This is a genomic window from Pseudomonas sp. 8BK (assembly GCF_902506475.1).
Classification (GTDB): Bacteria; Pseudomonadota; Gammaproteobacteria; order Pseudomonadales; family Pseudomonadaceae; genus Aquipseudomonas; species Aquipseudomonas anguilliseptica.
This window is the reverse complement of the sequence record NZ_LR733252.1, coordinates 54,820-170,162: the sequence shown is the minus strand read 5'-3', so window position 1 is coordinate 170,162 and position 115,343 is coordinate 54,820. Positions and strand designations below refer to the sequence as shown.

Annotated in this window: 95 protein-coding genes and 1 riboswitch (1 of these 96 running past the window's edge); of the genes, 53 read left to right on the top strand and 42 right to left on the bottom strand. The window is 61.6% G+C overall.

Annotated features, from left to right (window positions below):
* Positions 1-738 carry the 5' portion of a 23S rRNA (adenine(2030)-N(6))-methyltransferase RlmJ gene (locus ACIN8IBEIGE_RS00755; protein ID WP_160012969.1) on the bottom strand. It extends 111 nt beyond the left edge of the window, so 738 of the gene's 849 nt are visible here — the first part of the coding sequence; it begins with the start codon at positions 736-738; its stop codon lies beyond the left edge, outside the window.
* Positions 739-836: 98 nt separating this feature from the next.
* On the opposite strand from ACIN8IBEIGE_RS00755, the gene ACIN8IBEIGE_RS00750 reads away from it, so the two are divergent.
* From ACIN8IBEIGE_RS00750 to selO, 5 genes are all read left to right on the top strand, one after another.
* Entirely contained in the window at positions 837-1,880 is a 1,044-nt protein-coding gene (locus tag ACIN8IBEIGE_RS00750) for a nitronate monooxygenase family protein (protein WP_160012968.1), read from the top strand.
* Positions 1,881-2,077: 197 nt separating this feature from the next.
* Positions 2,078-3,895 carry an acyl-CoA dehydrogenase gene (locus ACIN8IBEIGE_RS00745; protein WP_160012967.1) on the top strand — a complete coding sequence of 606 codons (1,818 nt, stop codon included), beginning with the start codon at positions 2,078-2,080 and terminating at the stop codon, positions 3,893-3,895.
* Between the two features lie 140 nt (positions 3,896-4,035).
* On the top strand, positions 4,036-5,781 hold the full coding sequence (locus tag ACIN8IBEIGE_RS00740) for a potassium/proton antiporter (RefSeq protein WP_160016274.1): 1,746 nt from the start codon (positions 4,036-4,038) through the stop codon (positions 5,779-5,781).
* 145 nt (positions 5,782-5,926) lie between these two features.
* Entirely contained in the window at positions 5,927-9,286 is a 3,360-nt protein-coding gene (gene mscK, locus ACIN8IBEIGE_RS00735; protein ID WP_160012966.1) for a mechanosensitive channel MscK, read from the top strand.
* Positions 9,287-9,361: 75 nt separating this feature from the next.
* Complete coding sequence (selO, locus tag ACIN8IBEIGE_RS00730; RefSeq protein WP_160012965.1) at positions 9,362-10,822, top strand: protein adenylyltransferase SelO; 1,461 nt, start codon at positions 9,362-9,364, stop codon at positions 10,820-10,822.
* A gap of 208 nt (positions 10,823-11,030) precedes the next feature.
* Here the strand turns inward: selO and ACIN8IBEIGE_RS00725 are convergent, their stop codons facing one another.
* Entirely contained in the window at positions 11,031-11,729 is a 699-nt protein-coding gene (locus tag ACIN8IBEIGE_RS00725) for an aspartate/glutamate racemase family protein (protein ID WP_160012964.1), read from the bottom strand.
* A 243-nt stretch (positions 11,730-11,972) separates the two neighbouring features.
* Here ACIN8IBEIGE_RS00725 and ACIN8IBEIGE_RS00720 point away from each other — a divergent pair, with 243 nt between their 5' ends.
* The 5 genes from ACIN8IBEIGE_RS00720 (at position 11,973) to ACIN8IBEIGE_RS00700 (ending at position 17,091) form a co-directional block, all read left to right on the top strand.
* Positions 11,973-13,769, top strand: coding sequence for an SLC13 family permease (locus ACIN8IBEIGE_RS00720; protein WP_160012963.1), 1,797 nt, complete (start codon positions 11,973-11,975; stop codon positions 13,767-13,769).
* 122 nt (positions 13,770-13,891) lie between these two features.
* Positions 13,892-15,169: a bifunctional O-acetylhomoserine aminocarboxypropyltransferase/cysteine synthase gene (locus ACIN8IBEIGE_RS00715; RefSeq protein WP_160012962.1), complete on the top strand. Its 1,278-nt coding sequence runs from the start codon at positions 13,892-13,894 to the stop codon at positions 15,167-15,169.
* Positions 15,170-15,229: 60 nt separating this feature from the next.
* Complete coding sequence (trxC, locus tag ACIN8IBEIGE_RS00710) at positions 15,230-15,664, top strand: thioredoxin TrxC (protein ID WP_160012961.1); 435 nt, start codon at positions 15,230-15,232, stop codon at positions 15,662-15,664.
* Between the two features lie 94 nt (positions 15,665-15,758).
* Positions 15,759-16,202 (top strand): PaaI family thioesterase, encoded by a 444-nt coding sequence (locus tag ACIN8IBEIGE_RS00705; protein ID WP_160012960.1) that lies wholly within the window; start codon positions 15,759-15,761, stop codon positions 16,200-16,202.
* Between the two features lie 88 nt (positions 16,203-16,290).
* Positions 16,291-17,091, top strand: a complete 801-nt coding sequence (locus ACIN8IBEIGE_RS00700) for a universal stress protein (protein WP_160012959.1) — start codon at positions 16,291-16,293, stop codon at positions 17,089-17,091.
* A 58-nt stretch (positions 17,092-17,149) separates the two neighbouring features.
* Here the strand turns inward: ACIN8IBEIGE_RS00700 and ACIN8IBEIGE_RS00695 are convergent, their stop codons facing one another.
* Positions 17,150-17,923, bottom strand: coding sequence for a ParA family protein (locus tag ACIN8IBEIGE_RS00695; RefSeq protein ID WP_160012958.1), 774 nt, complete (start codon positions 17,921-17,923; stop codon positions 17,150-17,152).
* Between the two features lie 212 nt (positions 17,924-18,135).
* On the opposite strand from ACIN8IBEIGE_RS00695, the gene ACIN8IBEIGE_RS00690 reads away from it, so the two are divergent.
* From ACIN8IBEIGE_RS00690 to ACIN8IBEIGE_RS00580, 23 genes are read left to right on the top strand one after another with little or no spacing between them, the layout of a single operon-like run.
* On the top strand, positions 18,136-18,867 hold the full coding sequence (locus ACIN8IBEIGE_RS00690; protein ID WP_160016273.1) for a beta-ketoacyl synthase chain length factor: 732 nt from the start codon (positions 18,136-18,138) through the stop codon (positions 18,865-18,867).
* Positions 18,840-19,655, top strand: coding sequence for a 1-acyl-sn-glycerol-3-phosphate acyltransferase (locus tag ACIN8IBEIGE_RS00685; protein WP_178124314.1), 816 nt, complete (start codon positions 18,840-18,842; stop codon positions 19,653-19,655). Before ACIN8IBEIGE_RS00690 ends, ACIN8IBEIGE_RS00685 begins: the two co-directional genes overlap by 28 nt.
* The gene (locus tag ACIN8IBEIGE_RS00680; RefSeq protein WP_090249897.1) at positions 19,630-19,890 is read left to right on the top strand and encodes a phosphopantetheine-binding protein; all 261 of its coding nucleotides are present in this window, start codon (positions 19,630-19,632) and stop codon (positions 19,888-19,890) included. Before ACIN8IBEIGE_RS00685 ends, ACIN8IBEIGE_RS00680 begins: the two co-directional genes overlap by 26 nt.
* Before the next feature lie 11 nt (positions 19,891-19,901).
* The gene (locus tag ACIN8IBEIGE_RS00675) at positions 19,902-20,162 is read left to right on the top strand and encodes an acyl carrier protein (RefSeq protein WP_090380641.1); all 261 of its coding nucleotides are present in this window, start codon (positions 19,902-19,904) and stop codon (positions 20,160-20,162) included.
* Positions 20,162-20,707 carry a hypothetical protein gene (locus ACIN8IBEIGE_RS00670; RefSeq protein WP_160012957.1) on the top strand — a complete coding sequence of 182 codons (546 nt, stop codon included), beginning with the start codon at positions 20,162-20,164 and terminating at the stop codon, positions 20,705-20,707. The genes ACIN8IBEIGE_RS00675 and ACIN8IBEIGE_RS00670 overlap by 1 nt, the downstream gene beginning before the upstream one ends.
* The gene (locus ACIN8IBEIGE_RS00665; RefSeq protein WP_160012956.1) at positions 20,704-22,374 is read left to right on the top strand and encodes an acyl-CoA synthetase family protein; all 1,671 of its coding nucleotides are present in this window, start codon (positions 20,704-20,706) and stop codon (positions 22,372-22,374) included. Before ACIN8IBEIGE_RS00670 ends, ACIN8IBEIGE_RS00665 begins: the two co-directional genes overlap by 4 nt.
* Entirely contained in the window at positions 22,367-23,101 is a 735-nt protein-coding gene (locus tag ACIN8IBEIGE_RS00660; RefSeq protein WP_160012955.1) for a glycosyltransferase family 2 protein, read from the top strand. The genes ACIN8IBEIGE_RS00665 and ACIN8IBEIGE_RS00660 overlap by 8 nt, the downstream gene beginning before the upstream one ends.
* Complete coding sequence (locus tag ACIN8IBEIGE_RS00655; protein WP_160012954.1) at positions 23,098-24,036, top strand: glycosyl transferase; 939 nt, start codon at positions 23,098-23,100, stop codon at positions 24,034-24,036. Before ACIN8IBEIGE_RS00660 ends, ACIN8IBEIGE_RS00655 begins: the two co-directional genes overlap by 4 nt.
* Complete coding sequence (gene hutH, locus ACIN8IBEIGE_RS00650; protein WP_160012953.1) at positions 24,017-25,558, top strand: histidine ammonia-lyase; 1,542 nt, start codon at positions 24,017-24,019, stop codon at positions 25,556-25,558. The genes ACIN8IBEIGE_RS00655 and hutH overlap by 20 nt, the downstream gene beginning before the upstream one ends.
* Entirely contained in the window at positions 25,551-25,976 is a 426-nt protein-coding gene (locus ACIN8IBEIGE_RS00645) for a thioesterase family protein (protein WP_160012952.1), read from the top strand. Before hutH ends, ACIN8IBEIGE_RS00645 begins: the two co-directional genes overlap by 8 nt.
* The gene (locus ACIN8IBEIGE_RS00640; RefSeq protein ID WP_160012951.1) at positions 25,973-26,566 is read left to right on the top strand and encodes an outer membrane lipoprotein carrier protein LolA; all 594 of its coding nucleotides are present in this window, start codon (positions 25,973-25,975) and stop codon (positions 26,564-26,566) included. The genes ACIN8IBEIGE_RS00645 and ACIN8IBEIGE_RS00640 overlap by 4 nt, the downstream gene beginning before the upstream one ends.
* Positions 26,550-28,910: an MMPL family transporter gene (locus ACIN8IBEIGE_RS00635; RefSeq protein WP_160012950.1), complete on the top strand. Its 2,361-nt coding sequence runs from the start codon at positions 26,550-26,552 to the stop codon at positions 28,908-28,910. The genes ACIN8IBEIGE_RS00640 and ACIN8IBEIGE_RS00635 overlap by 17 nt, the downstream gene beginning before the upstream one ends.
* The gene (locus ACIN8IBEIGE_RS00630) at positions 28,907-30,058 is read left to right on the top strand and encodes a sodium:proton antiporter (RefSeq protein ID WP_160012949.1); all 1,152 of its coding nucleotides are present in this window, start codon (positions 28,907-28,909) and stop codon (positions 30,056-30,058) included. The genes ACIN8IBEIGE_RS00635 and ACIN8IBEIGE_RS00630 overlap by 4 nt, the downstream gene beginning before the upstream one ends.
* Positions 30,045-31,289 carry an NAD(P)/FAD-dependent oxidoreductase gene (locus tag ACIN8IBEIGE_RS00625; RefSeq protein ID WP_160012948.1) on the top strand — a complete coding sequence of 415 codons (1,245 nt, stop codon included), beginning with the start codon at positions 30,045-30,047 and terminating at the stop codon, positions 31,287-31,289. The genes ACIN8IBEIGE_RS00630 and ACIN8IBEIGE_RS00625 overlap by 14 nt, the downstream gene beginning before the upstream one ends.
* An 11-nt stretch (positions 31,290-31,300) precedes the next feature.
* Complete coding sequence (locus ACIN8IBEIGE_RS00620) at positions 31,301-32,029, top strand: class I SAM-dependent methyltransferase (RefSeq protein WP_160012947.1); 729 nt, start codon at positions 31,301-31,303, stop codon at positions 32,027-32,029.
* Positions 32,026-32,526: a DUF3261 domain-containing protein gene (locus ACIN8IBEIGE_RS00615; RefSeq protein WP_160012946.1), complete on the top strand. Its 501-nt coding sequence runs from the start codon at positions 32,026-32,028 to the stop codon at positions 32,524-32,526. Before ACIN8IBEIGE_RS00620 ends, ACIN8IBEIGE_RS00615 begins: the two co-directional genes overlap by 4 nt.
* Positions 32,526-33,791, top strand: a complete 1,266-nt coding sequence (locus ACIN8IBEIGE_RS00610) for a beta-ketoacyl-[acyl-carrier-protein] synthase family protein (protein ID WP_160012945.1) — start codon at positions 32,526-32,528, stop codon at positions 33,789-33,791. Before ACIN8IBEIGE_RS00615 ends, ACIN8IBEIGE_RS00610 begins: the two co-directional genes overlap by 1 nt.
* A complete protein-coding gene (locus ACIN8IBEIGE_RS00605; protein ID WP_160012944.1) occupies positions 33,788-34,252 on the top strand; it encodes a hotdog family protein in 465 nt (154 codons plus the stop codon). Before ACIN8IBEIGE_RS00610 ends, ACIN8IBEIGE_RS00605 begins: the two co-directional genes overlap by 4 nt.
* A gap of 14 nt (positions 34,253-34,266) precedes the next feature.
* Complete coding sequence (fabG, locus tag ACIN8IBEIGE_RS00600) at positions 34,267-34,995, top strand: 3-oxoacyl-ACP reductase FabG (protein ID WP_090387707.1); 729 nt, start codon at positions 34,267-34,269, stop codon at positions 34,993-34,995.
* A complete protein-coding gene (locus ACIN8IBEIGE_RS00595; RefSeq protein ID WP_160012943.1) occupies positions 34,995-36,230 on the top strand; it encodes a beta-ketoacyl-ACP synthase in 1,236 nt (411 codons plus the stop codon). The genes fabG and ACIN8IBEIGE_RS00595 overlap by 1 nt, the downstream gene beginning before the upstream one ends.
* 22 nt (positions 36,231-36,252) lie before the next feature.
* Positions 36,253-36,657 carry a hypothetical protein gene (locus ACIN8IBEIGE_RS00590; protein WP_160012942.1) on the top strand — a complete coding sequence of 135 codons (405 nt, stop codon included), beginning with the start codon at positions 36,253-36,255 and terminating at the stop codon, positions 36,655-36,657.
* Between the two features lie 23 nt (positions 36,658-36,680).
* Positions 36,681-37,124 carry an excinuclease gene (locus ACIN8IBEIGE_RS00585; protein ID WP_090380594.1) on the top strand — a complete coding sequence of 148 codons (444 nt, stop codon included), beginning with the start codon at positions 36,681-36,683 and terminating at the stop codon, positions 37,122-37,124.
* On the top strand, positions 37,114-37,443 hold the full coding sequence (locus ACIN8IBEIGE_RS00580) for a cytochrome c (protein WP_160012941.1): 330 nt from the start codon (positions 37,114-37,116) through the stop codon (positions 37,441-37,443). The genes ACIN8IBEIGE_RS00585 and ACIN8IBEIGE_RS00580 overlap by 11 nt, the downstream gene beginning before the upstream one ends.
* A 54-nt stretch (positions 37,444-37,497) precedes the next feature.
* On the opposite strand, the gene hemE is transcribed toward ACIN8IBEIGE_RS00580, so the two are convergent.
* The 11 genes from hemE to ACIN8IBEIGE_RS00525 all read right to left on the bottom strand — a co-directional run bounded on the left by hemE (position 37,498) and on the right by ACIN8IBEIGE_RS00525 (position 53,193).
* The gene (gene hemE, locus ACIN8IBEIGE_RS00575) at positions 37,498-38,565 is read right to left on the bottom strand and encodes a uroporphyrinogen decarboxylase (protein ID WP_160012940.1); all 1,068 of its coding nucleotides are present in this window, start codon (positions 38,563-38,565) and stop codon (positions 37,498-37,500) included.
* 293 nt (positions 38,566-38,858) lie between these two features.
* Positions 38,859-40,277, bottom strand: a complete 1,419-nt coding sequence (locus ACIN8IBEIGE_RS00570; RefSeq protein WP_160012939.1) for an FAD-dependent oxidoreductase — start codon at positions 40,275-40,277, stop codon at positions 38,859-38,861.
* Between the two features lie 34 nt (positions 40,278-40,311).
* A complete protein-coding gene (gene gltB / locus ACIN8IBEIGE_RS00565; protein ID WP_160012938.1) occupies positions 40,312-44,760 on the bottom strand; it encodes a glutamate synthase large subunit in 4,449 nt (1,482 codons plus the stop codon).
* Positions 44,761-45,000: 240 nt separating this feature from the next.
* Positions 45,001-46,587: an SPOR domain-containing protein gene (locus ACIN8IBEIGE_RS00560; protein WP_160012937.1), complete on the bottom strand. Its 1,587-nt coding sequence runs from the start codon at positions 46,585-46,587 to the stop codon at positions 45,001-45,003.
* Positions 46,588-46,597: 10 nt separating this feature from the next.
* A complete protein-coding gene (aroB, locus tag ACIN8IBEIGE_RS00555) occupies positions 46,598-47,701 on the bottom strand; it encodes a 3-dehydroquinate synthase (protein ID WP_160012936.1) in 1,104 nt (367 codons plus the stop codon).
* 51 nt (positions 47,702-47,752) lie between these two features.
* Positions 47,753-48,271, bottom strand: a complete 519-nt coding sequence (gene aroK, locus ACIN8IBEIGE_RS00550) for a shikimate kinase AroK (RefSeq protein ID WP_090380567.1) — start codon at positions 48,269-48,271, stop codon at positions 47,753-47,755.
* A gap of 4 nt (positions 48,272-48,275) precedes the next feature.
* Complete coding sequence (pilQ, locus tag ACIN8IBEIGE_RS00545) at positions 48,276-50,363, bottom strand: type IV pilus secretin PilQ (protein WP_160016271.1); 2,088 nt, start codon at positions 50,361-50,363, stop codon at positions 48,276-48,278.
* Between the two features lie 55 nt (positions 50,364-50,418).
* The gene (gene pilP / locus ACIN8IBEIGE_RS00540; protein ID WP_218579693.1) at positions 50,419-50,940 is read right to left on the bottom strand and encodes a type 4a pilus biogenesis lipoprotein PilP; all 522 of its coding nucleotides are present in this window, start codon (positions 50,938-50,940) and stop codon (positions 50,419-50,421) included.
* Positions 50,937-51,560: a type 4a pilus biogenesis protein PilO gene (pilO, locus tag ACIN8IBEIGE_RS00535; RefSeq protein WP_160012935.1), complete on the bottom strand. Its 624-nt coding sequence runs from the start codon at positions 51,558-51,560 to the stop codon at positions 50,937-50,939. Before pilO ends, pilP begins: the two co-directional genes overlap by 4 nt.
* Complete coding sequence (gene pilN, locus ACIN8IBEIGE_RS00530; protein WP_160012934.1) at positions 51,557-52,129, bottom strand: type 4a pilus biogenesis protein PilN; 573 nt, start codon at positions 52,127-52,129, stop codon at positions 51,557-51,559. Before pilN ends, pilO begins: the two co-directional genes overlap by 4 nt.
* On the bottom strand, positions 52,129-53,193 hold the full coding sequence (locus tag ACIN8IBEIGE_RS00525) for a pilus assembly protein PilM (RefSeq protein ID WP_160012933.1): 1,065 nt from the start codon (positions 53,191-53,193) through the stop codon (positions 52,129-52,131). The genes pilN and ACIN8IBEIGE_RS00525 overlap by 1 nt, the downstream gene beginning before the upstream one ends.
* 184 nt (positions 53,194-53,377) lie before the next feature.
* Between ACIN8IBEIGE_RS00525 and ACIN8IBEIGE_RS00520 the strand changes: the two genes are divergently transcribed.
* Positions 53,378-55,792 (top strand): penicillin-binding protein 1A, encoded by a 2,415-nt coding sequence (locus tag ACIN8IBEIGE_RS00520; protein WP_372239974.1) that lies wholly within the window; start codon positions 53,378-53,380, stop codon positions 55,790-55,792.
* A 95-nt stretch (positions 55,793-55,887) separates the two neighbouring features.
* Here ACIN8IBEIGE_RS00520 and ACIN8IBEIGE_RS00515 read toward each other — a convergent pair whose 3' ends face one another.
* The 4 genes from ACIN8IBEIGE_RS00515 to rpmE form a co-directional block, all read right to left on the bottom strand.
* On the bottom strand, positions 55,888-57,156 hold the full coding sequence (locus tag ACIN8IBEIGE_RS00515) for a malic enzyme-like NAD(P)-binding protein (protein WP_160012931.1): 1,269 nt from the start codon (positions 57,154-57,156) through the stop codon (positions 55,888-55,890).
* Between the two features lie 102 nt (positions 57,157-57,258).
* The gene (locus ACIN8IBEIGE_RS00510) at positions 57,259-58,698 is read right to left on the bottom strand and encodes a M48 family metalloprotease (RefSeq protein ID WP_160012930.1); all 1,440 of its coding nucleotides are present in this window, start codon (positions 58,696-58,698) and stop codon (positions 57,259-57,261) included.
* Positions 58,695-59,495, bottom strand: a complete 801-nt coding sequence (locus ACIN8IBEIGE_RS00505) for a thermonuclease family protein (protein ID WP_160016269.1) — start codon at positions 59,493-59,495, stop codon at positions 58,695-58,697. The genes ACIN8IBEIGE_RS00510 and ACIN8IBEIGE_RS00505 overlap by 4 nt, the downstream gene beginning before the upstream one ends.
* 26 nt (positions 59,496-59,521) lie before the next feature.
* Entirely contained in the window at positions 59,522-59,737 is a 216-nt protein-coding gene (gene rpmE, locus ACIN8IBEIGE_RS00500) for a 50S ribosomal protein L31 (RefSeq protein WP_090249983.1), read from the bottom strand.
* A gap of 155 nt (positions 59,738-59,892) precedes the next feature.
* Between rpmE and ACIN8IBEIGE_RS00495 the strand changes: the two genes are divergently transcribed.
* From ACIN8IBEIGE_RS00495 to ACIN8IBEIGE_RS00485, 3 genes are all read left to right on the top strand, one after another.
* Entirely contained in the window at positions 59,893-62,112 is a 2,220-nt protein-coding gene (locus ACIN8IBEIGE_RS00495; RefSeq protein WP_160012929.1) for a primosomal protein N', read from the top strand.
* A 142-nt stretch (positions 62,113-62,254) separates the two neighbouring features.
* A complete protein-coding gene (gene dbpA, locus ACIN8IBEIGE_RS00490) occupies positions 62,255-63,634 on the top strand; it encodes an ATP-dependent RNA helicase DbpA (RefSeq protein WP_160012928.1) in 1,380 nt (459 codons plus the stop codon).
* Between the two features lie 63 nt (positions 63,635-63,697).
* Positions 63,698-64,933 carry a diguanylate cyclase domain-containing protein gene (locus ACIN8IBEIGE_RS00485; protein ID WP_160012927.1) on the top strand — a complete coding sequence of 412 codons (1,236 nt, stop codon included), beginning with the start codon at positions 63,698-63,700 and terminating at the stop codon, positions 64,931-64,933.
* Between the two features lie 33 nt (positions 64,934-64,966).
* Here the strand turns inward: ACIN8IBEIGE_RS00485 and ACIN8IBEIGE_RS00480 are convergent, their stop codons facing one another.
* Positions 64,967-65,704 carry an ABC transporter substrate-binding protein gene (locus tag ACIN8IBEIGE_RS00480; protein WP_160012926.1) on the bottom strand — a complete coding sequence of 246 codons (738 nt, stop codon included), beginning with the start codon at positions 65,702-65,704 and terminating at the stop codon, positions 64,967-64,969.
* A 138-nt stretch (positions 65,705-65,842) separates the two neighbouring features.
* On the opposite strand from ACIN8IBEIGE_RS00480, the gene ACIN8IBEIGE_RS00475 reads away from it, so the two are divergent.
* Both ACIN8IBEIGE_RS00475 and ACIN8IBEIGE_RS00470 read left to right on the top strand, forming a co-directional pair.
* A complete protein-coding gene (locus ACIN8IBEIGE_RS00475) occupies positions 65,843-66,409 on the top strand; it encodes a GNAT family N-acetyltransferase (RefSeq protein ID WP_160016268.1) in 567 nt (188 codons plus the stop codon).
* A gap of 49 nt (positions 66,410-66,458) precedes the next feature.
* Positions 66,459-67,649: an NAD(P)/FAD-dependent oxidoreductase gene (locus ACIN8IBEIGE_RS00470; protein ID WP_372239973.1), complete on the top strand. Its 1,191-nt coding sequence runs from the start codon at positions 66,459-66,461 to the stop codon at positions 67,647-67,649.
* A 4-nt stretch (positions 67,650-67,653) separates the two neighbouring features.
* Here ACIN8IBEIGE_RS00470 and ACIN8IBEIGE_RS00465 read toward each other — a convergent pair whose 3' ends face one another.
* On the bottom strand, positions 67,654-68,415 hold the full coding sequence (locus ACIN8IBEIGE_RS00465) for an ABC transporter substrate-binding protein (RefSeq protein ID WP_160012925.1): 762 nt from the start codon (positions 68,413-68,415) through the stop codon (positions 67,654-67,656).
* A 185-nt stretch (positions 68,416-68,600) separates the two neighbouring features.
* Between ACIN8IBEIGE_RS00465 and yccS the strand changes: the two genes are divergently transcribed.
* A complete protein-coding gene (gene yccS / locus ACIN8IBEIGE_RS00460) occupies positions 68,601-70,772 on the top strand; it encodes a YccS family putative transporter (protein WP_160012924.1) in 2,172 nt (723 codons plus the stop codon).
* The gene (locus tag ACIN8IBEIGE_RS00455) at positions 70,769-71,251 is read left to right on the top strand and encodes a GreA/GreB family elongation factor (protein WP_160012923.1); all 483 of its coding nucleotides are present in this window, start codon (positions 70,769-70,771) and stop codon (positions 71,249-71,251) included. Before yccS ends, ACIN8IBEIGE_RS00455 begins: the two co-directional genes overlap by 4 nt.
* On the opposite strand, the gene ACIN8IBEIGE_RS00450 is transcribed toward ACIN8IBEIGE_RS00455, so the two are convergent.
* Positions 71,248-71,958 (bottom strand): ABC transporter substrate-binding protein, encoded by a 711-nt coding sequence (locus ACIN8IBEIGE_RS00450; RefSeq protein ID WP_160012922.1) that lies wholly within the window; start codon positions 71,956-71,958, stop codon positions 71,248-71,250. The genes ACIN8IBEIGE_RS00455 and ACIN8IBEIGE_RS00450 overlap by 4 nt on opposite strands.
* Before the next feature lie 235 nt (positions 71,959-72,193).
* On the opposite strand from ACIN8IBEIGE_RS00450, the gene ACIN8IBEIGE_RS00445 reads away from it, so the two are divergent.
* The gene (locus tag ACIN8IBEIGE_RS00445) at positions 72,194-72,427 is read left to right on the top strand and encodes a DUF2789 domain-containing protein (RefSeq protein WP_160012921.1); all 234 of its coding nucleotides are present in this window, start codon (positions 72,194-72,196) and stop codon (positions 72,425-72,427) included.
* Here the strand turns inward: ACIN8IBEIGE_RS00445 and ACIN8IBEIGE_RS00440 are convergent.
* From ACIN8IBEIGE_RS00440 to ACIN8IBEIGE_RS00430, 3 genes are all read right to left on the bottom strand, one after another.
* Positions 72,410-72,934 carry a YgjP-like metallopeptidase domain-containing protein gene (locus ACIN8IBEIGE_RS00440; protein ID WP_160012920.1) on the bottom strand — a complete coding sequence of 175 codons (525 nt, stop codon included), beginning with the start codon at positions 72,932-72,934 and terminating at the stop codon, positions 72,410-72,412. The genes ACIN8IBEIGE_RS00445 and ACIN8IBEIGE_RS00440 overlap by 18 nt on opposite strands.
* Positions 72,935-73,024: 90 nt before the next feature.
* A complete protein-coding gene (locus tag ACIN8IBEIGE_RS00435) occupies positions 73,025-74,125 on the bottom strand; it encodes a PQQ-dependent sugar dehydrogenase (protein ID WP_160012919.1) in 1,101 nt (366 codons plus the stop codon).
* 31 nt (positions 74,126-74,156) lie between these two features.
* On the bottom strand, positions 74,157-74,612 hold the full coding sequence (locus tag ACIN8IBEIGE_RS00430) for a hypothetical protein (RefSeq protein WP_090380518.1): 456 nt from the start codon (positions 74,610-74,612) through the stop codon (positions 74,157-74,159).
* 178 nt (positions 74,613-74,790) lie between these two features.
* Here ACIN8IBEIGE_RS00430 and ACIN8IBEIGE_RS00425 point away from each other — a divergent pair, with 178 nt between their 5' ends.
* Entirely contained in the window at positions 74,791-75,801 is a 1,011-nt protein-coding gene (locus ACIN8IBEIGE_RS00425; RefSeq protein WP_160012918.1) for a carboxylesterase, read from the top strand.
* Positions 75,802-75,870: 69 nt separating this feature from the next.
* Here the strand turns inward: ACIN8IBEIGE_RS00425 and ACIN8IBEIGE_RS00420 are convergent, their stop codons facing one another.
* The 8 genes from ACIN8IBEIGE_RS00420 to ACIN8IBEIGE_RS00385 all read right to left on the bottom strand — a co-directional run bounded on the left by ACIN8IBEIGE_RS00420 (position 75,871) and on the right by ACIN8IBEIGE_RS00385 (position 86,278).
* Positions 75,871-78,357, bottom strand: a complete 2,487-nt coding sequence (locus ACIN8IBEIGE_RS00420) for a collagenase (protein ID WP_160012917.1) — start codon at positions 78,355-78,357, stop codon at positions 75,871-75,873.
* A gap of 188 nt (positions 78,358-78,545) precedes the next feature.
* Positions 78,546-78,983, bottom strand: a complete 438-nt coding sequence (locus ACIN8IBEIGE_RS00415) for a hypothetical protein (RefSeq protein ID WP_160012916.1) — start codon at positions 78,981-78,983, stop codon at positions 78,546-78,548.
* A gap of 183 nt (positions 78,984-79,166) precedes the next feature.
* Complete coding sequence (fba, locus tag ACIN8IBEIGE_RS00410) at positions 79,167-80,231, bottom strand: class II fructose-bisphosphate aldolase (RefSeq protein WP_090250017.1); 1,065 nt, start codon at positions 80,229-80,231, stop codon at positions 79,167-79,169.
* Between the two features lie 110 nt (positions 80,232-80,341).
* Positions 80,342-80,659 (bottom strand): MliC family protein, encoded by a 318-nt coding sequence (locus ACIN8IBEIGE_RS00405; RefSeq protein WP_160016266.1) that lies wholly within the window; start codon positions 80,657-80,659, stop codon positions 80,342-80,344.
* A 29-nt stretch (positions 80,660-80,688) separates the two neighbouring features.
* Positions 80,689-81,852 carry a phosphoglycerate kinase gene (locus tag ACIN8IBEIGE_RS00400; RefSeq protein WP_160012915.1) on the bottom strand — a complete coding sequence of 388 codons (1,164 nt, stop codon included), beginning with the start codon at positions 81,850-81,852 and terminating at the stop codon, positions 80,689-80,691.
* 3 nt (positions 81,853-81,855) lie between these two features.
* Positions 81,856-82,911 (bottom strand): erythrose-4-phosphate dehydrogenase, encoded by a 1,056-nt coding sequence (gene epd, locus ACIN8IBEIGE_RS00395; RefSeq protein ID WP_160012914.1) that lies wholly within the window; start codon positions 82,909-82,911, stop codon positions 81,856-81,858.
* A gap of 104 nt (positions 82,912-83,015) precedes the next feature.
* Positions 83,016-85,016: a transketolase gene (tkt, locus tag ACIN8IBEIGE_RS00390; protein WP_160012913.1), complete on the bottom strand. Its 2,001-nt coding sequence runs from the start codon at positions 85,014-85,016 to the stop codon at positions 83,016-83,018.
* A gap of 137 nt (positions 85,017-85,153) precedes the next feature.
* Entirely contained in the window at positions 85,154-86,278 is a 1,125-nt protein-coding gene (locus ACIN8IBEIGE_RS00385) for a TDT family transporter (protein ID WP_160012912.1), read from the bottom strand.
* A 110-nt stretch (positions 86,279-86,388) separates the two neighbouring features.
* Here ACIN8IBEIGE_RS00385 and ACIN8IBEIGE_RS00380 point away from each other — a divergent pair, with 110 nt between their 5' ends.
* From ACIN8IBEIGE_RS00380 to metK, 3 genes are read left to right on the top strand one after another with little or no spacing between them, the layout of a single operon-like run.
* Entirely contained in the window at positions 86,389-87,300 is a 912-nt protein-coding gene (locus tag ACIN8IBEIGE_RS00380; RefSeq protein WP_160012911.1) for a LysR family transcriptional regulator, read from the top strand.
* Between the two features lie 46 nt (positions 87,301-87,346).
* A complete protein-coding gene (locus tag ACIN8IBEIGE_RS00375) occupies positions 87,347-88,378 on the top strand; it encodes a metalloregulator ArsR/SmtB family transcription factor (protein ID WP_160012910.1) in 1,032 nt (343 codons plus the stop codon).
* Positions 88,375-89,565 carry a methionine adenosyltransferase gene (metK, locus tag ACIN8IBEIGE_RS00370; RefSeq protein WP_160012909.1) on the top strand — a complete coding sequence of 397 codons (1,191 nt, stop codon included), beginning with the start codon at positions 88,375-88,377 and terminating at the stop codon, positions 89,563-89,565. The genes ACIN8IBEIGE_RS00375 and metK overlap by 4 nt, the downstream gene beginning before the upstream one ends.
* A 71-nt stretch (positions 89,566-89,636) precedes the next feature.
* On the opposite strand, the gene ACIN8IBEIGE_RS00365 is transcribed toward metK, so the two are convergent.
* Complete coding sequence (locus tag ACIN8IBEIGE_RS00365; RefSeq protein WP_218579692.1) at positions 89,637-90,500, bottom strand: transporter substrate-binding domain-containing protein; 864 nt, start codon at positions 90,498-90,500, stop codon at positions 89,637-89,639.
* Positions 90,501-90,633: 133 nt separating this feature from the next.
* Here ACIN8IBEIGE_RS00365 and ligB point away from each other — a divergent pair, with 133 nt between their 5' ends.
* The gene (gene ligB / locus ACIN8IBEIGE_RS00360; RefSeq protein ID WP_256665013.1) at positions 90,634-92,316 is read left to right on the top strand and encodes an NAD-dependent DNA ligase LigB; all 1,683 of its coding nucleotides are present in this window, start codon (positions 90,634-90,636) and stop codon (positions 92,314-92,316) included.
* A 7-nt stretch (positions 92,317-92,323) separates the two neighbouring features.
* Here the strand turns inward: ligB and ACIN8IBEIGE_RS00355 are convergent, their stop codons facing one another.
* The 3 genes from ACIN8IBEIGE_RS00355 to ACIN8IBEIGE_RS00345 all read right to left on the bottom strand — a co-directional run bounded on the left by ACIN8IBEIGE_RS00355 (position 92,324) and on the right by ACIN8IBEIGE_RS00345 (position 95,014).
* The gene (locus tag ACIN8IBEIGE_RS00355) at positions 92,324-92,773 is read right to left on the bottom strand and encodes a cytochrome c (RefSeq protein WP_160012906.1); all 450 of its coding nucleotides are present in this window, start codon (positions 92,771-92,773) and stop codon (positions 92,324-92,326) included.
* Between the two features lie 96 nt (positions 92,774-92,869).
* Entirely contained in the window at positions 92,870-94,459 is a 1,590-nt protein-coding gene (locus ACIN8IBEIGE_RS00350) for a methyl-accepting chemotaxis protein (protein WP_160012905.1), read from the bottom strand.
* A 168-nt stretch (positions 94,460-94,627) separates the two neighbouring features.
* Positions 94,628-95,014, bottom strand: a complete 387-nt coding sequence (locus ACIN8IBEIGE_RS00345) for an MAPEG family protein (protein ID WP_160012904.1) — start codon at positions 95,012-95,014, stop codon at positions 94,628-94,630.
* A gap of 191 nt (positions 95,015-95,205) precedes the next feature.
* Positions 95,206-95,356: riboswitch (S-adenosyl-L-homocysteine riboswitch) on the top strand.
* Between the two features lie 23 nt (positions 95,357-95,379).
* Between ACIN8IBEIGE_RS00345 and ahcY the strand changes: the two genes are divergently transcribed.
* The 4 genes from ahcY to ACIN8IBEIGE_RS00325 all read left to right on the top strand — a co-directional run bounded on the left by ahcY (position 95,380) and on the right by ACIN8IBEIGE_RS00325 (position 101,339).
* Positions 95,380-96,774 (top strand): adenosylhomocysteinase, encoded by a 1,395-nt coding sequence (gene ahcY, locus ACIN8IBEIGE_RS00340; RefSeq protein WP_256665012.1) that lies wholly within the window; start codon positions 95,380-95,382, stop codon positions 96,772-96,774.
* Between the two features lie 99 nt (positions 96,775-96,873).
* Positions 96,874-97,719, top strand: coding sequence for a methylenetetrahydrofolate reductase [NAD(P)H] (gene metF, locus ACIN8IBEIGE_RS00335; protein ID WP_160012902.1), 846 nt, complete (start codon positions 96,874-96,876; stop codon positions 97,717-97,719).
* Positions 97,720-97,888: 169 nt separating this feature from the next.
* Positions 97,889-99,262: a nucleotide 5'-monophosphate nucleosidase PpnN gene (ppnN, locus tag ACIN8IBEIGE_RS00330; protein ID WP_160012901.1), complete on the top strand. Its 1,374-nt coding sequence runs from the start codon at positions 97,889-97,891 to the stop codon at positions 99,260-99,262.
* 229 nt (positions 99,263-99,491) lie between these two features.
* Positions 99,492-101,339, top strand: a complete 1,848-nt coding sequence (locus ACIN8IBEIGE_RS00325) for a DEAD/DEAH box helicase (RefSeq protein WP_090380436.1) — start codon at positions 99,492-99,494, stop codon at positions 101,337-101,339.
* 87 nt (positions 101,340-101,426) lie between these two features.
* On the opposite strand, the gene ACIN8IBEIGE_RS00320 is transcribed toward ACIN8IBEIGE_RS00325, so the two are convergent.
* Positions 101,427-102,005 (bottom strand): YceI family protein, encoded by a 579-nt coding sequence (locus ACIN8IBEIGE_RS00320; protein ID WP_090250063.1) that lies wholly within the window; start codon positions 102,003-102,005, stop codon positions 101,427-101,429.
* Between the two features lie 60 nt (positions 102,006-102,065).
* Positions 102,066-102,611 (bottom strand): cytochrome b, encoded by a 546-nt coding sequence (locus ACIN8IBEIGE_RS00315; RefSeq protein WP_160012900.1) that lies wholly within the window; start codon positions 102,609-102,611, stop codon positions 102,066-102,068.
* A 300-nt stretch (positions 102,612-102,911) separates the two neighbouring features.
* Between ACIN8IBEIGE_RS00315 and ACIN8IBEIGE_RS00310 the strand changes: the two genes are divergently transcribed.
* Both ACIN8IBEIGE_RS00310 and ACIN8IBEIGE_RS00305 read left to right on the top strand, forming a co-directional pair.
* Complete coding sequence (locus ACIN8IBEIGE_RS00310) at positions 102,912-104,318, top strand: adenosylmethionine--8-amino-7-oxononanoate transaminase (RefSeq protein WP_160012899.1); 1,407 nt, start codon at positions 102,912-102,914, stop codon at positions 104,316-104,318.
* 146 nt (positions 104,319-104,464) lie between these two features.
* The gene (locus ACIN8IBEIGE_RS00305) at positions 104,465-105,184 is read left to right on the top strand and encodes a 16S rRNA (uracil(1498)-N(3))-methyltransferase (protein ID WP_160012898.1); all 720 of its coding nucleotides are present in this window, start codon (positions 104,465-104,467) and stop codon (positions 105,182-105,184) included.
* Positions 105,185-105,241: 57 nt separating this feature from the next.
* Here ACIN8IBEIGE_RS00305 and ACIN8IBEIGE_RS00300 read toward each other — a convergent pair whose 3' ends face one another.
* The 4 genes from ACIN8IBEIGE_RS00300 to ACIN8IBEIGE_RS00285 all read right to left on the bottom strand — a co-directional run bounded on the left by ACIN8IBEIGE_RS00300 (position 105,242) and on the right by ACIN8IBEIGE_RS00285 (position 115,282).
* The gene (locus ACIN8IBEIGE_RS00300) at positions 105,242-105,712 is read right to left on the bottom strand and encodes a chemotaxis protein CheW (RefSeq protein WP_160012897.1); all 471 of its coding nucleotides are present in this window, start codon (positions 105,710-105,712) and stop codon (positions 105,242-105,244) included.
* Positions 105,713-105,743: 31 nt separating this feature from the next.
* Entirely contained in the window at positions 105,744-106,763 is a 1,020-nt protein-coding gene (locus ACIN8IBEIGE_RS00295; RefSeq protein ID WP_160012896.1) for a chemotaxis protein CheB, read from the bottom strand.
* Positions 106,756-114,231 (bottom strand): Hpt domain-containing protein, encoded by a 7,476-nt coding sequence (locus ACIN8IBEIGE_RS00290; protein ID WP_160016265.1) that lies wholly within the window; start codon positions 114,229-114,231, stop codon positions 106,756-106,758. The genes ACIN8IBEIGE_RS00295 and ACIN8IBEIGE_RS00290 overlap by 8 nt, the downstream gene beginning before the upstream one ends.
* 193 nt (positions 114,232-114,424) lie before the next feature.
* The gene (locus ACIN8IBEIGE_RS00285; protein ID WP_160016264.1) at positions 114,425-115,282 is read right to left on the bottom strand and encodes a protein-glutamate O-methyltransferase; all 858 of its coding nucleotides are present in this window, start codon (positions 115,280-115,282) and stop codon (positions 114,425-114,427) included.
* Between the last annotated feature and the right edge of the window lie 61 nt (positions 115,283-115,343).

Here is a 115,343-nt window from a genome sequence, read left to right as displayed (position 1 = left end):
CCATGGCGGGTTGCTGATCACCAGGCCGGAGCCGTTCAGCCGCGCGGCTTCATCGGTGGGGTGTACATAGAGTTCGACGCGCAGCAGCTTGGGCGCTTTGCTTTTTTGCAGGTCGCGGTAAAAGCGACTGAGCTGACGCAGGTCCTTGATCGGGTACCAGATCGCCACCACCGCCTGGCGCATACGGCCGATGGCTTCGCTCAACGACTGGGCGCAGCGTTCCATCTCATCAACCTGCTCGAAGGGTGGATCGATCAGCAGCAGGGCACGTTTCTCGCGGGTCGGCAGCAGAGCGCGCGGCACATACCAACCCTCGCCCAGGTGCACCGCAACGCGGCGGTCGCCGTGCATGTTTTCCTTGAGCAGACGGCCGTCTTCCGGGTGTTTCTCGTTCAGATGCAAGCGGTCCTGCTCACGGGTCAGCAGCCGCGCCAGCTCCGGTGAGCCAGGGTAATGGCGCAGCTCGCCATCCGGGTTCATTGCACGGATCACTTCCAGATAGTCCAGCAGCGGGTCCGGCACATCGCTGGCCTGCCACAGTCGGGCGATACCTTCCAGCCACTCGCCAGTGCGACTGGCCTGGTCGCCGCGCAGGTCATACAGGCCGATGCCGGCATGGCTGTCGAGGTAGGCGAACGGCGCCTCCTTGCGTGACAGCAGGGCGATCAGGCGAGTGAGGACGTAGTGTTTCAGCACATCGGCATGGTTGCCGGCATGGAAGGCGTGGCGGTAGTTCATTGGGGGCGGGCTCCTGTGGCCGGGCAGTTTACCAGTTTGCCAGACGCCGGATGGATCAGTACGGTGGCCGCTGATCCGTCAGGCAAGGGAGAACCTACATGTCACTGCAAGACCTATTGGGCATTGAGCTGCCACTGATTCAGGCACCGATGGCCGGCGTACAGCTGCACGGTTTGGCCGCCGCCGTATCGAATGCCGGCGCGCTCGGTTCGCTACCCTGCGCCATGCTCGACGCCACCGGCTTGCGCAAGGAGCTGCAGGCACTGCACGAGAAAACCAGCAAGCCCTATAACCTGAACTTCTTCTGCCACACCCCGCCAGACGCCGATGCTGCTCGCGAAGCAACCTGGCGCGAGGCGCTGGGCCCTTACTATGCCGAGTTCGGCATTGATCCGACGACCATCGCCAGCGGGCCCGGCCGTCTGCCGTTCAGTGCCGAGATGGCCGATGTGCTGGATGAGTTTCGCCCATCGGTGGTGAGTTTCCACTTCGGCCTGCCCTCGGCTGAGCTGTTAGCACGGGTTAAAGCCTGTGGGGCCAAGGTGCTTAGCTCGGCAACCACGGTGGCAGAGGCACTGTGGCTGCAGGCCAACGGCGCTGACGCAATTATCGCCCAGGGCCTGGAAGCCGGCGGTCATCGCGGCATGTTTCTCACTGATGAACTGAGCAGCCAGCTCGGCACCTTTGCCCTGCTGCCGCAGATCGTCCAGGCCGTGCGCTTGCCGGTGATTGCCGCCGGCGGCATTGCCGATGCCCAGGGCGTGCGCGCGGCCATGGCCCTCGGTGCGGCCGGGGTGCAAATTGGCACCGCCTACTTGTGCTGTGATGAAGCCAGCACCAGCGCCCTTCACCGCGCCGCCCTGCACAGCCCGGCGGCGCGGCATACCGCCCTGACCAATCTGTTCAGCGGGCGCCCGGCGCGCGGCATCGTCAACCGGGTGATACGTGAGTTGGGCCCAATCAGCGCCCTTGCGCCGGAGTTCCCCCAGGCGACTGCGGCCATTGCGCCGCTGCGAACTAAGGCTGAAAGCCTGGGCAGCGGTGATTTCTCGCCGCTCTGGGCGGGGCAGAATGTCAGCGGCTGCAAGTCCATCGGTGCCGCCGAACTGACCCGCGAGCTGGCTCAGGGCTTTATCCAATAAGCACGATTGCTACTGCGCAGCCCCGTAGGGCGGATGAGGTCTTTTTCATCCACCATTGCGATCTGGTGGATGGATAAAGCGCCATCCACCCTACTCAACCGCCCCGGCCCAACGCCCCGTTATCACGCTAATTGATAGTGCTGGGAGCTGCGCACGCGCCTGCTTAGACTCGCGGCATCGTAACCGGAGGCACACCTATGTCCGAGTCCCTGCTCAGTTCCCGCAACCTGGCCTTCGAGCTGTACGAAGTGCTGGACGCCGAAGGCCTGACCCAGCGCGAGCGTTTCGCGGAACACAGCCGCGAAACCTTTGACGCCGCCATCGACACCGCCCGCAGCATCGCGGAAAACCTGTTTGCCCCGCACAACCGCAAGAATGACGAAAACGAGCCGGAGTACGTCGACGGCGCGGCGGTGCTGATCCCCGAAGTGAAACCGGCGGTGGACGCCTTCCTCGAAGCCGGCTTCCTCAACGCCACCCGCGAATTCGAAGTCGGCGGCATGCAGCTGCCCAACCTGCTGTCGCAGGCCTGCTTCGCGCACTTCCAGTCGGCCAACGCGGCGACCACCTCGTACCCGCTCCTGACCATGGGCGCGGCCAACCTGATCGAGACCTTCGGCAGCGGTGAGCAGAAGCAGCGCTTTCTGCAGCCGATGATCGACGGCCGTTTCTTCGGCACCATGGCGCTGACCGAGCCGCATGCTGGCTCCTCGCTGTCGGACATCCGCACCCGCGCCGAGCCGGCCGAAGACGGCACGTACCGACTCAAAGGCAACAAGATCTTTATCTCCGGCGGCGACCATCCGCTGTCAGAAAACATCGTGCACATGGTGCTGGCCAAGCTGCCGGATGCCCCACCGGGCGTGAAAGGCATCAGCCTGTTTATCGTGCCGAAGTTTCTGGTCAACGCTGACGGTAGCCTGGGCAAGCGTAACGACGTGGTCCTGGCCGGGCTGTTCCACAAGATGGGCTGGCGCGGCACCACCTCCACGGCGCTGAACTTTGGTGATAACGGCGATTGCGTCGGCTACCTGGTGGGCAAACCGCACCATGGCCTGAGCTATATGTTCCAGATGATGAACGAGGCGCGCATTGGCGTCGGCATGGGCGCAGTGATGCTCGGCTACGCCGGCTACCTGTACTCGCTGGACTACGCCCGCCAGCGCCCGCAAGGCCGCCTGCCCGATGGTAAGGACCCGACCTCCAATCAAGTTTCGATCATCGAGCACGCCGACGTGCGGCGCATGCTGCTGACCCAGAAAGCCTACGTGGAAGGCTCCTTCGACCTCGGTCTGTACGCCGCGCGGCTGTTCGACGACACCCTGACCCTGGAGACCGAAGAAGAGCGCCGCAGCGCTCTGGAGCTGCTCGACCTGCTCACCCCGATCGTCAAATCCTGGCCGTCGGAGTTCTGCCTCAAGGCCAACGAACTGGCCATCCAGATTCTCGGCGGCCATGGCTACACCCGCGATTACCCGGTGGAGCAGTACTACCGCGACAACCGCCTCAACCCGATCCATGAAGGCACCCACGGCATCCAGTCCCTCGACCTGCTCGGGCGCAAGGTCTCGATGAATGGCGGTGCGGCGCTCAAGCAGTTGCTCAAGCTGATCCACGGCACCTGCCAGCGTGCCGAAGCCCACGCCTCGCTGACCGCCCTGCGCCAGCCGCTGGAGCAACTGCTGGCACGCCTGCAAGCCGTGACCCTGGCCCTGCTGGGCGACCTGATGAGCGGCAAGGTCAATGAAGGCCTGGCCAACTCGGCGCTGTACCTCAAGGTATTCGGCCACACGGTGATCGGCTGGCGCTGGCTGGAGCAGGCGATCCGTGCCGAAGAAGGCCTGGCCCGACTCAATAACGGCGAGGGCAACGCCGCCGATGCCGACTTCTACCAGGGCAAGCTGAAGGCCGCACGTTACTTCCTGACCTGGGAAGTGCCGAGCTGTCACCACGATTTGGCGATTCTCGAAGCCCGCGATGACACCTGTCTGAGCATGCAGGACGCCTGGTTCTAAACCAAACGAAGCGCTGTTGAAGCTGACGCCCCGCTGAACGCGGGGCGTTTTTTTTCAGCGGCAAAACCGGTCTGCGGTTAGAATCTATGGCACGCGCCATGCATAGTGGCAAGCTCACCAACCCGCACGGAGTACGCGCCTTGGATGCCAGCACCATCAATAATCTGTTTTTGATCGGTGGCATTCTGGTCGCAATGAGCATTCTGGTCAGTGCGTTCGGCTCGCGCTTCGGCATCCCGATTCTGGTGATCTTTCTTGCTGTCGGCATGCTCGCCGGCACCGATGGCCCTGGTGGCATCGTCTTCAACAACTACCCGCTGGCCTACCTGGTCGGCAACCTGGCGTTGGCCATCATCCTGCTCGATGGTGGCATGCGTACGCGGGTCTCCAGCTTTCGCGTGGCCTTGTGGCCATCACTCTCACTGGCCACCGTCGGCGTCCTGATCACTGCCGGCCTGACCGGCGTGGCAGCAGCCTGGCTGTTCGACCTGAGCTGGATGGAAGGCCTGCTGATCGGCGCGATCGTCGGCTCCACCGATGCTGCCGCGGTATTCAGCCTGCTCGGCGGGCGCGGCCTGAACGAGCGGGTCAGCGCCACCCTGGAAATCGAGTCCGGCAGCAACGACCCGATGGCGGTGTTTCTCACCGTCACCCTGATTGCCATGCTTGCCAGCGGCCAGGACGGCATGAGTTGGAGCCTGCTGGTGCAGCTGCTGCAACAGTTCGGCATCGGTGCGCTGTTCGGCCTCGGTGGCGGCTGGCTGCTGCTCAACCTGATCAACCGCATGGAACTGGCCAACGGCCTGTATCCGCTGCTGGTGGTCAGCGGCGGCCTGATCATCTTCGCCATCACCACGGCCGTCGGCGGCAGCGGCATTCTGTCGATCTACCTGTGCGGCCTGCTGCTGGGCAACCGGCCGATTCGCTCGCGCCACGGCATCCTGCACATGCTCGACGGTCTGACCTGGCTGGCGCAGATCGGCATGTTCCTGGTCCTCGGTCTGCTGGTCACCCCGCACGAGCTGCTGCCGATTGCCTTGCCAGCCCTGGGCCTGGCGCTGTGGATGATCCTGTTCGCCCGGCCGCTGTCGATCTTCCTCGGCCTGTTGCCATTCCGTGCCTTCCATGACCGCGAGCGCGCCTTTATCGCCTGGGTGGGACTGCGTGGCGCGGTGCCGATCATTCTCGCGGTGTTCCCGCTAATGGCCGGCCTGCCGAATGCCCAGCTGTTCTTCAACGTGGCGTTCTTTATCGTGCTGGTTTCGCTGTTGCTGCAGGGCACCAGCCTGCCGTTTGCCGCCAAGTTGTTGCGTGTGACCGTGCCGCCGGAGCCGGCACCAGTGTCACGTGCCGGCCTGGACGTGCACCCGACCAGCCAGTGGGAGCTGTTTATCTACCGCCTCGGAGCGGAAAAATGGTGCATCGGCGCGCCTTTGCGCGAGCTGAAAATGCCCGAAGGCACGCGCATTGCCGCGCTGTTCCGCGGCAAGGAGCTGCTGCACCCCTCCGGCAGCACGACTCTGGATGCCGGCGACCTGCTCTGCGTGGTTGGCCATGAACACGACCTGCCCGCCCTCGGCAAACTGTTCAGCCAGGCGCCAACGCGCGGCCAGGACCTGCGTTTCTTTGGTGACTTCGTACTCGAAGGCGATGCCGAACTGGCCGCCATCGCCGCACTCTACGGCCTGCAACTGGAAGGCGCCGAAGGTCAGCTGCATCTGGGCCGCTTTATCGCCCACAAGATTGGCGGCTCGCCGGTTATCGGCGACCAGGTGGAATGGCAAGGCCTGACCTGGACCGTGGCCGCCATGGAAGGGAACAAGATCCGCAAGGTCGGCGTCAGATTCCCCGAAGGCAGTCGCCCAGGCCCTGGGCTCTTCCTTTAAGCGCCGGGTTACGCGTCAGCGCTATTGGCTTAAAAAAGCCCAGCACAAGAGCGTAATCTAGCGCCCAAAAGCCGTTATACGCGGCACAGGCGCTTAACCAGGCGCCTGTTAAACTCAGCCTCTTTTCGAGCCAACGATCGTCACTATGCCCTCTCTTCGCACCTATCTTGCCGTCGCACTGCTCGGGCTGTGCCTGAGCGCCCCGCTGCTACAGGCCGCCGAGCCACCGAGCCGGGCTGACGTACAAAGCAGCCTGGACAACCTGGCCGACCGCAAGCTGCCGGAAGCCGAGCAGCTGGCCATCAAGCAGACCCTGGAGAAAACCCTGGCGCTGCTGAATGAAAAAGCCGACAGCGAGCAGCGCCGTGTCGACCTTGAGAAACAGCTGCAGCAAGCCCCACGCCTGATTGGTGAGGCGCAGCGCGATTACCAGCGACTGAAAAACAGCACGCCCACCCAGGTCAATCTGCGCTACGGCAAAAGCACACTGCCGCAGCTTGAACAACTACTCGCCGATCGCAACGCACAACTCAGCGAGTGGCAGAAACAGATCATCGAGGCCAACAGCCTGGTAATCACCGCGCAGACTCGCCCGGAACGCGCCCAGGCAGAAATCAGCGGCAACCAGACCCGCAGCCAGGAAATCAACAGCATCCTGAAAAGCGGCCGCGATGCCAGCAAACCGCTGAGCAATGAGCGGCGTAATCAGCTGAATGCCGAACTGGCCAAGCTCGATGCACAAACCCAGCTGCGCCGCCAGGAACTGGCCGGCAACAGCCTGCTGCAGGATCTCGGTAACAGCCGCCGCAGCCTGCTGGAAGAGCGCATCAAACGCCTTGAACAGGAACTGCTCGCCCTGCAGAACCTGATCAATGAAAAGCGCCGCGACCTTTCTGAGCAGACCCTTGCCGAACAGTCCCGTGAGGTCGAAAAAGCCGGCACCGACAGCCTGCTGGCACAGGAAAGCGCAATCAACCTGAAGCTCTCCGACTACCTGCTGCGCGCCACCGACCGGCTCAATGAGCTGACCCGCCTGAATCTGCAGACCAAACAGCAACTCGACAGCCTGAGCCAGAGCGATCAGGCCCTGGAAGAACAGATCAGCGTGCTGCAAGGCAGCCTGCTGCTCTCGCGCATCCTCTATAAGCAGCAGCAAGCCCTGCCGATATTGAAGATCGACAGCACCCTGCCCAACCAGATCGCCGACCTGCGCCTGTACCAGTTCGAGCTTAACCAGCAGCGCGAAGCCATCAACAACCCCAGCGTGTATGTCGACAACTTGCTCAGTGCCCAGGCCAATGAGCCCAACAGCCAGGCCCTGCGCACCGACCTGCTTGCGCTCACCGACACCCGCCGCGAGCTGATTGACCGCCTTAACCGTGAGCTGAACGCCCTGCTCAACGAGTCGATTACACTGCAGCTGAATCAGAAGCAGCTGAAAACCACCGCCGAAACCCTGCGTGCCACCCTCGATGAGCAGATGTTCTGGATCCCCAGCAACAAGCCGCTGGATCTGGAGTGGATCAAGTCTGTGCCGCGCCTGCTCGAACGGCAGGTTGCCGAACTGCCCTGGGGCGCCAACCTGCGCCAGCTGGGTGCAGGCCTGACCGAGCGGCCGCTGCTGTTCCTGCCCCTGCTGTTGCTGATTGCGCTACTGCTGTGGCGTCGCAGCTACCTGTACCGCAAGCTCGCCGAGCTGCATCAGGACATCGGCCACTTCAAACGCGACAGCCAGTTGCACACGCCGATGGCGATCATGCTCAACGTCTTGCTGGCGCTGCCCGGTACGCTGTTCCTGGCGCTGTGCGGCTTTGCCCTGCAAATGGATGCCCGCGGACAGAACGCCAACCTGGGTGAGGCGCTGTTCCAGATGGCCCAGGCCTGGCTGGTGTTCTACACCCTGTACCGCATCCTCGCCGATGGCGGCGTAGCCGAGCTGCACTTCCGCTGGGGCCGCTCACAGGTGGCCTTCCTGCATCGCCAGGTACGCCGTCTGGGCCTGGTGGTAATGGCCATGGTCGCCGTGGTCACGGTGGCCAAGCACCAACCCGCCGGTCTGGGCGATGACGTGATCGGCCTGACCGTGGTGCTGACCTGTTATGCATTGATGGTCTGGCTGCTGCACAAGCTGCTGCTCACCGGCCCGGCCCGCGCACACGCCTCGGCTTTCCGCATGCTGATCGGCACAGCCCTGAGCCTGCTGCCATTGGCGCTGATCATCGCGGTCGGCCTCGGCTACTACTACACCGCACTGAAACTCAGCGACCGCCTGATCAACACCCTGTACCTGCTGGTGATCTGGCTGGTCATCGAAGCCACCTTCGTCCGTGGCCTGGGCGTGGCAGCGCGGCGCCTGGCCTATCAGCGCGCCACGGCCAAACGCCAGGCACAGAGCAAGGAAAGCGGTGAAGGCACGGAAACCGTGGTCGAGGAGCCCACCCTGGATATCGAACAGGTCAACCAGCAGTCGCTGCGCCTGATTCGCCTGGCCCTGCTCGGCACCTTTATCGCGGGTCTGTACTGGGTCTGGGCAGACCTGATCTCGGTGTTTGCCTACCTCGACAATATCGCCCTCTACCAATACAGCAGTGGCAGCGGCGATGCCGTCACCCTGGTACCGATCAGCCTCAGTGATGTGCTTGGCGCCCTGATCATCGTCGGCATCACCATCGCACTGGGGCGCAACCTCCCCGGCCTGCTTGAAGTGCTGGTGCTGTCACGATTGAAGCTGGCCCAGGGCAGCGCCTACGCCACCACCACCCTGCTGTCCTACCTGATCGTCGCCATCGGTTTTGTCGCCACCCTGTCGACCCTTGGCGTCAGCTGGGACAAGTTGCAGTGGCTGGTCGCTGCCCTGTCGGTGGGCTTGGGTTTTGGCCTGCAGGAGATCTTCGCCAACTTTATCTCCGGCCTGATCATCCTGTTCGAGCGTCCGGTGCGTATCGGCGACGTGGTGACCATCGGTAACCTGTCCGGCACCGTGAGCAAGATCCGCATTCGCGCCACCACCATCACCGATTTCGACCGCAAAGAAATCATCGTGCCGAACAAGACCTTCGTCACCGACCAGTTGATCAACTGGTCGCTCAACGACACCATCACCCGGGTCATCGTGAAGATCGGCCTGGCCTACGAAAGCGACCTAGCCCTGGCACGCAAGCTGATGATGCAGGCCGCCGAGGAAAACCCGCGGGTACTGCGCGACCCGGCACCGCTGCTGTTCTTCCTGACCATCAGCGCCAGCACCTTCGACTACGAGCTGCGCTTCCATGTACGCGAGCTGGGTGACCGCAACGCCGCCACCGACGAAATCCTCACGCGTATCGCCCTGAGCTTCCGTGAGCACAACGTAGAAATGGCCTTCAACCAGGTCGAGGTGATGATCAAGAACCTGCACGGCCAGGAACTCAACCTCTCCACTGGACAAGTGGTGGCCGCCACGGCGGCAGCCGATGCGCAGCAGGGACAAGTACCACCACCGAGACCTGCAATCGACCCGCAGTAGCTTGCCGCCAGGCCCGCCAACACGGGCTGCCACCTCATCACTGCCGGGCCGCATGCGCCCGGCTGGAGCCTGACCGTGAAGCCGCTTATCGAGCTGCAGTTCGACAACCGTTTTGCCCGCCTCGGCGATGCCTTTTCCACCCACGTGCTGCCCGAGCCGATTGCCGAGCCGCGTCTGGTCGTTGCCAGCCCGGCCGCCATGGCCCTGCTTGATCTGGAGCCGAGCGAAGCCGACAGCGAGGTGTTCGCGCAGATCTTTGCCGGGCACAAGCTATGGAGCACCGCCGAGCCCCGCGCCATGGTCTACTCCGGGCATCAATTCGGCGGCTACAACCCGCGCCTGGGCGATGGCCGTGGCCTGCTGCTGGGTGAAGTGATCAACGACGCCGGCGAGTACTGGGATCTGCACCTCAAAGGCGCCGGACAAACGCCCTACTCGCGCATGGGCGACGGCCGCGCCGTGCTGCGTTCATCGATCCGCGAGTTTCTCGCCAGTGAGCACCTGCACGCCCTCGGCATCCCCAGCTCGCGGGCGCTGTGCGTGACCGGTTCCAGCACTCCAGTGTGGCGCGAAAAGCAGGAAACTGCGGCGATGGTGCTGCGCCTGGCACCCAGCCATATCCGCTTCGGCCACTTCGAATACTTCTATTACACCCAGCAGCATGAGCAGCTCAAACAGCTGGCCGAGCATGTGCTGCACTGCCACTACGCCGACTGTTTGCAGCAGGAACAGCCGTACCTGGCCATGTTCCGCGAAGTCATCGAGCGTAACGCCGCGATGATCGCCTACTGGCAGGCCTACGGTTTCTGTCACGGAGTGATGAACACCGACAACATGTCGATCCTCGGCATCACCTTCGATTACGGCCCCTACGCCTTTCTCGATGATTTCGATGCCCAGCACATCTGCAACCACTCCGATGACAGCGGTCGTTACTCGTTCAGTAATCAAGTGCCGATTGCCCAGTGGAACCTCGCCGCCCTCGGCCAGGCCCTGGTACCGCTGGTCGATGTCGACGCGCTGCGTGAGACGCTCGGTCTGTTCCTGCCGTTGTACCAGGCGCATTACCTCGATCTGATGCGCAAACGCCTGGGCCTGCTCAGTGCCGATGACGGCGACCAAGCCCTGGTGCAGCGCCTGCTGCAACTGATGCAGAGCAGCGCAGTGGATTACACCTTGTTCTTCCGCGAGCTCGGCGACAGCCCGGCAGCGCAAGCCGTGGCGCGCCTGCGCGACGACTTTACCGACCTGGCCGGTTTCGACGCCTGGGCCGCTGACTACCTGGCGCGCACCGCGCGCGATGGCGACGATACGGGGCAACGGCGCAGGCGCATGCATGCGGCCAACCCCAAGTACATTTTGCGCAACTACCTGGCCCAGCAGGTGATCGAAGCCGCCGAGCAGGGCGACTACGCCCCGGTGCGCGAACTGCATCAGGTACTGTCGCAACCCTTCGACGAGCAGCCCGGCTTCGAACGCTACGCCCAGCGTCCGCCGGAATGGGGCAAGCATCTGGAGATCAGCTGTTCGTCCTGAATAGAGCCACAGAGTGGATGACGCCTTTTTCATCCACCAACTGCCGCGGTGGATGGATAAAGCGCCATCCACCCTACGGACTGCCGTATCTGGTGTTCGTCGTAGGTTGGGTTGAGGAGCCTGCGACGAAGCCCAACGATAGCCGGGCGCAGCGCTACGCGCTCCCTGTTGGGCCGGACCGCGACCGGCTTCGCAAGCTCAACCCAACCTACACACCACCCAACATCCATTCCAGCCCCATGGCCACATGCAGCTCGGTGCTGTCGAGCAGCGGCAACGGTGCGCCCAGGCCATCGAGCAGCAAACCGATCTCGGTGCAACCCAGGATGGCCACCTCGGCACCCTGCCCCTGCAGCGTGCGCAAACAGTCCAGATAGAAGTCCCGGGCCTGCGGCAGAAACTGACCCTGGCACAGCTCGGCAAAGATCACCCGATCAATTTCCGCCATCTGCGCCGCGTCTGGAGTGATCACCTCAATCGCGAAGCGCTCGGCCAGACGCTGGCGGTAGAACGCCTCCTGCATGGTAAAGCGCGTGCCGAGCAAGGCCGCGCGGCGCACACCCTGGCGCTGCAGGGCCTGACCCACCGCATCACCGATATGCAGCAGCGGTATCTGCACCGCCGCTTCAATGGCCGGCGCAACCTTGTGCATGGTGTTGGTGGCCAGTAACAGGGCCGTTGCCCCTGCTCGCTCAAGCCCCTGAGCCGCCAGCGCCAGCACCTGCCCAGCGGCCTGCCAATCGCCACGCCGCTGCAGTTCGGCGATTTCGGAAAAATCCAGCGAATGCAGCAGCAAGGGCGCCGAATGCAAACCGCCGAGGCGTTCGCGCACGCCCTGGTTGAGCAAGCGGTAATAGCTGGCCGTCGACTCCCAACTCATGCCACCCAGAATGCCTAACTGACGCATATGCCCTCCCGTTAACGAAAGCCTTGAGCCTAATCCGCGGCCGAGCCAACGCACAGGCACAGTGCGCGGTAGAGCGGCCGGTACAGCCTTATCTATTAAATCGAAAAGGCATATAAACCTTTCCAAACATTCTTAGACTCTCTAAGCAGCAACCCTTATCTTCTCCGCCTTGCGTGACTGCCACGTCTGCATCGCGCACCCGATACCTCACACGAGACTCGTCCGCTTACGCTAAGGATGTTCATGTTCTGGGACTCTCTTCCTCTGCCCCTGCTGTTTGTCGGCGCCCTGCTGATCTGGGTGCTGTACGCCTTTGTGCGCGAGAAGTGGAGCCCGGACATTGTTGCGGCCATCGCCGTGGCGGCGCTGCTGATCACTCAGTTGCTGACGCCTGCGGAAGTGCTCAGCGTGCTGAGCAACTCGGCGCCCGTGACCATTGCCTGCATGTTCGTGCTCTCGGCCGCACTGGAACGCACCGGCTGCATCGACGCTCTCGGCAACTGGCTGGGGAATCTGGTCGGTACCAGCCCGATTCGCGTGCTCACCGGCTTGACCATCACCGCGCTGGTGATCTCGGCGTTCCTCAACAACACACCGGTGGTGGCCATTCTCACGCCAGTGGCAATTTCCCTGGCGCGGCGCGCCGGCACCCTACCGTCGAAACTGCTGATCCCGCTGTCCTACGCCACCATCCTTGGCGGCACCCTGACCATGATCGGTACCTCGACCAATATTCTGGTCGACGGCGTGGCACGCAAGGCGGGCCTTGAGCCCTTTGGCATGTTTGAGATCACCGGTGCCGGGCTGATCCTGGCAACGGTGGGCATGCTCTATCTGCTGACCATAGGTCGCCACCTGCTGCCCGAACGCGAGACCCTGTCCAAGCAGCTGCGCCCTAACCTCGACCGCACCTTTATGACCGAGCTGCTGGTGCCACAGAACTCACCAGTAATCGGCAAATCCCTGCACGAAGCCAACCTCAATGGCGGCAGCGGCTTGCAGGTGCTTAAGATCTTCCGCGACGAGCAGGAGCTCACCGAGCCGGCCCATGACACCCTGCTGGTGGCGGGCGACCAACTGGTGCTGCACGGTCAGGTCAAGGATGTAGTGGAGCTGCGCGAAAGTGGCCACCTGATCTTCAACCGCAGCGATGCGTTTGAAACCATCAGCAGCCATGACGTGATCCTCGCCGAGGCCATCGTCGGGCGTAACTCGCGCTACAGCCACCGGCCGATGCGCGACCTCGACCTCACCGCGCGCTATGGCATCGCCGTGCTTGCCGTGCACCGCCAGGATGAGAACATCCAGGGCAACCTGGATGACTTCGAACTGCAGTTCGGCGACGTGATGCTGGTGGAAGGCACGCCGACGCAAATCAAGCGTTTCGCCGACAACGGCGAGCTGATCAGCCTCAACGCCGTACAGGAACGCGCGTTCCGCCGCGACAAGGCACCGATTGCGATCATCGCTACCCTGGCCGTGATGCTGCTGGCCGCCTTCGGCGTAATGCCCATCGAAGGCCTGGCGATCATCGGCGCGGTGACCGTACTGGCGACCCGCTGCCTGGATGTGGAAGACGCCTACAAGGCGGTAGATTGGAAGATCCTCAGCCTGATCTTCGGCATGCTGGCCATCAGCATCGCCATGGACAAGGTCGGCCTGGTCAGCCTGATGGTCAGCAATGTCATGGGCCTGATGCCCTGGGCCGGCCCGCTGCTGATGCTGTCGTTTATCTACCTGTTCACCTCGATCCTCACCGAAGTGCTGTCGAACAACGCGGTGGCGGTACTGGTCACGCCGATTGCCATCGGCATGGCTCAGCACCTGGGCGTCGACCCGCGCGCCTTTGTGGTCGCGGTGATGTTCGCCGCCAGCGCCAGCTTCGCCACGCCCATCGGCTATCAGACCAACACCTTCGTCTACAACGCCGGCGGTTATCGCTTTACCGACTTTATGAAGGTCGGCATTCCACTCAACCTGCTGCTGTGGATCGTGGCCAGCTTCGTGATTCCCTGGTTCTGGCCGCTGGTGCCGGTGTAGCGGCATAAGCGGCGAAGATATCGATCTAACCCAAGGCCCGTTTCATTGCGCTAGCACATTGACCGGGCCTTGCTGATTTCTCCATGCTGCCAACCTTCAATCTGCCCTGAAGGAACGCGCGCATGAAATTGGAAACCCTGGCCATCCACGCCGGCTACAGCCCCGACCCGACCACCAAGGCGGTGGCCGTCCCGATCTACCAGACCAGCTCCTTTGCCTTCGACGACACCCAGCACGGTGCCGACCTGTTTGACCTGAAGGTCGCCGGCAATATCTATTCACGGATCATGAACCCGACCAACGCCGTGCTCGAAGAGCGCGTGGCGGCGCTTGAAGGTGGCGTCGGCGCACTGGCCGTGGCCTCGGGCATGGCGGCGATCACCTACGCGATCCAGACCGTGGCCGAAGCCGGTGACAACATCGTCTCGGTGGCCAAGCTCTACGGCGGCACCTACAACCTGCTGGCGCACACTCTGCCGCGCTTCGGCATCCAGACCCGCTTCGCCGCCCACGACGACATCGCCGCCCTGGAAGCGCTGATCGACGATAAAACCAAAGCGGTGTTCTGCGAATCCATCGGCAACCCGGCCGGCAATATCGTCGACCTCGCGGCCCTGGCTGCAGCCGCGCACCGCCATGGCGTGCCGCTGATCGTCGACAACACGGTGGCCACACCGGTTCTCTGCCGCCCGTTCGAGCATGGCGCAGACATCGTCGTGCACTCGCTGACCAAGTACATCGGAGGCCACGGCACCAGCATCGGCGGCATTGTGGTCGACTCCGGCAAATTCCCCTGGGCTGACAATAAAGCGCGCTTCCCATTGCTCAACACGCCCGACCCGTCCTACCACGGCGTGACCTATACCGAGGCCTTCGGCCCGGCCGCCTTTATCGGCCGCTGCCGCGTGGTGCCACTGCGCAACACCGGCGCGGCGCTGTCGCCGTTCAATGCCTTCCTCATCCTGCAAGGCCTGGAAACCCTGGCCCTGCGCATGGAGCGCCACTGCGAGAACGCGCTGAAGGTCGCCCATTACCTGCAGAATCACCCGCAAGTGGCCTGGGTGAAATACGCCGGCCTGCCCGATCACCCCGAGCATGCCCTGGCGCAGCGTTTCTGCGGCGGCACACCGGCCTCGATCCTGTCCTTTGGCATCAAGGGCGGTCAGGAAGCCGGCGCGCGCTTTATCGATGCGCTGCAGTTAGTGGTTCGTTTGGTGAATATCGGCGATGCCAAATCCCTGGCCTGCCACCCGGCCTCGACCACTCACCGCCAGCTGAATGACGAAGAACTGGAGCGCGCCGGCGTGCCGCGCGACATGGTGCGCCTGTCGATCGGCATCGAGCACAGCGACGATATCCTCGCCGACCTGGCCCAGGCGCTGGATGCCGCAGCGGGCTGATCGCCCTTGATATCCACGCAAGCGACTCCAGATAAGGGATAACCGCCTCTGGAGTCGCCCATGTCCAATCCCCTGCTGATCCCCTGCCCACAGTGCAATGGCCTTAATCGCATTCCCGCCGAGCGCCTGAGCGATGCGCCGCACTGTGGCCGTTGCAAATCGGAGGTGTTGCCCAGCACACCCTTCGAACTGACCCAGGCCAGCTTCGATGCGCAGAACAAGGGCGACCTGCCGCTGCTGATTGATGTCTGGGCCAGCTGGTGCGGCCCGTGCCGCAGCTTTGCCCCCATTTATGAGCAGGCCGCCGCGCAGCTACAAGGCCACTGCCGCCTGGCCAAGCTGGACAGCGAAGCCAACCCGCAGTTGTCGGCAGAAATGGGCATTCGCTCGATCCCGACGCTGATCCTGCTTAAGGGCGGTGTAGAAGTCGCCCGGCAGAGTGGTGCGCTGCCCCTGCCGCAACTGCTTGGCTGGTTGCGCCAGCAGGGCATTTGAGCGAATCGGTCAATTACGCATGGGCATTGCGGTCATTACTGCGCTCACGACCAACCTTTAGGCTGGCTGCACAACAAGACGTGTGGAGCCAAGCATGACGATGCCTATCGAACTGGTACGCCAGCTCACCGAAGAACAGATCGCCTTTGTCCAGCGCAGCGGGCTCAAGGCCGAAGTGCTGGAAGCTGGCCACATACGTCTGCGTATGCCGCTGGCAGGTAACCAGAACCATATCGGCAGCATGTATGCCGGTGCGCTGTTCACTCTGGCGGAAATTCCCGGCGGTGCGCTGTTTCTTACCAGCTTCGATGCGCAGCGCTTTTACCCCATCGTCAAGGAAATGAACCTGCGCTTTCGTCGCCCCGCCAGCGGTGATATCTGGGTGGAGGCGCACCTTGCAGCGGAAGAAATCCAGCAGCTGCAAAAGCAGGCAACAGAACTCGGCAAAGCCGAGTATGTTTTACAGTTGCAGCTGACCGATGAGAGTGGTGAAGTAGTGGCCGAGAGTCGCGGCCTGTATCAATTACGCGCACGCTGACACCTGACCTTGCCCTAGGTCAAAAGTCCAGCTATGACTCGAGGTCACAATAAATGTGCCGACATGCATCGGCAGGAGAACGCCGACCATGCCCAGTCACATCCTTATTGCCCACGACCTGCGCGACACTGCCGACATGGCGCTGTGCCGCGCCACCCAGCTGGCCAAGCAATTCAACGCCAAACTGACCATCCTGCATGTGCTCGACCCGAGCAAAAGCAGCCAGGAGCATGAGCAGGCCAAGCAGGCGCTGGACCGCAGCCTGACCCAATACGCCCCGGCTGGCAGTCAGCTGCTGATCCGCACCGGCATCAAGCCCTCGGAAGTGGTGCTGCAACAGCTTAATGAGCTGGGTTGCGACCTGCTGGTACTCGGTGGCCATCACCAGCGCCACGATTTTTTCTCCGGCACCAGCCTCGACCGCATAGCGCGCAACTGTCCGGTGCCACTGCTGCTGGTGGCGCGTAACGATTTCAAGCCATACCAGCGCGCACTGGCGGCCATCGACTTCTCGCTCTGCGCCTGCAGCGCCCTCGGCCAGGCCTACCGCCTGCTGCCGGAAACAGCCGAACTGCACGCCCTGCACGTCTTCGAGCCAGACAAGGGCACGCCCAAGCAGGTCGAGGCGCAACTGGCCACGCAAAAAGCCCTGATCAACCAGTTACTGGAAGATGAAGCGCAGAACCTGCCGGAGAATGGCCCGACCTTGACCCATTCGGTGGAACAAGGCGGCATCCTGCGCTGCCTGCAAGCACGCCTGAAAAGCACCAACACCGAACTGCTGGTACTCGGCAGCCACGGCCGCAGCGCACTGTCGCAAGCATTGCTTGGCAGCCTGGCGCAGCACTTCCTGCACAAGGCGCCTTGCGACATTTACGTCGTCAGATAGGTTTTCTACGTCCAACAAAAAAGCTGCCTAGGCAGCTTTTTTGTTATCCAGACTCAACTCAATCAGCGCTGTTAAGCAGGTCATGCAGCTCGACAAACTGCTGGGTCAACTTGTGGTTGCGGTCCAGATGGATCAGCGGCGTGCAGGCCTGGTGCGACTCACGCATCTTCACCGAACTCATCAGATTGACCGGCAGCACCGGCAGGCCCTCGGCAATCAGCTCATCGAGCAGCTGCTGCGGCAGGCTGGCACGCGGCTGAAACTGATTGACCACAATGCCCTCAACCTCCAGGCCTTCGTTGTGGTCTTCCTTGAGTTCTTCGATTTCGCGCAGCAAGCCGTACAGCGCCTGGCGCGAGAAGCTGTCGCAGTCGAACGGGATCAGCACGCGGTCGGCGGCGATCAACGCGGAGACAGTGTAGAAATTCAGCGCAGGTGGGGTGTCGAGGTAGATGCGCTCGTAGTCTTCGCTGAGCTCTTCGAGCAGTTTGCGCAGCTTGTTGATCTTGTGCTTCTGCTCCAACTTAGGTTGCAGATCGGCCAGCTCGGCGGTGGCGGTGACCACATGCAGGTTGTCGAACGGCGTCTCGTAGATATCCACGCTGCCTTTCTTGCCGAACGGTGCCGATGACAACGTGCCCTTGAAGAACTCGGCAATGCCCATGGGAATATCTTCACCGGTCAGGCCAGTGAGGTAATGGGTCGAATTGGCCTGGGCGTCCAGGTCGATCAGCAGCGTGCGATAGCCCTGGGAAGCGCTGACCGCGGCAAGGTTGCAGGCAATACTGGACTTACCCACACCGCCCTTCTGATTGAAGATCACGCGCCGCATGAAATACCCCCTGAATCCCGCATAAACCCCGAAATGGTCTCGGATTCTATGCAAACTACGTGACAAGGGCGAGATTTTCGGCAAAACCGCGCCGCCTCCGGTCAGAACAACAGGCCATAGATTTGCGCACGGCCCGTACGGTCTGGATAATGCCAGCACTTCGCCACACCTGCTGCCAAGCCATCCGCTGGTTGCGGCTGGCCGTAGCCGACATGGACGCCCACCGCGTGACACATTTCAGGATCGAACAATGGCGTGCCTGGGCCCCTGGCCTGGACAGCACGGCTGACTGGTGCGCCTGGCATCAGGCACCGTTGCGCCTGGTCGATACTGGCCAACAGCCGGATGTCAGCGCCCTACCGGCCATGCAGCGCCGGCGCCTGAGCCGCCTGGCGCGGATGGCCTTTCACGTCGCCTGGCCACTGGCCGAAGCGCACCCGCAATTGCCCATGGTGTTCGCCAGTCGGCATGGCGAAACCCCGCGTACCCTGACCATTCTCACCGACCTGGCGCATGGTGAGCCGCTGTCGCCGACCCAGTTCAGCCTCTCGGTGCATAACGCGATCATCGGTCTGTGGTCGATCCAGCGCGGCGATCACAGCGAAATGACGGCCATTGCCGGCGCCGGCGATGGCCTGGAAAACGCCATACTGGAAGCCTGCGGCATGCTCCACGACGGCGCTCCGGCAGTGTTGCTGGTGATTGCCGAAGAAACCCCGCCCGCGCTTTACGCGCCTTTTATCGACGACGTGCCGTTTCCCTATGCCGTTGGCCTGCTGCTGACGCCGGGTGATGACTGGCAGCTGCAACTGAGCCGCGCCAACGGCGCCGTCAGCGAATGGCCCCACGCCCTCAACCTGGTCCGCGCCCTGTGCAGCGACCAGCCGACCCTGCAGCACCACTGGAAGAGCCGACAATGGACTTGGTCACGCAACAAGGCCTGAGCCGTTACAGCGCGCCCTATCTCTGGCGGCTGATTGCCACAGCCCTGAGTTTCAGCCTGTTCGGCATTGGCGGGGTGCTGCTGCGCGTGCTGATCTTCCCGCTGCTGGCCCTGCTGCCGGGTGATGCCTTGAGTCGGCGCACCCGCGCCCGCGCGGTGGTAAGCAAGACCTTCTACCTGTTTGTACGCTTTATGTACCGCAGCGGCGTGCTGACCTACGAGGTCGAAGGCATCGAACGCCTCGGCCAGCCTGGGCAGATGGTCATCGCCAACCACCCGTCACTGATCGACGTGGTGGTGCTGATCGCCTTTATTCGCGACGCCAACTGCGTGGTCAAACAGAGCCTGTGGGATAACCCGAGCATGCGCGGGCCGATCCGCGCCGCCGGCTATATCAGCAACAGCGGCAGCATGGACATGCTCGACGAGGCCGCCGGCGCGCTGCAAAGCGGCCAGACCCTGATCGTGTTCCCCGAAGGCACGCGCACCACGCCGGGGCACAGCCCGGAGTTTCACCGCGGCGCAGCAGCCATTGCCCTGCGTGGCGCACGCATCGTTACGCCGGTGGTAATCAGCGTCAGCCCCACCACCCTGACCAAGGCCGAGCCCTGGTACAGCATTCCGTCGCGCCGTTTTCACATTCGCCTGCGCGTAGGCGAGGATATTGACCCAAACCAGTTCAATGCCATGGGGCCACCGCCGATAGCCTCACGCAAACTCAACGATTTTCTGCACCAACACTTTATGAAGGAGCTCGCCAAAGATGAGCGATTTACAGCTGGAAATTAAAAACCTGATCATCGACGCCCTGGGCCTGGAAGACATGGCTGCCGAAGACATCGCCGCCGACCTGACCCTGTTCGGTGAAGGCCTGGGCCTGGACTCGGTAGACGCCCTGGAGCTCGGCCTGGCTATCCAGAAACGTTTCGGCATCAAGATCGACGCCGAAGCCAAAGACACCCGCAAGCACTTTGCCAACGTAGCCAGCCTGGCGGCATTCGTGTCATCGCAACAGACCGCCTGAGGAAGCCGCCGATGCAAACCCGTGAAGAGATTTTCGACACCCTGCGCGACGCGCTGGTCGAGCTGTTCGAGTTGGACGCCGAACGTATTACGCCCGAGGCCAACCTCTATCAGGACCTTGAGATCGATAGCATTGACGCCGTTGACCTGATCGACCACATCAAACGCCAGACCGGTAAAAAGCTCGCTGCCGAGGAGTTCAAGGCTGTGCGCACCGTCGGTGACGTGGTCGAGGCGGTGCTGCAGCTGGTCAACGCCCCAGCCAGCGAATAATGAGTCGCCTATTTGGCCTGCTCCTGCTGCTGGCCGGGCTGCTCTATCCCTTTGCCGTGTACTACGGCATGGAGCATCTGTCGCCACGCCTGTTTGCCGCCGTGCTTGGCGGTCTGTGGCTGGTGCGTGCGCTGAGCCAATGGGGCAAGCCGGGCAACCGCTGGATGACCGCCGTAGCCTTGGGGTTCTGCCTGTTGCTGGGTCTGGCAGGTGAGCCGGCACTGCTGCGCTGGTATCCGGTGCTGCTCAACGGCCTGCTGCTGGCGCTGTTCGGCCTCAGCCTGAAATTCGGCCCACCGCTGATCGAGCGCCTGGCCCGCCTGAGCGAGCCGCAGCTGCCGGAAGTGGCGATCCGCTACACGCGCACTGTCACAGCAGTCTGGGCCTGGTTCTTCCTGGCCAACGGCCTGGTGGTGGTGGCGCTGAATTTCTGGGCGCCGCTGAGCTGGTGGACGCTGTATACCGGGCTGATTGCCTACGGCCTGATGGGCCTGCTGTTTGCCGGTGAGTGGCTGGTACGCCAGCACGTAAGGAGACATGAATGAACTGGCTGCCCCTCGAGCATCTGCTGCTCGACGCCCACCCAGGCCGCGCAGTAACCGCAGACCTGGATCAGCCCCAGCTGCGCCAGCACGCCCTGCAACTGGCAGCGCAACTGCAAAACCTTGGCGTAAAGCGCCTGGCACTGTACCTCGACGATGCCGCTGAGCTGGCCATCGCCCTGCTGGCAGCCTGGCGCGCCGGGATTGCCGTGCTGCTGCCAGCCGATGCCCAGCCACAGACCCGCCAGCGTCTGAGTGCGCAGTGTGACCTGTGGCTGGACAACCTGGATGAGCTGCTGAATCACGAAAGTGCCGCATTGCCGCCGGCTGCGCTGAATATCGACCAGTGCCAGCTGACCCTGTGCACTTCCGGCTCCAGCGGCGAAGCCAAGCTGATCGACAAATCCCTGCGCCAACTGGCCAATGAAGTCACCGCCCTGGAGCAGCTGTGGGGCGCGCAACTGGGCGACGCGACCATCCTCGGCAGCGTCGCCACTCAGCATATCTACGGCCTGCTGTTTCGCGTGCTCTGGCCACTCTGCGCCGGCCGCCCATTCCTGCGCCGCGCCCAGCCGTTCCCCGAAGATTTGCAGCGCGAAAGCCTGGCAACCGGCACTGCTTTCGCCTGGGTGGCCAGCCCCGCGCTATTGAAACGCATGGGCGACAACCTTGACTGGAATGCACTGCGCCAGGTGCGCCAGGTATTTTCCTCCGGCGGCGCGCTGCCAGGCGAAACCGCCACCGAATTGCACATGCTGCTTGGCCAATGGCCCACGGAAATCTACGGCAGCTCGGAAACCGGCGGCATCGCCTGGCGTCAGGGTGGTGAGCTGTGGACGCCGTTTACCGGCATCGAATTGGGACAAAACGCCGAAGGTGCGCTGCACCTGACCTCGCCGTATCTGCCGGCTGGCCATCGTGAGCAGACCGCCGATGCAGTGGAACTGCAGGCCAATGGCCGTTTTGTCCTGCGCGGCCGCCTGGACCGGATTATCAAACTGGAAGAAAAACGTATTTCCCTGCCCATGCTCGAACAGGCGCTGAGCAGCCACGAATGGCTCAGCGATGCGCGCCTCGGCGTGGTGCAGGAAGGCCGCGCCTACCTCGGCGCGCTGGTGGCGTTAAGCCCGGCCGGCTTGCACGCACTGCGCAACCAGGGCCGCAAGACCGTCACCGAAACCCTGCGCCGCCATCTCGCCAGTCATTGCGAAGCCATCGCCCTGCCCCGGCGCTGGCGCCTGCTCGCCCAGCTGCCCTACAACAGCCAGGGCAAACTGGCGCAAGCCACAGTGGAAGCAGTATTGAGCGAGCCGCGCCCAACCCAGGTGGTGCCACTCTCGGCTGTCGAGCAGGACGGCGAATGGCAGCTGGAGCTGGTGGTGCCGCTGGACCTGGCCCACTTTACCGGCCACTTCCCACAGACACCGGTGCTGCCCGGGGTGGTGCAGATCGACTGGGCGCAGCAACTGGCGCGGCAGTTGATCACGGACCTGCCGCCGCGCTTTAGCGGAATGGAAGTGTTGAAGTTCCAGCAACTGGTGCGCCCCGGCGATCAGCTGCAGCTGAACCTGCGTTTCGACGCGGAGCGCGGCAAGCTGTACTTCGCTTTCCGTAACGGCGAAGCCGCCTGCTCCTCCGGGCGGATTTTGTTGGGGGCGGCCAGTGCATAAGCCCTGCGCGGTAATCCCGGTCTACAACCACGAACACGCACTGCCCGTGGTGGTCGCCGCGCTGCATGCGGCCGGCCTGCCCTGCGTGCTGGTTGATGACGCATCCAGCAGCAGCTGCGCAGCGGTGATGGATCAGTTGGCCGCACAACCCGACACCCACCTGATACGCCTGCCGGTCAACCAGGGCAAGGGCGGCGCGGTGATGGCCGGGCTGCGTGAGGCGGCGCGGCTGGGCTTCAGCCATGCGCTGCAGGTAGACGCCGATGGCCAGCACGACCTCGGCGATCTGCCGCGCTTTATCGATGCCTCGCAAGCCGCACCGCAAGCGCTGATCTGCGGCTACCCGCAGTACGACGAGAGCGTGCCGAAAGGCCGCCTCTATGCGCGCTACCTGACCCATGTATGGGTGTGGATCAACACCCTGTCGCTGACTATCCGCGACTCCATGTGCGGCTTTCGTGTCTACCCGCTGCCGGCCACCCTAGCGCTGATCGACGCGGTAAACATCGGTAAACGCATGGATTTCGACACCGAGATTCTGGTGCGCCTGGCCTGGCGCAATCAGCCGATGCACTGGCTGCCGACCAAAGTGCATTACCCGCTGGACGGCCTCTCGCACTTTCGCCTGTGGCTCGACAACGCGCTGATTTCCAAGATGCACGCCAAGCTGTTCTTCGGCATGGTAGTGCGCGCCCCACTGATTCTCTGGCACAGGTGGCGCGGATGAGCGATCAACGCCATTGGGCCAGCCAGCGCGAGCGCGGCAGCTTTATCCTGATGAAATTCACCGCCTGGCTGGCACGTGTGCTGGGCCGTCGCCTGATCAGCCCGCTGCTGTATCTGATCGTGCTGTATTTCTACCTGTTCGGCGCCAAGGCGCGGCGTAGCATCCGCCACTACCAGAGCAACCTGGCGGCCTGGAGCGGGCGCGCCGAGCTGAAGCCGAGCCGCCTCTCGGTATTCCGCCAATTTATGCATTTTGCCGACACCCTGCTCGACAAGCTCGACGTGTGGAGTGGCCGCCTCGGCCTGGAGCAGGTTGACCTGATCGACCCTGAAGACCTCTGCGGCCAGCTACAGCGACAGAACCGCGGGCAGATTCTGGTGGCCGCACACCTGGGCAACCTGGAGGTCTGCCGCGCCCTGGCTGAAGTGGGTGCGCAGGTGCAGATGAACGTGCTGTTGCACACCAAACACGCGGAACAGTTCAATCGCCTGCTGGCCGACGCCGGGGCCAGCCATATGCGCCTGATCCAGGTCAGCGAACTGGACGCGGCGATCATGCTGCAACTGTCCGAGCGCCTGGAGCGCGGCGAATGGCTGGCAATTGCCGGCGACCGCGTGCCGCTCAAGGGCAGCCGCAAGGTCAGCGTGGATTTTCTCGGCCAACCGGCGGATTTCCCGCAAGGCCCCTGGCTGCTGGCCGGGCTGCTGCAATGCCCGGTCAACCTGATGAGCTGCCTGAAGATCGATGGCCGCTACCAGGTGATCCTCGAGCCCTTTATCGAGCGCCTGCCGTGGAAGCGCAGCGAGCGCGATACAACGATCCGCCAATGCACCCAGCGTTACGCCGACCGCCTGGCCCAGCGCTGCCTGAGTGCGCCTCTGCAATGGTTCAATTTCTACCCGTTCTGGAATGAAGATGACGACACATCAGCCTGATCCCATCGTGTTTGGCGAACAGCCCCTGCGCATCGAGCAGGTCGTCGCCCTGGCCAGCCGCAGCGCCCCGGCGCAGCTGCAAAGCGATGCCGCCTACCGCGAAAGAATCGCAAAGGGCGCGCGTTTTCTCGACAGCCTGCTGGACAAGGAAGGCGTGATCTACGGCGTCACCACCGGCTACGGCGACTCCTGCGTGGTGGCCGTGCCGCTGCATCAGGTCGAGGCACTGCCGCGTCATCTGTACACCTTCCATGGCTGCGGTCTGGGCAAGCTGCTGGATGCAGCCAGCACCCGCGCCGTGCTCGCCGCTCGCTTGCAGTCGCTGTGCCACGGGGTTTCCGGGGTACGCGTGGAGCTGCTGGAACGCCTGCAGGCGTTTCTCGAACACGACGTGCTGCCGCTGATCCCGGAAGAAGGCTCGGTGGGCGCCAGTGGCGATCTGACGCCACTGTCCTACGTCGCCGCCACCCTGTCCGGTGAGCGCGAGGTGATGTACCAGGGTGAGCGCCGCAGCGCCATCGACGTGCACAACGAGCTGGGCTGGACACCGCTGGTGCTGCGTCCCAAGGAAGCCCTGGCACTGATGAACGGCACAGCGGTGATGACCGCTCTGGCCTGCCAGGCATTCTCCCGCGCCGACTACCTGCTCAAGCTGGCCACCCGCATCACCGCGCTGAACGTGGTGGCGCTGGAGGGCAACCCGGAACACTTCGACGAGCGCCTGTTCGCCGCCAAGCCGCATCCAGGTCAAATGCAGGTCGCCGCCTGGCTGCGCCAGGACCTGGCCATCGACGCACCCACCGCGCCGCTGCACCGCCTGCAGGATCGCTACTCGCTGCGCTGCGCACCGCATGTGCTCGGTGTGCTGGCCGACAGCCTGGGCCTGCTGCGCCAGTTCATCGAAACCGAACTGAACAGCGCCAACGACAACCCGCTGATCGACGCTGAAGAAGAACGCGTGCTGCACGGTGGGCACTTCTACGGCGGGCATATCGCCTTCGCCATGGACAGCCTGAAGAACCTGGTCGGCAACGTCGCCGACCTGCTCGACCGCCAGCTCGCCCTGCTGGTCGACACCCGCTACAACCACGGCCTGCCAAGCAACCTGTCCGGCGCGCCGAGCGTCAGCGCGATGATCAACCACGGCTTCAAGGCCGTGCAGATCGGCACCAGCGCCTGGACCGCCGAAGCGCTGAAAAACACCATGCCCGCCAGCGTGTTCTCGCGCTCCACCGAATGCCACAACCAGGACAAAGTGAGCATGGGCACCATCGCCGCGCGCGACGCCCTGCGCAGCCTGGAGCTGACCGAGCAGGTCGCCGCCGCCACCCTGCTGGCAGCCAACCAGGGCGTGTGGTTGCGCCAGCGCGACGGCAAGATTGATATTCCCGCACCCGTCGCCGCCATGCGCGAACAACTAGCCGTGGACTTCCACCCGGTGATTGAAGACCGCGCCCTAGAGGCCGAACTGCGCCTGTGCCTGGTGCGCATCCGCGAGCAGCACTGGAGGCTTTATGCGTAGCAAAGGCGTATTGCAGGCGGAAATCGAACTGCAAGTGCCGTTCTTCGACGTCGACATGATGGAAGTGGTCTGGCACGGCCACTACGTCAAATACTTCGAGGAGGCGCGCTGCGCGCTGCTCGACAAGCTCGGCCACAACTACCGGCAGATGCGCGACGCCGGCTACGCCTGGCCGGTGATCGACCTGCAGATCCGCTATATCCGTGGCGCCCAGTTCGGCCAGCGCATCCGCGTGCGCGCCGACCTAGTGGAGTGGGAAAACCGCCTGAAGATCAACTACCTGATCAGCGATGCAGCGACTGGGGAGCGTATGACCCGTGGCAGCAGCGTGCAGGTAGCGGTGGAAATCGCCACCCGCGAAATGCAGTTCGTGTCGCCCAAGGTGATGATCGAGGCGGTTGAGAAGGTGTTGGCGTGAAACGTCTGCTGGCATACCTTGGCCTCTGGCTGCTAAGCCAGAATGCGTTGGCCTTCGACCTCGATCAGCTCAGCGCCCAGCTGGCCAAGCCTGCCGTGGTACGCGGCCCGCTGATTCAGGAAAAGCACCTGCGCGCCCTACCGCAGCCGCTGACCAGCCGTGGCCAGTTTGTCCTCAGCCGCGACCTCGGCCTGCTCTGGCAGCTGCAAAGCCCGCTCAAGCAGGATTACCGCATCGACGGCCAGGGCATCGCCAAACGCACGCCTGGCGGCTGGCAACAGCAGCCAGGCCAGGACGTGGCCGCCCAGCAGAGCCGGCTGTTTCTCGCAGTGCTTAAGGGCGACCACAGCGGCCTGGCGCGGGACTTCCAGCTGCAATTGAGCGGCACCGCCGAGGCCTGGCAACTGCGTCTGGTGCCGAATTCGCTATTGCTCAAACAGATTTTCAGCCGTATCCAGATCGACGGCGGCGCGCTGGTGCAACGCATCGAGCTGCATGAAACCCAGGGCGATCACAGCGTGCTGCGCCTGCCGAACAGCCAGGCCGGCGATACCTTGAGTGAGCAGGAGCAGCGTGACTTTGCTCAGTGAACGCTGGCTACCGCGCGGCTTTCTGCTGCTGCTCGCTGCCCTGCTGACCCTCGCCGCCTGGCAATGGCGCAACGGCCCGCCCGTAGCGGCGGATATGCTCGCGCTGTTGCCCGCCGGCAGCGGCGATGCCCTGGTGCAGCAGGCCGAACAGCGTATGCAGGAGCCGCTCAATCGCGACCTGCTGCTACTGATCGGCCACCCGCAGCGCGAACAAGCAGTTGCCCTGGTGCAGCAGGTGGGTGAGCAATGGCGCGGCAGCGGCCGTTTCGCCCAGGTGCAGTGGAACGTCGACAGCGACCTCACGGCACTGCGCGACTACCTGCGCAGTAACCGTCTGGCCCTGCTGCCGGCGGCAGATCGTCAGCTGTTGCTGGAGCAACCGCAGCAGTTGATCGAACAACGCGCCGCCCAGCTGTTCGACACCTTCGCCGGTTTCAGCCTGTTGCCCATCGAGCAGGACTGGCTGGGCCTGGGCGCACGTGCGCAGCAGGCGCTAAATCCCGGCAGCCGCATTCAGGCCGACCTGAGCAGCGGCGCACTGCTGCTGGAAGAATCCGGTATGACCTGGGCCCTGCTGCGCGTCAGCGCCCAGGGCAGCGCGTTTGATATGCAGGAACCGCCGCTGATAGCCGCACAGCTCGCCGCTACCCGCGCGCAGATCGAAACAGCCGGCGGCCAACTGCTGGCGGCAGGTGGCGTGTTGTATGCGGCAGCCGGACAGGCCAAGGCCACCCGCGAGATCAGCCTGATTGGCGGTGGCGCCACCCTCGGCACCCTGCTGCTGTTGCTGCTGGCCTTCCGCAGGGTGCGGGTGCTGGTCAGCCTTTTGCCCATCGGCATGGCGCTGCTGGCCGGCTGCAGCGCCTGTGTACTGGTGTTCGGTCAGATCAACGCGCTGACCCTGGTACTCGGCGCCAGCCTGGTTGGCGTTGCCGCCGACTACCCGCAACACTATTTGAGTAAAAGCTGGAGCAACGCCGAAGGCCGCGAGAGCTGGAGCAGCTGGGGCGCGCTGCGCGCCACCCTGCCGGGTCTGAGCCTGAGCCTGGGCACCAACCTGATCGGCTACCTGGCGCTGGCCTTTACCCCGTTTCCGGCGCTGACCCAGGTCGCGCTGTTCTCCGCCGCCGGGCTGATCGCCGCCTACCTCTGCTCGGTGTGCCTGCTGCCAGCCTGGCTGCGTGGCCTGCGGTTAAGCCCATCACCGCAACTGCTGAGCTTTAGCCAACGCCTGCTGACCGGTCGGGCACGTCTGCTGGACAAAGTCGGCAGTGCACCGCTGCTGGCGTTACTGCTGCTGTTCTGCGCCGGCGGCCTGTGGCAGCTGCATACGCAGAATGATCTGCGCCAGTGGCTGGGCCAGGAGCCGCAACTGTTGGCCGAGGCCCAGCGCATTGCCGAGCTGACCGGCCAACAGCCCACCAGCCAGTTCTTTCTGGTGCGCGCCGCGAATCCGCAACAGTTGCTGGAGCGCCAGGCGGCGCTGAGCCAGCGTCTGGATCAGGCGGTGCACAACGGTCAGTTGCGTGGCTACCGCGCCCTCAGCCAACTGGTTGCACCCGACAGCCAGCTGCAGGAGCTACGCGCAGCGCTCGGTGCACTGCCGCAGCACTGGCAGCCGCTGCTCGACCTGGGCGTCCCGCCAGCCGCGCTGCATGACGAATTGCAGGAGCTGCAACAGAACAATCAGGCCAGCCTTGAACAAGCCCTGACCAGCCCGTTGGGCGAGGCCTGGCGTCCGCTATGGCTGGGCGCTCATAGCAAGAACGGCGCCGCTGGTGTGGCGGGGCTGGTCAGCCTACAAGGGCTTAGCAACAGCAGCGAACTCAAGCCGCTGGTCGAGGGCCTGCCGGGGGTGCAACTGGTGGACCGGATCGGCGAGCTCAACGCACTGTTCAGCGCCACCCAACTTAGCGCCGCCGAGCTGAAGCTGCTGTCCTCCATCGCCATCCTGTTACTGCTGTGCCTGCCGTTCGGCCTCGGCGGCGCATTGCGGGTGGTCTGCCTGCCGCTGCTGGCGGCATTGGCGGCGCTGGCCTGTCTCGGCTGGCTGGGCCAACCGCTGACGCTGTTCAGCCTGTTTGGCCTGCTGTTGATCACTGCCATCGGCGTCGATTACGCCATCCTCATGCGCGAAAACATCGGTGGGCCAGCGGTCAGCCTGCTCGGCACCCTGCTTTCGGCGCTGACCAGCTGGCTGTCGTTCGGCCTGCTGCTGATCAGCGACACCCCGGCGATTGCCAACTTCGGCCTGGCGATTAGCCTAGGTCTGCTGTTCTGCTTTCTGCTCGCGCCCTGGGCCGGCACTCAGCACGCCCCCGCTCACCGGAGCCAGACGGCATGACCATCGCCCTGGCCTGGCTGGCGTTGCTCGCGTTATTTGCCCTGGTGACCTGGCTGGGCAAACACCTGCGCCTGATCCCGATTGTCAGCCAATTGCTGCTGGCCACCCTGGGCCTGCCGCTGCTGATGCTGTGGAGTACGCCACTGGGCTTCGGCGCCAGCGAGCTGCTCGCGCCGGCCTGGCTGGAGCCGCTGTATGGCCTGGCCTTCTGCCTGCTGCTGGGGCATATCCTCAGTGATGTGGTCGATCTGCAACTGGAGCCCGGCAGCCTGCAGATCGCCTTGCCGAGTTTCTTTGTGCCGTTCTTCTGCGGCCTGGCCTGCGCAGTCTGGTTGCTACCGGAGCAAGGCCTGCTGGCCGATATTGCCGTGGGCCTGCTGTCTGCCCTGACCGCCATTCCGGTGCTGTTTCTCTACCTGCAGCACCTCGGCTACCCGCAGGCCAAGATCCGCCAGCTGCTGCAGGCGGCGATCATCATGGACGTGCTGTGCTGGCTGATCTTCGGCCTGGTCCAGGCCAGCAGCGACCCGGCCACCCTGCTCTGGCCGCTGCTGGCCGCCGCCCTACCATTGCTGCTAAAGCTGCTGCCGCTGCGCTCGGCGCGGCTCAATGGCAGCTGCTTTCTCACCCTGCTGCTGGTGATGCAGCAACTGCAGCTGAATGCCCTGGTGTTTGGCATCGCCTACCTGCTGTTGCTCACCGCCCTGCGCCTGCCTTTACGCCTGCCACTGCCTGCCGGACTGCTGCGCTGGCTGCAAACCTGGCTGGCGGTGCCGCTGATTCTGGCCTATGGCCTGCTGCAGATCAGCTGGCACGACGCCTGGCAGGGGTATTCTGCCTGGCAGTTTGGCGCGCTGTTGCTGCTACCGATCATCAGCAAGCTGGCCGGCAACTGGCTGGGTCTGAGCTGGGCCGCTGGTCGGCTACGCGCCTATGCGGGGCAGTGGCGCGAAAGCCTGCTGTTGAATACCCGCGGTCTGACTGAAATCATCTTTCTCAATCTGCTGCTGCAACAGCAGATAATCAGCCCGGCACTGTATTTCGCCCTGATGCTGATGGGCCTGATCTCGACCCTGTTACCGGCCCTCGCCGGTGCTTACCCACACGCCGCCAAGCATGAGGCAAGAAGCCGCTATGAAGTCTCTTGAAGTCGAACAACGCCAAGTCGTGGTCATTGGTGCCGGCCCATCCGGGGCGATTGCCGGGGCGCTGCTCAAGCGCAATGGCCATGACGTGCTAGTGCTGGAGCGCCAGCGCTTCCCGCGCTTCTCGATTGGCGAGAGCCTGCTGTCGCACTGCCTGGACTTCGTCGAAGAAGCCGGCATGCTCGACGCCGTGCGCGCGGCCGGCTTCCAGACCAAGCATGGCGCGGCCTTTGGCTGGGGTGAGCGTTACACCGAATTCGATTTTCGCGACACCTTCACCAAAGGTCAGGGCTCGACCTATCAGGTGCTGCGCGCCGATTTCGACAAGCTGCTGGCCGATCAGGCCGAGCTGCAGGGTGTGGAAATCCGTTATGAAGAAGAAATCTTCGCCGTCGATTTCAGCGGCGACTGCCCGCGTCTCTCGGTACGCCGTTTGGCCGATGGCCACGAATATCAGGTCGAATGCGCCTTCGTCCTCGATGGCAGCGGCTATGGCCGCGTGTTGCCGCGCCTGCTCGACCTCGATACACCGTCGAACTTCCCGGTGCGCCAGGCGGTGTTTACCCACGTCGAAGATCGCAGCGAGGGCACTGGCTTCGACCGTGAGAAGATTCTCATCACCACCCACCCGACCCTGCGCGATGTGTGGTTCTGGACCATCCCATTCAGCAACGGCCGCTGCTCGGTGGGCGTGGTCGCCGATGCCACCCGCTATCAGGGTCGCCCGACAGACCTGGATGCCTGCCTCAAGCAATTTATCGAGGAGACCCCCAGCCTGCACAAGGTGCTGAAAAATGCCGTGTGGGATACCCCGGCGCGCACCATCGGTGGTTACTCGGCCAACGTGAAAACCCTGCACGGGCCGGGCTTTGCCCTGCTCGGCAACGCGGCGGAATTCCTCGACCCGGTATTCAGCTCGGGCGTGACCATCGCCATGCGTTCGGCGAGCATGGCCGCCGGCCTGTTGCACCGTCAGCTCAGCGGCGAGACGGTGGACTGGGAGCAGGACTTTGCCATCCCGCTCAAGCGCGGCGTCGACACCTTCCGCGTGTATGTCGAGGGCTGGTACGACGGTAGCTTCCAGGACGTGATCTATTTCGAGAAGGCCCAGCCGGAAATCCGCCGGATGATCAGCTCGATCCTCGCCGGCTACGCCTGGGATCAGAAAAACCCCTATGTCGCCGAACCGCGCCGCCGCCTGCGGGTACTCGCCGAACTCTGCGCCACTAATTGATAAGGACCATCATGACCAACCCGGCCGCCACCTACGTCGAGGAAACCCGCTTCGGCTTCTGGTTCTTGCAGAGCCACGTCTGGCAGCACCATGTGCTGCGCGTGGCGATCAATGACCTGCGCGGCCTGTTCGCCGCTCCGCTGCCGGACGCGCCGGTGCTGCTGGATGCCGGCTGCGGCCAGGGAAAATCCTTCGGCCTGCTCGCCGAGGCGTTCAAACCGGCGCGGATGATTGGCCTGGACGCCGACCCGCACAGCCTCGACTGCTCGCGCGCCGAGGCCGCACGGCTGAGCCTGGATGTGCAACTGCTCACCAGCGACTGCGCGGCCATCGACCTGCCGGATGCCAGCGTTGACCTGCTGTTCTGTCACCAGACCTTCCATCATCTGGTCGAGCAGGAACAGGCCCTGGCCGAGTTCTGGCGCGTGCTCAAGCCGGGCGGTTACCTGCTGTTTGCCGAGTCGACCCAGTACTACATCGATACCTGGGTGATCCGCTGGCTGTTCCGCCACCCGATGCATGTACAGAAAAGCGCCGAGGGCTATCTGGCCATGTTGCGCAGCCAGGGCTTCGAATTCGCCGCCGAGAATACCTCCTACCCCTATCTATGGTGGAGCCGCTCGAAGGACTTCGGCTTGCTGGAACGCTGGGGCCTGATGAAAGCCAAGCCGGTTGGCCAACGCAACGAAACCCTGGTCAACGTGGTGGCACGCAAGCCGCTGGAGGCAACGCCGGCATGAAACGCCTCCTCCTGCTTGGCCTTGGCCTGCTGCTCAGCGCCTGCGCCGCCCACACGCCGCTGCCGCTAAGCGCACCGACCTTTGGTGCGCCATTGCCCGCAGCGCTGCGCGTCGAACGCCAGCAAGGCGCAGATCAGCAGACCTGGTGGCTGGTGGTGCAGGCTGAACAATCGGCACTGCGCTGGTCGCTGTTCGATCCCCTTGGCATCCCCCTGGCGCGGCAACTGCTGGAAGATGGCCAGTGGCGCGCCGATGGGCTGCTACCGCCCAACAGCGAAGCCCAGGAGCTGTTCGCCGCCCTGCTGTTCGCCCTCACCCCGATCGACCAGCTGCCCGCCAGCTACGCGCCGGACACCTGGCAGCAACTGGCCGACGGTCAGCGCCGGCTTAATCCGCACTGGCTGATCGATTACCACGCGCCACTGGATTTCACCCTGAGCCAGGGCCAGGGGCTAAGTTACCGGGTCTACGCCCTCGCCGACGAAGAGATTCCCTGATGCCGGTCTACCTCAATGCACTGGGCCTTAACTGTGCCCTCGGCCAAGGCAAGCAGGCGGTGGCAACAGCGTTGTTTGCCGGCGACAGCAGCGGCATGCAAGCGCAAAGCGGCTGGGTAGCCGAGCGCGCACTGACCGTCGGCGCGGTGCTCGGCAGCCTGCCAGAGTTACCCGTCCTGCCGGGCCATCCGCCGAGCCGCAATAACCAGCTGCTACTGGCCGCCGCACTGGAAATCGAGCCGGAGCTGCGCGCTGCCATCAGCCGCTTCGGTGCCGAGCGTATCGCCGTGGTACTCGGCACCAGCACCTCAGGCATCGAAGAAGCCAGCCAGGGCATCGCCACCTACCTCAAAGAGGGCGAGTTGCCGGCGCATTATCACTATGCGCAACAGGAGCTGGCTGAACCGGCGAACTTCCTCAGTGACTGGCTGGGCCTCAGCGGGCCGTGCTTCAGTATTTCTACCGCCTGTACCTCGGGCGCCCGCGCGCTGCTTAGCGCGCAGCGCCTGCTCAACCTAGGCCTGTGCGATGCGGTGATCTGCGGCGGCGTGGACAGCCTGTGCCGTCTGACCCTGAATGGTTTTTCCGCCTTGGAAGCGGTCTCGGCCGAGCGCTGTAACCCGTTCTCGGTCAATCGCCATGGCATCAATATCGGCGAGGCGGCGGCACTGTTCTTAATGACTAAAGAGCCGATGACCAGAGAAGCGCTGCCTGGCAGTTCAGCACGGAGTGCCGTATCAATCGCCCTGCTTGGCGGCGGCGCCTGCTCGGATGCCCACCATATTTCCGCCCCCCAGCCCGACGGCCTCGGCGCCCAGGCCGCCATGCGCAAGGCCCTGGCTGCAGCCGGGATCAGCGCTGACCAGGTCGACTACCTTAACCTGCATGGCACCGCCACCATCCACAATGACGCCATGGAAAGCCAGGCCGTACAGGCTGTCTTCCCCCATGGTGTGCCCTGCTCATCGAGCAAGCCCATGGTCGGCCACACCCTCGGCGCGGCTGGGGCGCTGGAAGCGGCTTTCTGCTGGTTGACCTTAAGCGAATACAACCCAGAGCGACTGCTGCCCCCACACCTGTGGGACGGCCAGGCTGATCCGGCCTTGCCGGCGCTGAATCTGGTGGCGCCCGGCACACCGCTGAACAACAACCGCCCACGCCGACTGATGAGCAACTCCTTCGCCTTTGGTGGCAACAATATCAGCCTGCTTTTGGGTGACGGCCAGGGTAAAGAGCACGGCGAAACGCCAGGAGAGCACTCATGAGTCAATGGCCAATCGCCGAACTGATTCCCCACGCCGCTGACATGATCCTGATCGACCGGGTGCTGCGCTTTGGCGACGAGGACATCGAAACCCAGCTCAGCGTGCGTGACGGCGGCCTGTTCAGCCTGGAGGACGGTAGCCTGCCGGCCTGGGTTGGCATTGAGCTGATGGCGCAGAGCGTGGCGGCCTACGCCGGCTGCCAGGCACGTCTGCGCGGCGAACCCGTGGAGCTGGGCTTTCTGCTCGGCACGCGCAAGTACGAGTGCAATGTCGAACGTTTTCCGCCGGGGGCCGAGCTGCATATCCACGCCAGCCGCTCGCTGCAGGATGACAATGGCATGGGCGTATTCGAGTGCCAGCTGCGTGGCCCAGGCATTGAGGCCCTGGCCCGCCTCAATGTATTCCGTCCACCTCAGGTGGCCAGCTATCTTCAGGAAGAATTCGAGGGTTCCCAGTCATGAGTGAACAAGCAGCCATAAGCGAAACCATTCTGGTAACCGGCTCCAGCCGTGGTATCGGCCGGGCGATTGCTCTGCGTCTGGCCAAGGGCGGCTATGACATCGTGCTGCACTGCCGCGCCCGCCGCGAGGAAGCCGAAGCGGTGCAGGCGCAGATTCTTGAGCTGGGCCAGCAGGCGCGCATTCTGCAGTTCGACGTGTCCGACCGCGCTGCCTGCCGCGCGGCGCTGGAGGCCGATGTCGAGCAGCACGGCGCCTATTACGGCGTGGTGTGCAACGCCGGTCTGACCCGCGACGGTGCCTTCCCGGCGCTGAGCGAGGAGGACTGGGACATCGTCATGCGCACTAATCTGGACGGTTTCTATAACGTGCTGCATCCGCTGACCATGCCGATGATCCGGCGGCGCAAGGCCGGGCGCATTGTCTGCATCACCTCCGTATCCGGGCTGATCGGCAACCGCGGCCAGGTCAACTACAGCGCCTCCAAGGCCGGCATTATCGGTGCGGCCAAGGCCTTGGCGATCGAGCTGGGCAAGCGCAAGATCACGGTCAACTGCGTGGCGCCGGGGCTGATCGATACTGAGATTCTCGATGCCGATGTACCCATCGAGGAAATCCTCAAGATGGTCCCGGCCGCTCGCATGGGCACCCCGGAAGAAGTGGCCGGCGCGGTGAATTTTCTGATGTCCGAGGAGGCGGCCTACATTACCCGCCAGGTCCTCGCGGTGAACGGTGGGTTGTGCTGATGAACGGATGCAAACGGGTTGTAGTCACCGGCATGGCCGGGGTGACCTCGCTGGGCAGCGACTGGCCGACGATTGAAGCGAATTTCAAGGCCGGCAAGAGCGGCATCCGCTATATGCACGAGTGGGATAGATTCAACGAGCTGAACACCCGCCTCGGCGGCCCGGTGGATGACTTTGTGCAACCCAAGCACTGGAACCGCAAGCAGACCCGCAGCATGGGCCGGGTGTCGAAACTGGCCGTCTACGCCGCCGAACGCGCCCTGGAACATGCCGGCCTGCTCGGCGACGAGTCGATCAAGGACGGCCGGATGGGCGTGGCCTGTGGCTCCTCCACCGGCAGTACCGACGAGATCAAGGCGTTCGGCAATATGCTGCTCAACTCGGTGGCCGATGGCCTTAACGCCAACTCCTATATCCGCATGATGCCGCACACCACGGCGGCCAATATCAGCATCTTCTTCGGCCTCAAGGGCCGCCTGATCCCGACCTCCAGCGCCTGCACCAGCGGCAGCCAGGGCATCGGCTACGCCTATGAAGCGATCAAGTTCGGTCGCCTGCCGATGATGCTCGCCGGTGGTGCCGAGGAACTCTGCCCGACCGAGGCCATGGTCTTCGATGCGCTGTACGCCACCAGCCTGAAGAACGATGCGCCGCACACCTCGCCGCGCCCCTACGACAGCGGCCGCGATGGCCTGGTGATCGGGGAAGGCGCCGGCATTCTGGTCCTCGAAGAGCTGGAGCATGCACTGGCACGGGGCGCGACCATCCATGCCGAAATCGTCGGTTTTGGCTGCAACGCTGATGGCCAGCACGCCACCAAACCGGTGCAGGCGACCATGCGCGGGGCGATGGAGCTGGCGCTGCAGGATGCCGGCCTGGCGCCCTCCGCCATCGGTTACGTCAACGGGCATGGCACCGCCACCGACCAGGGCGACGTCGCCGAGACCCTGGCGACCCAGGAACTGTTCGGCAGCCAGATGCCGATCAGCTCGCAGAAGAGCTACTTCGGCCACACCCTGGGCGCCTGTGGCGCGCTGGAGTCCTGGTTCAGTATCGAAATGATGAACGCGAACAGCTATGTGCCGACGCTCAACCTGGAAAATATTGACCCGGCCTGCGGTGAACTGGACTACCTGCGCGGTGAGTTCCGCCAGATGAGCCACCAGTACGTGATGAACAACAACTTCGCCTTTGGCGGGGTCAACACCTCGCTGATCTTTAAACGCTGGACCTAAACCACAGGACAAGGAGTCCACCATGTACCGCTTGAGCAAACTGCTACTGGTCAGCCTCGCTATCGTTTCTTTGCTGGCCTGCAGCCGGGTGCAACCGATCCGCGAAATTCATCAACCCGTGCCGCTCGCCAACTACAACGGCGACTTTCATCAAATCCTGCTGAAAGCACTGGCACACGGCAAATGGGTAGTCGAAGAAGACAGGCCGCAACAGATCCTGGCGCGCATCGACTTCCGGGGTCACAGCGCCTCGATTACTCTTAATTACAGTGCCACCCGTTATGACATTCTGTATCGCGACAGCGAAAAGCTACGCTATGCAGACGGCAAGATTCACAAGCGCTACAACGCGCTGGTGAAACGCTTGCACGGCTTGACCCAGCACTATATGAAACTGTCTGTCACCCCTGAGCCAAGCAGCTCATAAACATAAGAACCATGGAGGTCACCATGAAATTGCGCCACCTACTCGTTGCTGTTGCGTGCTTCGCGGCACTGCCGAGCATCAGCCAGGCCCGCGACACCGCCCACTTCCTGCCCTTCGAGGCCGCCGTGCAGGAAGCCCTGAATGCCGGCCGCCTTGACGGCAGCGTGAAGTTCTACCTGGCGGGTAACAAACCGGCCGGTTCGGTCAGCGTAATCAAATCCGGAGTGACCACCAGTCAGAAGACCAACGCCTTCAACAAGAGCGATGAAGCTGCCTGCAGCTGGGCCCTGCAGTCCGCGCTGATCCGCTTCCAAAAGGCCGCCAAGGCTGCCGGCGCCAATGCCGTGGTCGACCTGGCCAGCAACTACAAGAACGTCGAGTACAAGGACAGCCAGAAGTACGAATGCCACGCCGGTGCGGTGATGGCGGGCGTCGCCCTCAAGGGAAACCTGGCCAATGTCAAATAAGCCGGCGCTGCTTGGCCTGTTCGGCGCGCTGACTCTGCTCGGCAGCCTGCCCGCGCAGGCTGAAGTGGACGGCCAGCAGCTGTACCGCCAGCACTGCGCCAAATGCCACGCCGAAGACGGCCGCGCCAACACCCTGCGCGGCTGGTTGTACTTTGCGCAGAACCTGAGCAAAGCCAAGTGGCAGGACAACAACAGCGACAGCGATATTCTCGAAGCCATTCAGGAAGGCCCAGGCGCCATGCCCGGCTACGCCGACAAGCTCAGCGAAGCCGAGCAACTGGCGCTGGTACGGGCCGTGCGCGATTTGCGTAAGCCCTGAACAAGTCGTGGATAAAACACAGGCCGCTAATGCGGCCTTTGTTTTGCGCAGGTTTTATTGATGGTACTGCGCGGACAACTCATGCACCGCTTCGAAAAACGCGCCAGCGTGAGCCGGGTCGACTTCCGGAGTGATGCCGTGGCCAAGGTTGAACACCTGACCGCTGCCATGCCCGTAAGCCGCGAGAATGCGCCCGACTTCGGCGCGGATCGCCGCCGGGTTGGCGTACAGCACGCTCGGGTCCATATTGCCCTGCAGCGCCACCTTGCTGCCAACGCGGGCACGGGCGCTGCCAATATCGCAGGTCCAGTCCAGACCCAGGGCCTCAGCACCGCTGTCCGCCATGGATTCCAGCCACAGCCCGCCCCCTTTGGTGAACAGGATCACCGGCACACGACGCCCATCATGCTCGCGGATCAGGCCGTCGATGATCTTCTGCATGTAAGCCAGTGAGAATTCCTGATACGCCGCCGCCGATAGGCTGCCGCCCCAGGAATCAAAAATCTGCACGGCCTGCGCACCGGCCTTGATCTGCCCGTTGAGGTAGGCGGTCACCGACTGCGCCAGCTTGTCGAGCAGCGCATGCATGGCCTGCGGGTTGTCGTAAAGCATGGCCTTGGACTTGCGGAAATCCTTCGACGAGCCGCCTTCGACCATATAGGTGGCCAGCGTCCAGGGGCTGCCGGTAAAGCCGATCAGTGGTACGCGGCCATTCAGCTCGCGGCGGATGGTGCGCACCGCGTCCATCACATAACCCAGATCCTGCTCTGGATCGGGAATCGGCAGCGCCTCGATATCAGCCATGCTACTGATGACTTTCTTGAAACGCGGGCCTTCGCCGGTTTCAAAATACAGGCCCTGGCCCATGGCATCGGGGACGGTCAGGATGTCGGAGAACAGAATCGCCGCGTCCAGCTGCGGGTAACGATCTAACGGCTGGATGGTGACTTCGCAGGCCAGCTCCGGGTTCTTCATCAGGCTGACGAAATCACCGGCCTTGGCGCGGGTGGCGCGGTACTCCGGCAGGTAACGACCGGCCTGACGCATCATCCACACGGGGGTGACGTCGACAGGTTGCTTGAGCAGAGCACGGAGAAAGCGGTCGTTCTTCAGGGTGGACATGGCAGGGTTCCTGGAAATCAGCAGGGAAACTTCACGGCGGAAAGTATGCGGACCGCCGCCATGCGGCGCCCCCTCCTCCGGGCGGGCTCCCGGATCGCAGGCGCACCGCGCACCGTGGCGCAGAAAAGTGCGGGCATTTTCGCAGAGCGCAAAACAAAAGGCACGGCGAGTGCCGTGCCTTTTGTCTATCGAGTCAATTTGTCGCGGGCGTAGGTTGGGTTGAGGAGCGCAGCGACAAAGCCCAACATGCAGAACCTCATGGCCGCCGTTGGGCTTCGCTGCCTCAACCCAACCTACACGCCGAGATAATCCAAAATGCCTTCGGCGGCATTGCGACCTTCGAAGATCGCCGTCACCACCAAGTCAGAACCGCGAACCATATCGCCACCGGCGAAGATCTTCGGGTTGCTGGTCTGGTGCTTGAACTGGCTCTGCTCCGGCGCTACGACACGGCCCTGGCTGTCGGTTTCGATCTCGAAATCGCTGAACCAGGCAGCCGGGCTCGGGCGGAAACCGAAGGCGATCAGCACGGCTTCCGCCGGGATGATTTCCTCGGAACCCGGAATCGGCTCGGGGCTGCGACGGCCACGGGCATCCGGCTCGCCTAGACGGGTCTCGACCACCTTCACGCCTTCAACCTTGTCTTCACCAACGATGGCGATGGGCTGACGGTTAAAGAGGAATTTCACCCCTTCTTCCTTGGCGTTCTTCACTTCCTTGCGCGAGCCCGGCATGTTTTCTTCGTCGCGACGGTAGGCGCAGGTGACCGACTTGGCGCCCTGGCGAATCGAGGTACGGTTGCAGTCCATCGCGGTGTCGCCGCCGCCGAGGACGACGATGCGCTTGCCCTTCATGTCGATAAAGTCTTCCGCATTCTTCTCGAAACCGAGGTTGCGGTTGACGTTGGCGATCAGGAAGTCTAGCGCATCGGTGACGCCTGGCAGATCTTCACCGGGGAAGCCGCCCTTCATGTAGGTGTAGGTGCCCATGCCCATAAACACGGCATCGTACTCATCCAGCAGCTGCTGCATGGTGATGTCTGTACCGATCTCGGTGTTCAGGCGGAACTCGACGCCCATGCCGGTGAAGACTTCGCGGCGATTGCTCAGCACGCTCTTCTCCAGCTTGAACTCGGGGATGCCGAAGGTCAGCAGACCGCCGATTTCCGGGTTCTTGTCGAACACTACCGGGGTCACGCCGTTGCGCACCAGGACGTCGGCGCAGCCCAGGCCAGCAGGACCGGCACCAATCACGGCAACGCGCTTGCCAGTCGGTACCACACGCGACATATCCGGGCGCCAGCCCATGGCGAACGCCGTATCGGTGATGTACTTCTCCACCGAGCCGATGGTCACCGCACCGAAGCCGTCGTTCAGGGTGCAGGCACCCTCGCACAGACGGTCCTGCGGACACACGCGGCCGCAGACTTCCGGCAGGGTGTTGGTCTGGTGCGACAGTTCGGCGGCGGCGAGGATGTTGCCCTCGGACACCAGCTTGAGCCAGTTGGGAATGAAGTTGTGCACCGGGCACTTCCATTCGCAATAGGGGTTACCGCAGCCCAGGCAACGATGCGCCTGGTCGGCCGCTTGCGCAGGCTTGAAGTTGTCGTAGATCTCGACGAACTCTTTCTTACGCTGACGCAACAGTTTCTTCTTCGGGTCTTTGCGCCCGACTTCGATGAACTGGAAGTCGTTATTCAGACGTTCAGTCATTGCAATACCTCATCAAACCACTTCAGGCGCATTCTTATTGCGGGTTGGCACGGGTGCTGGAGAGCAACGATTTCAGGCTTGCCGCCTTCGGTTTGACCAGCCAGAACTTGCGCAGGTAGTCGTCCAGGTTTTCCAGCAGGGTCGCGCCCCACTCACTCGATGTTTCCTGGACGTACTCGGCTAGCACGCGCTCCAGGTGGCTACGGTAAGCCTCCATCGACTCATTGTTGATCCGCTGAATTTCCACCAGCTCGTGGTTAACGCGGTCGTAGAAGCTGTTATCCAGATCAAGCACGTAGGCGAAACCACCGGTCATGCCCGAGCCGAAGTTGTAGCCGGTTTTGCCCAGGACGCAGACAAAGCCGCCGGTCATATATTCGCAGCAATGGTCGCCCGTGCCTTCCACCACAGTGTGCGCACCGGAGTTACGCACGGCGAAACGCTCGCCCGCAGTACCGGCTGCAAACAGCTTGCCGCCGGTGGCGCCGTACAGGCAGGTGTTGCCGATGATGGCGCTGTCCTGGGTCTTGAACGGGCTGCCTTTCGGCGGGGTGATTACCAGCTTGCCGCCGGTCATGCCCTTGCCGACGTAGTCGTTGGCGTCGCCTTGCAGGTACAGGTTCAGGCCACCGGCGTTCCACACGCCGAAGCTCTGGCCCGCAGTGCCCTTGAAGCGGAAGGTGATCGGCGCCTTGGCCATGCCCTGGTTGCCGTGTTTGCGGGCGATTTCGCCGGAAACACGGGCACCAATGGAGCGGTCGCAGTTGCAGATTTCCAGATCAATTTCAGCACCGCTGGCAGCCTCAATCGCCGGTTTGGCCAACTCGACCATCTTCTCGGCCAGCAGACCTTCGTCGAACGGCGGGTTCTTCTCGACCAGGCAAAACTGCGGCTTGTCCGCCGGAATGTGGTCGCTGCCGAGCAACGGCGTCAGGTCCAGATGACCCTGCTTGGCAGTTTCGCCCGGCAGCATTTCCAGCAGATCGGTACGCCCGATCAACTCTTCCAGGCTGCGTACGCCCAGCTTGGCCAACCACTCGCGGGTTTCTTCGGCGACGTAGGTGAAGAAGTTCATCACCATTTCGACGGTGCCGATGAAGTGGTCCTTGCGCAGCTTGTCGTTCTGCGTGGCCACGCCGGTGGCGCAGTTGTTCAGGTGACAGATGCGTAGGTATTTGCAGCCCAGGGCGATCATCGGCGCAGTACCGAAGCCGAAGCTTTCGGCGCCGAGGATGGCAGCCTTGATCACGTCGAGGCCGGTTTTCAGGCCACCGTCGGTCTGCACCCGTACCTTGCCGCGCAGGTCGTTGCCGCGCAGGGTCTGGTGGGTTTCGGCCAGGCCGAGTTCCCACGGCGCGCCGGCGTACTTGATCGAGGTCAGCGGCGATGCTCCGGTGCCACCGTCGTAACCGGAGATGGTGATCAGGTCGGCGTAGGCCTTGGCCACACCGGCAGCGATGGTGCCGACACCAGCTTCCGCCACCAGCTTGACCGACACCAGTGCAGCCGGGTTGACCTGCTTGAGGTCATAGATCAGCTGCGCCAGGTCTTCGATGGAATAGATGTCGTGGTGCGGCGGCGGCGAAATCAGGGTCACGCCCGGCACTGCATAACGCAGTTTGGCGATCAGACCGTTGACCTTACCGCCCGGCAGCTGGCCGCCCTCACCGGGCTTGGCGCCCTGTGCCACCTTGATCTGCAGCACTTCGGCGTTGACTAGGTATTCCGGCGTCACGCCGAAACGGCCGGTGGCCACCTGCTTGATCTTCGAGCTGCGCACGGTGCCGTAACGGGCGGGATCTTCGCCACCCTCACCAGAGTTGGAGCGCGCACCCAGGCGGTTCATCGCCTCGGCAATCGCTTCGTGAGCCTCCGGCGACAATGCACCCAGCGAGATACCAGCCGAGTCGAAGCGCTTGAGAATCTCGCCCAGCGGCTCAACCTGATCCAGCGCCAATGGCTGATCGGCCAATTTCAGTTGCAACAGGTCGCGCAGCATCGACACCGGACGGGTGTCGACCAGCGTGGTGTATTCCTTGAATTTCTCGTAGCTGCCCTGCTGCACAGCCGCCTGCAGGGTGTTGACCACATCCGGGTTGTAGGCGTGGTACTCACCGCCGTAGACGAACTTGAGCAGGCCACCTTGCTGGATCGATTTGCGCGCGTTCCAGGCTTCGGCCGCCAGCAGTTTCTGCTCGTTTTCGATATCGACGAAGCGCGCGCCCTTGATGCGGCTGGCCACACCTCGGAAGCACAGCTCGGTGACGTCATCGGCCAGGCCGACCGCTTCGAACAGCTGCGCACCGCGGTAAGACGCCACGGTGGAGATGCCCATCTTCGACAGGATCTTCAGCAGGCCTTTGGAGATGCCTTTGCGGTAGTGCTTGAACACTTCATATAGGTCGCCCAGCACTTCGCCGGTGCGGATCAGGTCGCCCAGCACTTCGTAAGCGAGGAACGGGTAAACCGCCGACGCACCGAAGCCCAGCAGCACGGCATAGTGATGCGGATCACGGGCAGTTGCGGTCTCGACCAGGATGTTGCAGTCGCAGCGCAGGCCTTTTTCGGTCAGACGGTGGTGAATCGCACCAGTGACCAGCGAGGCGTGAGCCGGCAGCTTGCCCGGAGCGATATGACGGTCAGACAGAACCAGCAGCACCTTGCCGGCACGCACCGCTTCTTCAGCCTGATCGGCCATGTTGCGCACGGCGGCTTCCAGGCCAATCGACTCTTCGTAGTTCATGTCGATCAGCTGACGCTCGAAGCCCGGACGATCCAGGTTCATCAAGGCGCGCCACTTGGCCGGCGAGATCACCGGGCTGCTGAGAATCACCCGTGCGGCGTGCTCAGGCGACTCTTCGAAGATGTTGCGCTCGGCACCGAGGCAGATCTCCAGCGACATGACGATGGCTTCACGCAGCGGGTCGATCGGCGGGTTGGTTACCTGAGCGAACTGCTGACGGAAATAGTCGTACGGCGAGCGCACGCGCTGGCTGAGCACGGCCATCGGCGTGTCATCGCCCATGGAGCCGACCGCTTCCTGGCCTTGTTCGCCCAGCGGACGCAGCACCTGATCACGCTCTTCGAAGGTGACCTGGTACATCTTCATGTACTGCTTGAGCTGGTCGACGTCGTAGAACGCCGAACCGTGGTCACGGTCTTCCAGGGTCGCCTGAATGCGCTGGGCACTCTTGCGCATCCACTGCTTGTAGGGATGACGCGACTTCAGACGGTTGTCGATGTCGTCGCTGCCGAGGATCTGCCCGGTTTCGGTGTCCACCGCAAGAATCTGCCCCGGGCCGACGCGGCCCTTGGCCAACACGTCCTCGGGTGCGTAGTTCCACACGCCGATTTCCGAGGCCAGAGTGATGTAACCATTCTTGGTAGTGACCCAGCGCGCCGGACGCAGACCGTTACGGTCGAGCAGGCACACGGCATGGCGGCCATCGGTGAGTACCACACCGGCCGGACCATCCCAAGGCTCCATGTGCATGGAGTTGTATTCGTAGAACGCGCGCAGGTCGGCGTCCATGGTTTCGACGTTCTGCCAGGCTGGCGGAATGATCATCCGCACGCCACGGAACAGGTCGATGCCGCCGGTGACCATCAGCTCAAGCATGTTGTCCATGCTCGAGGAGTCGGAACCCACGCGGTTGACCAGCGGGCCGAGCTCTTCGAGATCAAAGATCTGGTCGTTGGCGAACTTCAGGCGACGCGCCTGCGCCCAGTTGCGGTTACCGGTGATGGTGTTGATTTCACCGTTATGCGCGAGGAAGCGGAACGGCTGAGCCAGCGGCCACTTCGGCAGGGTGTTGGTTGAGAAGCGCTGGTGGAACACGCAAATGGCGGTTTGCAGGCGCTCGTCACCCAGGTCCGGGTAGAACTGCTGCAGGTCGGCCGGCATCATCAGGCCTTTGTAGATGATGGTCTTGTGCGAAAAGCTGCAGATGTAGTGATCGCTGTCAGCGGCGTTGGCCACCGAGGAGCGACGGCGGGCGCTGAACAGCTTGATCGCAAATTCCTGATCGGACAGGCCTTCACCGCCGATAAACACCTGCTCGATCTGCGGCAGACGCTCAAGCGCCAGACGACCGAGTACGCTGGTGTCGATTGGCACCTTGCGCCAGCCAACCAGGCTCAAACCAGCAGCGAGAATCTCGCGATTCATGTTTTCGCGGGCCGCTTCGGCTTTAACCTGGTCCTGGTTGAAGAACACCATGCCCACGGCGTACTGCTTGGGCAACTCGACGGCAAAGTGCTGCTGGGCCATGGCCCGCAGGAAAGCATCAGGCTTCTGGATCAGCAGACCGCAACCGTCACCGGTCTTACCGTCGGCGTTAATCCCGCCACGGTGGGTCATGCATGTCAGGGCTTCAATCGCGGTCTGCAGCAGGTGATGGCTAGCCTCACCCTGCATATGGGCGATAAGGCCGAAGCCGCAGTTATCCTTGAACTCATCAGGACGGTACAAACCTGCTTTCATAGGGACTCTCACCAGACGGCCTATCACAAGGCAATTACTTTCTAATTCAACCACTTACCATGCGCGCAGGACTAAGCCCCAGCTTTGCGCAGGCGAAAGGGCAGTCATTGTACATACCCACCTAGGCCGTCACAAATCTTAGTGACGAAGCCTTGAAAAAATATGTCGCTAAAACGAAGGATAAGACCGGGAGGTCGTGGTAGCGACCAACCGGTCAGCGCAAGCGCTGAAGGGTATCAGCTAGCGCGCCTGGGCAATCTCTTGCTGAATGCCGGCAAAGTTGCGCGGCCACGGCTTACCAGCCTGCACTTTTGCAGGCAGGGTACGCAAGGCCGCCTGCGCCGCATCACGCGTGGCAAAGCTGCCATAGGTAACCACATAGAGCGGCTTGCCCTGATGCTGCTTTTTGAAATAGTGGTAATCCGCGCCATTGGCTTTGACAAAAGCCTGCGCACCACTTTCCAACCGAGCCCCAAGGATCTGCAGGGTATAACGCGAACCCGTCTGCGCGGCATACCAATCACTACCAGCAGCGGGCTTGACCGTAGCGACCGGAGCTTGCGGCTTAATTGGCGGCGGCACAGCAGCCGTCACTGGCGCAACCGGCTTGACCACCGGCGCAGCAGGAGGAGCAACCACAGGTGCTACCTTGACTGGCTCAGACACCACAGGCGCCACCGGAACACTCGTTGATACAGCTGCCTCTGGCGCGATATCCGCAGCACCTGACACACTCGTAGCGTCAGCGTCAGCCTCTTCCGCTCCACTCAAACCAGCCGCCTGCGCCAAAGGCTCACGGATAACCGGCTGCGCCTCACCCACCAAAGGCAGTGGGAGTGGCTGATTGGCACCCTCAAACTGAATCGCCGGTGCAACCGCAGAAGCAGTCGGCGCGACCGGATCCGCAACCACGGCAGGAGGGAGAGTTTCACCGAGTGGCAACTGCGCAATCACCGGCGCGCCTACATCCTCAACCACTCGCCCCTGCATAAACCAGGCAGCCAACACCCCGATCGCCACCACACAGAGAGCCAGCAAATGCTTGCGCGGCAAACTGAAAGAAAAACCACCACGGTTTGCCGCACCGCGCTGCGCCAACATCGCCTCAACCAGCGACTCGCGCGCAACCTGATTGATTACGCCCGGCCAGCCGAAAGATTGCTCATGAATATCTGCAATCTGGTCATCGCTCAGCACCTGAATACCCTGCCCCGCCCCCTCAAGACGCTGAGCCAGATATTCGCGCGTCTCATCCTCGCTATAAGGCTGCAACTCGATGACATGAAAGCACTCATCGCCAGCCGCCACACGTTCGAGACGCGGCAGCAACTGCGAATCCGCAAACAGAAAGACATGCGGCCGCCCTTCCGCACTGCCAACCGCCAGACTCAGCAAGCTGCTCAGCGCCGCATCACTGAGATCCTCAGCATCATCAACCAGCACATAGACTTCCTGCCCGGTCAGCGCTAATTGCCCAACCTGCGCCAGAATGGCCGGCAACTCTGGCCGTTGCACCTGCAGCCCCTGCGCGACCTGACGCAAAATACTCGCCGGATCCGAAGCGCCCTTGGCGGAAACTACAACACTCTGCACTGCCTGTTTATTGGTACTGGCTACCAACGCCTGGCGCAGCAAGGTTTTACCACTGCCGCCCGGCCCACTGACCACCAGCAACAACTGGCTATAGCGCGCCAAATGGTGCAACTGACCAAGTACCGGCTTGCGTTGCGCTGGAAAAAACTTGAACCCAGGCACCCGCGCAGCAAAGGGGTCATGAGTGAAGTGGTAATGATCGAGAAACGCCTCGTCAGCATGCAGACTTGTCATGGGACACTCGTTAATTTTTAAGCTGAGCCAGCTGCACCGCATAGTCTGCGCTCAGCGTGGCATTCAAAATTCCCCGGGGAAAATCACCGGTTACAACCGCCTCACCCAAGCTGCGCAGCAATACGAGGCGCAGCTTGCCATCAAGCACTTTCTTGTCGACCGCCATATGCTCCATAAAGTCCTCAGGCGTCATTTCCTCAGGCGGAGCAACCGGTAAGCCCGCAGCAATAAACAACCTAACGGCACGCTCACGCTCGGCCGCGCTAATCCAACCCAACCGCTCAGACATATCCAGCGCCATCACTGTACCGGCGGCAACAGCCTCGCCATGCAGCCAAACACCGTAGCCCATGTGCGTTTCGATGGCATGGCCAAAGGTATGACCCAGGTTCAGGGTTGCCCGCACGCCAGACTCACGCTCATCCGCCGCCACCACGCGAGCCTTGGCCGCACAGGAGCGGGCAATTGCCGTCGTCAATGCAGCCTGATCAAGCGCACGCAGTGCAGACATATTCTCTTCGAGCCAGGACAGAAACGGCTCGTCACAGATCAGACCGTACTTGATCACCTCAGCCAAACCAGCAGATAACTCACGCGCAGGCAAAGTTGCCAGCGTAGCGGTATCGATCAACACGGCTTGCGGCTGGTAGAAGGCACCGACCATATTCTTACCCAGCGGATGGTTGATCCCAGTCTTGCCGCCGACCGATGAGTCAACCTGCGACAACAGCGTGGTTGGCACCTGGATAAAATTCACACCGCGCTGGTAACACGACGCGGCAAACCCCGCCATATCACCAATTACACCGCCACCCAAAGCGATGACAGTCGTGCGCCGATCATGCCGCGCGCCCAGCAACCCATCAAAAACCAGCTGCAGGGTTTCCCAGGTTTTATAACTCTCACCATCGGGCAAAACTACGGAGGTAATGAAATAACCCGCGAGCGAACGCTCAAGCGCAGCAAGATAAAGGGGGGCAACTGTCTCATTGGTCACTATCGCGACTTGCCGGCCCACTATATGGGTAGACAACAAATCCGCACGAGCCAACAGCTCGGCACCGATATAGATCGGGTAGCTGCGTTCACCAAGATCGACATTTAGAGTCTGCATAAAGCCCCCAGGTTACAAAGGGGCCTAGGATAGCGCAGTTCAGCCTGCGCTTTAACGGGGAGAAAGCGCCTCAAGACGCTCAAGAATCTCTTGCACAACCAGACGAGGCGGACGCTCGTCGGTTTCAACTACAACGTCGGCGATTTCACGGTAAAGCGGATCACGAACCGCCAATAACTCAGCTAGAACCTTACCCGGATCCGCCGAACGCAACAGCGGGCGATTGCGATCACGCGAAGTGCGATCCACCTGCTGCTCCACAGAAGCATGCAAGTAGACCACATGACCACCACGCCTTAGCGCAACACGATTTTCAGCACGCATTACCGCGCCACCACCAGTTGCCAAGACCATACCGTCAACATCACAAAGCTCTGCAATTACCGCCTGCTCACGCTCACGAAAACCCTGCTCGCCTTCAACATCAAAAATCCAAGGAATATCCGCACCCGTGCGCTGCTCAATCTCTTTATCAGAGTCTTTGAACGGCAACCGTAACTCTTTAGCAAGCAAGCGTCCGATGGTGCTTTTACCAGCGCCCATCGGACCAACAAGAATCAAGTTCCGCACTGAATCAACGACTCACCGCGATGGCTTGGTTGTTCATGATGCGTGGAGTCAGGAAGATCAACAGCTCTGATTTTTCTTCCTTCACTATATCTCGCTTAAACAGACGCCCGAGGTAAGGCAGATCCCCCAAGAAAGGGACCTTATCAACACTTTTGGTTTGTGTATTAGAGAAAACACCGCCAATAACTATCGTCTCACCGTCACTAACGAGAACCTTAGCGTTGACTTCGTTTTTATTAATCGGCGGCACACCATTTACCGCTTGAGAGAAATCAGGCGCGTCCTTTGTAACTTTTACCTCCATGATGATCCTATTATCTGGAGTGATCTGAGGTGTAACCTCTAGCGAAAGCGCTGCCTCTTTAAAAGATGTAGTACTGGCACCACTAGAACTAGCTTCCTGATATGGAATTTCAGCACCTTTAAGAATTTTGGCGGTTTCCTTATCAGAAGTTACAACCTTTGGCTGAGAGACCACTTCACCGTTGCCAGTTTTTTCCATCGCCGAGAGTTCAAGATCTAGGATAGTGTTATTCGTTATAAAGCCGATACCAATCCCCGAAGTAAGATCTTCCACACCAAGATCTACAAAATTACCAACAGATGACGAAGGATTCTGGGTACCTGGGTTCTGCCCATAGCCTGGGGCACCTACACGGTTACCACCATTACCGCCAACCACAAAATTGCTGTTGCCTACACGAGCACCACGCCAGTTAACACCAAGTTGCTTATCATAATCGACATTAGCCTCAACAATTCTCGCCTCAATCATAACCTGACGCACAGCAACATCAAGCTGAGAGACTATACGACGAAGCTCATCTAAACGATCTTGCGTTTGATAGGCAATAATACTGTTTGTTCTATCATCAACCGTTATGGATCCGCGATCATCCGCAGTGCCATCTGCACTTGTTACGGATTGAAAAAGCTGGGCCATATCTGATGCCTTGGCATAATTCACTTGAATCAATTCACGACGCAAAGGTGCCAGCTCAGCAATCTGCTTTTGCGCTTCAAGCTCCTGCCTCTCACGCGCTGCTATTTCATCTGCGGGCGCCACAAGGAGCACATTACCTATCTTACGCTTATCTAAACCTTTCGTTTTCAGGACAAGATCTAAGGCCTGATCCCATGGAACATTCTGTAATCGGAGAGTAATATTCCCAGTAACAGTATCACTAGCCACCAAATTCAGATCGGTAAAGTCTGCAATCAGCTGTAGCACCGATCGCACATCAATATCTTGAAAATTAAGAGAAAGCTTTTCGCCTGCATACGCAAAACTATCGGCCTTACGCTTTTCAGCCTCACTCTGAGTCAAAGGCTTAACACTTAAAGTTAGCTTATTATCTGTTTGATAAGCCAAGTAGTCATACACACCAGAGGACTCGATAACAACGCTAACCTTATCAGATGCACTAGTGGTACTAACATATTGAACCGGAGTAGCAAAATCCTTCACATCAAGCTTCACACGAAGAGACTCCGGCAACTGTGTCTTGGCAAAATCTAAGCGAATTTTACCACCTTGATCTTGTATGTCAGGACTTACAGACGCATCAGACAAGGTTATAACCACATTCCCCTCACCCTGCTCGCCACGCTGAAAATCTATATTGTTAATCCCCCTCACTTGCGGAGAGTATTTCTTCGCAGCAACAACGGGCTTAGCAACAGCAGAACCGGTCGCCGCAGCCTGAATTTTAGAGCTCTCGCCAACCACAACAAAGAGACTGTTACCCTCTGCGCGAGTGTGGTATGGAGAAAGACTCGATAGGTTAATTACAAGCCGAGTACGATCTTTCGCCTCAACCACGGTAACACTACGAGCGTTACCAACACCGAGCTCTTTATTTTTCACACCTAACTTGTTCGAAACACCTGGCAAGTCAAGCGCAATACGTGCAGGCTGCTCGATTGTATAACCACGAGGAGCAAGAACAGGCTCGTCAAAAGTCAACTTCAACTCAACGCGATCCCCCGGCAAAGCTGCAACATCAAGCGCCATTAAATCAGCAGCCATCAACGACGGAGAAACAAGCGCAGCAAGAAGAGGGAGACCAATAAAAGACGGGGATATGTTCATAATCATATTCCACTGAGCAGATCGGTTATTCTTTTTCATATTCATTCCGCCCTGGTTAAGAGCGCTCCTTTAGAGACAGGCTACGCGGCCGTTCCAACCAACCGCCCTCACCATCCGGAACGATTTCGACTACATCAATTTTAGATTCATCTATAGCAAGTATTCGCCCATGGTTTCGGCCGAGATAATCACCCACCCGAACCCGGTGAACCCCCCCAGCACCATTTACCAACGCAAAAGTGCCAGCATCGTTAGCCAAGGTGCCGACCATTACAAAGGCTTCTATATTAAAACCTTCCAGAAATTGCTTAGTGCGTGTTTCATCTGGCTTTATGTCTTTAGAGCCTTTCTGCCGATCCACCACCTCCAACTTGACTGGAGGTTGAAATGGACTTCTCAACGCAGCAGCGCTATACGCAAAGCTTTCATAAGGTTGAAATTTTGGCAACGGCTCAATTTCACCTTTAGGACGCGCGCGCACCTCATCCATATACGCTTGGAGATCTGAATAATCACCACCGCCGCACCCGGAGACAGCCAAAATTGAAAGCACAAGTACAGACCTGAAAAACATCATTGTGCGCCCCCCTTATCATTATAACGATAAGTTTTGGCCAATATGCTCATGCGCAACTTAGACGAACCATCAGCACTAGCCGGCACAAGATTAAAGTCATGTAACGTAACAATTCGTGGAAGGCTTGCAACACCACTGACAAAGGTAGCCAAATCATGGTATGCCCCCACAACAGTTATTTGAATAGGCAGCTCTATATAAAACTGCTGAGCAGCCTCAGGCAACAACTTAATCTCTTCAAACTCCAAGCCACTACCAAGCCCCGTCCTCGTTATGTCCTCCAGCAGCCCAGGGACTTCAGTATCACTTGGTAGCTGCTTCAAAAGCGCGCCAAATGAAACCTCCATTTCTTGCATTTGATCTTTATAGGCATCAAGGTTTGCAGCCTGAAAAGCCTTACTTGAAAACTGTTCTTTTAGGGCAATTTCTTCAGCCTTTTTCCCATCTAACTGAATCTGCAGATCCTTAAGGTGAAAATTGTAACCCAATGCAACAACTGCAAGCAGCAGCAAAACACCCGAAATAAACTTTACCGCTGCCGGCCAAGAACCAACATTATTAAAATCAAGATCATTTAAATCAATTTGCCTCAGGCTTTCTAAAGAATCATTAAGACTCATTGCTTAGCCCCCTCTATCGCAAGCACCGGCTGTGTCTGCTGCACACTTAGCTGAAACACATTAGCCTGATCCACCGCACCCGCCGTCACAGACTTAACCTCAGTAAGATTTGGCGCAGTCAGCCATTCCGATGCGTCCAAATTCCGCATCAGGTTCGAAACACGATTGTTCGACTCAGCAGCGCCAACAATAGCGATATTTTTTGCGGTCATTTTTACGCCAGTAAAATAAACACCGTCGGGCAATGTTCTAACCAACTGATCAAAGACACGACCAATGATTGGCCGATTACCTTGCAAGTCCTGAATAATTTTCATCCGTTCAAGAAGCTGCTGACGACGGGTCTTCAGCTCACTGATCTCTTTAATACGAGCATCTAGGACAGCAATTTCTTTACGCACAAATTCATTTCGTGCGTCTTGTTGCTCAATCGCCCCACTCAGATATTGATCCCCGAGAAATACAGTGCCTGCTGCAACAACAAATACACCGACAAGCGTCACCAGAAAGCGCTGCTTGCGCTCTTCGCGCAGCTGCTCACGCCAGGGTAGAAGGTTAATCCGCGCCATTAGTCGAAACTCCTCATCGCCAGACCACAGGCAATCATCAAGGCTGGCGCATCGCTGGCGAGCGCACCGGCATTGACCTTGCCGCTCAGCGCCATCTCAGCGAATGGATTGGCAACCAATGTCTGGGTGCCTATTTTCTGCTGAATCAAGCGGTCAAGGTCTGGAATCGACGCGGTGCCGCCAGCCAATAAGATGTAGTCAACATCATTAAACTGACCAGCAGCGAAGAAGAACTGTAGCGAACGAGCCACCTGTTGAACTACAGCCTCTTTAAATGGCTGCAAGACCTCACTGTCATAGTCATCGGGCAAGCCACCTTGTTTCTTGGCCAGGCCAGCTTCCTCAACAGAAAGCCCGTAACGACGCTGAATTTCTTCGGTAAGTTGCTTGCCGCCAAACAGCTGCTCACGGGTATAGATAGTACGGCCATTGTGCAGGACGCTGAGTGTGGTCATGGTTGCGCCAATATCGACAACCGCAACAGTCAGCTCATCCCGGCCACCGCCAAGCTGATCAATCAACAGACCGTATGCCCGCTCGAGCGCGTAAGCCTCGACATCAACCACTTTTGCGGTAAGGCCGGCGAGCGCCAAAGCGGCCTCTCGCACCTCGACGTTTTCCTTGCGGCACGCGGCAAGTAGCACATCGACACGATCGGCATTGCGAGCAGACGCGCCCTGCACTTCGAAATCGATCGCGACTTCTTCCAGCGGATAGGGAATGTACTGGTCGGCCTCAATCTTCAGCTGATTTTCAAGCTCATCATCAGAAAGCCCAGCTTCCATTTCGATGGTCTTGGTAATCACTGCCGACCCAGCCACCGCCACTGCGACGGTTTTCACGCCGCTTTTGGCTTTAGCAAGTACGCGCGAAAGCGCCTGCCCCACCCCTTCCAGTTCGGCGATGTTCTTTTCGACCACCGCATTTGGTGGGAGCGGCTCGACTGCGTAAGCCTCTACCTTGTAGCGGCTTCCGGAGCGGCTCAATTCGAGGAGCTTGACGGAGGTCGAACTGATATCGATCCCGAGTAGCGTATTCGCTTTCTTATTGAAGAGCCCTAGCACGACCGATTTCCTATTGGCATCCGCGACTTACGGACTATTTATGTTTTTTCACATTAAATAACAGTCTTGACAGAAGCGCAAATGGCTACCCAGCAAAAAAACCGCTTATAATGTGATCAGTTTTTCTCTTTTAACCTTGTGTTCCGCTTAACTCGTTCTTTTATCTGGAAATCCAAAAATCTTGATGCGTCTTTTGCGTTTTTTCTGCTGGTCTGGCCTCACCGCTTTTTGTGGCCTGGTACTCAGTTTCAGCGGGGCCTTCCTCTATCTTAGCCCCAGCCTCCCATCCGTCGAATCTTTGCGCAGCATTCAACTGCAGATTCCTCTGCGGGTTTACAGCAGCGACGCCAAGCTGATTGCCGAATTCGGTGAAATGCGCCGCTCGCCAATCGCCTTCGCGGACATTCCACAAGACTTCATCAGTGCCTTGCTGGCAGCTGAGGACGACAATTTTGCCAACCATTATGGCGTCGACCTTACCAGCCTGATGCGCGCTGCAACGCAAATCTTGAAAAGCGGGCAGATTCAAACGGGCGGCAGCACCATTACCATGCAGGTAGCGAAGAACTTCTTCCTTACCAGCGAAAGAAGTTTCTCGCGCAAGATCAACGAGATACTTCTGGCTCTGCAAATTGAACGGGAGCTCAGCAAGAACGAAATTCTTGAACTTTATGTGAACAAGATCTACCTCGGAAATCGCGCTTACGGTATTGAAGCGGCCGCGCAGGTTTATTACGGAAAATCCATTCGTGACGTCAGCCTTTCACAAATGGCGATGATTGCCGGCCTGCCGAAAGCGCCTTCACGCTTCAACCCCCTGGTCAACCCGACCCGCGCTCTGGAACGCCGCGACTGGATTCTCGGGCGCATGCACAGCCTTGGTCGTATCGACCAGCAGCGTTATGAAGAAGCCCTGGCCGAGCCGATCAACGTCAGTTACCACGTTCCAACGCCAGAGCTGGTAGCGCCCTATATTGCTGAGATGGCACGCGCCGAAATGGTTGGGCGCTATGGCAGCGAGGCGTACACCGAAGGTTTTAACGTCACCACCACGGTGCCCAGCGACCTGCAGCAGGCGGCCAACACTGCCGTACGCGAAGGCCTGATCACCTACGATCAGCGCCACGGCTATCGCGGCCCGGAAAGCCGCCTACCGGGTATGACCAAGGAAAACTGGCAAGCCGAACTGAGCAAGCAGACCTCTCTCGGCGGCCTGGAACCAGCCATTGTCACTGGCGTGGAAAAAAGTGGAATCATGGTTCTGCTGCGCAACGGTGAAGAACATGCAGTGGCCTGGGACAGCATGAAATGGGCACGCCCATTTCTGAACACCAACAGTCTCGGCCCTCGGCCACAGCAACCCGCTGACGTCAGCCAGATTGGCGATCTGATCCGCGTGCAACGCCAGGAAGACGGCAGCCTGCGCTTCGTTCAACTGCCCGCGGCGCAGAGCGCTCTGGTATCGCTGGATCCGAATAGCGGCGCCATTCGTGCCCTGGTCGGCGGTTTCTCATTTGAGCAGAGCAACTACAACCGCGCCGCACAAGCCAAACGTCAGCCGGGCTCAAGCTTCAAGCCCTTCGTTTACAGTGCTGCGTTGGATAAAGGCTATACCGCCGCCACATTGGTCAATGACGCGCCTATCGTGTTTGCCGACGATGCGCTGTCGCAGGTATGGCGGCCGAAGAATGACAACAACACCTTCCTCGGCCCGATCCGCCTGCGCGAGGCCTTGTACCGTTCACGCAACCTGGTTTCCATTCGCCTGCTGCAGGACCTCGGTATCGACAGCACCCTGAGCTATATCGAGCGCTTCGGTTTTGAAAAGAAAGACCTGCCGCCCAATCTGTCCCTGGCACTAGGCACCGCGAGCCTGACGCCAATGGAGATCGCCGAAGGCTGGAGCGTTTTTGCCAGCGGCGGCTACAAGACCGAGCCTTACCTGATCGAACGGATCGAAGACCGCACCGGTAAGCAGCTGTTCAACGCCAACCCCGCACAGACCCCAATCGGCATTGCCCTGCGCGCAGAGCAGCGCAGCGCCGTACAACTCAGTGTCGGCGACCAGCCTCTGCCACCTGAGCCGGTGCTGGCCGAGCAGATCATCGACGAGCGCACCGCGTACATCATGACCAGCATGCTCCAGGATGTGATCAAGCGCGGCACTGGCCGCCGTGCCATGGCCCTGGGTCGTGATGACCTGGCAGGCAAAACCGGCACCACCAACGAGTCAAAAGACAGTTGGTTCTCCGGTTACAACGCCGACTACATCACCACCGTCTGGGCCGGCTTCGATCAGCCGGAAAGCCTTGGCCGTAACGAGTATGGCGGCACCGTAGCTCTGCCAATCTGGATGAGTTATATGGCCGCGGCCCTCAAGGACAAGCCTAGCCACCAGCTGCCAGAACCCGAAGGCCTGCTGACCCTGCGCATCGACCCACACAGCGGCCGCGCGGCTACACCCGATACGCCAGATGCCTACTTCGAGCTGTTCAAAAGTGAAGACTCGCCCCCCCCCATGGGCGAATTTGAGCCTGGCATGTATATCCCTGGCAGCCCGCTGCCCGCTGATGAGTCCGCGCCGATCGACCTGTTCTAAACGACTCGCCCCATTCGCGACAGCCTGAAACAGACAAATTAACGTCAATAAAAAACCCGCCGAAACGGGTTTTTTATTGCTCTTGAGCTAAGCGATTAGCCGTTGAACACGTCGTTTACCGACTGCAGCGGGTAATGCTTTGGATACGGCAGGGTTGCCACACCACTTTCAATTGCGGCCTTGGCTACGGCATCGCAAACCACAGTGATCAGGCGCGGGTCCATCGGCTTCGGAATGATGTATTCGCGACCGAACGACAAGGCAATGCCACCGTAGGCATCACAGACTTCCTGCGGCACCGGCAGTTTGGCCAGGTCACGCAGAGCCAGGGCTGCAGCGATCTTCATTTCTTCGTTGATGCGGGTCGCGCGAACGTCCAGCGCACCACGGAAGATGAACGGGAAACCCAGCACGTTGTTGACCTGGTTCGGGTAGTCGGAACGACCGGTGGCCATGATCACGTCATTACGCACTTCATGAGCCAGCTCCGGTTTGATTTCCGGGTCCGGGTTGGAGCAGGCGAAGACGATCGGGTTGGCCGCCATACGCTTGAGATCTTCCGGCGCCAGCAGGTTGGCACCCGACAGGCCGACGAATACGTCAGCACCCTCCAGGGCATCAGACAGGGTCCGCTTATCGGTTTCGCTGGCGAATACCGCCTTGTACTGATTGAGGTCATCACGACCGGCGTGGATCACGCCTTTGCGGTCGATCATAAAGATGTTCTCGACCTTGGCGCCCATGCTCACCAACAGCTTCATGCAGGAGATTGCAGCAGCGCCAGCACCCAGGCAGACGATCTTGGCTTCCGGCAGAGTCTTACCGGCGATTTCCAGGGCGTTGAGCATGCCAGCCGCGGTGACGATAGCGGTGCCGTGTTGGTCATCGTGGAACACCGGAATGTCGCACTGTTCGATCAGCGTGCGTTCAATTTCAAAGCACTCAGGGGCCTTGATGTCTTCCAGGTTGATGCCACCAAAGGTGATCGAGATACGGCGTACGGTGTCGATAAAGGCCTGCGGGCTTTCGGACTCGACTTCGATGTCGAATACATCGATACCAGCAAAGCGCTTGAACAGCACGCCTTTACCTTCCATCACAGGCTTGGAAGCCAGCGGACCGAGATCGCCGAGACCGAGAATAGCGGTACCGTCAGAAATGACTGCCACCAGGTTGCCTTTGCCGGTGTAGCGGTACGCCAGTTCCGGATCACGCGCGATTTCGCGCACAGGCTCAGCGACGCCCGGGCTGTAGGCCAGGGACAGATCGCGTGCGGTTGCGGTGGGCTTGGTTAGCTCGACACTCAGCTTACCCGGACGGGGATTGGCGTGATATTCGAGAGCGGCTGTTTTCAAATCAGACATGTTGGCATTTCCGCTTTGGGCTGTTGAACAGGCAGGCGGCCGAGGATACGCAAGTTGTATACAGCTGCACAAGACTGGCAAGTCCGTATGCGCACGCAGGCCCTAGCGCACGACCTTCAGCCAGTCGCCAGCGCGCGGCTGACCTGACGGATAAAGGTTATTCAGCAGGCGCAGGGTCTTCAGCGCATCCCCCGGCAACTTGCTGCCCTTGGCCAGCGCCTCGATGGTTTGTCCCGGCTTGGCCTTGACCATCTGCAAACGTAGCGGCTGCGCCTGCTGGTACTCGGCACTGGTCATCGGCCGGAAGCTTTTGATCACGCTGAGAAACTGCTCATCCTGGCTTTCCAGCGAGGCGCGACCACGCACCGCAGCGACAAACAGGTAAACCCGTGGGCCATGCTGAATAACCGCCACGCGCTTGGCGGCATTGCCTGGAAGCACCGCGCTATAGCCCTTGAGGCCGGCCTGCTGCAACTCGACACCGGCCACCAACCGCTGGCCGCCGACGCGCTGGCGCAACAGCTCAGCCGGTGTCAGATTTTGCGGATTGTCTTCCAGGGTCATGGCGATAAATGCCTGCTGGTCGGCGGTGTGACCGATCAGCGCATCCGGGCGGTTGACCAGATCCCAGCCCTGGGGAAACACGAGGGTAAAGTTCAGATCAGCATGGTAGAAACGCTGGCCGCGACGCACACCGGTTTCGGCGGAATCGCCAAAGGGCAAACCGTCCAGGTGCTTGAGAAAAGCATCACGATTGACCTCCTGCTGCCCGGTGGCCAAGGCCCGCGCCGGGCCCAGCACCTGCTGCAAGCGCCGGTCGTTATCCGGATGGGTATCAAACAGCCCGTGGTAACCACCCGCAGGCTGCGCCTCACCGCGCGCGGCAGCCTGGTCACGGGCGAAGTCTTCCTGATTCTTCAGCACCTTGACCACTTCGATCATCGCCTGCGGGTCATAGCCGCTGCGCGCCAGGTACTGCGCGCCGAGGCCATCAGCCTCCAGCTCCATATCGCGACCATAGCCACGGACAAAAGCGCTACCCAGCACACTGGTGACATCGGCAGCGGCACCCACGCCAGTGCCAATCGCCACCGCCTGGCCGAGCAAGCCCCAGGCAGTGGACTGGCTTTGCTGCTGCACGCTATGCCGCGCGGTGACGTGGCCCACCTCGTGACCGAGCACGGCGGCCAGCTCGGCTTCCGAGCTGAGATAGGCCAGCAGCCCACGATGGATATAGATGTAGCCGCCCGGCAAGGCAAAGGCGTTGATGTCCGGGCTATCGACCACGGTGAACTGATAGGCCAACTGGTTACGGTGGCTGTTCTTCGCCACCCGCTCACCTACCTGCTGCACATAAGCCTGCAACTTTTCGTCGGCGTAGCGCGGATTTTCCTTGAGGATCTGCTGGTTGTAACGACGGCCGAGGTCGAGCTCCTGTTGCTCGCTCATCATCACGAAGTCACTGCGACCGGTAGTCGGATTGACCGCACAGCCTGCCAGCTGCATCAGCAGGACAAACAGCATCAGTACGCGCAGGATCATGGCAACACCTCCAACATGGCCTGATCGGTCAATGGCAGCATCCAGCGCGCCTGCCCCGCACGCAAGCCGCCACGCCTGGAACGGTCGATGACCCAGCCGCGAACTTCGACCTGGCGACCTTCAAGGTTTTCGACAGCACGCAGATCAAAATTGCTCAACGCCCGGGGCGCGATATGCAGCACCAGCGAATCGCCCATTTCCAGCCACAGGCCGCCGCCATTGCGCTCGACACGTTCAACCTGGCCTTGCAGCAGAGCAAAGCCGCCGCTTTTCAACTGCTCGGCGGCTTGCACCGGTGAACGCTGCCAGAGCCCGGCACGGGTCTGCCGCGCACCGCGCTCGGCGGCTTGCTGGCACTGCACCAGCGCCAGATTAGGCGCAACCGCCACCTGATAGCCCAAGCCTTCGGCCAACAACTGCGCCTCCAGATTGCGGCCACGGCTGTCATAGGCATGCGCCAGGGTACGCCCGTAGTGGTCCTTGGCCTGCCGACCAAGCTGCAAGGTCACCCGGCCATCACTGGCCGCCACCAGCGCCTGCAAGCGTTTGCGCGCTGCCTCGGCAAAAGGCTCGGCAGAACGCCCCTGCCGGCCCATCTCCGGGCTGTTCAAGCCGATCAAGCGCACTGTCCGGCCATCGACCAGACGCAGAGTGTCGCCGTCCACCACCCGCTGCACCTTGGCGCTGGGCAGGTTGCCCGGCGCCGGACAGAACGCCAGAGCACCGCCGGCATAAACGCCGAAAACGAAAAAGGCGCCCACAAGGGACGCCTTTTTCAGTAGCGCGGTGCAACCCATGTGGGTCTGCATCGCTGCGCGCAAGCTTACTGCTTGGCGCCGAACATGCCGAAACGCTGCTTGAAGCGATCAACACGGCCGCCGGTATCCAGCATTTTCTGCTTGCCGGTGTAGAACGGGTGGCACTCGTTGCACACGTCCAGGCTCAGCGGCTTGGCCAGGGTGGAGCGAGTTTCGATCACGTTGCCACAGCTGCAAGTGGCGGTGACGGCTACATAGTTCGGGTGGATATCGGCTTTCATGATGATTCCTCAGGGCTGTCGTGCCGCCACCAGACACTATTGTCAGGTACCGCACGGAAATAGGCCGGCGATAATACCAGAGCACCGCCGCGACGCAAGGCCGGCCGTCGACTGGCGCATGCTAAGATCGCGCCCTGCAACCAGGAGCCCATCGCTTGTCCGACGTTATTTTGCGCCTCGCCTTGCCCTCGCCGCTGCGCCGCCTGTTCGACTACCGCGCCCCGCCCGGTGTGCCGCGCAGCGCCTTGCAACCCGGCGCGCGACTGCGCGTGCCGTTTGGCCGACGCGAAATGATCGGCATCCTGATCGAGCTGACCGAGCACAGCGACGTGCCGGCCGCCAAGCTCAAGCCCGCCCTGCAGTTGCTTGACGCCCAGTCGCCACTGCCGCCCGCACTGTTCAAGCTGTGCCTGTGGACCGCGCAGTATTACCAGCACAGCCTGGGCGACACCCTGAGCTGGGCGCTGCCGGTACTGCTGCGCCAGGGCGAGCCGGCGGAAGTGCGCCAGCAGCGCTTCTGGTCGGTCACACCCGGCGCACAACTGGACGACCCACGCCTGAGCCGCGCACCGCGCCAGCGCGACGCTCTGAAAACCCTGGCCCAGCACCCCCACGGCGTTGCCCATGCACTGCTGAGCAAACTGCAGCTGAACAAGGACAGCCTTGACCTGCTGCTGGAAAAGGGCTTGGTACAGATTGACGTGCGCCGCCATGCGCCAAGCGAGCGCCACGCCAACTGGCTGGCGCAACCGGAACTGCCGCTGAATGCCGAACAGCGTGCGGCCAGCGAAACGATCCGCTCAGGTTTCGGCAGTTTCAACGCCTTTCTTCTGGCAGGCGTCACGGGCAGCGGCAAGACCGAGGTGTACCTGCAGCTGATCCGCGAAACCCTGGAGGCAGGCAAGCAGGCCCTAGTGCTGATCCCGGAGATCAACCTCGGGCCGCAGACCTTGGCGCGCTTCGAGCAGCGCTTTAACGCGCGCATTGCCCTGCTGCACTCGGCTGTGAACGACCGCGAACGCCTGGACGCCTGGCTGGCGGCGCGTGATGGAGAGGCCGATATCATCATCGGCACCCGCTCGGCGCTGTTCACCCCGATGCAACGGCCGGGGCTGATCATCATCGACGAGGAACACGACGCCTCTTATAAACAGCAGGAAGGCCTGCGCTACCACGCCCGAGATCTGGCAGTGGTGCGCGCGCATCAGGACAACATCCCGATCGTGCTGGGCTCGGCCACGCCCTCGCTGGAAAGCCTGCACAACGCCCACAACGGCCGTTACGCCCTGCTGCATCTGCATGAACGCGCCGGCGGCGCCAAGCAGCCGCGCTTTCTGCGCCTGGATGTGAAAAGCCGACCGCTGGATTCTGGCATCTCCGGCCCCATGCAGCAGGCGATCGCCCAAACCCTGCAAGCAGGCCAGCAGGTGCTGGTGTTCCTCAACCGCCGCGGCTTTGCCCCCACCCTGCTCTGCCACGACTGCGGCTGGCTGTCCGAGTGCCCGCGCTGCGACGCGCGGATGACCGTGCACCAGCGTTCACGCGAGCTGCGCTGCCACCACTGCGGCCACGTCGAGCGCCAGCCGAGCAACTGCCCGAAGTGCAATAACGTCGACCTGCGCCCGGTCGGCGCCGGCACCGAGCGCGCCGAAGAACGCCTGGAGATTCTCTTCCCCGACGTGCCGGTCTTGCGCGTCGACCGCGACAGCACCTCGCGCAAGGAGGCCATGACCACCCTGTTCAACACTGTGCAGCGCGGCGAGCCGTGCATCCTGGTCGGCACGCAGATGCTCGCCAAGGGTCACCACTTTCCACGCGTCACCCTGGTGGCGATTCTGGATGCCGATGGTGGTCTGTTTTCCGCCGATTTTCGCGCCAGCGAGCGCATGGCCCAGCTGATCGTGCAGGTCGCCGGACGCGCCGGCCGCGCCGAGGAACCGGGCAAGGTGATTATCCAGAGCCACCTGGCCGACCATCCTTTATTGGTGCAGCTGACCGAGCAGGGCTACTTCGCCTTCGCCGAACAGGCCCTGAGTGAACGGCGCAGCGCCGGCCTGCCGCCGTTCTGCCATCTCGCGCTGCTGCGCGCCGAAGCGCACAAACCCGGCCAGGCAGAAGGCTTTCTCGACGACGCCTGCACCGAAGCCGAACTGTTGTTGAACGAGCTGAAACTCAGTGGCATCGAACTGCTCGGCCCAGTGCCTGCACCGATGGAGCGCCGTGCCGGTCGTTACCGCGCCCAGTTGCTAGTGCAGGCCAACGCCCGCGCGCCGCTGCACCGCCTGCTCAACACCTGGATGCACGCCCTGGAACAGATGCCCAGCGGCCGCGCCGTGCGCTGGTCATTGGATGTAGATCCCATCGACCTGTTCTAGAGCCTATAACGATCTGCTGCGCGTCGGCCCTGCTGCGTTAGAAACAACTTCTAAACACTGCAAAGGCCGGCTGACCGTTAGAGCTAAGCCACAGCAGCGAGCCTGTTACACTGCACGCCATTTCGTTTAGCAGGCCTGTACCGTGACCAACACCGCTTTCTCTTCTCTGCCGCTTTCCGCCGCCATGCTGGCCAACCTCGAGTCCCTCGGTTACGCCGAGATGACCCCGATCCAGGCGCAGAGCCTGCCGGTAATGCTCAAGGGCATGGATCTGATTGCCCAGGCCAAGACTGGCAGCGGCAAGACCGCGGCCTTCGGCATCGGCCTGCTCAACCCGCTCAACCCACGCTACTTCGGCTGTCAGGCGCTGGTGCTGTGCCCGACCCGCGAGCTGGCCGACCAGGTGGCCAAGGAACTGCGCCGCCTGGCGCGCTCGGCAGACAACATCAAGATTCTCACCCTGTGCGGCGGTGTGCCGTTCGGCCCGCAGATCGGCTCACTGGAACACGGCGCGCAGATCATCGTCGGCACCCCGGGGCGCATCCAGCAGCACCTGAGCAAGGGCACCCTCAAGCTCGACGGCCTCAATACCCTGGTACTCGACGAAGCCGACCGTATGCTCGACATGGGCTTCTACGACAGCATCGCCGACATCATCGGGCAGACCCCGAGCCGTCGGCAGACCCTGTTGTTTTCCGCCACCTACCCGGCCGGGATCAAGCAACTGGCCGCGGCCTTTATGCGCGACCCACAGCAGGTCAAGGCCGAGGCGCTGCACGACGACACGCAGATCGAGCAGCGCTTCTACGAAATCGCCCCGGAAGAGCGCCTGGACGCCGTGGTCAAGCTGCTCAACAGCTTCCGCCCGCAGTCCTGCGTGGCCTTCTGCTTTACCAAGCAACAGTGCCAGGACGTGGTAGACCACCTGACTGCCAAAGGTATCTCGGCCGCCGCGCTGCACGGTGACCTGGAACAACGCGACCGTGACCAGGTGTTGGCGATGTTTGCCAACCGCAGCCTGTCAGTTCTGGTAGCCACCGATGTGGCCGCACGCGGCCTGGATATCGATGCCCTGGACATGGTGATCAACGTCGAACTGGCGCGCGACTCGGAAATTCACATCCACCGCGTCGGCCGCACCGGGCGTGCCGGTGAAAAGGGCCTGGCCGTGAGTCTGGTCGCGCCAGCCGAAGGCCATCGTGCCCAGGCCATCGAAACCCTGCAGAAATCGCCGCTCAACTGGCATCCGCTGAGCAGCCTGAAACACCAGGGCGGCGCGCCATTGCAGCCATCGATGATCACCCTGTGCATCGGTGCCGGGCGCAAAGACAAACTGCGCCCCGGCGATATTCTCGGTGCCCTGACGGGCGCGGCGGGCATCCCTGGCACACAGGTCGGCAAGATCGCCATCTTCGACTTCCAGGCCTATGTCGCCGTTGAGCGCAGCGTGGCCATGCAGGCACTCAAATGCCTCAGCGAGGGCAAAATCAAGGGCCGCTCGCTGCGTATTCGTACCCTATAGTTGCCGCATAAGCTAAATAGACGGCTGCAGTGAAGCGGCCAGCGACAGAGGAGTAGCCCCCCCTTGCGCAATATTCTGGTGATCGAAGACAGCCCACTGGTGCTGAAAATTCTCGAACATCTGTTTCGCAAGGAGACCGGCTTTCAGCCGATCTTCTGCGCGTCCATGGGCGAAGCCCAGGTAATGCTGGAAACCTCGGCCGAGCTGTTCTTCGCCGCCATCGTCGACCTCAACCTGCCGGACGCCCCGGACGGTGAGATTGTCGACGTGGTGATGGGTTATCACCTGCCTTGCATCGTGCTCAGCGGCACCTACAACGAGCAGCGCCGCGATCAGATGCTGCTCAAAGGCGTGGTCGATTACGTGCTCAAGGAAAGCCAGCACTCCTACGAGTACGCCTTCCGCCTGCTGCACCGCCTGGAAAGCAACAGCGAGGTGAAGATCCTTATCGCCGAGGACTCCGACGCCACCCGCCATTACATCCGCCACGTACTGACGCCGCATCGCTACCAGATTCTCGAAGCCTGCGACGGCGACGAAGCCCTGCGCACCCTCAAGGAACAGCCGGATATCGACCTGCTGGTGGTCGACCACAGCATGCCGGGGCTCAGCGGTTTTGATCTGGTCAAACTGCTGCGGCAGAAGATGAAGCGCCACGAGCTGATCATTCTCGGCCTGTCCGCCGACACCAAGGGCTCGCTCAGCGCCAAGTTCATCAAGCACGGTGCCGACGACTTCCTGCGCAAGCCCTTCTGCCCGGAAGAACTCAACTGCCGGGTGATGTCGACCCTGGAGCGCCGCGACCTGCTACGCGCCCTCAAGCAGGCCGCGCAGTTCGACGCCCTCACCGGCCTGAACAACCGCCGCGCCTTTTATGAGCACGGCCAGCAGCTGTTCCAGCAGGCCCGCTCCGGCGGGCGCGACCTCAGCGTGGCGATGCTCGATCTGGACTTCTTCAAGCGGATCAACGACGAACACGGCCATGCCAGCGGCGACGCGGCACTGATTGCCTTCTCCCGCGCGTTTTCCGCCGCCTTCCCCGACGCCCTGCTCGGCCGCCTGGGCGGTGAAGAGTTCGCCATGGTCAGCCAGCAGGATGCTGCGACCTTAAGCGACACCCTCGACCAGCTACGCAGCCATTGCGCCACCTTGAAGTACGCCATCGGCGCACCACCACTGTCCTTCAGCGCCGGTATCTACAACGGCGCCCCGGATGATCTGGAAAGCCTGCTGCACCAGGCCGACCTGCGCTTGTATCAGTCCAAGAATCAGGGCCGCGGGCGTAACTGCTGGCAATAGCCAGCGCTGACTGACGGTGCAACAGCGAAGGCTCTAGAGCCCGTGACGCTGAAAGATCTGCGCATAGCTGCCATCGGCGCGCATTTCCTCAATCGCCTTGTTGAAGGCATCGGCAATCTGCTGATGCTGCGGATGTTTGCGACTGACCAGAATATGCAGGCCGTTCTCGCTCAAGGGTTGCGGCAAAAACTCCAACTGATCACGAATCCCGGCCAGGCTACGGCTCAGGTGAAAGCGCGCCACCAGCTCATCTTCCAGGGTCAATTGCACCCGCTGCGCCTGCAGCATGCGCGCGCCCACTTCAAAGCCGACCACGCCGACCTTGGTCAGCCGGCTGTCCTGGTCGAACTCACTGGAATAGGCATAACCGCGCACCACGGCAATGCTGTAGGGGTACAAATCCGGCAACTGGCGGAAATTGATCTGACTACCCTTGCGTTGCAGAAACCGAATGCGGTTGATCAGGTAAGGCTGTGAGTAATGACCAAACACCGCCCGCTCATCGGTGTACCAGGCATTGATCAGCACATCATAGATGTCCTGCTGCAACCCCCGCACCGCGCGCTCCCAAGGTACCTGAGTGTAATTGGTGGTGTAGCCGGCGCGCGTCAGGGCAGTGATCACCAGGTCGGAAGCCACGCCGTTGTTTAGCAGCGACTGGTCATTGAACGGCGGCCAGGGATCGGCCACCAACCGCAAGGTTTCTGCAGCATGACCATGTATAGGTGCCAACAGCACCCACGACAGCAGGCAGGCACGCAGTCCATTCATCAACGGCGGTTCCAGAGAAAGCAGAACCCTAATCCTAGCTGCCACAGCGTTTTTTGACAGCGCCGTCATAGCCGCGAACATGCCGAAAGCTATTCTGTGCAGGCGACAATCCAGCCCGGCAAACAGGAGTTCCGCCACATGGCGCCACAACAATCCCTATGCATTCACAATGCCACACATGCTGATCTAGAGACTTTGCAGCGCATCGGCTGCGATACCTACCGTGAGCATTTCAGTGGAGTCTGGACGCGCGCGGGGATGCAGCGTTTTCTTTCCGATGATTTCTCAAGCGAGAACCTAGCCAGCTCGCTCGCGGCGACGAACCAGCATCTATGGCTGCTGGCCAAGGACGGGGCCGGCAATACTCAGGGCTTTGCCAAACTCAACTGGAACAGCCGCATGCCACTGCATAACGCAGTGGGCGCAGAACTGCAGAAGATCTACCTGCTCAAGTCCGCGGCCGGTAAAGGCTATGGTACGCAGTTGCTGAGGGCTATCTGTGAGCGTGCTGCAGCACGCCAACAACAGCGGCTGTGGCTGGATGTTCTAAAGAGCAATCGAGCAGCACAAGCCTTCTACTCACGCTTCGGTTTCCATGCCTGTGGCGAAATCCCATTCAGCACTGACCTGTTCGAAATCGGCATGCAGGTAATGACCTACGACCTCACGTCCCGGCCGCAAGCGCACCCGACAACTTGCAGTTAAGATGCGCGCTGTTTTGCGCCAGCCTTGGCGCGTGTCGCAGGTTGAGGAAATGGCTGTGCTTACACCCCAGGTCGTGATTATTGGCGCCGGAGCCGCCGGGCTTATGTGCGCATTGACGGCTGCCGCGCGCGGCCGTCAGGTGCTGTTGCTGGATCACGCCAACAAGGCCGGCAAGAAGATCCTGATGTCCGGTGGCGGACGCTGCAATTTCACCAATATGTACTGCGAGCCGGGCAACTTTCTCTCGGAAAACTCGCACTTCTGCAAATCCGCTCTGGCGCGCTACACCCAGTGGGACTTTATCGGCCTAGTGGCCAAGCACGGCGTGCCCTACCACGAGAAGAAACTCGGCCAGCTGTTCTGCGATAACAAGGCCAGCGACATCCTCGGCCTGTTGCTCAACGAGTGCGATGAAGCCGGCGTGACGCTGCGCCTGGATACATCGGTCAGCGAGATTAGCAAACTGGACAGCGGCTACCAGCTGCAAACCAGCGTAGGCTTGGTGCGCTGCGAGTCACTGGTGATCGCCACCGGTGGCCTGTCGATCCCGACCCTCGGCGCCAGCGGTTTTGGCTATCAGGTGGCCAAGCAGTTCGGTCATACCCTACTGCCGACCCGCGCCGGCCTGGTGCCATTTACCATCACCGATCCGCAACTCAAAGCGCTGTGCAGCGAGCTGTCCGGCACCTCGGTGGAAGACTGTGTGGTGAGCTGCAATGGGCAGAGCTTCAAGGAAAACATCCTGTTTACCCACCGCGGCCTGAGTGGCCCGGCGATTCTGCAGATTTCTTCATTCTGGCAACCGGGCGAGGCCATCAGCATCAACCTGCTGCCGCATATCGACCTGCCCGAATGGCTGGCCGAGCAGCAACGCGAACGCCCCAACAGCGAGCTGAAAACCCTGCTCGCTGAACTGTTTACCAAGAAGATGGCAGGGCTTTTGGCGGACAACTGGTTCGCCTCCAAACCGCTGAAGCAGTACACCCACGCCGAACTCAAGGCGATTGCCGAGCAGCTTGGTGACTGGCAACTGGTGCCAGCCGGCACCGAGGGCTATCGCACCGCCGAGGTCACGCTGGGCGGTGTGGATACCCGCGAAGTATCGTCAAAGACCATGGAGTCGCTGAAATCGCCTGGGCTGTATTTTGTTGGCGAAGTGCTGGATGTGACGGGGCATCTGGGCGGCTTCAACTTCCAGTGGGCCTGGGCGTCCGGTTACGCAGCGGCACAATACGTCTGAAACGTCAAAGCTCCGGCCCCGGCGTCAGCGGCGGCAAGGGCTCGCCTGGTAGCCATTTCTGGTGGATCGCGGCAAAACTGCCATCGTTCTTCATGCCATCCAGCTCGCGCTGCCAGCGGGTAATCAGGGCGTCGTCGGTATCGTGTGAAAAAGCGACATAGCTGTCGCTGTGGACAAACTCGAAGAGCAGCTGTACCTCATTCATCTGGATATCGCCCTGCGCCAGCAGCGTGCTGATCGTCAGGTTGTCCAGCACCATCAGCTTGACCCGCCCGAGCTTGAGCATGCGTACCACCTGCGCCGGCCCGGTGACTGGCGTCAGGTTAGTGAAGCCAAGCGCCTGCAGGCGCTGATGGCTATACCAATCACGTGGCACGGCAATCTCACCGTACTCACGCGCCTCATCCAGGCTCTTGATCGAGAGAAACGAACTGCGCAGGGCATAGAAGCTGGCGACGCTGCGGGTAATCGGGCCGACCCACTTGAACAACGCCTCGCGCTCACGGGTACGCATGGTCACGAACAATCCGGTATTGGGGCGGGTCAATGCCTGCTGATAGCCCCGCGCCCAAGGCACCACACTAATCGGCGCGTTCTGCCCGGTGCGTCGCATGATCGCTTGCACCACTTCGGTGGCCAGCCCCGCCGGCTTGCCGTCTTCACTGAAGTTGATCGGTGGGTATTCCTCGGTGTACAGCCGCAGCGGCTGGGCCTGCAATACCCTGCACGACAGACAGACAAGCAGCAATACGAGCAATCCACGCATACAGGTGTACAACACGGCAGATGCCTCGCGAATGAGCGGATAGCTTCAGCGTAGCCCGACCACCGAGGTTCACACCACCCCATCGATCGGCGCCACATTTTAATCAGCCGGAGCACCGTTGCCGCTGCCAAGTCGGCACAGACTCCGTTAGGCTGCTACCTGTTACGGTTGATCAAGGTCGGGCCATGCCGTCCACTGCGCTGCGCCACTCGTTTCGTCGCCTCTGGGCCCAGGACAAATTCAGCTACAGCCTGCGGGTGTTTATCGCCCTCAGCGGGGCGCTGCTGCTGTGCTGGTCGCAGGGCTGGATGCATGCGCTGATTCCACTGTTTCTCGGCGTCATCGCCAGCGCCCTGGCGGAAACCGACGACAGCTGGCAGGGCCGCCTGGTGGCGCTGCTGGTCACCCTCGGCTGCTTCAGCGTAGCGGCCTATGCGGTGGAGTTTCTGTTCCCCTCCCCCTGGCTGTTTGTCTGCGCCCTGGCGTTGTCGAGCTTTGCCCTGACCATGCTCGGCGCACTCGGCGAACGCTACGCCACCCTCGGCGCGGCCACGCTGATTCTTGCGGTCTACAGCATGATCGGCGTGGAGCAACGCGGCGGCGCGGCGGGCCTCTGGCAGGAGCCATTGCTGCTGGTGGCGGGCGCGGCCTGGTACGGCCTGCTGTCGGTGCTGTGGAATGCGCTGTTCGCCAACCAGCCGGTGCAGCACAGTCTGGCGCGGCTGTTTCGCGAGCTGGGCCAGTACCTCAAGCTCAAGGCGGCGTTGTTCGAACCACTGCGTCAGCTGGACGTGGAAGAGCGCCGCCTGGCCCTGGCCAAACAGAACGGTCGCGTGGTGGCGGCGCTGAATGCGGCCAAGGAAATCATCCTGCACCGGGTCGGCAACGGCCGGCCGGGGCCGAAAGTCAGCCGCTACCTGAAACTGTACTTTCTCGCCCAGGACATTCACGAGCGCGCCAGCTCCTCGCACTACCCCTACAACGAGCTGGCCGAGGCGTTCTTCCACAGCGATGTGCTGTTCCGCTGCCAGCGCCTGCTACGCCTGCACGGCGAAGCCTGTCAGCGTCTGGCACAGGCCATCGAACTGCGCCAGCCGTTCGAGTACCGCGAACTGTGCCGCCAGGCGCTGGACGATCTGCACGATTCCCTCGAACACCTGCGCGTGCAGAGCAACCCCGCCTGGCGTCATCTATTGCGCTCGCTCGGCGCCCTGGCTGGCAACCTGCGCAGCCTGGATGCGCTGCTGGGCAACGCCAGCAACCCCGACGCCATGGCGGAGCAGCAGGACAGCAGCCTGCTCGACCGCGAACCGCAGTCACTCAAGGATGTCTGGGAACGCCTGCGCCTGCAGCTGACGCCGACCTCATTGCTGTTCCGCCATGCCCTGCGCCTGTCACTGGCGCTGGCCGCCGGGTACGGCATGCTGCACTGGATTCACCCGACGCAGGGCTACTGGATTCTGCTGACCACGCTGTTCGTCTGCCAGCCAAACTACGGCGCGACCCGGCTCAAGCTGGTGCAGCGCATCAGCGGCACCGTGCTCGGCCTGTTGCTCGGCTGGGCGCTGTTCGACCTGTTCCCCAACCCGCTGGTGCAGGCGCTGTTTGCAGTGGTCGCCGGGGTGGTGTTCTTTGCCCTGCGCAGCAACCGTTACACCTTGGCCACGGCCGCCATCACCCTGCTGGTGCTGTTCTGCTTCAACCAGGTCGGCGATGGTTACGGGCTGTTTATTCCGCGCCTGGTCGACACCCTGCTCGGTAGCCTGATCGCAGGCCTGGCCGTTTTGCTGATCCTGCCGGACTGGCAGGGCCGGCGCCTGAATCGCCTGCTCGCCAGCACCCTGAGCTGCAACAGCCGCTACCTGCAGCAGATCATCGCCCAGTACGCCAGCGGCAAGCGCGACGACCTGGCCTATCGCCTGGCGCGGCGCAATGCGCACAACGCCGACGCCACGCTGTCGACCACCCTGGGCAATATGCTGATGGAACCGGGGCATTTTCGTAAGGAAGCGGATATCGGCTTCCGCTTTCTGGTGCTCTCCCACACCCTCCTGAGTTACCTCTCGGGCCTTGGCGCACACCGTGGTGAAACCAGCCTGAGTGGCAGCGACAACCCGCTGCTGGCCAGCGCCAGCCAGTTGGCCGCGAGCCTGGAAGAGATTGCCAGCTGCCTCAATGAGGAGCGCACGGTGGCCATCCACAGTGACGCCGAAGAGCAGCTGGCAGCCGCGCTTGAACGCCTCAGCGACGACCTGGATGACTCGCAGCGGCTGGTACAAACCCAGCTGGCGCTGATCTGCCGCCAGCTCGGGCCACTGCGCACCCTGGCGGCGCATCTACTGAAGAAGCAAACATGAACAAAGCCCAGCTGCTGCAACAGGTAATCGCCCGCCTCGAAGATGATCTGCTGCAGGCCCAGCAGGCGGCGTTGACCGCCTATGAAGCGGCGACCCATGAAGAAAATATCGCCGAAAACAAATACGACACCCTCGGCCTGGAAGCGTCCTACCTGGCTACAGGGCAGGCCCGTCGCGCCGCCGCCATTCGTCAGACCCTGGCCAACTGGAAGCAGCTGGTATTACGCACTTTTGACCCACTACTGGGCATCCAGCTCGGCGCACTGATTGAGTTGAGCGACGATGAAGATCGCCGCCAATGCCTGTTCCTCGGCCCGGACGGCGCGGCGATGAAACTGCTGCAGGATGGCCAGGCCGTGCAGGTGATTGGCCCGCAAGCACCTCTCGGGCAGATCCTGTTTGGCAAGAGCGTCGGCGACGAAGTGACCCTGCGCTTGGCAAGTGGCGTACAGCTGTTGGAAATTGTGCGAGTCGTTTAAGGAATTTCCACCTGCCAGTCGGCAGCCAACTGCGCCAGCCGACCCTGTTCAATCATCTGCTGCAGCGCCCGATCGAACTCCTCACGCAAAGGCCGGTAACGCTCATCACGGGGGAAGGCGAAGTAGCCGTCCTGCAGGTCGATCGGCGTTGCTAGCTGCTCAAGCTTGTCAGCCAGCCCCAACGCCGAAAGCACCGGCTGGGTATTGCGCTGATTGCTGGCCAGAAGATCCAGGCGGCCGGCGACGAGCATCTTCAGGCCATTCTCGACCCGCTCCACGGTGACCAACTCGAGCTGCTCGCGCCGGCTGTCGAAATGCGCACCATAGGCCCAGGCACGTACCACCCCGATGCGCCGACCGAGCAACTGCTGATAGTCGCCGCGCCAGCGCAACACGCTGCCGCGTTGGCAGTAGAAGACGATGTGGTCGCGGTAAAAAGGCCGAGCAGAGAAGGCAAAGAGCTGCTCACGCGCGGCGTTCTTATAGGGCCCGATAAGGATATCGCCCTCCCCGCGCGCCACCATGTGCTGCGCGCGAGCCCAGGGATGCAATTCGAAGCGAACCTGGTAGCCCAACGGCTCCAGTGCCTGACGCAACACGCTGGTGGCGAGGCCGCTATGGCCGCTGCCGTGCTGCTCGAATACGCCGGGGAAATTGCTGCCGACGGCCAACAACTCGCGCGCCGCCAGAGGCGCGATCAGCAGCACGCAGCAACATGCCAGCGACAGCCTGCGCAGAAAACTCGAACACATGGGGGGAGTGGCCTCAGCCATGGGATGGCGGTATCTGCCAGCCTAGCAGGTCAGCCCCGATGCACGCAGCAATGCCCAGGCCCGTTTGGTAAAACACCAGCATGCAGCGGTTCGAGTGCCTGCCTGTCGATAAAGCTGCTATCACTTGATAGTCAGTGTATTCCTTCGCCATCCAACCTCAGGAGCCCCCATGCAAGCACATACCCACAGCCTGCCGTCACTGTTCAAACAACTTGGCCTGGACCATGACCAGGCCAGCATCGACCGTTTTATCAAACAGCACTCGCCTTTACCGGAAGGCTGCCGGTTGGCCGACGCGCCGTTCTGGGACAAGGCGCAAGCAGCCTTTCTGTGCGAAGAGATTCTTGAAGATGCTGACTGGGCCGAGGTGGTCGACCAGCTCAACCTACTGCTGCGGGGCTGACAGCGCGCCGGCAGAGCCCGGCAGTTCGCGCCAGGTCAGGTACACCCGCAGGTCGAACTCCAGCTGGTGATAGCCTGGCAGCATGTACTCACAAAGCTTGTAGAAGGCCTTGTTGTGCTCGGCCTCTTTCAGGTGCGCCAGCTCGTGCACCACGATCATCTGCAGAAACTCCGGCGCGGCCTCACGGAACAATGAAGCCACGCGGATTTCCTTCTTCGCCTTGAGCTTGCCGCCCTGCACCCGCGAAATCGCCGTGTGCAGACCAAGGGCACGGTGGGTCAGATCGAGGCGATTGTCGTAGAGCACCTTGTCGATGGCCGGGGCATTGCGCAGGTGCTCCTGCTTGAGCCCCTGGATATAGGCGTACAGCGCCTTGTCACTCTGAATCGCGTGCTTGCCGCTGTAGGAACGCGCCAGATAATCACCCAGGCGCTGCTCGGCAATCAGCTGGCGAATCTTGTCTTGCAGCTGGGCCGGGTAACCTTGCAGGTATTTAAGAGGGGTCATGGTCGAATGGCGTGGGCACGATAAGGCCGTGGATTATGCCGCAAGCCGCACGCAACGGGGTGCGGCTTATAGCGCCATTCGGCGGCGCGGTTACTGGCTCGGCAGCACCCGTAGCAGGCGACCATCAGCACTGTCGGTGAGCAAATACAGCGCGCCATCCGGGCCAGCGCGCACGTCGCGAATACGCTCCTCGAGTTCCTCGAACAGTATTTCTTCACCCGCCAGCTTGCCGTCCTGCAGACGAATGCGACGCACGCTGCGTTCGGCCAGGGTCGAAGCAAACAGGTCACCCTGCCACTCGGGGAACAATGCACCGCGGTACTGGGTCAGGCTCGACGGTGCGACCGAGGGCGTCCATTGCAGCAAGGGCTGCTGCAAGCCGGGCAGCTCGGTGTAGGGCGAAATCTGCGCACCGGTGTAATCCACACCGAAGGTGATCAGCGGCCAGCCATAGTTGTTACCGGGCTCGATCAGGTTCAGCTCGTCGCCTCCGCGTGGGCCGTGCTCATGACTGTATAGACGCTGCAATGCGGCGTCATAGACGATGCCCTGCACGTTGCGATGGCCCAGGCTGTAGATCTCCGCCGCCGCGCCGGCCTGGCCCACCAGCGGGTTGTCCTTGGGAATACTGCCATCACGGTTGAGACGCACGATCTTGCCAAGGTGGTTGCTCGGATCCTGGGCCTGCTCGCGCCAGTCGAAACCATCTCCCAGGGTCAGCACCAAGCTTTTGTCCGGCAGCCAGGCCATGCGCCCACCGTAATGCGCGGCACCGGACTTGGCCGGCTGTGCGCTGAACAGCACCTGCACGTCCTGCAGCTGGCCATCGACCAGCCGCGCCTTGCTCAGACGGGTGTTGTTGGCCTGGGCAGTGCCGTAGGCGTAACTCAGATAAAGCTGCTGATTGCTGGCGAACTCAGGGTCAAGCAGCACCTCCATCAGCCCGGCCTGGGCCGCGACAAACCCCTCGGGCACTCCGCCGACAGGTTGCGGGTTCAGACTGCCGTCCGGCTCGATGATGCGCAGGCGACCGACTCGTTCGGTGACCAGCATGCGGCCATCCGGCAGGAAGGCCAGCGACCAGGGATGCTCCAGGCCTGCGGTCACGGTTTCGATGCGGTAATCCATGGCGTGCGCCAGGCTGCTGCCAAGCAGACCAAGCAACAACAGGGCGCGGGACGTATTCAACATGGTTCGGGCCTTTTGCTTGCAGAGGGATAAATCAGGATTGCGCAGGCGATGAGCGCCGCACCAGCACAGCAAATAACAGCGCGCCCAGGCTGCCGCAGGCCATCAGCCCGAGGGTGCCGGCCAGGCTGCGGTTGGCGCCGATCAGCGTCGGCATCGGCAGCAGCGCATTGGCCAGCGCCATCGCCGCCAGCACCGCAATGGCTCCGGCCAGGATAAACAGCAGCCAGCGCCCCATTGGCCAGACACGCGCCAGCAGGCTAGCCGCCGGCAAGGCGAAGGTAAAACCGAGGATCACCAGCACCGCGAAGGTCGGGCTAAAGCCCAGCAGGTCGAGGCAGGTAGTCTGCACCCGGACGCCAAGCGGCATGGGCGCGCCAAGAGCCTGCAGGTTGGCCAGATTGAACTGGGTCTGCAGCACAGTGCCCATCACACTCGCCAGCAGCACAGCCAGAAAGAAGTACAACAGAGTGCGCAATTTGCTTGGCATGCAGACAGATATCCAGAGACGACGGTGGCCCGAGTATGGACCAGCGCGCCGCGCTGCATGTGGCCGGTGTTTTACATGGTTTTACCAAGCCCACAAATGGGCGATAGGCGCAATCACAGCGCTGTAGCAGAATGCCAGCAGCCATCCTGCCGACAACAACCCATACAAGAACCGCACGATGAAAAAAGCCCTGCCCTTCTGCGCACTGACTCTGGCGTTGCTAGCCGTAGCATTCAGCCTCGGCCCCGTACCGACAGTCGATACGCAACTCACGCCGATCCAGCTGCCTGCTGACCTCGACCGATATCTGGCCGAGACAGAAGCGCGCTACCCGGACATCACTCCCGGCGCGGAAAAGACCATCGTCTGGGCCCATCCAGATCAGCGCCAGACCGATCTTGCGATCATCTACCTCCACGGCTACTCGGCTACCCGGCAGGAAACTGCGCCGCTTAGCAACCAGTTGGCCAAGCAACTGGGCGCCAACCTGTTCTACACCCGCCTTAACGGTCACGGCCGCAGTGGCGCCGCGATGGCCGAAGCGAGCGTGCACGACTGGCTGCAGGACAGTCAGGAGGCCCTGCAGATCGGCCAGCGTTTGGGTAAACAGGTGCTGGTGATCGGCACCTCGACCGGCGCTACCCTGGCCACTTGGCTGGCCTTGCAAGGCGATAACCCGCAGGTGCTGGCCTATATCATGGTGTCGCCGAACTTTGCCCCGAAAGACCCGGCCGCCACTGTGCTCACCTGGCCCTGGGCCACGCACTTTGTGCCCTTGCTGCTGGGCCCGGAACATCAGTGGCAGCCGCGCAACGCCGAACAGGCGCGTTTCTGGACTCACCGCTACCCGGTACAGGCGCTGCTGCCGATGATGGCGCTGGTGAAATACGTACGCGAGCAGCCGCTGGAGCAGATCAGCGCGCCAATTCTCACTATTTATTCAGCGGACGATCAGGTAGTCAGCCCAGACGAAATCAAGACCGTATTTACCCGCCTCGGCTCGGCGCACAAGCAACTGATCGCCCTCGAGGATACCCAGGATCCGTCACACCACGTGCTGGCCGGCGACATCCTTTCGCCAAGAGACACCGCACGGGTAAGCCTGGCGATCATGCAGTTCCTAAAAGCCTTGCCGAGTGCGGCGCCATTACCGGCGCACAATGCGGCCCTGCTGCAACCAAGCCCATAAAAAATGCCCGTATCCAAGGATACGGGCATGCGTTACCGATCAAACCATAGGTCTTATGCCAGCTGCGCTTCAGTCACGCGGTGGGCGGGCCAAGCTGGCACGCGTGTCCAGCTGACGCTGATGCGCCGTGGCATGCTCAGGCATATCCTGCACGTCACTCAGCTGCGCGGCACTGCGCGGTTGCTGCTGCCAGCTGGCAAGTAGCTGGTCGCGCCACTGCGGATACTGGGCGCCATGCGACCGATTCAGCTCATCCAGCGCCAACCGATAAGCAGCCAGGTCATTGCGGCGCAGGTGCGCAGCCAGTGCCAGATGGCGTGCTGGGTCGCGCTCCTGCAGGTAGCGATGCAGGGTGTAGGACCAGTGATAGACCATGCTGCTGCCACTCTCGTAACTCAGTTTGGTGATGGCCTCGAGGCTCGGACGCTGAGCGGCTGCCACTCGACTGATGTCATTCATGCCACGCTCGAAGTGGCTTCCCCAGGCCAGGTATTCCGCCAACCCTTCTGCCCACCAGGTGGTCAGATTCAATGGATAGTGGCCAAAGGCGCCGTATTGATTGAAGCGACCGTCCAGGTAGTGGACGTACTCATGATTCAGGTTCCATACCTGCCCCGCCTGCACATACGCGAAGAAACGTGGCTGATTACCCGCCAGCCACGGGCTACCTTCCAGGTACATGCCGCCATTGTCGGTGCTGAAGCCATACAGCAGCCCACCGAACTTCTGGTACTGCTCGCGACTGGAGAAGATCACCAACTCCAACGTCGCATTGAGGTCATCGGCTACCGGCGTCCAGTTGGTCTGCATGATGCGATGGAAGTCCTGCTCCTGCTTGCCCAGGCTCTGACAGATTTCCAGCATTTGCGCCTGGCTCAATGGCTGCGAGCGCACCTTAAGCGTGGGACCGCAAACGTGCGTTTGTGGCAACACCTGAGCAATTTCAAACTTGTAGCACAGCCCGTTGAACAGGCTGCTACAGGCACCGTCGACATCTGCGCGGTAGGCGTAGTCCACGTAATAACTGCGGAAGTTGCTCTTCAGCTCCAGATCATCCAGCACCCCTTGCCCAAGGTGCGCCTGCATCACCTGGCGCACGGCACGGTTGCTGCCCTCGCGCCAGACGCCATCACTCAACTGAGCAAGTTTGCCCAAGGCCTCAATCGCGTTCATCACGATAAAGCCATCGCGATTGAGCCACAGCGCATTGCGGCTGCTGGCCAGTTCGGCGATGGCATCGGCAAAGCGGTTGTCCTGGATCAAGGCACTGCGCAATGCGCCTTCAGCCCAGCCAAAACGGTCAAACAGGTTCAGGGTTTCGAATACCGCATCACCGTAACTGCGCTCCTTGCTCAGCTGTGCGGTGTTGCTGAAATGCTGCAATAGCGACTGCAAGCGCGGCAGGTGCCGCACGATGCTGGCACTGGATTGCGGCGTGGCCATCAGCGCACCCAGACCGACAACATAACCCTCTATCACTTGCCCGGAAGCTTTCTGGTAGGTCAGCAACTCACGCATGTTCGCTACCTGGAACAGGGCGTGTTCCAGCATGCTCAACTGCGCCGGCGTGGCCTTGCTGAAACCCAGGAAGTAGTTATAGGCACGCACGTAGTACAGAAGCTTGTTCAGGTCAGGGTCCTGAATCTGTTGCTGGCGGGCCAGAAAGTCGATGGAAGCCAATACCGCCTCCAGACGACCAGCCTTGGCATGCTGGAAATGCTCGACGAAGAACTCGTTATCCAGCACCTCACGGACCATTGGCGAGAAATCCGCTTTAGTCCGCAGCAAGGGGTCCAGCGGCGGCAGCGTTGGCTGCACCGGTGGTTGCGGTACAACAGGCGGCTCTATAGGGGGTTGCACTGGTGGTGTAACGGGAGGCGTAACAGGCGGTTGCGCGGCGCTACGCAGTTCCAGGCGAACCTTGGTAATGCCGGAGTGGGCACGCTTGCTGTCCCTGATCTGGTAGCTGAAGCTGTCCTGGGCGCTCTGGTCACGGTAGGCCCGATAGCTATAGCGGCCGGTTTTACCATCCAGCTTGAGGCTACCCAAGCGTGGGTAATCAATGATGCTGAACGTCAGCGGATCGCGGTCCGCATCGCGGCCCAGCAAAGTCGCTTCAAACAGCGTACCCGCGTTCACCGCCAGAACCTGACTGGTAGCCTCTGGCGCACGGTTACCGGCCCCGCCGTCGGCAGGCAACAGGTTAAGTTGCACCACAGCAGGTGCCGACCAGCTCTTGCCATCGGTGGCGCGGTATTCAAACTCGTCGTAATGGCCAGTAGCGTTGGCCGTCGGCTGATACTCATAACGCCCAGTGTTCCAGTCCAGCTGGATACGGCCGTACTTGGGCTGCTTGGTAATCGCAAAAGTGATCCGGTCGCCTTCTGCATCGCGTGCCCAGATCCAGCTGGCATTCACTTTGCCAGCTGCGATGTGCTCACTGTGGCCACGCACTTCAGGGGCCTGGTTGACCTCAGCAACCGCCGCGCTCAGCGGGGTCAAAGCCAGGGCTAGCGCGCAGACGTGCAGGTCTCTTCTGATTATTTTTCTGAACATAGCGTCATCATCTTGATGAATAGTAAGGGGCGCGGATTCTATCTACCCCCCTACTGCGAAGACGCTAATCACCGCACGTTGCCTGCAACTTAGCCGGCTTTTACCAGTTAAATCCCGAATTTGCGCAGCTGATCGCAACTCAACTGCCAACTCGTTCGTACCGTAACCCTTGAGGCATCTGCCTCGGGTTACTTCGCTTTGTTGACACAAGGCTGGGCATCAGCATGAAACTCACAGGGTTGCCCACGCAAATAACTGCGGTAAACCTGCAAGAGCTGCACGGCCGTCAGGCGACAAGCCGTTGTCCGGCACTGCGCATTGAAGGCAAAGGCGCTCCGCTCGGCTTCGGCCAGGCGGATATACAACGCCGGCCAGTCGCTGACCGGCGCATCGGCCGGGGTAAACAGCAACCGCCCCTCACGCTGCACCAGCGGCGCGCCGGCTGCGGCGTAGTCGAAGATGAACAGCAGCGTGCGCGACAGCTTGATGGTGCACTCCGCGCGAGTAAGGCATTGCTGCGGATCACTCGGCACAACCACTGGCGCAGTCGGCTCGTTCACCGGCGGCTGGCTGGCACAGCCGGCCAATGCAGCGAGTGCGCCTAACAACGCAATCAACCTCGTCATAGCATCCTCCGAATAACAAAAAGCCCCGCATCGGCGGGGCTCTAAGTACAAACTACGCACGATCTTGCGAGCTAGAGTCCTGCAAGGCAAAAACAGGCGAGGAAGCGGAGTGTACTGTTGTACATGAGCATTCCGAGCCTGTTTTTAACCCAGCAGGGCCGACGCGCAGCTGATCGTCTGGAGTTAGTTGACCTTGGCGGCCAGCTCACCCTTGGCATAACGCTGGAACATGCCTTCCAGGGAGATCGGTTTGATCTTCGAGGCATTACCGGCAGTGCCGAAGGCTTCGTAACGGGCGATGCAGATATCGCGCATGGCGGTGACGGTGGCGCCGAAGAATTTGCGCGGGTCGAACTCGCTTGGGTTCTCGGCCATCAGGCGGCGCATGGCACCGGTAGACGCCAAACGCAGGTCGGTGTCGATGTTGACCTTGCGCACGCCGTACTTGATGCCTTCGACGATTTCTTCAACCGGTACGCCGTAGGTTTCTTTAATGTCGCCGCCGTACTGGTTGATGATCGCCAGCCACTCTTGCGGAACAGAAGAGGAACCGTGCATCACCAGGTGGGTGTTGGGGATGCGCTTGTGGATTTCCTTGATGCGGTCGATGGCGAGGATGTCACCGGTCGGCGGCTTGGTGAACTTGTAGGCACCGTGGCTGGTGCCGATGGCGATGGCCAGGGCATCGACCTGGGTGCGCTTGACGAAGTCGGCGGCTTCTTCCGGATCGGTCAGCATCTGGCTGTGATCCAGCACGCCTTCGGCACCAACGCCGTCTTCTTCGCCGGCCATACCGGTTTCCAGGCTGCCCAGGCAACCCAGCTCACCTTCCACGGAAACGCCGCAGGCGTGGGCAAACGCCACGGTCTGCTGGGTCACGCGGACGTTGTAGTCGTAGTCGGCCGGGGTTTTGCCGTCTTCTTTCAGCGAGCCGTCCATCATCACCGAGCTGAAGCCCAGCTGGATCGAGCGCTGGCAGACGTCCGGGCTGGTGCCGTGGTCCTGGTGCATGCACACCGGGATATGCGGGAATTCTTCGATAGCCGCCAGGATCAGGTGGCGCAGGAACGGCGCACCAGCGTATTTGCGGGCACCGGCAGACGCCTGGACGATCACCGGGGAGTCGGTCTTGTCGGCCGCTTCCATGATCGCGCGCATCTGCTCGAGGTTGTTGACGTTGAAGGCCGGCACGCCGTAGCCGAATTCGGCGGCGTGGTCGAGCATCTGGCGCATGCTGATAAGTGCCATGGTGTTCTTTCTCCCGGTGGGGCTCGTTAATCGTGCAAGCCTGCCGCAGGGGCAGGCGCTATTCAAGTCATTAAGACCGGGGGTGAACCCGGCCTGTGTTCAAGTCGTTGTCAGGGTGCCTTGCAGCCACGGCCGATCAGGTCATCCTTGGCCGTCCAGTAGACCAGCCCTTCTTCGCCCTTGATATGAAAGGACAACAGGCCGTCGCTGTACAACGCACCCGAGCCGGCAGGCTCCTGGGTCAGGCGATAGACGATATCGCCACCGCCCAAACGCACATCAACGGACTCACGGCTGCTGTCGGCAAAACGCCAGAGCACTTCGGTTTGGCTGTCGCACACCCAGCGCGTCCAGTTATCCGACGGTGCCGGCTGACTGGCGCAGGCGCCAAGCAGGCTGAGCAACGTCAGCAGGGTAATCCGCTTCATCATCGGGGCTCGCTCCATGATCAGGCTGCTTATGCCTTAGCGCGTTGTTCCAGCACTTCAACAGCCGGCAATACCTTGCCCTCGACGAACTCGAGGAAGGCGCCGCCACCAGTGGAGATATAGCTGATCTGAGCGCCAACACTGTATTTGTCGATGGCCGCCAGGGTGTCACCGCCACCGGCGATGGAGAACGCCTGGCTTTCGGCAATGGCCTGGGCCAGCACCTTGGTGCCGTTGCCGAACTGGTCGAACTCGAACACCCCGACCGGGCCGTTCCACAGGATGGTCTTCGAGGATTTCAGCAACTCAGCAAACTGCGCAGCGGTCTGCGGGCCGATATCCAGAATCATGTCGTCTTCAGCCACATCAGCCACCAGCTTGACGGTGGCTTCGGCGTCTTCAGCGAAGGCTTTGGCGACGACCACGTCAACCGGCAGCGGCACGCTGACCTTGGCGGCGATGGCCTTGGCGGTGTCGACCAGATCCGCTTCGTACAGCGACTTGCCCACCGGCAGGCCGGCAGCGGCGAGGAAGGTGTTGGCAATACCGCCACCGACGATCAGCGAATCGCAGATATCGGCCAGGGAGTTGAGCACATCCAGCTTGGTCGACACCTTGGAGCCGGCGACGATGGCCAGCATCGGACGGGCCGGTGCACCCAGCGCCTTGCCCAGGGCTTCCAGCTCGGCCGCCAGCAGCGGGCCGGCGCAGGCGACCTTGGCGAACTTGGCCACGCCATGGGTCGAACCTTCAGCGCGGTGAGCGGTACCGAAGGCATCCATGACGAACACGTCGCACAAGGCGGCGTATTGCTGGGCCAGCTCGTCGGCGTTTTTCTTCTCGCCCTTGTTGAAGCGCACGTTCTCGAACAGCACGATCTCGCCGGCTTTCACCTCGACGCCGCCCAGGTAGTCCTTGACCAGCGGTACGTCGCGGCCCAGCGCCTTGCTCAGGTAAGCCGCGACCGGCGCCAGGCTGTTCTCTTCGCTGAACTCGCCTTCGGTCGGACGCCCCAGGTGCGAGCAGACCATGACCGCTGCGCCCTTCTCCAAAGCCAGTTTGATGGTCGGCAGGGAGGCGAGGATGCGCGCGTCGCTCTTCACCGCGCCGTCTTTTACCGGCACGTTGAGGTCTTCGCGGATCAGCACGCGCTTACCGGCGAGGTCGAGGTCGGTCATCTTCAGAACGGTCATATATCAGTCCTTCACGGGGGCTGGAGTAGTCAGGGAGAGAAAGTGTTCGGCGACATCGAGCATGCGGTTGGCAAACCCCCACTCGTTGTCGAACCAGGCCAGCAGGTTGACCAGACGCGGCCCGGAGACGCGGGTCTGGCTGCCGTCGACGATGGCCGAGTGCGGGTCATGGTTGAAGTCGCAACTGGCGTGCGGCAGTTCGGTGTAGGCCAGCAAGCCCTTGAGCGGGCCGCTTTCCGCGGCCTGACGCAACACGCGGTTGATCTCCTCGGTTGAGGTATCACGCGCGGTCTGCAGGGTGATGTCCAGGCACGACACGTTCACCGTCGGCACACGAATGGCTTTGGCCTGGATACGCCCGCTGAGTTCCGGCAGCAGACGCTCAATACCGCGGGCCAGACCGGTGGACACGGGAATCACCGACTGGAAGGCCGAGCGCGTGCGACGCAGGTCTTCGTGGTGGTAGGCGTCGATCACCGGCTGGTCGTTCATCGCCGAGTGGATGGTGGTGATCGACACATAGTCAATGCCCACCGTCTCATTCAGCAGCTTGAGCAGCGGCACACCGCAGTTGGTGGTGCAGGAGGCGTTGGACACCAGTAACTCGGTGCCACTCAGGCAATCCTGATTGACCCCATAAACCACCGTGGCGTCGATATCGGCCTCACTGGCCATCGGCTGTGACAGCAGCACTCGCGGCGCGCCAGCCGCAATAAAGCGCTGCGCCTCGTTGCGGCTGGTGTACTGACCGGAGCACTCGAGCAACAGGTCGATATCCAGCGCGGCCCAGTCGATGGCTTCCGGGCTGGCCTGACGCAGTACTTTTACGCAGTCGCCATTGATATGCAGGCAATCACCATCGACCCTCACCTCACCGGGAAAACGCCCGTGAGTGGAGTCGAAACGGGTCAGGTATTCGATGCTGGCCTGATCGGCCAGATCGTTCAGCGCAACAATTTCCAACCGCGCTCCCGCACCGCGCTCATGCAACGCGCGCAGCACGCAGCGGCCGATACGGCCGTAACCGTTGAGGGCAATTCGATAGGGGCGCTTGGACATAGGAGGTCTCGGATGAGCCGTAGGGAGGATCGCGCTTTATCGATCCACCGTCTGAGTGACGGTGGATGAAAAGAGCGTCATCCACCCTACTGCGTCGTTCTCACTCAGGCGTCGAGCAGCTCGGCGGCGGTTTCCAGGATGTTTTCGACGGTAAAGCCGAACTCCTCGAACAGCGCCGGAGCCGGGGCCGACTCACCGAAGGTGGTCATGCCGATGATGCGACCTTCCAGACCCACGTACTTGTACCAGTAGTCGGCATGCGAGGCTTCGATGGCGATACGCGCGCTGACCTGCAGCGGCAGCACGGCCTGCTTGTAGCCGGCGTCCTGCTGGTCGAACACGCTGGTCGATGGCATCGACACGACGCGCACCTTGCGGCCCTGCTCTTCCAGCTTGGCAGCCGCCTGCATGGCCAGACCGATTTCCGAACCGGTGGCGATCAGGATCAGCTCCGGCTCGCTGGCGCAGTCTTTCAGCACATAGCCACCGCGGGCGACATCCGCCAGCTGCTGAGCATCGCGGCTCTGGTGCGGCAGGTTCTGCCGACTGAAGATCAGCGCGCTCGGGCCGTCGTTGCGCTCAATGGCGTATTTCCAGGCCACGGCAGACTCAACGGCGTCGCATGGGCGCCAGGTGTCGAGGTTCGGCGTGCCGCGCAGGCTGGCCAGCTGCTCGATTGGCTGGTGAGTCGGGCCGTCTTCGCCCAGACCAATGGAGTCGTGGGTGAATACATAGAGCACACGTTGTTTCATCAGCGCCGACATGCGCACCGCGTTGCGCGCGTATTCCATAAAGATCAGGAAGGTCGCGCCGTACGGCACGAAGCCGCCGTGCAGGGCGACGCCGTTCATGATCGCGCTCATGCCGAACTCACGCACACCGTAGAACATATAGTTGCCGGATGCGTCGTCAGCCGACACACCCTTGCAGCCTTTCCACAGGGTCAGGTTGGAACCGGCGAGGTCAGCCGAACCACCGAGGAACTCCGGCAACAGCGGGCCAAAGGCGTTCAGCGCGTTCTGGCTGGCCTTGCGGCTGGCAATGGTTTCGCCCTTCTCGGCGACTTCCTTGATATAAGCAGCGGCTTTCTCGGCGAAATCAGCCGGCAGCTCACCGCTGATACGGCGGGTAAATTCGCTGGCCAGCTCTGGGTTGGCGGCGGCGTAAGCAGCGAACTTGTCGTTCCAGGCTGCTTCGGCAGCGGCACCGGCTTGCTTGGCGTCCCACTCGGCGTAGATATCCGCCGGGATTTCGAACGGGCCATGGTTCCAGCCCAGAGTGGCGCGGGTCAGGGCGATTTCATCGTTGCCCAGCGGTGCACCGTGACACTCTTCCTTGCCCTGCTTGTTCGGCGAACCGAAACCGATGGTGGTCTTGCAGCAGATCAGGGTCGGACGGTCGCTGGTCTTGCGCGCGGTCTCGATGGCCATCTTGATTTCATCGGCGTCGTGGCCGTCGACATTGCGGATCACCTGCCAGCCGTAGGCTTCGAAGCGCGCCGGGGTGTCGTCGGTGAACCAGCCTTCGACTTCGCCGTCGATGGAGATGCCGTTGTCGTCATAGAACGCCACCAGCTTGCCCAGGCCCAGAGTGCCGGCCAGCGAGCAGACTTCGTGGCTGATGCCTTCCATCATGCAGCCGTCGCCGAGGAAGGCGTAGGTGAAGTGGTCAACGATCTGGTGGCCGTCACGGTTGAACTGCGCGCCCAGTACTTTCTCGGCAATGGCGAAACCGACGGCGTTGGCGATGCCCTGGCCGAGCGGGCCAGTGGTGGTTTCCACGCCTGGGGTGTAGCCGTATTCCGGGTGGCCCGGGGTGCGGCTGTGCAACTGGCGGAAGTTTTTCAGGTCTTCGATGCCCAGGTCGTAGCCGGTCAGGTGCAGCAGCGAGTAGATCAGCATCGAGCCGTGGCCGTTGGACAGCACAAAGCGGTCACGGTCGGCGAAGTTCGGGTTGCTTGGGTTGTGCTTGAGGAAGTCACGCCACAGCACCTCGGCAATATCCGCCATGCCCATCGGGGCACCGGGGTGGCCGCTGTTGGCTTTCTGCACGGCATCCATGCTGAGGGCACGAATGGCATTGGCTCGCTCACGACGGCTGGGCATCACTGAATCTCCTGCGGGGGCTGCTTGGGCAACTGAGGGTCGAAAAAGGCGGCCATTTTCGCCCAGCGGCGCCATGGGGGCAATCACAGATGGTCGTTAACCCCAGACAATCAGCGATTAGCCCCCGGCCAGCCGCCTCAAATCGATGCTTGCGTGGCCAGACAGGGGGCGCGAAACAGCTCACCGTGCCACAAACCGTGCAGCGTACGGCGCATCACCAGCACCCAGACCAGCACCAGCTTGGCTGCCAGCAGCAGGCCCACCCAGGTGAAGAAGGCCAGGCCGGTCATCTGCTGCAGGGCAAAGGTGGCCAGGGTGAATACCCCCAGCGGGAAGGTGAACCCCCACCAGCCCAGGTTAAAGGGCAGCTCACGGCGCAGGTAGTGCTGGGTAAACAGACTGGCCGCCACCAGCCACCACAGCCCTGCACCCCACAGCGCCAACCCACCGACCAGGCCCAGCTGCTGCGCCATCTCGGCCGCACCCTGCAAGGCCGTCCCCTGCCAGGCCAGCGGCGCCGCCTGCCCCAGGCTGATCAGGCCCAGGCAACCGGTGGCCAGCGGCCCCAGTGGCAGCCAGCTGCTGGCGGCAAAGTCCATATCCGGCAACTTGTGCAGGGCCAAGCGCAGCAGCACCAGGGCGATCAGGGCAAACGCCAGGCTCAGCGACAAGCCCCACAGCACATAGCCCAGACTGAGCAGCAATTGCGCCGACTCCGCTGCCAGGTGCGGCGCCAAGGCGGCCGCGCCGCTGGCCACCACCTCAGGGGCGACAATCGGCAGCAGCCAAACGCCGGTCAGGGTTTCCAGCACATGCTTCTGCCGGGTGAACATCAAATAGGGCACGCCGAGCGCAGCGCCCAGGGCCAAGACCAGCGCCAGCCACCACAAGCCATGGGCCAGCGTCACAAGGGCGGCGCCATGCAGCGGCACGGCAAACAGCAGCAAGCCGTTGATCACCTGCACCAGCCCCATGGGGATCGCCCCCAGAAACATCGACTGCACCGGGTGATCGAGCATCGGCCACAGCGTGTCGCGAAACAGCAGCAGGCGCGCGGCAAACAGCACACTGAACAGACCGAACAGCAACACCGTAAGCCACCACAGGCCTTCGGCCAGCAGCATCTGCCCAGGGAAAGACAGTGGCAGCTTGGCCACCACCTGGGCCAGCACGCCGGTGCCCATGGTCATGGCGAACCAGCTGGGGGTGAATTGACGAACAAAAGCCAGCGGTTCATGCAAACGGGTAAAGGGGCGCAACATCACGGCATTCCTCACAGACAATCGCCACGAGCGATCCATGACTGGGAGATTAGGCAGACGCGTGCTATAGGTAAAATACATATAAAAGATACAAGACATACCTTCTATTTATGAATCTGCACCACCTCAAAGTCTTTCTCGCCATCGCCCAGACCGGCAGCATCAGCGCCGGGGCCGCCCGCCTGTTTATCAGCCAGCCTGCGGTGACCCGCGAGATCCGCGAGCTGGAAGCACGCCTGCGCCTGCCGCTGTTTGATCGACAAAGCCGTGGCGTGACCCTCACCGCCGCCGGGCAACGCCTGCTGCCTTATGCCGAGCGCATCTTTGCCCTTGAGCAGGCCGCCGAGCGCGACCTGCAAGCCTTCGCCAACCTCGGTTGCGGCGAACTGCATCTGGGCGCCAGCGCTACCCTCGGCAGCTACCTGTTGCCAGCGCTGATTGCGGCCTTTCATCAGCAGTACCCCGACCTGCAACTGAGCCTGCAGATCGACAACACCGCAGCCTGCCTGCAACAACTGGAAGACAACGCCATCACCCTGGCCTTTATTGAGGGGCCATTCACCGCGGAGCAGTTCAATCACCGCCACCTGGGCACGGATGCGTTGCTGCCCGTCGCCAGCCCCAAGCATCCGCTGGCCAAGCAGGCGAGCGTCAGCCCGGTTGAACTGGCCGACGCCGCCCTGCTGATCCGCGAGCAGGGATCCGGCACCCGCGCCAGCCTGGAGCAGGCCTACCAGGCGCTCGGCCTGCAACCTCGTATCGCCATGGCTCTGGGCAATAGCGAGGCACTGAAACGCAGCCTGCTGGCCGGCCAGACCGTGGCCTGGATTTCCGAACTGGCAGTGCAGCAGGAGCTGCGCAGCGGACAGCTGCGCCACCTGCCCGTCCGCGACCTGCAGATCAGTCGCGACCTGCATGCCGTCTGGCGCCGTGAACACAGCCTGAGTCCGGCCGCTAATGCACTGCTGGAGCAGGTGGAACAGGCGCTAAGCACCAGCAAGGGCAATATCAAAACTTTTTGATATTGCCCTTGCTGGATAAAAAATGACCGACTAGACTTCCCGACCTATGAATATGCGCGCCGCCCATCTGACCTTCGAGCCTGTCGATGCCCTCGCTGCCCTGTGCAAGGCCAGCGGCGATGCGCTGCGCCTGAATATTCTGCGCGCCCTGGCCAACGACTCGTTCGGCGTACTGGAGCTGGCGCAGATCTTCGCCACCGGTCAATCCGGCATCAGCCACCACCTCAAGGTACTGGCCCAGGCTGGCCTGGTGGCCACCCGCCGCGAAGGCAATGCGATCTTCTACCGCCGCGCCCTGGCGCAGAGCGAACAGCTCGGCAGCCGCCTGCACAATGCCCTGCTCGAAGAAATCGACAGCCTGCAATTGCCGGCCGAGGTGCAAGGGCGGATTGCCGAAGTGCATGGCCAACGCGCCGCCGCCAGCCAGGAATTCTTCGCCCGTACGGCAGCGAGCTTCCAGGCTCAGCAGGACCTGATCGCCGGCCTGCCACAGTACCGCGACAGCGTACTGGCGCTGCTCGACTCCCTGGAGTTTGCCGACGCAGCCTGCGCGGTGGAGGTCGGCCCTGGCGATGGCGGCTTTCTCCCGGAATTGGCGCAGCGCTTCCAGCAGGTGCTAGCACTGGATAACAGCGCGGCGATGCTTGAGCTGGCCCGCCAACGCTGCACCGAGGAAGGCCTGCACAATGTTCAGCTGCAACTGGCCGACGCCCTGCAAGACGATTACCCGGCCGCCGACTGCCTGGTGCTGAACATGGTGCTGCACCACTTCGCCGCCCCGGCCGAGGCGCTTAAGCAGCTGGCGCAACGCGTGAAACCCGGCGGTAGCCTGCTGATCACCGAACTGTGCAGCCACAACCAGAGCTGGGCCCGCGAGGCCTGCGGCGACCTGTGGCTGGGCTTCGAACAGGACGACCTGGCGCGCTGGGCCGCCGCTGCGGGCCTCAACATCTGCGAAAGCCTCTATGTGGGCTTGCGCAACGGCTTCCAGATTCAGGTGCGGCACTTTGCCAAACCTTCAATAACTCACGGCCTCCGGGCTGCAATTACCGGTCACCAACAGGAACCCGCACGATGAGCGAATACTCCCTCTTTACCTCCGAGTCCGTATCCGAAGGCCATCCGGACAAAATCGCCGACCAGATTTCCGATGCGGTGCTGGACGCCATCATCACCCAGGACAAACACGCCCGCGTGGCCGTGGAAACCCTGGTCAAGACCGGCGTAGCCATCGTCGCCGGCGAAGTCACCACCAGCGCCTGGGTCGACCTGGAACAGATCGTCCGCGACGTGATCTGCGACATCGGCTACACCAGCTCCGACGTCGGCTTCGACGGTGCCACCTGCGGCGTGATGAACATCATTGGCAAGCAGTCCCCGGACATCAACCAGGGCGTCGACCGCGCCAAGCCGGAAGACCAGGGCGCCGGCGACCAAGGCTTGATGTTCGGCTACGCCAGCAACGAAACCGACGTGCTGATGCCCGCTCCGATCCGCTTCTCCCACGCGCTGGTGCAGCGTCAGGCCGAAGCGCGCAAGTCCGGCCTGCTGCCGTGGTTGCGCCCGGACGCCAAGAGCCAGGTCACCTGCCAGTATGAAAACGGCAAAGTGGTCGGCATCGACGCCGTGGTGCTGTCCACCCAGCACAACCCGGAAGTATCGCTGAGCGATCTGCGTGAAGGCGTGATGGAGCTGATCATCAAGCACGCCCTGCCAGCCGAACTGCTGCACAAGGACACCCAGTTCCATATCAACCCAACCGGCAACTTTGTGATCGGCGGCCCAGTGGGCGACTGCGGCCTGACCGGTCGCAAGATCATCGTCGACAGCTACGGCGGCATGGCCCGTCACGGCGGTGGCGCATTCTCCGGCAAGGACCCGTCCAAGGTTGACCGTTCCGCCGCTTACGCCGGTCGTTACGTGGCGAAGAACATCGTTGCTGCCGGCCTGGCCGACCGCTGCGAGATCCAGGTGTCCTACGCCATCGGCGTGGCCCTGCCGACCTCCATCTCGATCAACACCTTCGGCACCCACAAGATCGCCGAAGACAAGATCATCAAGCTGGTGCGTGAAGTCTTCGACCTGCGTCCGTACGCCATCACCAAGATGCTCGACCTGCTGCACCCGATGTACCAGGAGACAGCCGCCTACGGTCACTTCGGCCGTACGCCGCAGCAGAAGACCGTCGGCGACGACACCTTCAGCACCTTTACCTGGGAGAAGACCGACAAGGTCGCCGACCTGCGCGCCGCTGCCGGCCTGTAAGCCCAGCCTCGGCTGCATAAAAAACCCGCTACGGCGGGTTTTTTATTGCGTTCAACTGCCGGTTCTCTGCACTAGGGCATCGGCGTAAACCAATAGGCGGCATTATCGAAAGGATGGTTGGAAGAGAGGTGGGGATTGGCAATTCTCAATGTGCGCCGACTATCCAGGCCAAGTTGCTGGATGGTGGTCGCATATTCCTCGGTAAACAACCGATCCAGAGTGCCATCGGCAATCAGCGCGAGCATGCCCTCCTCGACACGCTGCGCCCGTAGCCGTCCCTCATCGGTGCGGGCAAACCAGAAGTACACCGGCAGCGGGTAATACAGCAGCAGCTCGCGTTCGATGGCCATCTGCGGGTATTGCTTGCGCCAATGTGCCAGCTCACCACCAACCTCACTGACACCCCGACCAAAGGCATCGAAACGCCGCAGCATCAGCATATGGAACAGGCCTTCATAGCTGCTGCCAGTGACCACCGGTAGACCAGCCGCCTGGTACACCGCCACATCGGACCATTCACGCTGCTGGCCAAAGCGCAGCTGGCGAAGCTGTTCAAGTGACCGCACGCCGGTAAAACGCGGCTGATCCTCGGCCTGAATCAGAAAGACCCGATAACCGAGCAACCCCTTATCGACCGGGATTTTCACCGGTTGCAGGGCCTGCTCCAGAGTCTGCGTGGCATCCAGCACCAGGGTATTGAGTCCACCATGCGCGCGCTGCATCTCAACCACCTGCAGCTTCTCGCTCATCGGCGGGCCGGGTTCAAGCCGATAGTCGCCATACTTGCTGCGAGTCACCTCCAGCGCCGCACGCAATACACGCCAGTGATAGGCATAACGCTGGTCACCCTCCGTCTCCGGTGCGTTGTGCACAAACCGCCACGGCGACACCACATCATCAGCGGCACGCACCACGCCAAAAGGCGCAAAACCCATGGCACACAGGCATAAACACACCCGACTAAACCGCTGCAAACCCATTGGCATAACGACAACCACCCCCAAACACGCGCTAAAGCTGATCCATCAAGCATAGCTGCTACGCTGGATAAACCGCTCCGGAGCAAGGATGCTCAGCATGAAAGTCGCTCTCGCGCTGTTACTCACAGCCTTAACCTTCGACACCTGGGCCGCCCCCTGCCCGGACTGGCCGGGGCAACGCGCCGAACTGGAAATCGCTGCACTGAGCCAGCAACTGGCGGCCTGGGACGATGCCTACCATCGTCAAGGCCAATCATTGGTGGCGGACGAACTCTATGACCAGGCCAACGCCAACCTGCAGCGCTGGCGGGCCTGCTTCCCTGAAACCGCAGTCGCCACGAGCGATCCACTCAGCACCAGCAACGGCCGTTATCACCATCCAGCCGCCCATACCGGATTGCGCAAGTTGGCCGATAGCCACGCCGCAGGCGCCTGGATCGCCAATCGTGAAGATTTGTGGATTCAGCCCAAGGTCGACGGGGTTGCCGTCAGCCTGGTCTACCGCGACGGCCAATTGCAGCAGCTGATCAGTCGCGGCGACGGTCGCAGCGGCCAGGACTGGAGTGCCCACGCGCGCCACCTGCCGGCGCTTCCCGCACGACTGCCCAAGCCGCTCAGCCTGGTTCTGCAGGGCGAACTGTACTGGCGCCTGCCGGGTCATATCCAGCACACATCCGGCGGCCTCGGCGCACGCAGCAAGGTGGCCGGCCTGATGAACCGGCAGATGCTAAGCACCGAGGAAGGCGCGAGCATTGGCCTGTTTGTCTGGGATTGGCCCGATGGCCCAGCACTGATGCCTCAGCGCCTGCAGCAGCTGGCGGAGTTGGGCTTTGCCGACAGCCAGCACTTCAGTCAGCCGATCCGCAACCTGGAACAAGCCGCCAATTGGCGCGAACGCTGGTACAACAGCCCCCTGCCCTTTGCCACCGATGGCGTGGTTCTGCGCCAAGGGCAACGTCCGGCGGCGGCGCGCTGGCAAGCCGAACCGCCGCACTGGGCCGTAGCCTGGAAATACCCGGTGAACCAGGCCTTGGCCGTGGTACAAGCGGTGGACTTTCGCATCGGCCGCAGCGGTCGCATCACCCCGGTGCTGCGCGTACAACCGCTAAAGCTGGATGATCGACGCATCGAGTATGTCAGCGCAGGCTCGCTGCAACGCTGGCAAGCCTTGGACATCCGCCCGGGTGACCAGGTGGTGATCCGCCTCTCCGGCCTGACCATTCCCGCGCTGGACAGCGTGCTCTGGCGCACCCAACAACGCGCCGCCCTGCAGGTGCCTGACCCTGCGGCCTACCACCCACTAAGCTGCTGGCGCGCCACACCAGCCTGCGCCAGCCAGTTCCGCGCACGCCTGGCATGGCTCAGCGGCAAACAAGGCCTGGCATTGCCGGGCGTGGGCCCCGGCACCTGGGAAAAACTGCTGCACGCGCAACAACTCGACAGCCTGCTCGACTGGCTGCACCTCTCAAACGAGCAGCTCAGCAGCGTTCCCGGCCTCGGCCCACGCAGCTCCGCCGCACTGCAACAGAGTTTTCGCCTGGCCCGCGAACGCCCCATGCAGGACTGGCTACGCGCGCTCGGCCTGCCAGGCAATGGCAATCTGGCGCTGGACGCCGACTGGGAGACCCTGGCGCAACGCAGCGTAGCCGACTGGCAACGCCAACCCGGCATCGGCCCGCAGCGCGCGGAGCAATTGCGCGCCTTCTTTCAACATCCGGAAGTCAAGGCTCTGCGCGCCCAACTGCGAGCGGCGCAGATCGCGGGGTTCTAAACGCGAGTCAGAACGCGCGAAACTCTTCATGACAGGCCTTGCAACTGTCTTCAACACGCTGCACCGGTGCTGTCAGCGCCTCAGGCTTTAACGGTTGCGTGGCCGTGGCGGCCAGAAGCGCCGCGGTGCTGGCCTCCATGGCTCTGGCCAGTTCCTGAAAACGCGCCTGACGCTGCCAGACGTCATCCTTGGCGCGACTTTCTTCACCCTCTTCGCGCGCCTGCGGAAAGTGCTGCCAGGGTGTGCGGGTCAGCTGGTCGAGCTCGGCGACACCGCTGACGAAGCGCTGCTCATTGAAAGGAATGCGTCCACGCAGCATGCCGCCAAGGTCTTCGCTGACCTTGAGCATCTGCTTGAAGATGGTCTGCCGCTGACCCTGCGGCGAATTGGGGTCGACCCCGCCGCAAGCAGCCAGGGTCAAGGCAAGGAGGGGCACCAGCAGGTATCGGCTTTTCATCAACGAGTATCGCGGTCGGCTCTAAAGGGCACGCAGTATCGCAGATGGCCAGCCAATACTGCAGGCGCAGATGCCCAGCGGCAGCCGCCCGGGCCACTAAGTCTGAAAGCGACTTAGCTGGCCGGTCAGACGCTGCACCTCACCGTGGATCTGGCTGCTGACCTGCATCACGCTCTGCGCATCGTCGTGACTGCGCTCGGCCAGGCCAGACACCTCCGCCACCCGCTGGTCGATGTCGTGGGCCACCTGGCTCTGCTCCTCGGCCGCCGTGGCGATCTGCGCATTCATCGCATTGATGCTGTCCACCGTGCCGACAATGGTGTCCAGTACCAGATTGGCCTCCTGAATATGCTGCAGGTTGTTGCGCACCAGTGTGGTGCTTTCCTGAATACCCTCCGCGGCTTGCTGCGCGCCAGTCTGCAGGCGCTGGATGATCGCCTGGATTTCCCCGGTGGACTGCTGGGTGCGGCTGGCCAGGGTGCGCACCTCGTCGGCGACCACGGCAAAGCCGCGCCCGGCCTCGCCGGCACGGGCCGCTTCGATGGCGGCATTGAGTGCCAGCAGATTGGTCTGCTCGGCAATGGAGGTGATCACCTCAAGTACCTTGCCGACCCCGGCCGTTTCCTCGCGCAGGGCCACCATCCTCTCGGCATTGTGTTCCATCTGTTGCGACAGGTTGGCCAACAGCTCGCCGCTGCGTTGCACCGCGCGCTGCCCGGTCTGCGCACAGTCATCGGCGCTGCGTGCCGACTCGGCGGCCTGACTGGCATGGCGAGCGACCTCGGCCACCGTGGCACTCATTTCGGTCATGGCGGTGGCCACCTGATCGAGGTTCTCATGCTGTCGCCGCGCGCCTTCGCCGGCGGCCTGCGCCAGGGCCAAGGCTTGCTGCACATGGGCCTGGGTGTGTCCGCCCGAGACCTTGACCTCACCCAGCAAGGCCCGCACCTCACCCTGCATGCGGTTGTAACCGGCAATGATGCGGCCGATCTCGTTGTCGCGCTGCTCGCCGTCCAGGCCCCGGGTGAAATCGCCGCCGCCGACCCGGGTCAGGCCATGTTCCACCATACCCAGATTGGCCATCAGCGGACGCAGGCCAAACTGCCGCCCCAGCACCACCAACAACAGGATGCCCAGCAAACAACCGAAGGCCAGCCACATCAGGCTGCGCTGGCGGCTCTCGACATGACTGGCCATCAGCCCCACGGCCTTGTTCATTTCCCGCAGCAAGGTGGTCGAGGCCCCTTCCAGCGCCGCCAGGTCGACCTTCTGCGCGCCACCAGCCAAGGCCTCCAGCTGGCTACGGAAGCCCTCCCAATGCTTACCGACCAGGGCCATCTGCGCCTGGATCTGCGGCTCTTTGATCACGCTGATCTTGCGCTCGCCGCTGCCTTTGAGCAGGGCCTCATGGGCCTGGGCGAACTGCTGGATGGTGGCCTCAAGCGCCGTCCGTTCGATGGTGCCCTCACGCAACAACAGGGCTTCCTTGGTCATCTTCTGGCTCAGCATGCGCTGGGCACCGGCGACGTTGATGGTCTCCGGCGACACCGCCATATTCAGGTACAGAGCCACCGAGGCGACCAGCGCCAGGAAGAACATCAGGGCGTAGGAGAACAGGAACTGCTGGTTCAGGGTGCGCAGACCTATGGCGCACAACAGACGGTCGAAGAATAGAGTGGCTGACATGGCGCATCCCTCACGGACTGGCTGCGGCGATTCCTACCGCCGTTACAACACTAGCCTAGCCAGGCCAGCCCGCAAGATGCTGTACGCCTTCAACGACGGGGGTTTTCGCCCCTTAGCAGCGCATTTGCGCGCACCATTTCAGAGCACATGCACTCGCATCAGTCAGGCTCAAGCCGAAACCACAAACAGGCTGATAATCAGCCCCATATTGGCAAACCACACCAGCGAACGCACCGCAGCCCAGTCGGCCAGGTAGCAGATGAAGTAGAGGATGCGGCTGGCGACAAAGGCCATCGCCAACTGATCGAGCAGCGTCTGCTCGGCACCACCGGCCAGGTGGGCGATGATCACCGCGGCGGAAAACGCCGGCGTGACCTCGAAGCTGTTGAGCTGGGCATTGTTGGCGCGCCGCCCGACGCCGCTGAGGCTGTTCAGCAAGGCCCGCGGATCATGGTTGTGCTTGGGGCTGAAACCACCGCTGACGGCCTTGGCCGTGATGGTCGACAGATAAGGCAAAAACAGGGCAATCAACACACACCAGTAGGCAATCGTCATGGCAGCTCCAAAGGCAGGGAAAATGAGGCTGGCAGCCTGACTCAGGCACCGCGTAAAGACCATGACTGAAGCGGCCAGAACACACGGCGCAACAGCCAATCACCCCGACAGAAAGCCTTGGGCTTACGCCGCAGGATGGCTATACTTCGCCAGCTTCATGTGGCCGGCACAGCTCCGGTCGCACCCGCCACCTGTCCGAGGGGCGCTGCAGCATGCGGTAAGTTTGTTTTGAATCTCCAAGCCTCGCATTCCAGCAATGCAATCAGGCGAATTCAAATCAACCTTCCGCCTGTCAGGCTCGGATGGGGCGTTAACCATACGCATCAACGGCGCCCATTCGCAGACAACGAATGGAGAGCTTTTTTATGAGCGCCGCTTTTAACGATTTCAAAGTCGCCGACATTTCCCTGGCTGCCTGGGGCCGTCGTGAAACCATCATCGCCGAATCGGAAATGCCAGCCCTGATGGGCCTGCGTCGCAAATACGCCGGCGAGCAGCCGCTGAAAGGCGCGAAGATCATCGGCTGTATCCACATGACCATCCAGACTGCCGTGCTGATCGAAACCCTGACTGCACTGGGCGCCGAAGTACGCTGGTCGTCGTGCAACATCTTCTCCACCCAGGACCAGGCCGCTGCTGCCATTGCTGCCGCCGGTATCCCGGTATTCGCCTGGAAGGGCGAGACCGAAGAAGAGTACGAATGGTGCATCGAGCAGACCATCCTCAAGGACGGTAAGCCATGGGATGCCAACATGATCCTCGACGATGGCGGCGACCTGACTGAGATCCTGCACAAGAAATACCCGCAGATGCTTGAGCGCATCCACGGCGTCACCGAAGAAACCACCACTGGCGTACACCGCCTGCTGGACATGCTGGCCAAGGGCGAGCTGAAGATCCCGGCAATCAACGTCAACGACTCGGTGACCAAGAGCAAGAACGACAACAAGTACGGCTGCCGCCACAGCCTCAACGACGCCATCAAGCGCGGCACCGACCACCTGCTGTCCGGCAAGCAAGCGCTGGTGATCGGCTACGGCGACGTGGGCAAGGGCTCGGCACAATCGCTGCGCCAGGAAGGCATGATCGTACGCGTGACCGAAGTGGACCCAATCTGCGCCATGCAGGCCTGCATGGACGGCTACGAAGTAGTTTCGCCGTTCAAGGACGGCATCAACGACGGCACCGCCGCCAGCATCGACACCCAGCTGCTGGGCAAGATCGACCTGATCGTCACCACCACCGGTAACGTCAACGTCTGCGACGCCAACATGCTCAAGGCCCTGAAAAAGCGTGCCGTGGTGTGCAACATCGGTCACTTCGACAATGAAATCGACACCGCTTTCATGCGCAAGAACTGGGCCTGGGAAGAAGTGAAGCCGCAGGTGCACAAGATCCACCGCACCGGCGCAGGCAGCTTCGATCCGCACAACGATGACTACCTGATCCTGCTGGCCGAAGGCCGTCTGGTGAACCTGGGCAACGCCACTGGCCACCCAAGCCGAATCATGGACGGCTCGTTCGCCAACCAGGTACTGGCGCAGATCTTCCTGTTCGGCCAGAAGTACGCCGACCTGTCGCCAGCCCAGAAAGCCGAGCGCCTGACCGTGGAAGTGCTGCCGAAGAAACTCGACGAAGAAGTGGCTCTGGAAATGGTCAAAGGCTTCGGCGGCGTCGTCACCCAGCTGACCAAGACTCAAGCCGACTACATCGGCGTGCCGCAGGAAGGCCCGTTCAAGCCGCACGCTTACCGCTACTAATGCGTAGGGTGGATAAGCCTCTGGCTTATCCACCGCCGACTTCCCGCAAGGTGGACGGAACAGCGCCCTCCACCTTACGCCTGCAAGGCTAGACACCCTATGAGCCAAGAACGCCGTTACAGCTTCGAGTTCTTCCCCACCAAGACCGAAGCCGGGCACGAAAAACTGATGAACGTAGCGCGCCAACTGGCGGGCTACAAACCTGATTTCTTCTCCTGCACCTACGGTGCCGGTGGCTCCACCCGCGACCGTACGCTCAATACCGTTTTGCAACTCGACGGCGAGATCAAAGTACCGACTGCGCCGCACCTGTCCTGCGTCGGTGACAGCAAGGCCGAGCTGCGCGAGCTGCTGAACCTGTACAAGAATGCCGGGATCAAGCGCATCGTCGCCCTGCGCGGTGACCTGCCGTCCGGTATGGGCATGGCCAGCGGCGAACTGCGTTACGCCAACGAGCTGGTCAGCTTTATCCGCGAAGAAACAGGTGATCAATTCCATATCGAAGTGGCCGCCTACCCGGAAATGCACCCGCAGGCACGCAACTTCGAAGACGATATCGCCAACTTCGTGCGCAAGGCCAAGGCCGGCGCGGACAGTGCGATCACCCAGTACTTCTTCAACGCCGACTGCTACTTCTACTTCGTCGAACGCGTACAAAAACTGGGCGTGGATATTCCTGTGGTGCCGGGCATCATGCCGATCACCAATTACAGCAAGCTAGCGCGCTTCTCCGATGCCTGCGGTGCGGAAATCCCGCGCTGGGTGCGCAAGCAACTGGAAGCGTACGGTGACGATACCGACAGCATCCAGGCCTATGGTGAGCAGGTCATCACTGAAATGTGCGAGCGCCTGCTGCAAGGCGGCGCCCCGGGTTTGCACTTCTACAGCATGAACCAGGCTGAACCGAGCCTGGCGATCTGGAACAACCTCAAGCTGCCACGCTGAGGCGTACAACCCCGTCCATGGCACCGCTGGTGCCATGGACGACATCATCTTTCCGCCTCTGAGCGCCCTGCCTCAGACATATCCTGCAGCGACTCGACACCGACGCCGACCTTGACCTCAAGGTCAACCCTGCATAGCTTGAAGCTCAAGACCTCCATGGAGTTGCTCAATGGTCAGCAGAAAAACCATCAACGCCTCAGTCACCCCTAAAGGCAGCCTGGAAACCCTCTCGCAGCGGGAAGTGCAACAACTGCGCGAGACCGGCTCCGGCAGCGTCTACGCGCTGTTCCGTCAATGCGCCCTGGCCATCCTCAACACCGGCTCGCACAGTGACAACGCCAAGACCATTCTGGAAGCCTACCCAGACTTCGAGATCAATATCCTGCAGCAGGACCGCGGCATCCGCCTGGAGCTGTTCAACGCTCCAGCTGACGCCTTTGTCGATGGTGAGATGATCGCCAGCACCCGCGAAATGCTGTTCAGCGCCCTGCGCGACATCGTCTACACGCAGAGCGAGCTGGAAAATCAGCGCATCGATTTTGGCAGCTCTCAGGGCATCACCGATTACGTCTTCCACCTGCTGCGCAACGCCCACACTCTGCGCGCCGGCGTCGAGCCGAAGATTGTGGTGTGCTGGGGCGGCCATTCAATCAGCACCGAAGAATACAAATACACCAAGAAAGTCGGCCACGAACTGGGCCTGCGCGGTCTGGACATCTGCACCGGTTGCGGCCCTGGCGTGATGAAGGGACCGATGAAAGGCGCAACCATCTCCCACGCCAAACAACGCAACGTGCATGGCCGTTATCTGGGCCTGACCGAACCCGGGATCATCGCCGCCGAAGCGCCCAACCCGATCGTCAACGAGCTGGTGATCCTGCCGGACATCGAGAAGCGCCTGGAGGCCTTCGTCCGCGTCGGACACGGCATCATCATCTTCCCCGGCGGCGCGGGCACGGCGGAGGAGCTGCTGTACTTCCTCGGCATCCTGATGCACCCGGACAACCAGAACATTCCCTTCCCGCTGATCATGACCGGGCCACGCAGCGCCGCAGCGTACCTGAAGCAGCTGCATGAATTTATCGGCGCAACCCTGGGTGAGGCGGCGCAGCAGCGCTATCGCATCATCATCGACAACCCCGAGCAGGTCGCCCGGGAAATGGCTGAAGGGATCAAGGCCGTCAAACAGTTTCGCCGCGAACACAACGACGCCTTCCACTTCAACTGGCTGCTGAAGATCGATGAGAGCTTCCAGCACCCGTTCGAACCAACCCACGCCAACATGGCCAGCCTCAAGCTGACGCGCGAACAACCGGTACATGAGCTGGCCGCCAACCTGCGTCGGGCGTTTTCCGGGATTGTTTCGGGTAACGTCAAGGACAAGGGCATCCGCCTGATCGAGCAGCACGGCCCCTACGAAATCACCGGGGAGCGCGACATCATGCTCCAGCTCGACCAGTTGCTGCAGGCCTTCGTCGATCAGCATCGGATGAAGCTGCCGGGCAACAGCGCCTATGTACCCTGCTACAAATTGACCAGCTAAAGCGGTGAAACCCGCGCCGTTGCTGGCATGGCAATGGCGCGCGACCACCGAGCAGGCAGACGCTCGCACAGACCGGCCGCTCTGTTATACTCGGGCCTTCCCGCCAGGCTTGCGCCCGGATGCTAGCCCCCAGAGGCCAGTAGTACCGGACGGGATTGCGCCCCCCAAGCGTGATTCAAGCCAGGCAATACACCCCATAGGGCTACGCCCTCACTAGACAGGATTACACATGTCCTTTGCCTCCCTCGGTCTCTCCGAGGCTTTAGTCCGTGCGGTCGAATCCGCCGGCTACACCCAACCCACTCCGGTGCAACAGCGGGCCATCCCCGCCGCGTTGCAAGGTCGCGACCTGATGGTGGCGGCCCAGACGGGTACAGGTAAGACAGGCGGTTTTGCCCTGCCGATCCTCGAGCGACTGTTCCCCAACGGTCACCCGGATCGCGAACAGCGTCACGGCCCGAAACAACCGCGCGTCCTGGTATTGACCCCAACCCGCGAACTGGCCGCCCAGGTGCATGACAGCTTCAAGCTGTATGCCCGCGATTTGAAATTCGTCAGCGCCTGCATCTTCGGCGGCGTTGGCATGAACCCGCAGATCCAGGCCCTGGCCAAGGGCGTCGATGTGCTGGTGGCCTGCCCCGGCCGTCTGCTCGACCTGGCCAACCAGCGCGCCATCGACCTGTCGCACGTGGAAATCCTCGTGCTCGACGAAGCCGACCGCATGCTCGACATGGGTTTTATCCATGACGTGAAGAAGGTCCTCGCCAAGCTACCCGCACAGAGGCAGAACCTGCTGTTCTCGGCGACCTTCTCCAAGGACATCACCGACCTGGCCGGCAAGTTGCTGCACAACCCGGAGCGCATCGAAGTCACGCCACCGAACACCACGGTCGAGCGCATCGAACAGCGCGTATTCCGTTTGGCTGCCAGCCACAAACGCGCACTGCTCGCCCACCTGATCACTCAGGGTGCCTGGGAGCAGGTACTGGTGTTTACCCGCACCAAACACGGCGCCAACCGCCTGGCCGAGTACCTCGACAAGCATGGCCTGCCGGCTGTGGCGATTCACGGCAACAAGAGCCAGAACGCCCGCACCAAGGCCCTGGCCGACTTCAAGGCGAACAAGGTGCGCATCCTGGTCGCCACCGATATCGCCGCCCGCGGCCTGGATATCGACCAGCTGCCACACGTGGTCAACTTCGAGCTGCCCAACGTTGAAGAAGACTACGTGCACCGCATCGGCCGTACCGGACGTGCCGGCCGTAGCGGCGAAGCGATCTCGCTGGTTGCTCCGGACGAGGAGAAGCTGCTCAAGGGCATCGAACGGATGACCAAGCAGAAAATCCCTGATGGTGATTTGCTGGGTTTCGATGCCAGCACCGTCGAGGCCGAGCGCCCGGAAGTGCGCGAGCCGCAGAAACCGCGCCAACCACGCGGCGCCAAGCCGGAAGGCGAACGCCATGGCGGCGGGCGCAAGGACAAAGGCAAGGACAGCGGACGCGACAACAACCGCAAGCCACAAGGTGGCCGCTCGCAACAGCCACGCAACTCAGCTCGCGCCAGCGCGCCAGCCGTGCCCACATTGCCTCCGGACCGCGCGCCGGACGAGTTCCGCGACGATGAGATCGACAACTTCGGTAACCGGGTCGACTACGTCAGCCCAAATCAGAACAAGCAGCAGAACCGTGGCCGTCGGCCCGGTGCGCCTGCTTCAGGCCCGAGCGCTAGCAATGGCGCTCGCCCAGCCAAACCGCCGCGTAGCAATGGCGGTGGCGCCAATGCTGGCGGTCAAGGCCGTCGTCAGGGCGCTGGGGCTGGCGGCCAAGGTGGTCAGGGCCGTAATGGTTCCGGCCGGGCACGGCCACCACGCGACACCCGCACCACCTCGCTAAACCGTGACGAGCTACCACGCCAGGAAGCGGCGGTGAAAAGCCCGCGCGACAAGCAACCGGTGATCGTGCACAAAGGCTCGCGCCTGGACCGCTTCCCGACCCCGGAGCAGCTCGACGAATTGGCGAGTGCACGTCCGCGTGGCGAAAAGCCGGCCCTGCTGACACGCAACCGCGAAGAGTCATAGTCAGCTAGCCGTACACGAAAACGCCGCCCATTGGGCGGCGTTTTTGTTGGCTGGTCTAACAGGCGGGTTATGTCCCGCCTGGCTGGCTTACTTGCGTACGCCTTCAACCGAGATGATCAGTTCAACGTCCTGAGAAGCCGGGCCGAGGTCTTTCTGGATGTCGAAGTCTTTCAGCTTCAGCTTGGTGCTGCCTTCGAAGCCGGCACGGTAGCCGCCCCATGGATCCTTGCCTTCGCCGATAAACTTGGCGGCAATCACCACCGGCTTGGTCACACCGTTAAGGGTCAGGTCGCCGGTGATATCGGCAGTGCCTTCACCGGTGGATTTGACCGATGTGGAGGCGAAGGTCGCCGTTGGGTGTTTGCTGACGTTGAGGAAGTCACCGCTGCGGATGTGCTTGTCACGCTCAGCGTGGTTGGTGTCGACGCTGGTGGTGTTCAGGGTGACATTGACCTTGCTGTCCTGCGGCTTGGCGGCGTCGAAGCTGAAGCTGCCGTCGAAGTCCTTGAACGTACCGTACAACCAGCTGTAGCCCAGGTGGCTGATCTTGAAATTGACGAAGGCGTGCTGGCCTTGCTTGTCGATGGCGTAATCAGCCGCCATCGCCTGACCAGCGCCGATCAATGCGCCACCAAGTGCCAGGGCTACGAGGGTTTTCTTCAACATGGACATGCTCCTTGTGAGTGTGGAATGGGGCCAGTCCAGCCCCGGAAACAACAGAGGTAACTACCGACCGAACATCCGCGTAAGCGTACGATCGCGATCAATAAAGTGGTGTTTCAACGCAGCCAGGGCATGCACGCCAGCAAAAACCACCAACGCCCACGCCAGGTATTCATGCACCAACCCGGCAACATCTTCCTGATCAGGAATGCTGGTCAAGCTGGCCGGCACTTCAAATAAACCGAATAGCGGAATACCGCGACCGTCAGCCGTAGAGATCAGGTAGCCGGAAATCATCAGCACAAACAGCCCTAGGTAGAGAAAGCTGTGACCCAGCTTGCTGGCCAGACGGGTCATCCGTCCGTGGTCGGGCAAACTCGCCGGCGGCGGACTAACCCAGCGCCAAATCACCCGCCCCAGCATCACGGCAAACAGCACCAGGCCGATGCTCTTGTGCAGATCAGGTGCGGTCTGGCGCCAGCTGCTGTAGTAATCCAGACCGACCATCCAGTAACCCAGGCCAAACAGGCCGAACACGGCCACCGCCACCAGCCAGTGCAGCAGGATGCTGACCAGGCCGTAGTGAGAAGAACTATTGCGCCATTGCATTGAAAACTTTCCGAAGGAAGAACCAGAACCGCGAGTGGAGCAAGACTAGCAACAAACCTATCGACTAAAAGCGGAATTTTTCGCTTTGAAATATCGAGAAATACGATGCGTCACTGACTCCTCAAACTCAGCGCAAATTAGTCTCGCGACACCCGACAAAGTTCAGCCGCCAGGCTATAAACGGCACGATAGAGCGGATCAGCGGAAGGCGGGTAATCAGCTTGGTTGTGCCGTCCATCCGCTGCGGTGCTTCTGATAGGCTTGGTGCAGATGATTGCGAGCCGAGGAAGAAGTAGAGCGATGAGCCTGAATGACCAGTGGATGCAGCGTGACCTGAACGTGCTTTGGCACCCCTGCACGCAAATGAAGGACCACGAGCAGTTGCCGCTGGTGCCGATCAAACGTGGCGAAGGCGTGTGGCTCGAGGACTTCGACGGCAAACGCTACCTCGATGCTGTCAGCTCCTGGTGGGTCAATGTATTCGGCCACGCCAACCCGCGGATCAATCAGCGCATCAAGGATCAGGTCGATCAGCTGGAACACGTGATCCTCGCCGGCTTCAGCCATCAACCGGTGATCGAACTGTCCGAGCGCCTGGTCAAGATGACGCCCGCAGGCCTGAACCGGGTGTTCTACGCCGACAACGGCTCATCCTGCATCGAAGTTGCACTGAAAATGAGCTTTCACTACTGGCTCAATGTCGGCCAACCGGCGAAGAAGCGCTTCGTTACCCTCTCCAACAGCTACCACGGCGAAACCATCGCGGCGATGTCGGTAGGCGATGTGGCGCTGTTTACCGACACCTACAAAGCGCTGCTGCTCGATACCATCAAGGTGCCCAGCCCGGATTGCTATCACCGCCCCGAGGGCATGAGTTGGGAAGCGCATTCGCGCATGATGTTCGCTGCCATGGAACAGACCCTGGCCGAGCATGGCCATGAAGTCGCGGCGGTGATTGTCGAGCCGCTGATCCAGGGCGCAGGTGGCATGCGCATGTATCACCCGATCTATCTCAAGTTGCTGCGCGAGGCCTGCGATCGCTATGGCGTGCACCTGATCCATGACGAGATCGCCGTCGGCTTCGGCCGCACCGGGACGATGTTCGCCTGCGAACAGGCCGGTATCCGTCCGGATTTCCTCTGCCTGTCCAAAGCCCTTACCGGCGGCTATCTGCCGCTGGCCGCCTGCCTGACCACCGACGCGGTTTACCAGGCGTTCTACGACGACTACTCGACCCTGCGCGCCTTCCTCCACTCGCACAGCTACACCGGCAACCCGCTGGCCTGTGCCGCGGCTCTGGCGACCCTGGATATCTTCGAACAGGACGATGTGATCGAGGCCAACAAGGCCCTGGCCGCGCGAATGGCCAGCGCCACCGCGCACCTGGCCGACCATCCGCATGTCGCCGAAGTGCGACAAACCGGTATGGCTTTAGCCATCGAAATGGTGCAGGACAAGGCCAGCAAGATCGCCTACCCCTGGCAGGAACGTCGCGGCCTCAAGGTGTTCCAGCACGCTCTGGAACGTGGTGCACTGCTGCGGCCACTGGGCAGCGTGGTGTATTTCCTGCCACCGTACGTGATCACCCCTGAGCAGATCGACTTTCTCGCCAAAGTGGCCACTGAAGGCATCGACATCGCCACCCGCTCCTCGGTCAGCGTGGCGCAAGGCAATGCCAAGTACCCCGGCTTTCGCGATCCGGGCTAAATACAGTCGTAGGGTGGATGACGCTTTATCCATCCACCATTGCGATATTACGGTGGATGAAAAGAGCGTCATCCACCGTACGGATATCCATGCGCACGGCGCACCCTAAGGCTAAAATTCGCGCCTTTATTCTAGGTTCACCTCTTATGCGCCTATCCCGTTTCTTTATCGATGCCCCCCTCGCCCTCGGCAAGCACGAGCTGCCGGAAGCCCAGGCCCACTATATCGGCCGCGTGCTGCGGCATGCCGTGGGCGATGCGGTGCAATTGTTCGATGGCAGCGGCCAGGAGTACCGCGGCGAGCTGATCGAAGTGGGCAAGAAAAGCGTACGTGTCGAGTTACGTGAAGCCTTTGCCGGCCAGGCCGAATCACCGTTGCATATTCATCTTGGCCAGGGTCTGTCACGCGGCGAACGCATGGATTGGGCGATTCAGAAAGCCACCGAACTGGGTGCCAACGAAATCAGCCTTATTGTCAGCGAGCGCTGCGAAGTGCGCCTCAAGGATGAACGCGCCGACAAGCGCATGGCGCACTGGCGGCAAGTGGCAATCAGCGCCTGCGAGCAATGCGGCCGCTCGGTGCTGCCGATCATTCACCCGCCCATCAGCCTTGCAGATTGGCTGACGCAGGTTTCAGCTGACCTCAAGCTGGTGCTGCACCCGGTCGCCGAGCCCTGGGCCAGCCATCCTCAGCCTAAGTCACTGGCCTTTCTGATTGGCCCGGAAGGCGGCCTGAGTGACAACGAAGTAAGCCAGGCGAAAGCCCAGGGCTTTCACGCCGCGCGCCTCGGCCCCCGGGTACTGCGCACGGAGACCGCGCCGGTAGTGGCGCTAAGCGTGGCGCAGCAGTTGTGGGGCGATTTCTAGGCCCACTTCAGCGCCATAAAAAAGCCCGCTAACGCGGGCTTTTTAGTTTGTTATCGGTCAGATCAATCCGGCATCCGCCAGCTTCTGCTCCAGACCAACCAGGTCCGGAATCCTCAGCACCGCCTCGCCAAATTGCACCGCATCCAGCTCCAACGGCGACAGGGCAACATCGGCGCGTTCCAGCTCGGCACCGACCTTGATCGAGCGCGGAATGCCCTGTACCAGCACGGCAATAAACTTAACCGCTGGGCGGCCGCCGAGGGCGTTGATCACCGCCACTCGTGAGCCTGGGCTGACGCTGACCTGGCCATCCGATGCCGCTTCGAACGACAGCAGCGGCAGGCGTAGATCACGCCAGGCAATCTGCCCGAGGAACCAGCTGGGCATGCCTTCACTGACCTGTGGCGCGCGATAAGGGATCAGCTCGGCCACCGCCACGTTGGGCAGCAACAGAGTACGGTCAGTCAGCGGCATCAACAGTCCGGTAAGGCTGTTGGCGCTGTTCTGCGTGGCGACGGCTTGGCTCATGTAAATTTCCTGTACAGGGCACAGCCCCGGATTATCGGCACTGCTCGGCCAGGTGATTGACCAGCGCTTCGGCCAGCTCGCGTGGATCACCACTGAAGCTGCTGTAGCCGCCTTCACGCAGGCTGTCCGGCATACTCGGGCTGGCGCAGCTGTCCGCGCGCTGTGTCCAGATCACGCTGCCCTGGCGACGTACATAGGCGGCTGCGGCACTGCCGTCGCTGCCCATGCCACTGAAGGCGATTACACCGCTCAGCGCACCAAAATGCTGGGCCAGATTAAGCATCATCTGATCGATCGAAGGACTATAGGGTTCAGGCCAGCCGCGCTCGGAAATCTGCATCTGGCCATCATCACTGAAACCCAGTTCATGACTGATCGGCACTACGACGACTTCACCGCAACGCACCGGGTCGCCATGCCGCGCCGGATTCACATGCCACTGGCTGTGGCGTCCCACCGCTTGCGGCAGCGCGCTCTCGAAACTTGCATCGATATGCTGGGCATAGACAAAGCCCACCGGCAGACCGCCCGGCAAGGCATCGAGAAAGGCTTTTACAGCAGCTGGACCACCCAGGGAGGCCGCCAGCAACCACACCTGACGCGCCGGCTCGCCGGCTACCAGCGGGGTATCTGCCAGCGCGGCCGGCAGATCCAGGCGCGACGGCCGCTGCGCTTCAGCCAGCAAGGCTTCCAGGCTCGGGCCGACGGCCTGAGAGGGATCGCCGACAAGCTTCTTCAGTTTGCCAAACAGACGCCGCTCCCAGCGCGGGTAGTTTTCCGAGTGACGCTCAGGTGCGTGGCCTTCGCCAAACAGCACAGGAGCCGAGGCGCTTTCCATCAGGCTGTCGACCAGCGGCAAGTCTTCCGACTGTGCCAAGTCAACCAGCCACAGGTCAGTTTCGCAGGCGTTCAGAGTTTCCTGATCAAGGCGCGCCGGGTCACTGTTCATCACCACCTGATAGCCACTGCCGGTCAACGCCTGCTGCAGCACATGGCGCTGCAGCGAGGTATCGGCAATCACCGCGATGCGGGCTGCTGTTTTCTCACTCATTGCGGTTTACCGGGTGGCGGCCCACCAGTTGCTGAATGGTTTCAAGCAACAAGGACTCTTGGTAAGGCTTACCAAGGTACTCGTTGACGCCAATGCTCATGGCCCGCTCACGGTGTTTTTCACCGGTACGCGAGGTAATCATGATGATCGGCAGGTCTTTCAGGCCTTCGTCGTGGCGTACCAGGGTTGCCACTTCGAAGCCGTCCATGCGTGGCATTTCGATGTCCAACAGCATGATGTCGGGTTTGCGCTCCTGCAGCTGCGAGATGGCATCGACACCGTCCTTGGCGGTCAGCACGTTCATGCCGTTCCGCTCGAGCAGACGACTGGTGACCTTGCGCACGGTGACCGAGTCGTCGACCACCATGACCAGAGTCGGCCGATCCGCTTCGATCTCCGCCGCCGTTGCCGACTGCTTGAGCAGACGCGGTGTCAGTTGGGTAAGCAAATGCGCATGCAGCACGCGGATGGTCGCCAGCAAGTCAAGAATCACCACCACACGACCGTCACCGAGAATGGTCGCACCGGAAATTCCATGAACGCCGGCGAACTGCGGGCCAAGGCTCTTCACCACGATTTCCCGCGAGCCAGCCAGGGAGTCGACCTGCACAGCTACGGCATGCTCCTTGGAACGCACCAGAATCACCGGCAGCGGCAGGCTCTGGCCCACCAGCTTGGGCTGCTGACCATTGTTCAGCAGGTCGCCCAGGTAACGCAGTTCATAGCTCTGCCCGGCGTACTCGAAGCGCGGCGCATCGGGAGCGTAATAGGCTTCCAGCTCGTACGGCGACACCCGCACGATACCTTCGATGGTGTTCAGCGGAATGGCGTAGAGGTCTTCACCCGACAGCACCATCAGCGCGCGGTTGACCGACACGGTAAACGGCAGGCGAATGGTGAAGGTGGTGCCGGTGCCCGGGATCGACTCGATGCTCATCGAACCGCCGAGCTGCTTGACCTCGGAGTGGACCACGTCCATGCCCACGCCACGGCCGGATATCTGCGTCACTTTCTCGGCGGTAGAGAAACCGGCCTCAAGGATAAACTGCAGCACTTCGTAGTCGGTCAGATCCGAGTCGGCGTCCATCAAGCCGCGCTCGATGGCCTTGCGTCGCACCGCCTCTAGGCGAATACCACCACCGTCATCGGCCAGGGTCAGGACGATATCGCCGCCCTCACGACCCAGCGCCAGGCGAATGGTGCCCTGCTCCGGCTTGCCGGCAGCACGACGCACGTCGGCAGCTTCGATGCCGTGGTCGACCGCGTTACGCAGCATGTGTTCCAGCGGCGCGACGATGCGTTCGAGTACGGTACGGTCCATCTCCCCTTCGGCGTTGCCGACGACAAACTCGACTTGTTTGCCCAACTCACCGGAAATCTGCCGCACGATACGGCGCAGACGCGGCACCAGACGATCGAAGGGCACCATGCGCGTGCGCATCAGGCCTTCCTGCAGTTCGGAGTTGACCCGCGCTTGTTGCAGCAGCAGGGTTTCCGCATCGCGGTTACGCGCGGCCAGGGTTTCTTTCAAGTCGAGCAAGTCGGAAGCGGACTCGAACAATGCACGCGAAAGCTGCTGCAACTGCGAGTGACGGTCCATTTCCAGCGGGTCGAAATCCTCGTAGCCCATACGCTCGGCCTCAGCCTCAATACGGCTAAGAATCTGCGCCTGGGTTTCGGTATCGAGACGGCGCAACTGGTCGCGCACGCGGTCGATGGTGGCTTCCATCTCGCTGAGGGTGAAACCGAAGTCACTCACCTGCTGCTCGACCCGACCACGGAAAATCGAGGTTTCACCGGCCAGGTTGACCAGGCCTTCGAGCAATTCGGCTGGCACCTTGACCAACTCTTGCGGCGCCCGCCGCGAGGCCGCTTCCTGCGCAGCTTCTTCAGCGCGGCGCACGAACGGCAGCACTTTGGCCACCAGCTCCTGTGCTGGCATGGCACTGGCTGCAACAATCGGGGTGCTCAGCTCCGGCAGGCGCGGGGCTGGCTCGGCCACTGGTGCAGGCGCTTGCTGGCTTGCCGTATCGGCCACCAGGCTGTCATTCAGACGCTGACGCAGCGCGTCGAGCTCCTGCTGCAAGCCTTCGAAGCCTGACTGTACGTCGACAAACAGGCTCTGCGGCCAAGGCGCGCCCTGGGCTTGCGCTTCGGTCAGGTGCTGCTCGAGGCTGTGGGTCAAATCGCCCAGGCGCTTCTGCCCAGCCAGACGCGCACCACCTTTGAGGGTATGCAGGATGCGCAGCATATCGTCGATGGCGGCACCGTCCTCACGGTCAGCCTCCCAACGACCGATGGCGACTTCCATGGCTTCCAGCAGGTCATCACCTTCCTCGAGGAAGATGTCGAGGATGTCCGACTCGGCATCATCATCCTGCTGGGTTTCGGCGGCCTTGAGAGCAACCGCAGACGGCATGCTCAGTTGCTCATCCGGGTTGGCACGGAAGCGCTTGATGGTTTCGATCAGCGTCTCGCCACTCGGCACGCCGCGCTTGCCACGTACCGCTTCGAGCATCTCGGCCAGGCTGTCGTGACACGCCTGAAGTAGAGTGAACAGGTCCTGGCTGGCGCGCAAACGCCCTTGGCCAAGGCCTTCATAGAGGAACTCCAGCTCGTGGGCCAGATCACCGATCTCGCGGATCTCGGCCATACGTGCACCACCCTTGAGGGTGTGCAAATCACGCTGCAGCGACTCCAGCTCCAGGCTGTTGTTGACGTCGCCCATCCAGCGTTGCAACGCAGCACCGGCGCTGTCGATGATGTCGAAACCTTCCTCAAGGAAGATTTCCACCAACTCTGGATCACGCTCGTCATCAAATACGGCAGGCGCAGCAGCGACCGCAACCGATTCTGGCTCTGGCTCTGGCTCTGGCTCTGGCTCTGGCTCTGGCTCTGGCTCTGGCTCTGGCTCTGGCTCTGGCTCTGGCTCTGGCTCTGGCTCAGTGTCAGGGAGCTCAGCAGACTCGACTTCATTTTCAACAGCAAAGTCGACCAATGGCAGCTCATCGAGTTCTACAGCGGGTAACTCGAACTCGTCGATTTCCGACGCTTCGGTTACCACCGGCTCGCTATCCATTGGCTCCTGCGGTGCATCGGCCAGGATGCCAAAGTCGGTCTCTTCTTCAATCTCTGGCAGCTCAGCAGGCTCAGGCTCTGCCAGATCAAACGACTCGATCATCGGCACGGCTTCGGCTTCGGCTTCGGCTTCGGCTTCGGCTTCGGCTTCGGCTTCGGCTTCGGCTTCGGCTTCGGCTTCGGCAACAGGCTCGGAGATAGCCGGGCTCACAGGCAAGCTTTGCCCGCCACTCTGGCGGAAGCTGCGAATAGCTTCGATCAGTTCCTGCGGCGAATGCATGGCGGCGCGCACCTGCAGCTGCTCCAGCAGTTGCGCCAGAGAGTCATGGCTCTGCTGCAGCAGATTCGCCAGTGGCTGCGAGAAGCTGTAGCGGCGATCGACCAGGCCTTCGTACAGGGATTCGAGCTCATGAGCGAGATCGCCAATCGGGCGAATCTCGGCCATGCGTGCGCCCCCCTTGAGGGTATGCAGGTCACGTTGCAGCGAGGACAGCGCCGCTTTGTTGTCCGTGTCGGCCAACCAGCGCTCCAGCGCCTGGCCGGCGCTCTCCAGGATATCGACCGCTTCTTCGAGGAAGATCGACACCATTTCTTCGTCAAGCGCGTCGTAAAGCGAAGCTGCCGACGGCTCGGCCAGCGCTTCACTCTCGGCCTCAGCAGGCGCAGGCAGTTCTTCAACGTCGGGGGCGTCGAGCTCAAGCGGTTCAATCAGCTCATCTGGCTCAACCGGGCTGAGCTCTTCCAGTGCAGCAGTGGCATCAGCCAGCTCAACAATCTCGATACCGCTGTCACCGTTGTTCGACAGTAACGCCAGGGTATCTGGATCCAGCGCCTCCATCAGCAAGTTGCGCAGGGCGGTCACGCGCTCAGGAGCGGCACTCACCTGCAGCCCGGCAGCAACCTGATCCATCATGCCGATCAGGGTTTCATGGGCCTGTTCGGCTTCGCTGAAGAAGCGCTCGCTGACCGCCAGGCGGCCTTCTTCAACCGCACCATAGAGGTCGAGCAGGGCCTCGCAGAGTTCATCAATCTGCGGCAATTCGGCCATCTCAGCGCCACGGCCCAAGGTGGTCAGCTCGTCCAGCAGGGAACTCAGTTCCTGACGCTCGGCCGGGTGCTCGCGCCATTTGCGCAGCAGATCCTCGGCATCCAGCAGGATATCCATGCCTTCGGCGAGGAAGATGCTGATCATCTGCGGATCGCGCTTATCACCCTGATCACTTTGGCGGCTGTTTTCGGCATGCTCAAGGCGGTCACTGTGCAGCTTCTGCACGCGCTCAAGGAACTCGACAGCACCCGGTAAAACGGCCAGCGGCTGGCTTTCCAGCTGCTCAAGACCCAGACGGAAGAGTTTTTCGGCACTGCTGAGCAGTTCGGCTTCTGCCAGATCCATCGGGATCAGGTTGGTCTTGAATTCCTTGACCAGTTTTTCCAGCGGCGAAGCAATCTCGGCCACCGGCTGAATACCGGCCATCGAGGCACTGCCCTTGAGGGTGTGCAGGGCACGCTGCAGATCATCAGTAACCGGCTGCGGCAATTCCTGGGCACAGTCAGCCAGGAAGCCAACCAGAGTGTCGAGGTGCATTTCCGCTTCGTTGCGGAAAATCTCCAGCAACTGCGGATCTAGCCCGTTTTCATCCTCAACAACTTCGCCGGTAGCAACTGGACTGCCCTCGGGCTCCGCTACCAGCTCAACCGGGGCTTGAGGTTTTGGGAGGCTTCGGCCTTTAGCCAATGCGTGCGCCGTCGCGGCCAGATGATCAACATCGTCACGCTGACGTTGCGCTTTATTGGCAAATTCATCGACCAGGGCCGGCATCAGCGCGACCACATCGGCGATCACCTGCTGAACCTCAGCACCAGGTTGAATACTGCGGTCGAGCACGCGGTTGAGCAGGTTCTCAATCGACCAGCCCAGCTCGCCAATCACCAGAGCACGGACCATGCGCCCACTGCCCTTGAGGGTGTGGAAGGCCCGGCGGATTTCGGTCAGCGCGTCCTTGTTGTCAAGGTCGGCGCACCACTGCGGGAAGTACTCGCCAATGGTTTCCAGTACCTCACCCACTTCTTCGATAAAGACTTCCAGCAGCTCTTCATCGATCGGTTCTTCATCAGCCGGGGGCGGCAGCAGGCTTGGCGGTACATCGTGGGCAGGCGGGTTAATCGCCTGCACCGGAGCGGCCATCACATCCGCCATCGACAACGCTTTCTCGGCAACAGCCTGCTCGGGCTCTTCGCTCAGCGGAGCACTGGGCAGCTCGACCTCTGGTAACTCAAGGGCAGCCAGTTCGGCTTCATTCCACTTGGCCGGGCTGTCACTTTCATCAAGCTCAAAGCTGCCGAGTTGCAGCTCTTCACCTATGAACGGCTGTTCCTGCTGAGTGTCAGCGAGCGGCAGAGGCTCGGCATCAGGCAGATCGATACTGAAATCAATCAGTTCAAGATCAGCCGGCGGCGTTTCGTTAGCCCTCTCAGCCTCACCGGATGGCGCTTCAATCGTTGTCGAGTCCAGATCAGCAAACTCGGCACTGAAATCATCAGCCAGATCCAGGGACAATGGCTCTTCGACAACCGACTCAAGGCTCGGCTCGACCTCGGCCGTTGGCTCCGCCTCGGCACTGAGCACTTCCATATCGTCCAGTGGATCAGCCAGTGGCGCGATGGACTCTACTGGCGGCTCGACACGATCGAGAATCGAAGGCTTTTCTTTCAACGGATAACCCAGGCTTTCCAGGCTTTCCTCTGCCACATCGAGAATCAGGTCGCCTTGGGTCGCATGGTCTTCGGCCAAACGCTCGAGGTAGTACTCGACACTGGTGATGGCGTCCGCCAGGGTGTCGAGGTTCTGCCAGTTGGGCACGGCCTTGCGCGCCAGCAGCTGCTCCTGAATATAACGATTGCAGGCATTCAGCAGGTCAGCGGCACGCTGTAGCGGAATCATTGCCAGACCGCCACGCACTTGAGTCAGCAAATCGGGAACACGGGCCAGGTGCTCGTGGTTCCACTGCGAGGCGATAAATTCGATGATCGCGTCTTTGGCCTGTTCCAGACCGTTACGCGCTTCCTTGATCACCAGCTGGTGAATCTGTGCCACGTCGGTGGTCGGCAGATGGCTTTCTTCACGTCCGCCGTCCTGTGCAGGGCCGACCATGCCGGCTAGGGTGGCTTCGACGTAGAGCAAAGCACCGGCAACATCCATCAGCACCGCATCGCTCGGCTCGCCCTGGCCCTTGGCCAGACCATTAACTACATCGAGCTGGTCGACAATGACTTTGCGCGGCTGGCCGAAACCCAACACCGCGAGGGTGTCGGCAATCTGCTTGAGCGGTGCGGCAAGTGCATCCAGATCGGCGACCTGAGTACGGTCACTGCGCACGAACAGATCGAGGCTGTCCTTAACCCGCACCAGCTCTTCACAGAGTGCGGCGACCACCGAACGCATGGCGTCACGGTCCGGGCCAGCCAGGCGGGCCCGCTCTTCGTCGACAACATCGTTGTCCGGCAGCGCATCGTCGAGACGATATTGCTCTTTGAGATTGCGCACGCGCGGCGACTGCGCCGACGACTTGGCCACATAAAACAGCAGGTTCTTGCTCAGCTCGTCGGGAGCGGCCTGGTTAAGGCCATCAGCGCCCTGTTCCAGCAGGCGCTTGAGTTCTTTATCGACCTGACGCAACAGAGTACGAATCGAGGTGCCATTAGCCACGCTGCCATTGGCCAGTCCTTCGACCACGCCCGAGGCGATCTGCCACAGCGGGCCGAGCGGTGAGTCCTTGCAGAGGTTTTCCAGGCGCGCGAAAACCCGTGCCATATAGCCCAGGTTGGTCGGCAAGTCCTGGTTGCGAATGACCCCGACCAGAGCCATTTGCAGCATTTGCCGCAGCTTGCGCAGCAACACCGGCAGTTCGGCGGTGCGCAGCTGGTCAATGGTTTCATGGGGCAGCGCTGGCGTACGGCCGGACATATCCGGGGCAAACAGGCTGGTTTCCGACAGCAGTTTCTCCCCACGCGCAGCGCGCAGGTCGTTGAGCAGAGGCAGCACGACCATCGGCAGGTCGCGGCGGGCAGTCTGGATACGGTCAAGGTACACCGGCAGCTGCAGAATCGACTGCATCAGCACTTCCAGGGCTTCGCCCTGGTTGGTCACGCGGCCGTCAATCAGGGCACCGGCCAGCTGCTCCATTTCCTCAGCCAGCAGGGCCGCGCCGAAAAACTCGACCATCTGCAAGGTGCCGAGCACCTGATGCACATAGGTCTGGCAGAAACGCATACGCGTAGCGTCCTGGGGGTTCTCGACGAACGCCTCCAGCGCCTGACGCGCCTGCTTCAGGGTTTCCGCGATCTCGCCCTTAACCCATTCCAGGGCGACATAATCGTGCCGATCACCCATAGCCACTCCACTCATATACTTGGCTCTTCTGCCTTATCAAGCTGCTGAAAAACTACCTGCGTTGCCATTGCTGCCTTAAAAGCAGGCTCGAATGCGAGCCCAGTCGAACTGCTCATTTACAGCTCGTAAACTCCGCGTTCTCGCCTGCTGCTGCCTTGCACTGGCTGCCTCGCTTACGTTTTTCAACAGCCTGTTATCCCTTGCGGGTAAACGCCAGAACTCGCTCGTCGGCTACCGGGGTCAACTCCGGATGCTGCCAACCTGCCACTTCGCCCACTCCCACCACCAGTAGTCCTCCAGGCACCAGGCGCTCAGCCAGGCGGTTGAGGATCTCGCGGCGACGCCAGCGACGAAAATAGATCAACAAGTTCTGACAAAAAATAACGTCCATACCGGACATCGGTGCCTTAGCCAGCTCCAGCACATTGAGCCGGGCGCAACACACACGCGCGGCCAGCTGCGGCACCACTTTGAAACGTCCATCGCCCTGAGCCAGGAAGTAACGCTGGCACAGATCGTCATCCAACTGCTCCAGACGGCGCGCCCCGTACTGGCCATCACGCGCCTTGCTCAAGGCATTCAGGCTGATATCGGTGCCTGTTACCCCGAAATGATCCGGGTGTTCACTTTCACGCAGGACCTCGGACGCGCTGATGGCCAGCGAATAAGGCTCTTCGCCGCTGGCACAGCCCACGCTCCACAGCTCCCATGGCTGCGTCACGCCCTGCTGCAAACGTTCGCGCAAATAGCTTTCGAGCACCTCAAAGGAAGGGCGATGACGAAAGAAACGGGTTTCCTGCACAGTCAGCCGATCCAGCAGGGTCGACCACTCCACCGCACCGCGGGGGCCGTCGGTTACCTGCCGGTAGTACGTGGCGTAATCCATCACGCCCAGCTCGCGCATCCGCGCACTCAGATTGGTTTGCAGAAACGCCCGGCGCCGTTCATTGAGAACAACCCCAGTACGCTCCTCAAGCAGCATCTGCCAGTCACGAAACTCCGTGGCTGTCATATCCGCCAGAGGCTGCAAGGCCCAGACGCCTGACTGCATGTCGTGCCCCTCGCTCACGGCCATAGTCCTTGTGCGACAGGCTTTTCAGCCTGCCGCGCAG

Bases quoted from the DNA above. Each gene is read 5' to 3' on its own strand.
- ACIN8IBEIGE_RS00685 (WP_178124314.1), top strand. From the start codon at position 18,840: ATGGACTTGGTCACGCAACAAGGCCTGAGCCGTTACAGCGCGCCCTAT.
- ACIN8IBEIGE_RS00430 (WP_090380518.1), bottom strand. From the start codon at position 74,612: ATGCCAAGCAAATTGCGCACTCTGTTGTACTTCTTTCTGGCTGTGCTG.
- ACIN8IBEIGE_RS00625 (WP_160012948.1), top strand. From the start codon at position 30,045: ATGAAGTCTCTTGAAGTCGAACAACGCCAAGTCGTGGTCATTGGTGCC.
- ACIN8IBEIGE_RS00645 (WP_160012952.1), top strand. From the start codon at position 25,551: ATGCGTAGCAAAGGCGTATTGCAGGCGGAAATCGAACTGCAAGTGCCG.
- ACIN8IBEIGE_RS00700 (WP_160012959.1), top strand. From the start codon at position 16,291: ATGCCCAGTCACATCCTTATTGCCCACGACCTGCGCGACACTGCCGAC.
- ACIN8IBEIGE_RS00375 (WP_160012910.1), top strand. From the start codon at position 87,347: ATGAATATGCGCGCCGCCCATCTGACCTTCGAGCCTGTCGATGCCCTC.
- ACIN8IBEIGE_RS00405 (WP_160016266.1), bottom strand. From the start codon at position 80,659: ATGAAGCGGATTACCCTGCTGACGTTGCTCAGCCTGCTTGGCGCCTGC.
- metK (WP_160012909.1), top strand. From the start codon at position 88,375: ATGAGCGAATACTCCCTCTTTACCTCCGAGTCCGTATCCGAAGGCCAT.
- ACIN8IBEIGE_RS00665 (WP_160012956.1), top strand. From the start codon at position 20,704: ATGAACTGGCTGCCCCTCGAGCATCTGCTGCTCGACGCCCACCCAGGC.
- ACIN8IBEIGE_RS00425 (WP_160012918.1), top strand. From the start codon at position 74,791: ATGAAAAAAGCCCTGCCCTTCTGCGCACTGACTCTGGCGTTGCTAGCC.
- ACIN8IBEIGE_RS00365 (WP_218579692.1), bottom strand. From the start codon at position 90,500: ATGGGTTTTGCGCCTTTTGGCGTGGTGCGTGCCGCTGATGATGTGGTG.
- hemE (WP_160012940.1), bottom strand. From the start codon at position 38,565: ATGTCCACCCTGAAGAACGACCGCTTTCTCCGTGCTCTGCTCAAGCAA.
- ACIN8IBEIGE_RS00345 (WP_160012904.1), bottom strand. From the start codon at position 95,014: ATGACGATTGCCTACTGGTGTGTGTTGATTGCCCTGTTTTTGCCTTAT.
- ACIN8IBEIGE_RS00440 (WP_160012920.1), bottom strand. From the start codon at position 72,934: ATGACCCCTCTTAAATACCTGCAAGGTTACCCGGCCCAGCTGCAAGAC.
- ACIN8IBEIGE_RS00435 (WP_160012919.1), bottom strand. From the start codon at position 74,125: ATGTTGAATACGTCCCGCGCCCTGTTGTTGCTTGGTCTGCTTGGCAGC.
- pilP (WP_218579693.1), bottom strand. From the start codon at position 50,940: ATGATGTTTTTCAGGTCTGTACTTGTGCTTTCAATTTTGGCTGTCTCC.
- ACIN8IBEIGE_RS00325 (WP_090380436.1), top strand. From the start codon at position 99,492: ATGTCCTTTGCCTCCCTCGGTCTCTCCGAGGCTTTAGTCCGTGCGGTC.
- ACIN8IBEIGE_RS00750 (WP_160012968.1), top strand. From the start codon at position 837: ATGTCACTGCAAGACCTATTGGGCATTGAGCTGCCACTGATTCAGGCA.
- ACIN8IBEIGE_RS00505 (WP_160016269.1), bottom strand. From the start codon at position 59,495: ATGGGTTGCACCGCGCTACTGAAAAAGGCGTCCCTTGTGGGCGCCTTT.
- ACIN8IBEIGE_RS00520 (WP_372239974.1), top strand. From the start codon at position 53,378: ATGCGTCTTTTGCGTTTTTTCTGCTGGTCTGGCCTCACCGCTTTTTGT.
- fba (WP_090250017.1), bottom strand. From the start codon at position 80,231: ATGGCACTTATCAGCATGCGCCAGATGCTCGACCACGCCGCCGAATTC.
- ACIN8IBEIGE_RS00590 (WP_160012942.1), top strand. From the start codon at position 36,253: ATGTACCGCTTGAGCAAACTGCTACTGGTCAGCCTCGCTATCGTTTCT.
- ACIN8IBEIGE_RS00400 (WP_160012915.1), bottom strand. From the start codon at position 81,852: ATGACCGTTCTGAAGATGACCGACCTCGACCTCGCCGGTAAGCGCGTG.
- ACIN8IBEIGE_RS00420 (WP_160012917.1), bottom strand. From the start codon at position 78,357: ATGTTCAGAAAAATAATCAGAAGAGACCTGCACGTCTGCGCGCTAGCC.
- trxC (WP_160012961.1), top strand. From the start codon at position 15,230: ATGTCCAATCCCCTGCTGATCCCCTGCCCACAGTGCAATGGCCTTAAT.
- ACIN8IBEIGE_RS00745 (WP_160012967.1), top strand. From the start codon at position 2,078: ATGTCCGAGTCCCTGCTCAGTTCCCGCAACCTGGCCTTCGAGCTGTAC.
- ACIN8IBEIGE_RS00725 (WP_160012964.1), bottom strand. From the start codon at position 11,729: ATGCGTCAGTTAGGCATTCTGGGTGGCATGAGTTGGGAGTCGACGGCC.
- yccS (WP_160012924.1), top strand. From the start codon at position 68,601: ATGCCGTCCACTGCGCTGCGCCACTCGTTTCGTCGCCTCTGGGCCCAG.
- ACIN8IBEIGE_RS00560 (WP_160012937.1), bottom strand. From the start codon at position 46,587: ATGACAAGTCTGCATGCTGACGAGGCGTTTCTCGATCATTACCACTTC.
- ACIN8IBEIGE_RS00715 (WP_160012962.1), top strand. From the start codon at position 13,892: ATGAAATTGGAAACCCTGGCCATCCACGCCGGCTACAGCCCCGACCCG.
- ACIN8IBEIGE_RS00680 (WP_090249897.1), top strand. From the start codon at position 19,630: ATGAGCGATTTACAGCTGGAAATTAAAAACCTGATCATCGACGCCCTG.
- ACIN8IBEIGE_RS00705 (WP_160012960.1), top strand. From the start codon at position 15,759: ATGACGATGCCTATCGAACTGGTACGCCAGCTCACCGAAGAACAGATC.
- ACIN8IBEIGE_RS00445 (WP_160012921.1), top strand. From the start codon at position 72,194: ATGCAAGCACATACCCACAGCCTGCCGTCACTGTTCAAACAACTTGGC.
- ACIN8IBEIGE_RS00320 (WP_090250063.1), bottom strand. From the start codon at position 102,005: ATGTTGAAGAAAACCCTCGTAGCCCTGGCACTTGGTGGCGCATTGATC.
- ligB (WP_256665013.1), top strand. From the start codon at position 90,634: ATGCTCAGCATGAAAGTCGCTCTCGCGCTGTTACTCACAGCCTTAACC.
- ACIN8IBEIGE_RS00475 (WP_160016268.1), top strand. From the start codon at position 65,843: ATGGCGCCACAACAATCCCTATGCATTCACAATGCCACACATGCTGAT.
- ACIN8IBEIGE_RS00470 (WP_372239973.1), top strand. From the start codon at position 66,459: ATGGCTGTGCTTACACCCCAGGTCGTGATTATTGGCGCCGGAGCCGCC.
- pilO (WP_160012935.1), bottom strand. From the start codon at position 51,560: ATGAGTCTTAATGATTCTTTAGAAAGCCTGAGGCAAATTGATTTAAAT.
- pilQ (WP_160016271.1), bottom strand. From the start codon at position 50,363: ATGAACATATCCCCGTCTTTTATTGGTCTCCCTCTTCTTGCTGCGCTT.
- hutH (WP_160012953.1), top strand. From the start codon at position 24,017: ATGACGACACATCAGCCTGATCCCATCGTGTTTGGCGAACAGCCCCTG.
- ACIN8IBEIGE_RS00305 (WP_160012898.1), top strand. From the start codon at position 104,465: ATGCGCCTATCCCGTTTCTTTATCGATGCCCCCCTCGCCCTCGGCAAG.
- ACIN8IBEIGE_RS00380 (WP_160012911.1), top strand. From the start codon at position 86,389: ATGAATCTGCACCACCTCAAAGTCTTTCTCGCCATCGCCCAGACCGGC.
- ACIN8IBEIGE_RS00615 (WP_160012946.1), top strand. From the start codon at position 32,026: ATGAAACGCCTCCTCCTGCTTGGCCTTGGCCTGCTGCTCAGCGCCTGC.
- ahcY (WP_256665012.1), top strand. From the start codon at position 95,380: ATGAGCGCCGCTTTTAACGATTTCAAAGTCGCCGACATTTCCCTGGCT.
- ppnN (WP_160012901.1), top strand. From the start codon at position 97,889: ATGGTCAGCAGAAAAACCATCAACGCCTCAGTCACCCCTAAAGGCAGC.
- rpmE (WP_090249983.1), bottom strand. From the start codon at position 59,737: ATGAAAGCCGATATCCACCCGAACTATGTAGCCGTCACCGCCACTTGC.
- ACIN8IBEIGE_RS00355 (WP_160012906.1), bottom strand. From the start codon at position 92,773: ATGAAAAGCCGATACCTGCTGGTGCCCCTCCTTGCCTTGACCCTGGCT.
- ACIN8IBEIGE_RS00620 (WP_160012947.1), top strand. From the start codon at position 31,301: ATGACCAACCCGGCCGCCACCTACGTCGAGGAAACCCGCTTCGGCTTC.
- ACIN8IBEIGE_RS00670 (WP_160012957.1), top strand. From the start codon at position 20,162: ATGAGTCGCCTATTTGGCCTGCTCCTGCTGCTGGCCGGGCTGCTCTAT.
- ACIN8IBEIGE_RS00315 (WP_160012900.1), bottom strand. From the start codon at position 102,611: ATGCAATGGCGCAATAGTTCTTCTCACTACGGCCTGGTCAGCATCCTG.
- ACIN8IBEIGE_RS00690 (WP_160016273.1), top strand. From the start codon at position 18,136: ATGGACGCCCACCGCGTGACACATTTCAGGATCGAACAATGGCGTGCC.
- ACIN8IBEIGE_RS00455 (WP_160012923.1), top strand. From the start codon at position 70,769: ATGAACAAAGCCCAGCTGCTGCAACAGGTAATCGCCCGCCTCGAAGAT.
- ACIN8IBEIGE_RS00480 (WP_160012926.1), bottom strand. From the start codon at position 65,704: ATGAATGGACTGCGTGCCTGCCTGCTGTCGTGGGTGCTGTTGGCACCT.
- ACIN8IBEIGE_RS00295 (WP_160012896.1), bottom strand. From the start codon at position 106,763: ATGAGTGAGAAAACAGCAGCCCGCATCGCGGTGATTGCCGATACCTCG.
- epd (WP_160012914.1), bottom strand. From the start codon at position 82,911: ATGTCCAAGCGCCCCTATCGAATTGCCCTCAACGGTTACGGCCGTATC.
- ACIN8IBEIGE_RS00290 (WP_160016265.1), bottom strand. From the start codon at position 114,231: ATGGGTGATCGGCACGATTATGTCGCCCTGGAATGGGTTAAGGGCGAG.
- ACIN8IBEIGE_RS00515 (WP_160012931.1), bottom strand. From the start codon at position 57,156: ATGTCTGATTTGAAAACAGCCGCTCTCGAATATCACGCCAATCCCCGT.
- tkt (WP_160012913.1), bottom strand. From the start codon at position 85,016: ATGCCCAGCCGTCGTGAGCGAGCCAATGCCATTCGTGCCCTCAGCATG.
- ACIN8IBEIGE_RS00720 (WP_160012963.1), top strand. From the start codon at position 11,973: ATGTTCTGGGACTCTCTTCCTCTGCCCCTGCTGTTTGTCGGCGCCCTG.
- metF (WP_160012902.1), top strand. From the start codon at position 96,874: ATGAGCCAAGAACGCCGTTACAGCTTCGAGTTCTTCCCCACCAAGACC.
- ACIN8IBEIGE_RS00570 (WP_160012939.1), bottom strand. From the start codon at position 40,277: ATGACTGAACGTCTGAATAACGACTTCCAGTTCATCGAAGTCGGGCGC.
- ACIN8IBEIGE_RS00655 (WP_160012954.1), top strand. From the start codon at position 23,098: ATGAGCGATCAACGCCATTGGGCCAGCCAGCGCGAGCGCGGCAGCTTT.
- gltB (WP_160012938.1), bottom strand. From the start codon at position 44,760: ATGAAAGCAGGTTTGTACCGTCCTGATGAGTTCAAGGATAACTGCGGC.
- ACIN8IBEIGE_RS00285 (WP_160016264.1), bottom strand. From the start codon at position 115,282: ATGCAGTCAGGCGTCTGGGCCTTGCAGCCTCTGGCGGATATGACAGCC.
- ACIN8IBEIGE_RS00630 (WP_160012949.1), top strand. From the start codon at position 28,907: ATGACCATCGCCCTGGCCTGGCTGGCGTTGCTCGCGTTATTTGCCCTG.
- ACIN8IBEIGE_RS00585 (WP_090380594.1), top strand. From the start codon at position 36,681: ATGAAATTGCGCCACCTACTCGTTGCTGTTGCGTGCTTCGCGGCACTG.
- ACIN8IBEIGE_RS00465 (WP_160012925.1), bottom strand. From the start codon at position 68,415: ATGCGTGGATTGCTCGTATTGCTGCTTGTCTGTCTGTCGTGCAGGGTA.
- ACIN8IBEIGE_RS00605 (WP_160012944.1), top strand. From the start codon at position 33,788: ATGAGTCAATGGCCAATCGCCGAACTGATTCCCCACGCCGCTGACATG.
- ACIN8IBEIGE_RS00580 (WP_160012941.1), top strand. From the start codon at position 37,114: ATGTCAAATAAGCCGGCGCTGCTTGGCCTGTTCGGCGCGCTGACTCTG.
- ACIN8IBEIGE_RS00300 (WP_160012897.1), bottom strand. From the start codon at position 105,712: ATGAGCCAAGCCGTCGCCACGCAGAACAGCGCCAACAGCCTTACCGGA.
- ACIN8IBEIGE_RS00510 (WP_160012930.1), bottom strand. From the start codon at position 58,698: ATGATCCTGCGCGTACTGATGCTGTTTGTCCTGCTGATGCAGCTGGCA.
- ACIN8IBEIGE_RS00610 (WP_160012945.1), top strand. From the start codon at position 32,526: ATGCCGGTCTACCTCAATGCACTGGGCCTTAACTGTGCCCTCGGCCAA.
- ACIN8IBEIGE_RS00385 (WP_160012912.1), bottom strand. From the start codon at position 86,278: ATGTTGCGCCCCTTTACCCGTTTGCATGAACCGCTGGCTTTTGTTCGT.
- ACIN8IBEIGE_RS00310 (WP_160012899.1), top strand. From the start codon at position 102,912: ATGAGCCTGAATGACCAGTGGATGCAGCGTGACCTGAACGTGCTTTGG.
- ACIN8IBEIGE_RS00675 (WP_090380641.1), top strand. From the start codon at position 19,902: ATGCAAACCCGTGAAGAGATTTTCGACACCCTGCGCGACGCGCTGGTC.
- pilN (WP_160012934.1), bottom strand. From the start codon at position 52,129: ATGGCGCGGATTAACCTTCTACCCTGGCGTGAGCAGCTGCGCGAAGAG.
- ACIN8IBEIGE_RS00415 (WP_160012916.1), bottom strand. From the start codon at position 78,983: ATGACGAGGTTGATTGCGTTGTTAGGCGCACTCGCTGCATTGGCCGGC.
- ACIN8IBEIGE_RS00695 (WP_160012958.1), bottom strand. From the start codon at position 17,923: ATGCGGCGCGTGATCTTCAATCAGAAGGGCGGTGTGGGTAAGTCCAGT.
- mscK (WP_160012966.1), top strand. From the start codon at position 5,927: ATGCCCTCTCTTCGCACCTATCTTGCCGTCGCACTGCTCGGGCTGTGC.
- ACIN8IBEIGE_RS00595 (WP_160012943.1), top strand. From the start codon at position 34,995: ATGAACGGATGCAAACGGGTTGTAGTCACCGGCATGGCCGGGGTGACC.
- ACIN8IBEIGE_RS00350 (WP_160012905.1), bottom strand. From the start codon at position 94,459: ATGTCAGCCACTCTATTCTTCGACCGTCTGTTGTGCGCCATAGGTCTG.
- aroB (WP_160012936.1), bottom strand. From the start codon at position 47,701: ATGCAGACTCTAAATGTCGATCTTGGTGAACGCAGCTACCCGATCTAT.